Origin of the sequence: Sphingomonas sp. BK481, assembly GCF_014194875.1 — a bacterium.
Lineage (GTDB): Bacteria > Pseudomonadota > Alphaproteobacteria > Sphingomonadales > Sphingomonadaceae > Sphingomonas > Sphingomonas aerolata.
On the sequence record NZ_JACIAP010000006.1, the window covers coordinates 171,379 to 266,558 of the forward strand.

The following is a 95,180-nucleotide window of genomic DNA, read 5'->3' on the forward strand; positions in this document are numbered from 1 at the left end:
CGCCATCCTCCTCGGGCGGCCTGGCGAGCATCGCGCGAAAGACCGGGTCCGAAAAATAGTTCATCAGCACCGCGCCGCGCAGCTGCGGGAAGTTCGCGACGTTCAGGTCGCGCGGCCGCCAGCCCGTCACCCAGGTGTCGAGCGTAACGACGATCCCCTTATACCCCGCCGCCTCGGCCCTACGCACCAGGCTCTCGGCCAGGGCCTTGTCCTTTGGTGTATAGAGCTGGAAAAACCCCGGCGTCTCGCCCAGCGCCCCCGCCACGCTTTCGAGCGGATCGTTCGACAGCGTTGAGGCCATCAGCGGCACCCCCGTCTCGGCCGAGGCGCGCGCGGCGGCGAGGTCGCCGTGACCGTCCTGCGTGCAGATCCCGATCACCCCGACCGGCGCCATGAAGATCGGGCTCGGCAGCCGCATCCCGAACAGGTCGATCGACAGGTCGCGCCTGCTGCAATCGACCATCATCCGCGGCGTCATGCCCCAGTGCCGGAACGCATCGGCATTGTTGTTTTGCGTGAATTCGTCGCCGCAGCCACCCTGGACATAGCCCAGCACCGATGGCGGCATCGCCGCGCTCGCGCGCTGTTCGAGCGTCGCGTAATCGACCGGCAGCTTCGGGATCACGCCGCTCAGACCGGCGTTGTAGATCGCGTTCTGGTAATCGCCGAAATGCGGCATCGCGCTGTTCCTTCCAGGCCTCTCGCAAAGCGAGGCCGGTCGATCGCCAGCCCTAGCTCCGTCCGCAACTCTATACCGCCACCCTTCCCCCGTCATCCTGACGAAAGTCAGGATCCAGAGCCACGAGGCATAACGTCAGCAACCCTGGATCCTGACTTTCGTCAGGATGACGGAAGTAAAACGGGTCAGCGCACGCCGCTCACTTCTCATCCCCATCGAGCCGCGCGAGAAACCCCGCCGCCTGCGCCAGCGTCGCGTCCCGGTCCGCCGGCTTCATCTTCGCCCAGTTGCGATACGGCATCGCCAGCCGCGGATTGCGATCGAGCTTGTCCGCGTTGCGCACCAGGAAATCCCAGTACAGCGCATTGAACGGACACGCATTCTTCCCGACGCGCTGTTTCACGTCATAGCGGCAATGCCCGCAATAATCCGACATCCGGTTGATATACGCCCCCGACGCCGCATAGGGCTTCGACCCCAGCAACCCGCCATCGGCGAACTGGCTCATCCCCAGCGTATTGGGCAGCTCGACCCATTCATACGCATCGGCGTACACCTCCAGATACCATTCATGCACCTGCTTCGGGTCCGCACCGATCAGCAGCGCGAAATTGCCCGTCACCATCAAGCGCTGGATATGATGCGCATAGGCATGGTCGAGCGTCTGCCCGATCGCCTGCGACAGGCAGTGCATGTCGGTCTCGCCGGACCAGTAGAAGCCGGGCAGGTCACGCCTCGCATCCAGGAAGTTGCGCTCGACATAATCCGGCCCCTCGCGCCAGTAGATGCCGCGCATATATTCGCGCCAGCCGATGATCTGGCGGATGAACCCCTCGGCACAGTTGAGCGGCACGCGCCCGGCGGAATATTCCGCCTCGACCGCGCGACACAGGTCGACCGGATCGAGCAGCCCCGAATTGATATAGGGCGACAGCACCGCGTGCCACAGGAACGGCTGGTCGGTCAGCATCGCGTCCTGATAATCCCCAAACCGCGGCAGCGCGTGCTTCAGGAAATGCCGCTGCTGTTTCAGCGCGTCCTCACGCGTCGTCGCGAAGTCGAACGCATCGAGGCTCCCGGGATGCTCGCCGAACCGCGCCGCGACCATCGCGAGCACCGCGGTCGTGATCGCATCGGGGGCAAAGGAGAGCGGGCGCGGCATCAGCAGGTCGGCCTTGGCGGGCTTGCGATTGTCCGCATCGTAATTCCACTCGCCCCCCTCGGGCTTCTCGCCGTCCATCAACAGCCCGGTGCGGCGCCGCATCTCGCGGTAGAAATACTCCATCCGCAACTGCTTGCGCCCCTCGGCCCAGGCCTCGAACTCGGCATGGCTGGCGAGGAAGCGGTCGTCGGCGCGGATCTCGACCGGCAGGCCAAACAGCGTTTCCCACGCGTCCAGCATCCCCGCAACGCGCCACTCGCCCGCTTCGGTGACGATGATTCGCGCCGGATCATGCCGCCTGATCGCGCGCGCGACCTCGCCGGTAAAGCTGCCGGTCGACTCCGGATCGTCGAGCGTGACGTAGTCGACGGTCCAGCCCGCCTCGCGCAGTGCCTCGGCGTGATGCCGCATCGCCGACAGGATATAGGCGATCTTGCGGCGATGGTGGCGGACATAGGTCGTCTCGTCGGCGACCTCCATCATCAGCACGACCGTCGTCGCCGGGTCGGCTCCGTTGAGCGAAGCGATCTGCAGCGAGAGCTGGTCGCCGAGGATCGGCACGAGCGTGGTTTTCTTGGGGCGCATCGCATCCTACATGGCGACCCATGACCGCTCCCACAAACCCGTTATATCTGGGCCAGAACAGCGCCCTCCCCGCCTCGCCCGAAGAGGCCGTGCTCGATTACGTGCCCAACCCGCGCGTCGGCCGGACCTATCTGGTGCGGTTTGCGGTGCCCGAATTCACCTCGCTCTGCCCGGTTACCGGCCAGCCCGATTTCGCGCATCTCGTCATCGACTATGTCCCCGGCGAGACGATCGTCGAATCCAAGTCGCTCAAGCTGTTCCTGGGCAGCTTTCGCAATCATGCCGGCTTTCACGAGGACTGCACGGTCGGCATCGGCGAGCGGCTGTTCGACGAAATGAAGCCGGTCTGGCTGCGGATCGGCGGCTATTGGTATCCGCGCGGCGGGATCCCGATCGACGTCTTCTGGCAGTCTTCGGCGCCCCCTGCCGATCTCTGGCTGCCCGATCAGGGCGTCGCCCCGTATCGCGGGCGTGGCTGACGCCGTCGTCGCATGCAGTGATGTTGATAAAGTTTAACATCAAAGCGTGTGTTGCAGTGCAATATTAATGCAACTTTCATACCTTGTCAGCCGTTGAGGGTGAGCGCGATGCCGGGTGAGCCTGTTATGCGCGCTCAGACAAAGGACAGGGTATGGCGTTACCGGCGGACGGGACCAAGATCACGCGGCTGGCACTCATTGGCAATTTTTTGCCGAGGCGGTGCGGTATCGCGACCTATACGACGGACGTGTTCACGGCGATGCGGGCGCGCTTTCCCGAGGTCGCGGTCGACGTCTATGCGATGGATGATCATCCTGGCCTGTACGAGTATCCGCCGGAAGTCGTTGGAACGATCCCCGAAACCGATCTGACCGCCTATCTGGATGCCGCACGCAAGATCGATGCGAGCGGAGCCCAGGCAATCTGGGTTCAGCACGAATACGGCATCTACGGTGGCCCGGCCGGGGACTATCTGCTCGCGCTGCTCGACCGCACGACGCTGCCGGTCGTCGTTGCGTTGCACACGATCCTCGAACGCCCCAATCCCGACGAACGCCGCGTCATGGAAGGCCTGTTGCGCCGTGCTGCGCGCGTCATCGTGATGGCGGAGCGTGGCCGCGATATCCTCCAGCGCGTCTATGGCGCCAGCCCGCGGCAGATCGTGATGATCCCGCACGGCGTGCCCGATCGTGACCTCGTCGAACCCGACACGCTGAAGGCGCAATTCGGCTGGGAAGGCCGCAAGGTCGTGCTGACCTTCGGGCTCCTCGCGCCGAACAAGGGTATCGAAACAGTGATCGAGGCGCTGCCCGCGGTCATCGAACGTCATCCCAATCTTCTTTACGTCGTGCTCGGCGCGACGCACCCCAATCTCGTCGCGCATCAGGGCGAGGCGTATCGTGATCGTCTCAAGGCGCTGACCGAAGCCCGTGGCGTGGCGGGCAATGTCGCCTTCATCGACGCGTTCGTCGAACATGACGAGTTGCTGAGCTATCTGCAGGCGGCAGATATCTATGTGACGCCCTACACCAACCCGGCGCAGATCACCTCGGGCACGCTCAGCTACGCCATCGGCGTCGGCAAGCCTGTCATCTCGACCCCGTACGTCCATGCGACCGAGATCCTCGCCGATGGGCATGGCGTCCTTGTCCCGTTCGGTGATGTCGCTGCCTTTGCGCGCGAAATCGACATGCTGCTGTCGAGCGATCGTGACCGTCATCGCCTGGCGGAACGCGCCTATGCGCGTGGTCGTACGATGATCTGGCCACAGCTTGCCGAAACATCGATGGCAGAGATCCGCGCGGTGGTCGCGGCACGCCCTTTTCGTCTGGCCAAGCCTTCGCCCCCGTTGAAGCCGCTTGCGCCTGACTTCGCGGCCGTCGAACGGATGAGTGATTCGACGGGCATGCTCCAGCATTCGATCTACTCGATCCCCGATCGCCGGCATGGCTATTGCATCGACGACAATTGCCGTGCGCTCATGCTGATGAGCGCGATGCCGGACATGGATGAGGTCCAGCGCGACAAGTGGACGACGATCTATGCGTCGTTCGTGCAATATGCCTGGAACCCCGACGAGCGTCGCTTTCGCAACTTCATGAGCTTCGACCGGAGCTGGTGCGAGGATGTCGGGTCCGAGGATTCGAACGGTCGCACCGTCTGGGCGCTCGGCATCACCGCACGCGATGCGCAGCTGGCCAAGCATCGCGACTGGGCGACGGCGATGTATGACTCGACCGCATCCTGTGCACTCGAGCTCGGCAGCCTGCGCGCTCAGGCCTTTGCGATGCTCGGCGCTGCGGCGATGCTCGAGGCCAGCCCCGGGCATCAGCTCTCGCTGTCGATCCTGGCAAAGTTCCCGGATGTCCATCTGGCACTGCTCGAGAAGACGCGGCGTCCCGAGTGGCAGTGGTTCGAGATCGTCCTCGCCTATGACAATGCGCGCCTGCCACAGGCGCTCATTCGTGCGGGCCAGGCGCTCGGCCGCCAGGACCTGATCGATTGCGGTCTGGCGACACTCGAATGGATCGTCGCCAAGCAGACCTCGCCCGAGGGTCGCTTCCGCGCGGTTGGCACGGAAAGCTTCGGACGCTCCTATGAGGATCCGCTGCAGTTCGACCAGCAGCCGCTGGAGGCACAGGCCACCGTCGATGCCTGCATGGCGGCGTTCGAGGCCACCGGCGACCTGCGCTGGCGTGACGAGGCCGAGCGTGCCTATCGCTGGTTCCTGGGCGGGAATGACCTCAATCTGCCGCTCGCGAGCATCGCCGATGGTGGCTGTTTCGATGGATTGATGCCGACGGGATTGAACCGCAACCAGGGTGCAGAGTCGATTTTGGCGCTGCAATTGGCCAATTGTGCGATTTCGGGGGTATCAAACGCAGCCCAAAGCGTGGCAGGAGCCTCGCGCGTCGTCGCATAGCCTCGCTAGCGTCGGCGTCCCAAGGTGGAACGGCACGCGAGGCATAAGCACGATGGACCTGTTTACCCACCAGCTGCGGTTGCACGCCGACCCGTCACGGGTCGTCGTCCGGCCCTTTCATATCGCCTGGGCCGGCAATGCCGGCGCACCCAGTCGTACCGAGCGACTGGTCGGCGAAGTTCTCGAGATGACGAGCGCCGAGGCGCGGATCCAGCTCGAGGTGGTGCTGAAGGATTTCGAGGCGCGGCACTGGCAGACGCGGCGCGTCTTCATGACGCGCTACGACCAGATCGAGGACATGCTCGGGCTCAACGGCGCGGATATCGGTGACGAGAAGCGCCAGCTGATCGGCGCCTATTTCTGTCATGAATACAGCTATGCCGCCGCCGCGCTGATGAACCCCAGCGCAGTGCCGCATTTCGACCAGTCCGGGATGCCGCCGGGCAGCCTGCGCATCCTGATGTCGATGCGCGCGGTCGGCGAAGGTCACATCTCGTCGGTCGCCTTCCGCGAAGGCATCATCACCGACCAGAATCTGATGAAGCTCGCGCCCGAGCCGCCCTTCGCCACCGCGACCGACGCGGTCGGCAGCGGCGAGGACGAGATGCCGCAGGGCCCCGTCACCGTCTATCGCCACCGCGACAGCACGCTCAGCGGCACGGTGATCTTCCCGATCACCCAGGCGCAGTCGAAGGGGCTGGAGGATCTGCGCATCGTCCGCTTCCAGCATGACAATGGCGATTATGAATGGATCGGCACCTACACCGCCTATAACGGCTCGGTCATCCAGTCCGAACTGATGCGGACGCGGGATTTCCGTGCTTTCGATCTCGTCCCGATGACTGGCCCCGCCGCGCGCAACAAGGGCATGGCGCTGTTCCCGCGCAAGGTGAACGGCCAGTATATGATGATCGGCCGGCAGGACGGCGAGAACCTGTTCCTGCTGAAGTCGGACACGCTGACCGACTGGGACGACGGCGAGAAGATTCTGACGCCGCTCTATCCGTGGGAGCTCGTCCAGATCGGCAATTGCGGCCCGCCGATCGAACTCGACGAGGGCTGGCTGCTGCTCACGCACGGCGTCGGCGCGATGCGCAAATATTCGATCGGTGCGGTACTGCTCGACAAGGACGACCCGTCCAAGGTGATCGGCCGCACGCAGCAGCCGATCCTCGCCGCCAAGGATCAGGATCGCGAGGGCTATGTCCCCAACGTCGTCTACAGCTGCGGCGCGCTGCGCCACGGCGATGCGCTGTTCCTTCCCTACGGGATCGCCGACAGCTCGATCGGCTTCGCCTTCGTCAAGATCACGGACATGCTCGCCGCGATGAAGTGAGGCTACCCCGCACCCCAACCACCACCCCGGCGAAGGCCGGGGCCCAGTTGGGGGACGGTAGTAACGACTAACGGCCCTCCGTTACGTCGACCTCCCCAACTGGGCCCCGGCCTCCGCCGGGGTGGTGCGAAATACCTCGGCGCACGCGTGTATCCTGTTCTCCCGCGAAGGCGGGAGCCCAGCCTGGGTCCCCGCCTTCGCGGGGAAACGGCGTCCTACCGCGATGCCGCCATCGTCCGCCGGTACATCACCCAGGTCAGCAGCGCGAACAGCAGGGTCCCTCCGACCAGCGCGATGGGCACGAACGCCTCCCCGACCAGCGCCAGCGGCGTCTCCTGGTTGGTGAGATAGACGATCCCGGCAAACCCCACGCCCCACAGCGACTCGCCGACGATCATCCCCGTCGCGGTCAGCACGCCCATCCGCCTGGCGAGCTCGGGATCGTGCGCGCGGTCTGCCCAGCGGTCATAGGCATAGCCGACCACCGCGCCGATCGTGACCGGCAACGTCACCGCCATCGGCAGATACACGCCCAGCCCGACGCCCAGCGGCGGCAACCGCAGCTTGCCCGCCTTGCCCAGCAGTTCGTCGAGCGCGATGACCGCAACACCGGTCATCGCCCCATAGCCGATCATCGCCCAGTTGAGATTGCCCCCCAGCACGCCCTTGGCGAGCGCGGAGATCAGCGCCGCCTGCGGTGCCGCCAGCGCATTGGGCCCGGCCCCCGGCGCACCCGCAAAGCCAAGCGTGCTACCGAGCAGGTTGAGCACCGGTGGCACGACGATCGACCCGAACACCACGCCGATCAGCAGCGCGACCTGCTGCTTCCATGGCGTCGCACCGACCAGCTGCCCGGTCTTCAGATCCTGGAGATTGTCGTTCGAGATCGTCGCGATGCCGAACACCACGCCCGTCACGATCAGGCCGTAGGCGACCAGCGCCTGCGTCGTCCCCGGCTCGACCGCCCGACCGAACCACGACACGAGCAGGATCGATGCGGCGAGGATGGCGAGGATGCCGATGCCCGACACAGGAGAGTTCGACGCGCCGATCAGCCCCGCCATGTACCCGCACACCGCCGCGATCACGAGGCCGATGACCAGGATGAACGCAAGACTCCCCGCGATCAGCCCGATCGCCGACGCCTCGAGCGGCCCGCCCTGGAGGACCGTCCACAGCAGGATCCCGATCGGGACGAGCATCGCCAGCGACGCGATCCCGACGATCCCGATCGGGATGTCGCGCTCCTCGAGTGCCAGCACTTCGCCGCCGCGCTTGGCTGCCGACGCCGCCAGCGCCGATCGCACGCCGCCGACCACGGGTCCTGCGATCTTGAGCAAGGTCCAGATCGCCGCGACGCCGATCACGCCCGCACCGAAGAACCGCACGTCCGACCGGAACACGGTCGTCGCGATCACCTCCGCGGTGCCGGTCACGCTCCCCGCCGAGGTCAGGATCGGCAGCAGGATCCACCAGCCGATCACCACGCCCGTAAACATTGCCATGCCGACCGAGATTCCGACCAGATGCCCCGCGCCTAGCAGCGCGAACGACAGCCCGCCCGAAATTCCGGTCGCACCTGCGCCGACGCGGAACCACGTCGCGGCCTCGGCAGCGACCAATTTGGTCTGCGTCAGGATCGCGAACCCGGCCGACACCAGCGCGTTGACGACGATGATGCCGAGCCCGCGCGCGCTCTCCTCGCCGCCCTCACGACTGCCCGCGCCGACTTTCAGCACTTCGGCGGCCGCGCGGCCCTCCGGATAGGGCAGCACCGTGTCGACGACGAGTGCACGGCGCAGCGGCACCGAGAACAGCACGCCGAGCACGCCGCCGAACATCGTGATCGCCGCGGTGGTGAAGAACGGAAACCCCTGCCACCAGCCGATCATGACGAGGCCGGGCAGCACGAAGATGATCGCCGCCAGCGTGCCCGCGGCGGACGCGATCGTCTGGACGATGTTGTTCTCGAGGATCGTCGAATCCTTGAACAGCCGCAGCACGGCCATCGAGATCACCGCGGCGGGGATCGACGTCGCGAAGGTCAGCCCGATCTTCAGTCCAAGATACACATTGGCCGCGGTGAACAGCAGCGTGATGATCGCGCCGAGCACGACCCCGCGAAAGGTAAGCTCGCGCATGCTCGTCTCGGGCCCGGTCTCGGATACGCCCCGCGTCGCGTCGGTCATCAGATCGTCCTAACCAGAAACACGTGCCCCGGCGGAGGCCGAGGCCCAGTCGGAACGTCCTCCAACCGGGCCTCGGCCTCCGCCGGGGTCCTAGCCGTCAGGATGCCGCGCTCTTGCCGTGAGCGCAACCGGCCGGATCAGCGCGCCACCATCCGCCGCGCGAAATGCACGGTGACCGCGCGGGTCACGCTCTCCGCAATCCGCTGCCGCCCCTCGTCGCTGTCGAGAAACGCCGCGTCCTGCGGGTTCGAAATATAGCCCGTCTCGAACAGGATCGAGGGCATGTCGGGCGCCTTGAGCACCATCAGCGACGCCATGCGGTGGAAGTTCGGCTTGAGCGGCATCAACGGCTTGGCCTCGCGTCCCAGCAACCGCGCGAACGTGGCCGACGCGTTCATCGTCTCGCGCTGCGTCAGGTCGATCAGGATCGACGACACGTCGGCAGGCGCCTCGCCCAGATTCACCCCGGAGATCACATCCGCCTTGTTCTCCCGCGCGGCTAGCCGCGCCGCCTCCTTGTCGGACGCCACCTCGGACAGCGTATAGGCAGTCGCGCCGCTCGCGCCTTCGGATCCGGTACTGTCGCAGTGGACCGATATGAACAGGTCCCCCCTCAACCGTCGTGCGACGCCGTACCGCTCGCGCAGCACGAGGAACCGGTCGTCGCTCCGCGTCAGCGCGACGCGCACCCGGCCCGAAGCAAGCAGCGCGTCACGGATCGCCTTGGCGACCTTGAGGGTCACGTCCTTCTCGCGCAGCCCGTCAGGCCCGATCGCGCCGGGATCGACACCGCCATGTCCGGCGTCGATCACCACCAGCGGACGCATGTCGTCGCCCTCGACCCGCGGCAGCGTGATCCCGCGCGCGCGCGGCGGCACCGGGATCGACACCTTGTACCGCGGCGCCGCCCGCGCGGCGAAAGTGACCGGGAAGAAATTCAGCGGGCCGGCGATACTGGCCTGCGCAAAGGCCGCATCGTCGACGCGGCGCAAGGCCAGCGTCAGTTCGCGCCCCTGCGAGTCGAACCCGCCATCGGCGACGATCACCGGCTCGGACAGGTCGAACAGCATCCGCAGCCCGGAGCCGCCGTGCCGGCGCTGCGTGATGCGGGTCACGACGCCGCCCGACCTCACGGTTCCGCCGGGCGTCGCGTTCGCGATATCGACCGCGATCTGCCGTCGGCCGGTCAGGATCTGGCTCACGCCGCTGCCGACCGGTGCATCGAAGCGGATCACGATCTGCGTCCGGCCGATCGCGATGCTCTGGACGGTCGCCGCCAGCGCGGGAACGCCGGACAGCCAGCCGAGCAGCAGAGCGTTGATCGCAACCATCCTGCGTCCATGCCGTGCGACCGCGCTGCCGGTCCAGCGAAAAGCCATTCTACACTCCCTGGATCGGTCGAGCCCGACCGAAACGAGACGCCTACGCTACGCCCCCGCAAGAGGATCTTGCGGAGGAGGGTTAATAGCCTGTTTGCCTTGGTTTTCCCATATCCGTGGCTGCCGGCGCGGCTGCCGGACAGATCGCCGCGCGGAAATACAGCCTGTGAAAATGGCGGGTTTCAAGGCTTCGGACGGCCCCGCGCCGGGCCAGTTGCGGGATCTGCAATGCGGTGCTAGTCCTGCCGTGCACCCGTGCGTCGCTAGAGTTTGCCAGCGACGCGCCGGTCTCAACGCCCGCCTTCGGATCCTCGACGGCGCGGCAATTTCAGGTTGACGCTCGAATGACGCATTCCCCCCGCCCCGCTCACCGATCGGCCTTCGCCGACGGGATCGCGGTCGTGCGGGCGCCGCAGGGTGAGTTCCCGCGGCATGCGCGTCGAGCAGAGGCAGTTTCGCATACCTTCCGCGAGTCCGGGCGTCCGTGTCCGACCGCACCACCATCAAGCGCGCGACGGCTGCCATCGGGCCCGGCGCGCGCGCGGAGAATCTATTATGACAACGCGTATGCTGATCGACGCACGCCACCGGGAAGAAACCCGGATCGCCGTCGTCAAGGGTAACCGAATCGAGGAATTCGATTTCGAAAGCGCCGAGCGCAAGCAGCTCAAGGGTAACATCTACCTCGCCAAGGTCACGCGGGTCGAGCCGTCGCTCCAGGCGGCGTTCATCGATTACGGCGGCAATCGCCACGGCTTCCTCGCGTTCAGCGAGATCCACCCCGATTACTACCAGATCCCCAAGGAAGACCGCGACGCGCTGCTCCGCGAAGAGGCCGAGCATGCCGCCGAGGAGGCCGCGTTGCGCGCCGACTATGACGCGGACGACGAAGAGGGTGACGACGAGGACGATATCGAGCGCTTCGAGGACGATGGCGGGGTAGATCCCGACGTCGCCGAGGAGCACGAAGGCGGCGAAGAGACCGGCGAAGCCCCGCGTCGCAAGCGCAAGTCGAACGGTGACGACGCCGCGGTCGAGGATCTGCGCGAGCGTCGCATGAACCTGCGCCGCCGCTACAAGATCCAGGACGTGATCCATCGCCGCCAGGTGCTGCTCGTTCAGGTCGTCAAGGAAGAGCGCGGCAACAAGGGCGCAGCGCTGACCACGTACCTGTCGCTGGCGGGCCGCTACTGCGTGCTGATGCCCAATACCAGCCACGGCGGCGGCATCTCGCGCAAGATCAGCAACGCGGGCGATCGCAAGCGCCTGAAGTCGATCATGGCCGACATGCAGCTGCCGCCCTCGATGGGCTGCATCGTCCGCACCGCCGGGCTGCAGCGCAGCAAGGTCGAGATCAAGCGCGACTTCGATTACCTCGCCCGCCTGTGGGACGGGATCCGCGAAGCGACGCTCAAGGCGTCGGCACCCGCGCTCGTCTACGGCGACAGCGACCTGATCAAGCGCGCGATCCGCGACATCTACAACAAGGAAATCGAAGAGGTCATCGTCGAGGGCGAGGACGGCTATCGCCAGGCGCGCGAGTTCATGCGCCTGCTGATGCCGACGCACGCGCGTCGCATCAAGCATTACGCCGACCCCGTTCCGCTGTTCCAGCGCGCGGGCGTCGAGGACCAGCTGTCGGCGATGTACCATCCGGTCGTGCAGCTGAAGTCGGGTGGCTATCTGGTCATCAACCCGACCGAGGCGCTCGTCTCGATCGACATCAACTCGGGCCGCTCGACGCGTGAGCACAGCATCGAGCAGACTGCGACCGCAACCAACCTCGAGGCCGCACAGGAAATCGGCCGCCAGCTGCGCCTGCGAGACATGGCCGGGCTCGTCGTCATCGACTTCATCGACATGGATAACAATTCCAACGTCCGTAAGGTCGAGAAGGCGATGAAGGAGGCGCTGAAGAATGATCGTGCGCGCATCCAGATCGGCCGCATCTCGTCGTTCGGCCTGATGGAAATGAGCCGCCAGCGGCTGCGCACCGGCGTGCTCGAAGCGTCGACCCGCGCCTGCCCGCATTGCGAGGGCACAGGGCTCGTCCGCACCGCATCGTCGTCGGGCATTTCCGCGCTCCGCCTCATCGAGGACGAGGCCGCCCGCGGTCGCGGCTCGTTGCTGACGCTGCGCGCGAGCCAGGAGGCGGCGGTCTACATCCTCAACCGCAAGCGTGCGGACATTGCCGAGATCGAGGATCGCTACGGCGTGATCGTCGAGATCATCCCCGGCCAGGACGAGGAAGGCGCGCACATGACGGTCGAGGCCAGTGGCCCGCCGCCCGCGCATCCGCCGAAGTTCGTCCAGATCATCGAAGAGGACGAGGACGATCTTCCCGAGGAGATCGAGGACGAGATCGAGGAGGACGAGGTCGAAGAGGCCGAGGCCGAGCAGCCGCGTCGTCGTGAGGGGGGCCGCGAAGGCGGACGCGAACAGGCCGCGCCGCGTGAAGGCCGCGATGCCGATGGCGAGGGCGGCAAGAAGCGCCGTCGCCGCCGCGGTCGTCGGGGCCGGGCACGTCCGGGTGAGGACGGCGCCGTCGGTGGTACGAACGAGGATGGCACTTTCGAGGACGTCGACACCAATGTCGAGGAAATCGACGAAGGCGTCGGCGAGATCGTCGAAGTCGGCGGTGGCGAGGAGATCGAAGGTACGACTCCGGCCGAACAGGCCAATGGCGTCGAAGGCGAAGGCCGTCGTCGTCGCGGACGTCGCGGACGTCGCGGTGGTCGGCGCAACGACCAGGGCGGCGAGCAGACCGGCACCGAGGCGGGCGAGTCGATTGCCGTCAGCAGCATCGACACCGCGGCACTGATCGCCGAGGCACCCGAGCCGGAAGCGTTTGCGCCGGTCGAGACGTCCGAGGGCGAGCCGGTGTTCGAGGAGACGCCGTCCGCGCCGGTCGCCGAGGCCCCCAAGATGCGTCGTCGCCCGCGCGCGCGTGCCGCCGCCGCGACGATCAACGCCGACCCGGTCGCCGAGACGGCGCCCAAGTCGCGTCGGGGTCGCAAGCCGCGTCCGGTCGAGACCGCCGACGAGACGACTTTGGCACCAGAACCGGTCGTATCCGAAGTGCCCGTCACGCCCGAGCCGCAGGAACAGGCCGCTCCCGATCCGGTTGCGGCAGAGCCGGCGCGCAAGCCTGCACGGCGCCGTCGCGAGGCGGTTGCCGATGCGACGATGGACGAGGTTGGCGCTACGCCTGCCGAGACGCTGGAGGCGTCCGCGCCGAAGCCCAAGCGCGCGCGTCGCAAGGCGAGCGATACGGCGGTCGAGCCCGCAGCCGTCGAGGAGGCCCCTGCCAAGGTCGCCAAGCCGCGTGGTCGGCCGCGCAAGGCCGCGGTGATCGAGGCCGGCGACGCCGCCCCGACCAGCGAGGTGCTCGCCGCGCCGGTCGAGACCACGCCACCGCAGGTCGAGGTCCAGCCGCAGGACGCCGACGCGCCGGGCACGAACGACGACCCCGACGGCGCGCCGCGCCGTGGCTGGTGGCAGCGCACCTTCGGCTGACGCCAGAGCATAGCCGTTGAGACGGGCGCGATCGAAAGATCGCGCCCGTTTTCATTTCGGCGCATTCGGACCAATTGGTTCCGGCGATCGGCCGCTTGGGTCGTGCTACGTCCTGCGGCTCACCATCGGGCGTCGGACCCGCCCACGTCGTCGTCCCCGCCATTGCTCCCCCGCCGCCGATCGACGATACTGCGCGATATGAAGCGCTTCGTCGCGGCCCTGACCGCCACCCTCCTGCTCTGGGCGCAACCCGCGCAGGCGCAGTCGATCCTCCGCGATGCGGAAACCGAAACGATGTTCGCCGAAATGTCCGGCCCGTTGATCACCGCGGCGGGCCTGTCGCCGCGCGACGTCAAGGTCGTGCTGATCAACGACGATTCGATCAACGCGTTCGTCGCGGGCGGCCAGACCGTCTATGTCCATTCGGGTCTGCTGCAGGCGGCGGACAATGCGAACGAAGTCCAGGGCGTGATCGCGCACGAACTCGGCCACATCGCCGACGGTCATGTCGTGCTCTCCGATCGCGGGACCAAACCCGCGATGGGCATGTACCTGTTGTCGATGGTGCTCGGCCTGGCGGCGATGGCGGCGGGCAGCGGCGAGGCGGGCGCGGGGATCATGGCGGCCGGACAACAGGCCGCGATGGGCAATTACCTCGCGTTCAGCCGCACGCAGGAATCCACTGCGGATGCGAGCGGCGCCAAATATCTGCGGGAGGCCAACGTCACGGGCCGCGGCATGCTGAGCTTTTTCAAAAAGCTGCAGCAGCAGGAATATCGCTTCGGCACCGCCAATATCGACCCGTTCATGCAGTCGCATCCGCTGTCTGGCGAGCGTGTCTCGGCGCTGACCGCGGATCTCCAGGCGTCGCCCGCCTGGGCGAACAAGCCCGATGCCGCGCTCGAGGAACGCTTCCGCCGCGTGAAGGCCAAGCTTGCCGGCTATGTCCTGCCCGCGCCGCGCACGCTGCAAAGCTATCCGCCGAGCGACCAGTCGATCTACGCACACTATGCCCGGGCCTATGCCTATCATAAATCGGGATATCCCGAGAAAGCCGATGCCGAGGCGGACGCGCTGGTGAAGGCCAGGCCCGACGATCCCTATTTCCTCGAGATCAAGGGCCAGATCCTGCTCGAGGCGGGCAGGCCGGTCGAGTCGCTCGTCCCGTTGCGCGAGGCGACCGAGGGCTCGCGCAACAACCCGCTGATCGCCACGACGTTCGGCCACGCGCTGATCGCGACCGAGAACAAGGCAAACTATCCCGAGGCGACGAAGGTCCTGCGCACCGCAGTCGGCCGCGACGATCAGAATCCGTTCGCCTGGATGCAGCTCGGCACCGTCTACGAGCTGACCGGTGATACGGCTCGCGCGGCGCTCGCCACCGCCGAGCGCGCGAGCATGGGCGGCGACATGCGGACCGCATCGGCCAGCGCGCAATATGCGCTCGCCAACATCCCCGCCAACACCCCCGACTGGATCCGCGCGCAGGATATCGCGATGGCCGCGCAGAACGAGATGGACGACAATCCCAAGCAGTATAAGCGGCGCAGATGAACAAGATGATGTTGCCCGCCATCGCGGCGGTCGGGGCGGTCCTGGGCGGATTCGCGGTGTGGGGCTATGATCGCCAGGGCGGTGGCGTCGAGCGCGCACAGGTCGAGGCGATCGTCCACGACTACATGCTCGCGCATCCCGAGATCCTGCCCGAAGCGATGGAGAAACTGCGCGACCGCGAGTCGGGCAAGACGGTCGCTGCCAACCGCGACGCGATCGTCACGCCGTTCGGCAGCGCCTGGGCGGGCAACCCCAAGGGCGACGTCACGCTCGTCGAATATTTCGATTATAATTGCGGGTATTGCCGCGCGAGCCTGCCGATGATCGCAAAGCTGATCGCGGCAGACCCCAAGGTCCGCGTCGTCTTCCGCGAATTGCCGATCCTCAGCGCGGAAAGCCGCGTCGCTGCCCGCGCGAGCCTCGCGGCCGCCCAACAGGGCAAGTTCGCGGCCTTCCACGACGCGCTCTACGCCGGCGGCCAGGTCAGCGACGCGACGATCGCGGCGGCGGCGGCGAAGGCCGGGGTCGACATCAATCAGGCCGGCTTCACCAAGACCGCCGATGCAGAGATCGGCAAGAACATGGAAACCGCGGCCAAGCTCGGCATGACGGGCACGCCGAGCTGGGTGGTCGGCGACCGCATCCTGTCCGGCGCGCTGCCGCTCGAGGACCTGCAAAAGGCGGTCGCCGCCGCCCGCGCCGGATAAGCCGACTTCGCAAACCCCCATTTCGTCATCCCCGCGGAGGCGGGGACCCATATTGGCGAACGTCCGAGTCTATGGATCCCCGCCTCCGCGGGGATGACGATGGGGTCGCGTCAGGCCTTACTTTCACACCCCACCACCCCCATCTTCCCCTCACTTAAAAGGGGGCCCAATGACCGAACCGATCCTGTCCGTTGCGGGCGTCACGAAGACTTACAAAAGCGGTACGACCGCACTCCACCCCGTCGATCTGGACATCCGCAAGGGCGAGATCTTCGCGCTGCTCGGGCCCAATGGAGCGGGGAAGACCACGCTGATCAGCATCATCTGCGGGATCGTCACGCCCAGCGCAGGAACGATTACCGTCGCGGGCTTCGATGCGATCCACGACTATAAGCAGGCGCGCAGCCGCATCGGTCTGGTTCCGCAGGAACTGAACGTCGACATGTTCGAGACGGTGCTTGCCACCGTCACCTTCAGCCGCCGCCTGTTCGGTCGCTCGGGCCACAGCGCCTATATCGAACAGGTGCTGCGTGACCTGTCGCTCTGGGACAAGCGCCATGCGAAGATCATGGAATTGTCGGGCGGGATGAAGCGCCGTGTCCTGATCGCCAAGGCGTTGAGCCATGAGCCCGAGATCCTGTTCCTCGACGAACCCACCGCGGGCGTCGACGTCGCGCTGCGCCGCGACATGTGGAAGCTCGTCCACCGCCTGCGCGAGGGTGGCACGACGATCATCCTGACCACGCATTATATCGAGGAGGCCGAGGAGATGGCCGACCGCGTCGGCGTGATCAACAAGGGCAAGCTGCTGCTCGTCGACGACAAGGCATCGCTGATGAAACAGCTCGGCAAGCGCGAGCTCGATCTGGCGTTGCAGGAGCCGATGACCGCGATCCCGCCCGAGCTCGCCGAATGGGACGTGTCGCTGCAGGATGACGGCAAGCGCCTGCGCTATGTGTTCGACGCACAGGCGGACCATACCGGCATCCCCTCGCTCCTGCGCAAGCTTGCCGAACTCGGCATCGGCTTCAAGGATCTCGAAACCAGCAAGTCGAGCCTCGAGGACATCTTCGTCGATCTCGTCGGAGAGCGCGCATGAACACCCCCTTCCTCAACTGGCACGGCGTCTGGGCGATCTATCGCTTCGAAATGGCTCGGGCCCTGCGCACGCTGTGGCAGAGCCTCGTCACCCCCGTCCTCACGACGTCGCTCTATTTCATCGTCTTTGGCGGTGCGATCGGCAGCCGGATGCAGGAGGTCGGCGGCGTCGGCTATGGCAGCTTCATCGTCCCCGGCCTCATCATGCTTTCGCTGCTAACGCAGAGCATCGCGAATGCATCGATCGGCATCTACTTCCCCAAATTCACCGGCACGATCTACGAACTGCTCTCCGCGCCCGTGTCCGCGATGGAGATGGTGATCGGCTATGTCGGGGCGGCGACCACCAAGTCGGTGATCATCGGCCTGATCATCCTGGCGACCGCCGCCTGTTTCGTGCCGCTGCATATCGCGCATCCGTTCGCGATGTTCGCCTTCCTGATCCTGACGGCCGTCGCGTTCAGCCTGTTCGGGTTTATCATCGGCGTCTGGGCGAACGGCTTCGAACAGCTGAACTTCGTCCCCGCGCTGCTGATCACGCCACTGACATTTCTCGGCGGCGCCTTCTACTCGATCGACATGCTGCCCCAGCCCTGGCGCACGCTCAGCCTGGCCAACCCGGTCGTCTATCTGATCAGCGGGTTTCGCTGGAGCTTCTTCGGGCAAGGTGATGTCGCGGTCGGCATCAGCCTCGCGGTGACCGCGGCGTTCCTCGTCGCCTGCCTTGGCGTGATCGCGTTGATCTTCAAGACCGGCTGGCGGATGAAGAACTAGGCGCGCCACGCCCCGCGCGCCATCGGCCGCACGACCAGCGCATTGATGTCGATCGCGATGTGAAACGCGATCGCCATCCACACGCTGTTCGTCAGGCCGTAGACCACGGACAGCGCCACGCCCGACAGCGTCGTCGCGACGACGCCGCGCCACCCCTGATAGCGATGCACCCCGCCGAAGCATAAGGCGGCGATGATCGTCCCCGCCAGCGCGCTGCCGGACACCAGCGCGATCAGCAGCGGGAGGAACAGGCGGAAGAACAGCTCTTCGCTGATCCCGGCACTGATCGCGAGGGCGATGGCCTGGAGAATGTCCTTGCGCGTCTTCGGCAGGACATCGGGGAAGGTGCCGATCTGGAACGCGCGGCGGCCGCGGCGCCACAAGGCATGCGTGATCGCCGCGTTCGCGAGCGTGCCGAGCGCCATGCCGAGGATCAGTGGCGCGATCGGCAGGCGCGGCCAGTCGCCCGGCACCAGCGCGATTGCCGCCGGCTGCGCCGCCGCGAGCGGATTTTGGCCGAGCAGTACGAGGCCAATCAGAGCGGGCAGACCGAACGACACCGCCAACCCGACCGCCCAGGCCGTCATACGCTTTGCAGGGCCGCTCCCTGATCGTGTTGGCAGGCGAGCGCGGAACGTCCGCCCCCGCCACAGGATCGCCAAAACGTAGACGGCGACGATCGCGAGCAGTGTCTGCGCGACCATCACCGCGGCCGGATTAGTCGCGCAACAGGTCGTTGATGCTCGTCTTCGACCGCGTCTGCGCGTCGACGCGCTTGACGATCACGGCGCAGTAAAGCGCGGGCTTGCCGTCCCCGCCGCCGATCGAACCCGGCACGACGACCGCATAGGGCGGCACTTCGCCCTTGAAGACTTCGCCGGTCGCGCGGTCGATGATCTTGGTCGACGCGCCCAGATACACGCCCATCGACAGCACCGCGCCCTCACCGACGCGGACGCCCTCGGCGACCTCGGCACGCGCGCCGATGAATGCGCCGTCGCCGATGATCACGGGGTCGGCCTGAAGCGGCTCGAGCACGCCGCCGATGCCGGCACCGCCCGACAGATGGACGTTCTTGCCGATCTGCGCGCAGGATCCGACGGTCGCCCAGGCGTCGACCATCGTGCCCTCACCGACATAGGCGCCGATATTGACGAAGCTCGGCATCAGGATCGCGCCCTTGGCGATGAAGCTGCCGCGGCGCGCGACCGCGCCGGGAACGACGCGGATGCCGGCCGCGCGGAACTCGGCCTCGCCCCAGCCCGCGAACTTCGACGGCACCTTGTCGAACGCGGGTGCGCCGCCCGATCCGCCGTCGATCACGACATTGTCGTTGAGGCGGAACGACAGCAGTACGGCCTTCTTCAGCCATTGATTGACCTGCCACCCGTCGCCGACGGGCTCCGCGACCCGTGCGGTGCCCGCATCGAGCATCGCCAGCGCGCTGTCGACTGCATCGCGGATCTCGCCCTTCGTCTCCAGACCGAGATTTGCCCGGTCGTCCCAGGCGGCGTCGATGATCGTCTGCAGGCTGCTCATGATGTCTCCAGGATGGTTTCCAGCCACGGCGCGAGCACCGGGATGGTGAAATCGATATGATCGCGTTCCGCGCCCGGCGACTGTTCGGACCCGTTGTCGACCCACACCGTCGTCATGCCGATCGCCTTGGCGGGCAGCAGATTGCGGACCATGTCGTCGACGAACAGAGATTGGGCGGGGTCGATGTCGAACGCGGTACAAAAGCCTGCATAGGCCGATGCATGCGGCTTGGGCATCAGGTCCATCGCATGGATGTCGTGGATCGCCTCGAAACTCGCGCCAAGCCCGAGACGGTCGAGGATCTTCAGCGCATAGGGCGTGTCGCCGTTGGTGAAGATCAGCTTGCGCCCGGGCAGCTTGGCGATCGCTGCGACCAGCGGCGCATCATGCTCCAGCACGTCCATCTCGATGTCATGGACATGCGCGAGGAACGCGTGCGGATCGACGTGATGCTCGGTCATCAACCCCGACAGCGTCGTGCCGTGATTGTGGAAATAGCCCTTCTGCACGCGCCGCGCCTCGTCATGCTCGAGCCCGAGCAGGTCCTGGATGAACCCGGTCATCCGTGCGTCGACCTGCGAAAACAGATCGGCGCTCGCCGGATACAGCGTGTTGTCCAGATCGAAGATCCAGTTGCGGACATGGTCAAGTCGGGCAAGCATCGGAGCGAACCTCTAGGCATCGCCGCGCGCAGGGACAAGCCGGCGCGGTCGGGTCACGCGGAGCGCGACGCAGCAAATTTGCCGGACACTGGATAAGCTACCGCTCGGTACCTATATCCAATGCATGACACGCTATTCCCTGCTCGATCTCGTTCCCGTCGTCCAAGGCGGCACCGTTTCACAATCGCTCGCCAATGCGGCCGATCTAGCGCGCCATGCCGAGAGCGTCGGATTCCAGCGTTACTGGGTTGCCGAACATCACGGCATGACCGGTATCGCCTCTGCTGCGACCGCCGTCGTGATCGCGCATATCGCCGCCGCGACGCGAACTATCCGCGTCGGATCGGGTGGTATCATGCTCCCCAACCACGCCCCGCTGGTGATCGCCGAGCAGTTCGGGACGCTCGACGCGCTGTTCCCCGGCCGGATCGACCTTGGCCTAGGCCGCGCGCCCGGTTCGGACCAGAGGGTGGCACGCGCGATGCGCCGCACGCTCGAGACCGACGCCAACGCCTTCCCGCAGGACGTGATGGAACTGCAGAGCTATTTCGCCAATGACGGCCAGACCGGCATCGTCGCGACGCCGGGCGCGGGCGCGGATGTCGAGATGTGGATTCTCGGCTCCAGCACCTTCGGCGCGCAGCTCGCCGCCGCGCTCGGCCTGCCCTATGCCTTTGCGTCGCATTTCGCGCCCGATGCGCTCGATGCGGCCCTCGCTATCTATCGCCGCGATTTCCGCCCCTCCGCGCGGCTGGCAAAGCCCCACGTCATGGCGGGCTTCAACGTCTTCGCGGCCGATACCGATGCCGAGGCCGAGCTGCTCGCCAGTTCGCAGCAACAGTCGTTCGTCGCGCTCCGCACCGGTAATCCGCGTCAGTTGCCGCCGCCGGTCGCGGGCTATCGCGAGTCGGTCGGCGCGCAAGGCAACCAGATTCTCGACCATGTCCTGCAATGCTCGGCCGTCGGCAGCCCGGCCAAGGTCGCGCGCGGGATCGCCGCGTTCGTCGAGCGTACCGGCGTCGACGAGGTGATGGTGACGAGTGCGATCTACGATCACGAAGCCCGCAAGCGGAGCCTGTCGATCACCGCCGACGTGATGCAGGATATGAAGATCGCGGCCTGATCAGCTCGCGGCGGGCAGCCTCAGGCGGACCATGAGTCCGCCGAGGTCCTCGCTCTCCTCGAGCCCGACCGTGCCCTCGTAGATCTCGGCGACGTCGCGGACGATCGCGAGCCCCAGACCCGTACCCGGCTTGCCCGTATCGAGCCGCACGCCGCGATCGAAGATGCGGACGCGTTGTTCCTCAGGGATCCCGACGCCGTCGTCTTCGACCAGAAACTCGACGAACCCGGCCTGCGCGCCGACCGTCACGAAGACGCTGCCACCGCCATATTTCGCGGCGTTCTCGATCAGGTTGCCGAGCATCTCGTCGAGGTCCTGGCGTTCGACATGAACCTTGAGCGTCTTGTCGCCGGTAATGTCGATGCGGACATGCCGATACAGACGGGCGACCGCACGTTCGACCGATTCGAGGCTTGGCCAGACATCGGCACGACTATGCGCCGAACCGCGCCGGCCGACCGCACGGGCTCGGGCAAGGTGATGATCGACCTGGCGCCGCATCGTCCGCGCTTCACGAATGACGGTATCGGCCAGATCGTCCGATTGCGCAGTCGCGGCGTTCATGATCACGGTCAGCGGGGTCTTCAGCGCATGCGCGAGATTGCCCGCATGCCGTCGCGCTTCCTCGGCCTGACGCTCGTTATGTTCGATCAGCGCGTTCAGTTCCTCGACCATCGGCGCAACCTCGATCGGCATCGCGCTGGAAACCCGGTTTGACTGGCCCGCGCGCATCCGGCCGATCTCTTCGCGTACGCGACGCAGCGGCCAGAGCCCGTAGAATGTCTGGAGCGCAGCAAGTACGATGAGCCCGAGCGCAAGCAGCGCGAAGCTGCGAACCAGCGTACGGCGCAAGGTGGTGATCTGCGCGTCAAGACCGTAGCGACTCTGCGCAACCTGAAACCGCCAGCGAACCTTTGATCCTGGAATAACCGCGTCACGCTCGACGATCCGTAGCTTTTCATCCGGAAACTGCATGCTGTCGTAAAAGTGAACATTGCGATCGTCATGCGCCGATCCGAACGCCAGCCGACGATCCCATAGCGATCGCGAGGTGTAGTCCAGGTCGGCGGCGCCCCTTCCCGCAACTTGATAATAGAGGCCCGACCCTGGCTCGAGGAACCGCTGGTCGGCGACCGCCTCGCGCGAGAATAGCACCTCGCCGTCGGGCCCGATTTCCGAAGAATTGAGCAACGAACGCAGGACGTATTCAAGCTGGTCATCGAAATTGCGCGTCACCGCCTGGGCCAGGACCCGGTCGAGCGCATACCCGCCGCCGCTCAACAAGAGGCCAATCCACACCGCTGCGATCAGGATCATGCGCCGTGACAGCGACCCCTTAACCGCCGCGGGCACACGAATTGGCCCATCTGATAGTGTCGACGCGGTCATAGATTTGGGATCAGGCGTCCGGATCTTCGAGGCTGTAGCCCAGCCCGCGGATCGTGGTGATCACGTCCTGACCCAGCTTCTTGCGAATACGCGTCACGAACACCTCGATCGTGTTTGAATCGCGATCGAAATCCTGATCGTAGATATGCTCGATCAGCTCGGTGCGGCTGACGACCTTGCCCTTATGGTGCAGCAGATAGCTCAGCAGCTTATATTCCTGCGCGGTCAGCTTCACCGGCTCGCCCGCACGCGTCACCTTGCCGCTGCGCGTATCGAGGCGGATGTCGCCGGCGGTCAGTTCGGAGGAGGCGTTACCACTCGCACGCCGGATCAAGGCCCGCAGGCGCGCAATGAGTTCCTCGCTCTGGAACGGCTTTGCCACATAGTCATCGGCGCCCGCATCGAGCCCGGCGACCTTGTCGGACCAGCTGTCGCGCGCGGTCAGCACGAGGACGGGCATGACCTTGCCCTCCTTGCGCCAGCGGTCGAGCACGGTGAGGCCGTCGATCTCGGGCAGGCCGAGGTCGAGCACGACGGCATCGTAATTCTCGGTCGAACCCAGGAAATGCCCCTCCTCGCCATCGACTGCGAGGTCGATCGCATAGCCGGCGCCCTCGAGGGTATTCTTGAGCTGAGCCCCGAGATTCGGCTCGTCCTCGACGATCAGAACGCGCATGATAATCCTCTCGCTTGAATTGCCCGCTACCGGGTTACCGGTCGGTGCGGCCGACGATCTGACCAGTCCGGCCGTCGACATCGACCCAGATCACGGTTCCATCGCGCAGGAACTTGAGCGTGTAAATGGCGCTGCCCGAATCATAGTCGAAGCCAATATACTGCGAGCCGCGCATCGTCGGGATTACCCGCGCCTCGATTTCGCGCAACGACAGCGACCGCCCCGTCTTGCGGGCTTCGAAGGCGGATCGCTGGTCGCCGTGCCGCTGATCTGGTGCCTGCGCGACAGCGACTCCTGCCAGCAGCGGCGTCAGTATCGGGAAAGCAGCAAGAGTTGTCAGGAACAGCAGCATCTTCATGGAGGTGGCATAGGCCCGGCGCATTGAACAGCCTGTGAATGAGGGCGACAGCAGGACGACAGCATAGTGTAACTTGCCTGCATCACCCGGCGACCCTAGGTGACCCGGACATGGCAGCACCTATTCTCGCATTCGAAGGCCTCGGCCTTGTCCAGGGTTCTGGATGGCTTTTTCGCAACCTCGACATCCATATCGGTCCGCGCGATCGCCTCGCGCTGATCGGCCGCAACGGCGCAGGCAAGACGACCCTGCTCAAGCTGCTCGGCGGCAGCATCGAGGGCGATGAGGGCCGCCGGACGATCGTCCCGGGCACCCGGGTCGTCATCCTCGAGCAGGAGCCCGACCTGCGCGGCTTTGCGACCCTGCGCGATTACGTGATGGGCGGCGACGATGCGCCGGTCAGCTACGAAGCCGACTCGATCGCCGACCAGCTCGGCATCGATCTGTCGCGTGAAGCCGCATCCGCGTCGGGTGGCGAGCGCCGCCGCGCGGCGATCGTCCGTGCGCTGGCGCAGGACCCCGACGTGCTGCTGCTCGACGAGCCGACCAACCATCTCGACATCGGCGCGATCGAATGGATCGAGGACTGGCTCAAGCGATTCCGCGGCGCGTTTGTCGTGATCAGCCATGACCGTACCTTCCTGACGCGTCTCACCAAGCAGACCCTGTGGCTCGATCGCGGGGCGATCCGCCGCGCCGAGGTTGGTTTTGGCGGGTTCGAGGCGTGGACCGAACAGGTTTATGCCGAGGAACAGCGCCAGGCCGAAAAGCTCGACGCGCGCCTGAAACTGGAGGAACATTGGCTGCTGCGCGGCGTCACCGGGCGCCGCAAGCGCAACCAGGGCCGCCTGACCAAGCTGCACGAGATGCGTGCCGAACGCGCGTCGATGGTCGGACCGCAGGGCTCCGCCAATCTCGTGACGGGCAGCGACGACACCAAGTCGAAGGTGGTGATCGACGCCAAGAACGTCACCAAGGCGTATGGGGACCGGACAATCATCGGCGACCTGACGCTGCGCGTCACGCGCGGCGACCGGATCGGTATCGTCGGCCGCAACGGCGCGGGCAAGTCGACGCTGTTGAAGCTGCTGACCGGCGAGATCCAGCCCGACAGCGGCTCGATCAAGCTCGCCCAGACGCTCGACGCGGTCGTGATCGACCAGCAGCGCAGCCAAATGGCGCCTGAAAAGACGGTCCGCGAGGTCGTCGTCGATGGCGGCGAATGGATCGACGTGCTTGGTGTGCGCAAGCACATCCACGGGTATCTCAAGGAATTCCTGTTCGACCCGAACATGGTGGACGCCAAGATCGGGTCGCTATCGGGTGGCGAGCGATCGCGACTGCTGCTCGCGCGCGAATTCGCCAAGCCGTCGAACCTGCTCGTGCTCGACGAGCCGACCAACGATCTCGACCTCGAAACGCTTGACCTGTTGCAGGAGGTGATCGGCGATTATGACGGCACCGTCCTGATCGTCAGCCATGATCGCGACTTTCTCGACCGGACCGTGACGATCACGCTCGGGCTTGACGGGTCCGGGACCGTCGATGTCGTCGCCGGCGGCTACGAGGATTGGGAAAAGCGCCGTGCGACCCAGACCAGCGGCAAGCGGGCCTCGAAGAAGGTCGCCGCGACCGCGCCGCCGGCCCCCGCGCCCCGCGCGAAACTGACCTACAAGGATCAGCGCGATTATGAATTGCTCCCCAAGCGGATCGAGGCGCTCGACGCCCAGATCGCGAGCGATGCCGCAAAGCTTGCCGCGCCGAACCTGTACATGCGCGACAATGCAACCTTCGCCAGGCTGACCGCCGCGATCGAGGCGGCGCGCGCAGAAAAGGAGGCTGCGGAGCTGCGCTGGCTGGAACTGGCTGAGCAGGTTGGCGAATAGCGGCAGCTAAACCGTTCCGAACCATTTGGAACTTGACACATGTTACCGCGTTGCAGCATCCCGCCATTGTACGTTTTGGAGAGTCTTATGAAGCTGAAGAACCTGATCGGTAGCGCGCTCGCTATCGCTATGATGTCCACGTCGGTTGCAGCCGTTGCGGCGCCTGCCAACCCTGCGTCGAGCCTGTCGGTTTCGAAGGCACGCGTCGGTTCGGCAACGACCGGCAAGAACAAGGCTGCAGGCGCTGGCGTGATCGCCGGCCTGATCGCAGCTGGCGTCGTTGCGATTGGCGTTGTCGCCATCGTCAAGGACGACAACGACAACGATTCGGACAGCAACTAAGCTGTTCTGAGGGTCGGCGCTTCGGCGCCGGCCCTTTTTACGTTATTTGCTGATCGCGCGCCCGGACCGCCCCGCTAGATCAACGATATACTGCCAGGCAACACGCCCGGAACGACTTCCCCGCTGCGTTGCCCATGTGAGAGCCTCGTCGGGCTGAAATGGCAGATCGTGCAGCGCGGCATAGCCCGCGACGATTGCCAGATAGCCGTCCTGATCGACGGCATGAAACCCCAGACTGAGTCCGAACCGATCCGCCAGCGCCAGCTGGTCGTCGATCGAATCGCGTGGATTGATGGCACTCTCCTGTTCGGCGATATCGCGTGGCGCCAGATGCCGGCGGTTCGCCGTCACGGCCAGACGCACATTGGTGGGACGTGGCTCTGCACCGCCTTCGAGCACGGATCTCAGTACACGCGCCTCAGACGGAGTATCGATGCCGAGATCGTCGACGAAGACGATGAAGGCGCTGTCCACGGGTGCCAGCATCGCAAACAGGTCCGGCAGCGCGGTCATGTCGGCGATCTCGATCAGCGCGACATTGCCCTGTTCGGCCTGGACCGCGGCGACGACGCTTTTCACCAGCGCCGATTTACCGGTGCCGCGCGCGCCCCATAGCAGCACGTCATGCGCTGCGTGGCCGCGGCCGACACGCCGGACCATCTCCAGCAGCAGATGCTTCTGCCGATCGATGCCGATCAGCAGATCGAGCGGCAGCGGGGCGAAACCGCGGATCGGGACAAGCGCCCGGTTGCGCCAGACATAGGCCGGAAACGCCAGACAGTCCGCTACTGGCGGCGGCGGCGGCGAGAGGCGTTCGAGGGCGGCGGCGATCCTGTCGAGCGGGTCGGTCATCGCGCGGTCATGACGGCACCGCCGCCGTGCGACAAGGTCTAACGGAGCTGAGCGAGATGGCTGGCGATGGCGCGATCCCCGGGGGCCAGCGCCACCGCCTTGGTCAGCACCTGCCGCGCACCGTCCAGCTTGCCGACGCCCGCCAGCGCGATACCATAGGCGTCGGTCGCCGCTGCATTCATCGGCGCAAGTGCATGGGCGGCGCGCGCATAGCGAAGCGCAGCCGCATCTGCGCCGTCACGCGGCGCCGCCCCGGCATAAGCGCGCGCGAGATCGGTAAGCAACCCCGCGTCACGATTGCCGATCCGCCGGCGCACCGCCTCGAGCGTCTCGATCGCCGCAGTCCAGTTGCCCGCCATCACGTGCCAATGGCCAAGGATTCGCTGGCCGGTCAGGCTCTGCGGATTTTGCGAAAGATACAGGGCCAGCGCGGTCGATGCCTGGCGTTGGCGCGACACCCGGCTCAGCGCGTCGACCAGGCGCAGCATCGTCGGTTCGTCGAAGCTGAGATCCGCGGCACGCGCATAGAGCGGTGCAGCGTCCGCGTAACGTCCCGCCACCGCGAAGGTGTCGCCCAGCGTCGACTGGGCGGCGGGCGCGCCGGGGCTTGCTCGCGCAAGGCTGCGCGCGCGGACAAGCGCATCACCCGGTGCGCGCGCCTGGATTCGCCCACGGATCGCCGCCAGCAGCGCGCCCGGATCCCCCGGGGCCTGCAGGATCGCGGCGTCGAGCGTGCCGACCTGATCGTCGATCGCGAAGGCCGTCGCCATCCCGGTGGCACCGCGGTTGGCGCGATCGAGATCCTGCGCCACACCCTCGCGCTTCCGATCCGTCGTTGCGGTAGTGGCTGCCGCACGCGCGAAAAGCACGAGCGCATAGCTGTCGGCGTCCGCACGGGTGACGATCGGCCTCAGCACCTCCTGCGCGCCGCGCGGATCACCCGACCGCAGCAGCGCGGCTCCCAACAGCCGCCGCACGCTGACGTTGAGCGGCTGTTGCCGCGCGAGGCCACGCCACATCGCGCCGGCCTGTTCAAACCGCCCCTCGGCATAGTCGAGCGCACCGCTGAGCATGATCGCACCGGGCAGGCTGTCGATCGCCCCGCCGGTCTTCTGGAGCAGCCCGCGCGCGAGTTCGGTCCGGCCCGCGCGCGCCGCGAGCACCGCCTGGAGATACAATGCCTGCGGGCTGCCCGGTCGCGCCCGCTGCGCGCGTCGCGTCGCCGCCAGCATGGCGCGATACCGCCCGGCATCACCGAGCGTGGCGGCATATTCGATCAGCGCCGGATGATAATAAGCATCGCGTGCAAGCGCGCGCTCGAACCAGGGGAGTGCTGCGACCAGGCCGTAACGCCGGCGGACAATTTCGCCCTGCAACGTCAGCGCCGCGGGCTCATCCGGCAACAGCGCGACCGCACGCGTCGCAGCATCCGCGGCGGTACCGACATCGCCGATAGCCAGCGCCACGCGACCGAGCGCAGTCCAGCTGCGCCCGTCATGCGGCTGCTCTGCCACCAGGCGACCAAGATCGGTGCGGGCCGCAGCGCCGTTGCCGAGCAATGCCAGCGCGGCGGCGCGGATGCGGCGGGCATAGGCAGCTTGGCGCGGTGCGGCGCGGTCGGCCGCCTCGATCGCGCCGACCGGATCATTCTGGAGCAGCCGCGCCTGCGCCTGGAACGGGTAGAGCGTCGCGATCGCGATGCCGGCATCGCGCGCGCGGGTCAGTTCGGCCTCGGCCGCGAGTCCGTCTCCCAGTTCGAGCAGGGCGCGTGCAAGGACGACATGCGCAGGCCCGTTCGACGGCGCCGCCGCGATCGCCGCCTGCGCATTGGACCGGGCCGCACTATAATTGCCCGACTGAAGCGTCGTCCGCGCGTCGCGAAGCAAGCGTCGCGCATCGGGGGGATCGCGCCGCAGCGTCAGCAGCGTCGCCGTCCCCGCGACCGCCAGCACGAGCAGCGCGATCGCCAGCAGACGGGCATGGCTCCGCGTGAACACACGCCGCCGCCGGGGGGCGCGTCCGCGGCGCAACAGCGGATATCGCGGGTCACGCATGGAGATCGTAGCTTTTCAGCAGATCGTACAGCGTCGGCCGGCTGATCCCGAGCAGCCTGGAGGCGCTCGAGATATTGCCCCCGGCACGGCTCAACGCGCGACGGATGGCCTTGCGATCCGCCACCTCCCGCGCCGCCCGCAGGTTCAGCCCATCGGCCGTGTCGGCGGTACCGCCAAGGTCGAGATCCGCAGCGGTGATGAGCTTGCCGTCGGCCATGATCACCGCGCGCTTGATCCGGTTTTCGAGCTCGCGGACATTGCCCGGCCAGCTCCAGCCATCGATAGCCGCGCGCGCATCGGGGGCGAGGCCGGTCACGCCGGCATTCATTGTCCTGGCGTACTTCGCCAGAAAATGCCGCGCGAGCAGCGCCGCGTCGCCGCTGCGCTCCGCTAATGAGGGGATCCGGACAACAATTTCCGCCAGCCGATAATAGAGATCCTCGCGGAACCGGCCCGCCGCGACCATCGCGTCGACATCCTGATGCGTCGCGCAGACGATCCGCGTGTCGACCGGGATCGCCTTGCGGCCGCCGACCCGCTCGATCACTCGTTCCTGCAGGAACCGCAACAGTTTGACCTGCAGCGTCAGCGGCACGTCGCCGATCTCGTCGAGGAACAGCGTGCCACCCGCCGCCTGTTCGATCTTGCCCTCGGTGGTCTTGATCGCGCCGGTGAACGCCCCCTTTTCATGGCCGAACAGCTCGCTTTCGAGCAAGGTCTCGGGAATCGCCGCGCAGTTGATCGCGACGAACCTGCCCCGCTCGCGCGGCGACGCATCATGGATACCGCGCGCGAGCACTTCCTTGCCCGTTCCGCTCGCGCCCAGCAGCATCACCGCCACATTGGCGGGCGCGACCCGTTCGAGCGTCCGCGTCACCAGCGCCATTTCGGGCGAGGCAGCGATCACGCCGCCAAATCCCGTCCCGCTCGCTGCTACCCGCGCCGCAAGCCGCCGGTTCTCCGCCTCGAGGCCATGGACGTGGAACGCACGTGCGACGATCATCCCGAGTACGTCGATATCGATCGGCTTAGCATAGAAATCCCACGCCCCCTCCGCGATCGCGGTCAGCGCGCTTTCGCGTGCACCGTGCCCGGACGCGATAATCACCTTGGTATCGGGTTTCAGCGCGAGGATTTCGCGCAGCGTCGCAAAGCCTTCGGCGACGCCGTCGGGATCGGGTGGCAGGCCGAGGTCGAGCGTGACGACGGCGGGTTCGTGCGCCCGGATCGCTTCGATCGCGGTGGCGCGGTCGCTGGCGACGACGATCTCATAGCCCTCATACGCCCAGCGCAGCTGTCGCTGCAGCCCAAGATCGTCCTCGACGATCAGAAGCACCGGGCGCGCCTCCACAGGGGATGCCGATGTGCTCATGCCGCCGCCTCCATCGCATCGGCGGCCGGCAACGATATGCGGAACCGCGTCCCCTCACCTTCCCGGCTGAAGACATCGAGCGACCCGCCCATCGCCTCGACCAGTTGCAGTGCTTCGAACGCGCCGATCCCGAACCCCAGCGGCTTGGACGAGGCGAACGGCCGGAACAGCTGATGGCGGACGAAAGCGGGGCTCATCCCGGACCCCTGGTCGATCACGTCGATCGCGATGGTCGCGCCGTTTGCCGTGACCGCGACGACGATCGGAGCGTCGCGGTCGCTCGCTTCGATCGCGTTCTGGATCAGATGGCCGAGCACCTGTTCGAGCCGTGCCGTCTGCGCCCGGGCGAGCACCTGTCCGGTCGCCTGTGCCGCGATCGGATGCTGTGCGCGACGTGCGCCGACGACGCGGTTGACCAGCGCTGCGACATCGACCGGCTGGAACGGCTCGCTGGGGGCCGCGTGCGTTTGTGAAAGCCGGGCGAGCAGCGCATTCATGCGATCGGCGGAGTCCTGGAGTGTGGCGACCATGTCGACGCGGAACGCCGGATTGTCGGCGTGACGCTCTGCGTTGCGCGCGACCAGCGTCAACTGGCTGACGAGATTCTTGATGTCGTGCAGGATGAACGCGAAGCGGCGGTTGAACTCGTCGAACCGCTGCGCGTCCGCGAGCGCGGCATGCGCGCGGTCCTCGGCAAGGTAGCTCGCCGCCTGCCGGCCCGCGACGCGCAACAGGTCGAAATCCTCCCAGTCCAGCGCGCGATCGACCGGCGGACGGGCGAGGATGATCGCGCCAACCAGTGCACCGCCATGCACCAGAGGGACGATCGCCCAGGCGGCGGGACACGCGCTGAGCCAGTGCGGCACGCTCGCAATTTCCTCCGCCGGGGCCGTGCCGTGTCGTACGGGGTCGAGTTCGATGATCCGCGGGCTGAGACGAAGACGCTCGGCCAGCGCCCGATCCGACATCGGTGCCGGCGCCGTCGCCATCTCCCAGTTCCAGGCGGCGGCGCTGCTCATGCCGAGGCCGTCGGGGACGAGCAAGAGACCGCCCGGGCTGTCGGTCAGGTCCGCCACCGCCTTCACGATCCGTCCGTCGAGCGGCGCGGCGCCGTCGCCCGGTGCGCCCAGCGTCTCGGTGAAACGCTGCCACTCCGCGCGATAATCATAGCGATGGCGAAACAGGTGCTTGGCGATCTTCACCTTCGCCCATGCGCGCAGCCACGACGTAGCCAACAGCCCGAACAGCGCAGCGGTCGCACCGCAGATGATCGCGGTCTGGATCAGCCGCGCATGATCGCCGCCATAGGCGTCAGCGACGCTGGTCGCGACGGCGGTGATCCCGACATAGCTGATCACCGCGATCGCGCCGAGCGACCGGGTGGCGACGCGCCGCGACACCGCGAACGTCCAGTCGCCGCGACGGGTGACCGCGACGAGCAGGAGCAGCGCCATGCCGATCATCGCGACACCGCGTGCGGCAACGATCACAGGCGTCCAGCGCGGCGTGACATAGGCGCTGACAGCCAGCAGCAGGTCGACGCTCCACATGATCGTGACCGCGACCACGACCAGACGCCCGCCGTGCCACGCCGCGTCGGGCGAGGCCCGTGCTGCCTGATGCAGATGATGGATCAGCACCAGCGCGCTGATCGCCACCATCATCCCGAACACCAGCCGTGCCGACTCGGTCTGTGCCTGCGCATCGGCACCCATCGGCACCAGTTCGACGACTGCGAGCAGCGCGCCGATCACCGCGATCGCCACGACGGTGCCATAGACCGCACCCAGCGCGCGGTTGCCGGTGCGTTCCCGGCGCACCAGCGCGAACATGAATCCGAGCCAGGCGATGGAGCGCGCGCTCTCGGCGATCCGGGTGCTGACATCGCGAAAGTCTATGCCCGACACGGCCAGCGCCCAGAGCGTCGTCAGGATAAGCGGGCCGACAAAGGCCGCGTTCGACCAGCCGCCGGCCGGCCGCTGCGCCTGCCTGAACACGAGCGCGCCGAACAACAGCGCGGCCAGCGCGTGCGTCCACAGGATCAGCAGCGCGATCATGCCACGTTCAGCGCGCGCCGGTCGGCCACAGAACGACCCGGAGCGTCTGCAAAAGGATCAGCATGTCGAGGAAGGGCGAATAATTCTTCGCGTAATAGAGATCATATTCGAGCTTGTGCCGCGCATCCTCGATCGATGCACCGTAGGGATAGTTGATCTGCGCCCAGCCCGTGATGCCCGGCTTCACCATGTGACGCTCGGCATAATAGGGCAGCTGGGTCTCAAGTTCGTCGACGAATTGCGGCCGTTCGGGGCGCGGGCCGACAAAGCTCATCTCGCCGCGGAGCACGGTCCAGGTCTGCGGCAGTTCGTCGATGCGGACCTTGCGGATGAAACGGCCAATCCGCGTGATCCGGGGATCGTCCTCTGCCGCCCAGACCGCCTTGCCCGCAATCTCGGCATCCTGCCGCATCGAACGGAGCTTCAGAATGTCGAACCCCTGATTGTAGAGGCCGACGCGCCGCTGGCGATAGAAGGCGGGGCCGCGCGACTCGAGCTTGATCGCAAGCGCGGTGACCAGGATGACCGGCAGCGTGGCCGCGAGCAGGATCAGGCTGGCGACGATGTCGAACGCGCGCTTGAACACGCTCGACAGCATCCGGCCGCTGGCGAAACCGTCGGAAAAGATCAGCCAGGACGGATTAACGCTGTTGAGATCGATCCGCCCGGTCTCGCGTTCGAGAAAGGTCGAAATCTCGATGACCTGGACGCCGGTCGTGCGGACACGGAGCAGATCCTTGAGCGGGAGGGCATTGCGCCGCTCCTCGAGCGCGAGGACGACTTCGCCCGCGTTCAGGTCGACGATATGCGCCGCCAGGTTCGGGATGTCGGCGCGGGGGATCGCGCCGTCGACCACCGCCTCCGCCTCGCCCATCGCGACGAAGCCCGCCGCGACGAAGTTGATCCCAGGCTGTTGCGACAGGGCGAGGATGCGCGCGGCACGATGGCCCGCACCGAGCACGACGACCCGTCGCTTGAACGTGTCGCCACCCAGCAGCCGGCCAAGCACCGCGCGCACCGTCACCAGCAGGACGGCCGCGATCAGCGTCGCATAGAGCAGGTTCGACCGCCAAAAGGTGAGCGCGGGGACCAGGAAGAAGATCAGCGACTGGAAGATAACGCCGAGCGAGAAGGCGACCGCGAGCCGCGCGGCGGCGAACCGCAGCGACAGGAACGAGGCGACGCCATAGGCGCCGACCGCGACCAGCGCGATCTGCAACGCCGCGGCGAAGGTCGCGAGCTGGAGCACGCGCGTGTGGATCGGCTCGACCGCCATGCCGATCTGATGCGCGCGGACGACCCAGCCGATCTCCCCTGCCACGACCAGCAGCACGGCGTCGACGATGCCGAGCAGCAGCACCGCATAGGGGACGTAGTGTTTGAAGAGCCTGATCATCGTTCGGCGGGATCCCGACAGGGTGACTGTAAACGCACCCGACACCTAGCTGTCTCTTTGCACCAATTCGCAAACAAAGGCTGAAGACCGCGCGCTGGCGGGGTGGTTTGCGATTGGAAGTCCCGGATTGGTCGTTATACGGTCTCCCGAGTGGAGGTCGCATGACAGTTCGAACGATTATACCCGTGATTCTGTCCGGCGGTTCCGGCACCCGGCTGTGGCCGATGTCGCGTCCCGAAATGCCCAAGCAGATGCTCGCGCTGACCGCGGAGCAGACCATGTTGCAGCTGACCGCAGGCCGCGCGCAGGGCGAACGCTTCGCCGCGCCGATCGTCGTCGCCAACGCCGCGCATGCCGATCTGGTCGAAGCGCAGCTGAAGGATGCAGGCGCCGAGGCACAGGCGCTGATCCTCGAGCCGATGGGCCGCAACACCGCGCCCGCGATCGCACTCGCGGCGATCGCCGCGGGCGAGACCGGTGCCGGCAGCGGCGACGCGCTGCTCGTCATGCCGTCCGATCACGTCATCGCCGACCTGCCCGCTTTCCACGCCGCGATCGCCGCGGCGCTGCCGATGGTCGCGCAGGGCTGGCTGGTGACGTTCGGCATCGCCCCCGACGCGCCTGAAACCGGCTATGGCTGGATCCAGGTCGGCGAAGAGCTGGCCGCGGGCGTCCACCGCGTCGCGCGCTTCGTCGAGAAGCCGCCGCTCGACAAGGCGGAGGCGATGCTGGCTTCGGGCGATCATGCCTGGAATGGCGGCATCTTCCTGTTCCGCGCCGATGCCTATCTCGCTGCCCTTGCGCAGCATGATCCCGGCATCCTGGTCGCGACGACCGATGCGATGAAGCTCGCCCGTCGCGAAGGGACGCGGGTCTATCCCGACGCCGAGGCCTTTGCCGCATCGCCCGATGATTCGATCGACTATGCGGTCATGGAAAAGGCCGACCGCGTCGCGGTGGTGCCGGTGGCGATGGGGTGGAACGACGTTGGCAGCTGGGACGCGTTGCATGCGATCAGCGCGCGCGACGCGGACGGCAATGCGCATCGCGGCGATGGCGATGGCAGCGTGCTGGCGATCGACACGAAGAACTGCCTGGTGCGCAGCGACGGCGTCAAGGTCGCGCTGGTCGGGGTCGAGGACCTGATCGTGGTGGCGAGCGGCAACGACGTGCTGATCATGCCGCGCGGTCGCAGCCAGGAAGTGAAGAAGCTGATCGCGGCGATGAAGAACCGCTGAGGCGGTACCGCCAATAGTGAGAACGGACAAAGGGCCGGGGATTGCTCCCCGGCCCTTTTGCTTTGGGTCGTCTTGGTCGGAACGGAGGACCGGCAAAGCCGGCCCTTTTCGTCGGACGGGACTGGAGGCTTTCGCCGTCCAGCCCGCCGGCCGTTCTGATCCTGCGTTCGGGGCAGGTTGCCCTGCCCCGGTCCAGGATCAGAAGTCCATGCCGCCCATGCCGCCCATGCCGCCGCCGCCGCCCATGGGCATGGCAGGCTTGTCTTCGGCCATTTCGCTCACAGCCGCTTCGGTCGTGATCAGGAGGCCTGCGACCGATGCCGCGTTCTGCAACGCGGTGCGGACGACCTTGGTCGGATCGATCACGCCGGCTTCCACCAGGTTCTCGTAGGTGTCGGTCGCGGCGTTGAAGCCGATGTTCGAGTCGTTGCCGTCGAGCAGCTTGCCCGAAACCACCGCACCGTCATGACCCGCATTTTGCGCGATCTGGCGAACCAGAGCGGTCAGCGACTTGCGGACGATGTCGATACCGCGCGTCTGGTCTTCGTTCGCACCGGTCAGGCCGTCGAGGACCTTGGTCGCGTACAGCAAAGCCGTACCACCACCGGGGACGATGCCCTCTTCGACGGCTGCGCGGGTTGCGTGCAGCGCGTCGTCGACGCGGTCCTTGCGCTCCTTGACTTCGACTTCCGACGAACCGCCGACCTTGATCACGGCAACGCCGCCGGCGAGCTTGGCAAGACGCTCCTGGAGCTTCTCCTTGTCATAGTCGCTGGTGGTGTTCTCGATCTGGCGACGGATCGCTTCGGTACGGCCCTTGATCGTCTCGTGATCGCCGGCACCGTCGACGATGACGGTGTTGTCCTTGTCGATCGTGACGCGCTTGGCGGTGCCGAGCATGCCGAGCGTGACGGTCTCGAGCTTGATGCCGAGGTCTTCCGAGATCATCTCGCCCTTGGTCAGGATCGCGATATCCTCGAGCATCGCCTTGCGACGATCGCCGAAGCCCGGTGCCTTGACCGCTGCGACCTTCAGGCCGCCGCGCAGCTTGTTGACGACGAGCGTGGCGAGTGCCTCACCCTCGATGTCCTCGGCGATGATCAGGAGCGGGCGACCCGACTGGACGACGGCTTCCAGGATCGGGAGCATCGCCTGCAGGTTCGACAGCTTCTTCTCGTGGATCAGGATGTAGGGATCCTGAAGCTCGACGGTCATCTTCTCGGGGTTGGTGATGAAGTAGGGCGAGAGATAGCCGCGGTCGAACTGCATGCCTTCGACGACGTCGAGCTCGAATTCGAGACCCTTGGCCTCCTCGACGGTGATCACGCCTTCCTTGCCGACCTTCTCCATGGCTTCGGCGATCTTCTCGCCGACTTCACGGTCGCCGTTGGCCGAGATGATGCCGACCTGCGCCACTTCCTTCGAACCCGAAACCGGCTTCGAACGCGCCTTGACGTCCTCGACGACCTTGACGACGGCGAGATCGATGCCGCGCTTCAGATCCATCGGGTTCATGCCCGCTGCGACCGACTTCATGCCCTCGCGGACGATGGCCTGCGCCAGGACCGTCGCGGTGGTCGTGCCGTCGCCGGCGATGTCGTTGGTCTTCGAGGCCACTTCGCGCAGCATCTGCGCGCCCATGTTCTCGAACTTGTCCTTGAGCTCGATCTCCTTGGCGACGGTGACGCCGTCCTTGGTGATGCGCGGTGCGCCGAAGCTCTTGTCGATGACGACGTTGCGGCCCTTGGGGCCCAGGGTCACCTTGACCGCGTCGGCGAGGATGTCGACGCCGCGGAGGATGCGCTCGCGCGCGTCACGACCGAATTTTACGTCCTTGGAAGCCATGTCAGCTACCCTTTCAAACGAATGTTGTGAATGTTGAGACGAAAACGGTATTTCTGAGCGCGGTCCGGACCAGCCCTAAAGAGCGATCCAGGCCACGTCGGCGTCAGCCGACGATGCCCAGAATGTCCGATTCCTTCATGATCAGCAGATCTTCGCCGTCGACCTTGACCTCGGTGCCCGACCACTTGCCGAACAGGATCTTGTCGCCAGCCTTGACGTCGAGCGGGGTGATCGTGCCGTTCTCGGCGCGGGTCCCGGTGCCGATGGCGACGACTTCGCCTTCCTGCGGCTTTTCCTTGGCGGTGTCGGGGATGATGATGCCGCCAGCCGTCTTCTCTTCGGCTTCGAGGCGCTTCACCAGCACGCGGTCGTGCAACGGACGAAAGTTCATGGGATCCATGTCCTTTAGGTTTGTGACAGATTTCTGGCACTCGACGATATCGAGTGCCAACCGCCGTCATATGTGCCGCGTCCCCGGCATCGTCAACGGGCGTCCAAACGAAAATCGCGTCAATCGTTACATTCCGCGGGTCAGGACGAGCCCCAGCCGATCACGCCGCGACCAGCGCCACAGCAGCAGCACCGACACGACCGCAAGGCCTGCGAACAGCCCCCACCACACCCCCTCGCCCGCAAGCGGCGTGCGGAAGCCGAGCAGGATCGCGGTGCCGAAGCCGATCACCCAATAGCCGAACAGCGCGATCAGCATCGGCGTCCGGGTGTCCTGCAACCCGCGCAGCACGCCCGCCGCGACCGCCTGCGCGCCGTCGACGAGCTGGAACACCGCGGCCACGCCAAGGAACCGCAGCGCGAGCGCGACGACGACCGCGTTCTGCGGCAGGTCGGGATCGACATAGACGCCGATCATCAGCCGCGGCACCGCCCAGATCAGCAGCGCGCTGGCCGCCATGAAGCCGATCCCGACGACCAGCGCGACATTGCCCGCGCGGGTGATCCAGACCCGGTCCTGCGCGCCGTACGCCATGCCGACGCGGATCGTCGCCGCCTGCGCGACGCCGAACGGGACCTGGAACGCGACTGCGGCGATGTTGAGCGCGATCGCGTGCGCCGCGACCTCCGCGACGCCGATCAGCCCCATCAGCAGCGCCGCGCCGCCGAACAGCGCGCCTTCGAAGATCCAGGTCAGCATGATCGGCGTGCCGAGCCGGACGATCTCGTGGAAGCGTGACCATTCGGTCCGCCACCAGCGGCCGAACAGGTGGAAGCGCCGCAGCCGCCGGTCGGTCGTCAGGATCACGCCGTACGCGATCATCATCACGCCGAGGCTGGCGACGCTGGCGAGCGCCGAGCCCTCCAGCCCGAGCGCGGGGAAGCCGAGATTGCCGAACACCAGCAGCCAGTTGCCCGCGATCCCGACGAGCAGCGACAGCCCGGTGACGAGAAACGCCCAGCCCGGCCGGCCGAGCGCCGCCGCTGCGGTGCGCATGACGCCCGCGAGCACGCCGGGCAGCAGCGCAAAGGCGATGATCGTCATGAACCGGCCGGCGCGGCGCGCGACCTCCGGGTCCTGGCCGGCGAGCCGCATCAGCATTTCGCCCTGCGTGAGGATCAGGATGACGGGGAGCGAGCCGAGGATCCCGAGCCACAGCGCCATCCGCACGCTGCGCCGGACCTCGCGCACGGCATGCGCGCGGCGGCCGAGTTCGGCGGCGATCAGCGGCGCCGCCGCGCTGGTCAGCCCGATCAGCGCGAACATCAGCAGGTTGAAGACGAACACGCCGAGCGTCGCGGCGGCAAGATCGACCGTGCCGAGCCGCGCGACGAAGATCACGTCGACCGCGGACACCGCCATCTGGATCAGGTTCGCCCCGACCAGCGGCGTGGCGAGCCGCAGCAGCGCGCGAAACTCGGCGCGGGCATCGGCGGGCGCCGGGCCGGTGGCGATGGGAACGGGTTCGATCACCCGGCCGCCCCTAGCGGGATTTGCGGCGTGGGACACCTGGGATCTGTGCGGGTGGTGTGCGGGGGTTGGGGTGGGTCGGGCGGGCTGGCGGGGCTGGCTGGCCAGTGGATTGGTCCTTTGAGGGCGGCTGGGGTCGCCCCCCCCACCTCGGTTATCCGCCCCCCTGCCCCCCCTTCGTCATCCTGACGAAAGTCAGGACCCAGGGTTACGGGGCGCTGTCCTGTTTGGCTCTGGGTCCTGACTTTCGTCAGGATGACGGAATTGGGGTGGGGGTGCGGTGTGATCGGGGCGGCGGGTTGTTTGGCGAGCGTTGCGGCGGGGTTGGCGGCCCTGCCCTTCCCCGTTCGTCATCCTGACGAAAGTCAGGATCCAGGGTTGCGGGGCGCTGGCCTGCTTGGCTCTGGATCCTGACTTTCGTCAGGATGACGGGATTGGGGTGGCGGGGCGCGTGGGCCGGGGCGTGCGGGGTTGGGGCGTGGGGGCCGGTGCCGCCGGCGACCGCCGTGCGAAAGATAAGCGTATTGCTCCCGCATGACACACGCGGCTATCGTCGACGGTGAACCGGCGTTGCCGGCATCGCACCAACCGGCCGTGCCGGTATGAGGAGACGCAGGTGAAGCTGGTACGCGGCGCATGGAAGCTGTTGGTCGGGATCAAGGACGCACTCGTCCTGATCGCGATGCTGCTGTTCTTCGGTCTGGTCTTCGCGGCGCTCAACGCGCGGCCGGGGACCAAGGCGATCAAGGACGGCGCGCTGGTGCTCGACCTGAACGGCTCGATCGTCGAGCAGCCCGCCGAACCCGCCGCCTTTGCCGCGCTGTCGGGACAGAATACGCCGAAGCAGTTCCGCTTGCGCGACGTGGTGCGCGCGATCGATACCGCGCGGACCGATGGCCGGGTGAAGGCGCTGGTGCTCGACCTCGACGGCTTTACCGGGGCGTATCCCGCCGCGCTGGGCGAGATCGGCGATGCGATCGCGCGCGTCCGCGCCGCCAAGAAGCCGGTGCTCGCCTATGCGACCGCCTATACCGACGGCAGCTACCGGCTGGCCGCCAATGCGAGCGAGGTCTGGGTCAATCCGCTGGGCGGCACGCTGTTCATGGGACCGGGCGGCAACCAGCTTTACTATAAGGGGCTGATCGACAAGCTGGGGATCACGACGCATGTCTACCGCGTCGGCCGCTACAAGTCGTTCGTTGAGCCCTATACGCGCACCGACCAGAGCGACGATGCGCGCGCGGCAAGCCAGGCGCTGTACGGCACGCTGTACGACCAGTGGCGCGAAGCGGTCGCCAAGGCCCGCCCCAAGGCGCAGATCGCGCAGTTCCTCGCGCGTCCCGACGCCCTGGTGCTCGCCGCCAATGGCGACATCGCGACCGCGAACCTGCGCGCGGGGATCGTCGACAAGCTCGGCGACCGGACCGCGTTCGGCAAGCGCGTCGCCGCGATCGCCGGCGCCGACACGAGCAAGCCTGCGGGCAGTTTCAACACCATCACCTATGATTCCTGGGTCAAGGCCAATCCCCTGCCGACCGGCGGCGACGCGATCGGCGTGCTGACCGTGGCGGGCGACATCGTCGACGGCGAAGGCGGCCCCGGCACCGCGGCGGGCAAGACGATCGAGAAGGCGATGCTCGACGGCCTCGCCAAGAAGGACCTCAAGGCGCTGGTCGTGCGCGTCGATTCGCCGGGCGGGTCGGTGCTCGCGTCCGAACGGATCCGGCTCGCGATCCTCGAGGCCAAGAAGAAGGGCCTGCCGGTGGTCGTGTCGATGGGCGGGCTCGCCGCGTCGGGCGGATACTGGGTGTCGACGCCCGCCGACGTGATCTTCGCCGAACCCGGCACGATCACCGGGTCGATCGGCATCTTCGGGATCATCCCGACGTTCGAGACCGCGCTCGCCAAGATCGGCGTCACCACCGACGGCGTGAAGACGACGCCGCTGTCGGGCCAGCCCGACATCACCGCCGGCACGACGCCGATGTTCGACACGCTGATCCAGGCGGGGATCGAGAATGGCTATCGCCAGTTCATCGCGCGCGTCGCCGCGTCGCGCAAGCTGAGCCCGGCGCGGGTCGACGCGATCGGCCAGGGCCGCGTCTGGGATGGCGGCACCGCGCGCCAGATCGGGCTGGTCGACCGGTTCGGCACGCTGAAGGACGCGATCGCCGAGGCCGCACGCCGCGCCAAGCTCGATCCGGCCAAGATCCATGCCGAATATCTCGAAAAGCCGCCGGGCGTCCTTGCCCAGCTCGCCGCCGGTTTCGACACGGGCGACGACGACACCACGACCGGCAGCGACGCGTTCGGCCGGATCGCGCTCGACCGCCGCCAGATGGTCGCGCGTGCGGTCGGCGACATGAAGCGGCTGGCGACCTCGGGCTCGATCCAGGCACGCTGCCTCGAATGCGGCGGCATCGGCCCGAGTGCCGGCGACGGCGGCGATGCGCGGCTGCTCGACCTGCTGCTCGCGCGGATCGGCCTGTAATGCCGGGCGCGTCGCCCACGATCGGGACGGCCGGGGCCATCACGATCCGGGCGGCGCGACCCGAGGACGCCACCGCGATCGCCGCGATCTATGCGCCGCACGTGCTGGTGGGGACGGTCTCGTTCGAGACCGAGGCGCCCGACACGCGGCAGATGCGGACGCGGATGGCAGCGTCGGACGGGCTCTATCCCTGGCTGGTCGCGACGGTGGGGGATGCGGGCGGGGTGATCGCGTTCGGCTATGCCGGGCGGTTCCGCGAGCGCGCCGCCTATCGCTTCGTCGTCGAGACCACGGTCTATGTCGCGGATGCGGCGCAGCGCCAGGGCGCGGGGCGGCTGTTGTACGAGGCGTTGATCGACACGCTGCGCGCGCAAGGCTTCACCCAGGCGATCGGGGTCATCGCGCTGCCCAATGACGGATCGATCCGGCTGCATGAATCGGTCGGGTTCCGCCGCGCGGGCGTCTACCGCGCGGTCGGGTACAAGAACGGCCAGTGGATCGATGTCGGCCATTGGCAATGCGCGCTGAACGACGCCGCGGTGCCGCCGGTCGAGCCGCGACGCTTTGCCGAGGTCGGCGTCGTGCGGGGCTGACTGCGGACTAGCGGCGTGCGCGGTAGGCGGGCAGCGCGAGGTGGAAGCGGATCGCGGCGGCGCGCAGGCTGAACCCCGCGCTCGCCGCGACGACCGCGGACCAGCCGATCGGCACCCCCAGCAGCACCAGCCCGACATAGCTCGCCGCGGCGAGCGCCGCCGCGGTGACATAGAGTTCGGGACGCATCAGGATCGAGGGTTCGCCCGCGAGCACGTCGCGGATGATCCCGCCGAAACAGGCGCTCATCACCCCCATCAGCACGGCGGGGACGGGCGGCACGCCGTAACCGAGCGCCTTGGCCGCGCCGAACACCGCATAGGCGGCGAGCCCGATCGCATCGAACCAGCCCAGCGCCTCGTCGCGCCACCAGCGTTCGGGCGTGATCCAGATCACCAGCGCGACGATCAGGCACATGCTGGCGGCGCGAGCGTCGTGCACCCAGAAGACCGGTGCGTCGATCAGCAGGTCTCGCACCGTGCCCCCGCCGACCCCGGTGATCAGCCCGAAGAAGATCGCGGTGACGACGGTCTGCCCGCGCTTGGCCGCGGCGAGCGCGCCCGAGGCGGCGAACACCGCGAGCCCGGCGAGATCGAGCCAACGCGCGGCGGCGGGGAGGACGTCGGGCGACAGGATCGTGGCGGGCAGCATCCCCCCGGCCTAGCCGCTGTGGCGCGCGACACAAGCGAGGGAGCACCCGCGACCGGATTTTGCGCGATTTCCCGGCTGAGGACAGACTTATCCACAGGTGGGGATAATTTTTTGTGGGTAACGGGGAAAAGTCCCCGGGCAGCCCGTGCCCGGGGCGCAATTTTGCCGGGTCTTATCCTTTTGTGCACAGCCTGTGGATAACTTGCTGTGGATAACGGGGACAGATTGCTGTGCCTGCACGACCCAGGATGCCCGGAGCGAAGATGAACGCGACGTTGTTTTGGGTTCATGCAACCGGGGGTAAACGCCGGCCGTTACGGACACAGATCATTACAAACGGGAGTAGATTTTATGCGTAAGTTGATCATGGCACTCAGCGCGACCGCCCTCGTCCTGCCGACGCTCGCGGTGCCGATCTCGGCAGCGGATGCGCAGCGCGGCAAGCGCGAATGGCGCGGTCGCGACGGCCGGACCTATTGCAAGAAGAGCAACGGTACGACCGGCACGATCATCGGCGGCGTCGGCGGCGCGCTCCTCGGCCGCACGGTCGACACGCGCGGCGACCGCACGGTCGGCACGCTCGGCGGCGCGGTACTGGGTGGCCTGGCCGGTCGCGCGATCGACAAGGGCACGAGCAACAATAATCGTCGTTGCCGCTAAACCACGCACCGCATTGCGGACTGATGCGTTGAAGGAGGGCGTCGCGGGAAACCGCGGCGCCCTTTTTCATGTTTCGAAGGATCCGAAAATGACGACACGCAGCGGTTCGGCCAGCTATGAAGGCCTCGGCAAGAGCGGCAAGGGCCATGTCTCGACGCAGTCGGGCGTCCTGTCCGACTCGCCTTACGGCTTCAACACGCGGTTCGAGAACGAGCCCGGCACCAACCCCGAAGAACTGATCGCCGCCGCGCATGCGAGCTGCTTCACCATGGCGCTGAGCTTCGCGCTCGCGGCCAAGGGTTATGAGGCGGGCACACTCGAGACGAGCGCGAAGGTGACGCTCGACAAGGATGGCGACGGGTTCAAGATCACCAAGTCGGCGCTGACGCTGAACGCGAAGGTCGAGGGCATCTCGGCCGACGAGTTCGCAACGATCGCGGCGGATGCCAAGGCGAACTGCCCGGTGTCGAAGGTGCTGAACGCCGACATCACGCTCGACCACACGCTTGCCTGATCGACGCGCCGGCATGCGGATCGCCGCGACCATCGCCCTCGTCCTGCTCGGTGCGGGGTTAGAGGCGGGGGTCGCTGGTGCCGCCGCGGCCGGTGCACAGACGATCGCCGGCGGCGCACGACGCGACGCCGGCGACTGGCAGCGATACCGCGCCTATGATCATGATCGCCCCGAACCGGGGCAGCGCGGCTATTTCGCGGACCGGTATTTTCGCGATGGCCGCTATTATGCGGTGCGCCGGCTGAGCCGGGCGGATCGGCTGTATCGCGGCGCCGACGGCCGTTATTATTGCCGCCGCGAGGACGGGACGACCGGGCTGATCACCGGCGGGCTGGCCGGCGGCGTTCTTGGCAACATTATCGCGCGCGGTGAGTCACGGCTGATCGGCACGCTGATCGATACCCGCGGCGGTGCGCTGCCCGGCCGGTCGGTCGATCGCGGCCGGATCCGCTGCCGCTGACCCCAAGACTCCTGTGATCAGATGATGCCGCCGCCGAGCATCAGCCGCAGCGTGAAGATGATGATCAGCACGATGTTCAGATTGCGCCCGGCATTGCTCGACGACAGCGCACCTACCGCCGCGCCGACGATGCCGATCGGGATGACCAGCCAGTTCATCCAGCCGAGCAGCGGGAAGAAGGCGACGAGACCCAGCGCGAGGGTGACAAGGCCGATGAGGATCGAGACGAGGTTGAGCATGACCCAAACATGGCGTCTCGACGGGTCGCAGGCAAGATCGCGGGCCGGCCGACCAAGCGTACCGCGACAACGCTTTCTTCACTCGCACTCCCGCATTGATGGCGGGTGATGACCCGTTCCGCCCGCACCATCCGCCTCCCCGCCCTCGCGCTTGCCCTGCCGCTCGCGCTGATCGCGTGCGGCGAGCCCGCGGTCGATGATCAGCAGGACCCGACGAGCCTCGAAGCGGACCTTGGCAACGGCAATGCGGGCGACCCGGCGCTGAACGCCGCGCTCGCGGGTCAGATCATGGTCGACCCGACGCTGACCCAGTCGTCGAACGACGACGCGATCCGCCCGCCGCCCGAGCCGATGGGCGGGGCGATGCCACCCGAGGAAGCTGGCCGCCGCGCCGATACGGTCGATCCGCATACGCTGAAGCGCGCGCCCGCCGCTGCCGGTGACTGTCCCGCCTGCCGCCAGGCTGACGCGGCGCTGACGCTGGGCGCGCTGGCCGAGCGGCAGACGTTTCCGAACGCGGCGGCGTGTACGCGGACGATCGGCTATTCCGCGCTTTGGGCGAATCGCCTGCCCGCCGACCTGCCGCTCTATCCCGATGCACAGCTGTCGGAGGCGGCGGGTTCCGACCAGGCCGGGTGCCGGCTGCGCGTCGTGCACTTTTCGAGTCGGGCGACGCCGCAGCGGCTGCTCGACTTCTATTATACGCGCACCGCCGACACGGGCTATTCGGCCGACCACCGCAGCGATGGCCGCCGGCACGTGCTCGGCGGTATGCGCGGCGGCGATGCCTATAGGGTGTATGTCACGCCGCGCATGGACGGCGTCAGCGACGTCGATCTGGTCTCCAACGCCGGGCGCTGAGCGACGCCGCCGTGTCCAAGGGCGAGCGCCGCGCATGCCCGTCAAGCGCGGCTTTCCGTTTTCCGCGATTCGCGCTAGGGCGCGGGCATGTCTCCCCTTCTCTATGTCATGGTCGGTGGCGCGGTCGGATCCGGCGCGCGCTATCTGACCGGGCGCGCGATGACCGCGCTGCTCGGTGCCGGCTATCCGTTCGGCACGCTGGCGGTGAATCTCGTCGGCGGGCTGCTGATGGGCGTGCTGGTCGGCGTGCTTGCGCGCCATTCGGCGCCCGAAGGCTGGCGGCTGCTGCTCGGCGTCGGCGTGCTCGGCGGGTTCACGACCTTTTCCTCCTTCTCGCTCGACGTCGTCACGATGATCGAGCGTGGCGCGCCGGGCCTCGCGCTCGGCTATGTTCTGGTGTCGGTGATCGGTTCGATCGCCGCGTTGTTCGCGGGTCTCTCCGCAGTAAGGGCCGTCGCATGACTGCGGGCAAACACGATAGCGATACGAATTTCCGCGAGTTCAACGTCGGGTTCGACGATGACGGCATCCGGCTGGACCGGTGGTTCAAGCGGCACCTGCCCGAGACGAGCTTCACGACGGTGGCGATGTGGGCGCGGACCGGCCAGCTGCGCGTCGACGGCGCGCGTGCGACGCCGGGCGACCGGATCGCGGCGGGCCAGATGCTGCGCGTGCCGCCGCCCGAGGCGGACAAGGCCACCGCCGACGTCGACGCGCCGCGGCGCGTGCGCGAGCGCGTGATCCTGTCGGACGAGGAGACCGAGGCCGCGCAGGCGATGGTCATCCACAAGGATTTCCAGGCGTTCGTGCTGAACAAGCCGCCGGGTCTGGCGACGCAGGGCGGCACCAAGACGACGCAGCATGTCGACGGGCTGCTCGATGCGCTCCAATATGACAATGAGGGCCGGCCGAAGCTGGTCCATCGGCTCGACAAGGATACGTCGGGTGCGTTGCTGGTGGCGCGGACGAGCCGCGCGGCGGCGTTCTTCGCCAAGGCGTTTTCGGGGCGGACCGCGCGGAAAGTCTATTGGGCGCTGGTGGTCGACGTGCCGTCGATCGAGGACGGCATGATCGAGCTGCCGATCGGCAAGCAGCCCGGCACCGGCGGCGAGAAGATGCATGTCGACGAGGCCGAGGGCGCGCCCGCGCGGACCCGGTACCGCGTGATCGAGCGCGCGGGCAACCGCGCCGCCTGGGTCGAGCTGCAGCCGTTCACCGGCCGCACGCACCAGCTGCGCGTCCACATGGCGGCGATCGGCCATCCGATCGTCGGCGACGGCAAATATGGCGGCGCGGCGGCGTTCCTGACCGGCGGCATCTCGCGCAAGATGCATCTCCATGCGCGCCGCATCAAGGTGGACCATCCCGATGGCGGGTCGATCGACGTGACCGCCGAACTGCCGACGCATTTTGCGGAAAGCCTGAAGCAGCTGGGCTTCGAGGAGTCGCTCGGCGACGCGCTGGTGCTCGACGAGAAGACCGCGCCGTCGCGCGAGGAGATCAAGTCGCGCGCCAGGGCGCATGCCAAGTCGGTGCGCAAGGAACGCCGCGGCGAACGGCGCGGGCGCGGTGTGGTCGAGGAGAAGACGGCGGGGGGCAAGCCTGCGGGGCCGAAGACGGGTGGTTCGCGGACCGGCGCGGGGTCGAAATTCGGTGCGCCTAGGAGTGGGCCGCGGGTCGAGGGTGCCAAGCCTGGTGGCCGGGGTCGTCCGGGGGGGAAGCCGAGTGGGCCTAGGAGCGGGCCTGGGTCGCGGTGATCTAGCGGGGTGGTCTCGCCCATATCCAGTACCACCCCGGCGAAGGCGGGGGTCCCGTTGGAGAGGTTGCAGTAACCGGGTGCTGCGTTTCGTCAGGAACGTCCCCCAACTGGACCCCGGCCTTCGCCGGGGTGGTGGTGATTGTTGGGTGCCCTCCCGTTCCCCCGCGGAGGCGGGGGTCCAGGGACCACGAATGGCACGCTGCTTGAGTCCTGGGCCCCCGCCTTCGCGGGGGAACGGATCAGCGCGAGCGGCACCGCAACAGCCGCAACCGCACGGCTTCAGTCACCGTGCCGAACACCGCGTGCGCGGTGTGGTTGAGAACAATAAGGCGGCGAGCGAGCCGAGCGGGCCCTGCAGCAGGCCGGGGTCGCGGTGATCTAGCAGGTCGACGGCTACGCTCTCTTGACACCACCCCGGCGAAGGCCGGGGCCCAGTTGGGGAGGTTGCAGTAACCGGGTGCTGCGCACCGTTAGCACCGTCCCCCAACTGGACCCCGGCCTTCGCCGGGGTGGTGGTGGTGGGGGTGCCCCCCTACCCGTTCCCCCGCGGAGGCGGGGGTCCAGGGGCCACGATCGGCGGCCCTGCTTGGGTCCGAGTCCCCCGCCTTTGCGGGGGAACATGACGACGCGCGTTCCGGTTTGGCGTTCCCTCGTTCGCCCGGCTGATCTACGAGACGGGGATGCGCTGGAAAATCTTATGATCCGCCTCGCCGTGTTCGATTGCGACGGGACGCTCGTCGACAGTCAGGCGAATATCTGCGTCGCGTGCGAGCGGGCGTTCGAGACGGCCGGGCTCGTCCCGCCGCCGCGCGCCGCGATTCGCCGGATCGTCGGGCTCAGCCTGGTCGAGGCGATGCAGATCCTGGTGCCGCAGGGCGACGAGGCGCTGCACCGCACGCTCGCGACGGACTACAAGGCCGCGTTCCATGCGATGCGGACGAGCGGCGAGCTGATCGAGGAACCGCTGTTCGAGGGGATCGCCGACGTGCTGGCGACGCTGGCCGACGATGGCTGGATGCTGGGCGTCGCGACGGGCAAGTCGGACCGCGGGCTCGCGCATGTCCTCGCCGCGCACGGCATCGCCGACCGGTTCGTGACGTTGCAGACCGCGGACCGGCATCCGTCGAAGCCCGATCCGGCGATGCTGTTCGCGGCGATCAAGGAGGCGGGCGCGACCCCCGCGATGACCGCGATGATCGGCGATACGAGCTATGACATGGCGATGGCACGCGCGGCGGGGGCGCGCGCGGTCGGTGTCACCTGGGGCTATCACGCGGTCGACGAGCTGGCGGAGGCCGGTGCGGACGTCGTCGCCGAGACGGTGCCGGCGCTGCGCCATCTGGTGAGCGCATCGTGACGGAGGCCGATCGCCTTGCGCAGCGGCGCTGGTTCGTGCTGGTCGGCGTGCGGCTCGCAGGCGTGGCGGGCGCGGTGCTCGGGCTGGTGCTGATCGCACGCGCCTATAGCTGGGGGCCGAAGATCCTCGGCACCGCGATCGTGCTGTCGGCGATGGCGATGATCGCGATCGTGCCGCGCAGCCTGGCGCAGCGCTGGCGCACGCCCACCGAATGACCGGACAGGACGCATGAAGAGATTCTGGACAGACGTCGCGATCGATGCGGATCGCGTGGTGACGCTCGACGGCAAGCCGGTCCGCACCCCCGGGCGACGGCCGCTCGCGCTGCCGACCGATGCGCTGGCACAGGCGGTGGCGGAGGAATGGCGCAGCGTCGGCGAGACGATCGATCCGCGGATGATGCCGCTGACCGGCCTCGCCAATGCCGCGACCGATCCGATCGCGAACGATCCGGCGCAGTTCGCCGCACGGCTGGCGGCCTATGGCGAGAGCGACCTGCTCTGCTACCGCGCGGACGGCCCGCCACCGCTGGTCGAGCGGCAGGCGGCACGCTGGGACCCGCTGCTCGACTGGGCGCGCGCGCGGTACGATGTGACGTTCGCGGTGACGGCGGGGGTGATGCACGTCGCACAGGCCCCGGCGACGATCGCGCGGCTGCACGAGGCGGTCGCGGCGCATGACGATTTCCACCTTGCCGGGCTGTCGCCGGTCGTCACGCTGACGGGGTCGCTGGTGATCGGGCTGGCGCTGGTCGAGGGAGAGATCGACGGCGATGCGGCCTGGGCGGCGGCGGGGATCGACGAGGACTGGTCGATCGAGATGTGGGGCGAGGACTGGCAGGCGGCGCAGCTGCGCGAGCTCAAGCGCCAGGAATTCGCGCGCGGCGTGGCGTTTCTGGGGATGCTGTAGGGTTTCGTCATCCTGGACTCGATCCAGGATGACGGGGGGTCAGCGCGTCAGGCGGCGGATGAAGCCGATCAGGCCGGTCTGGCGCGAGCGCTTGAGGCGTTCGGCGGCGAGGATCGTCTTCACGCCGCGGATGCAGCTGTCGACGTCGTCATTGACCAGGACGTAATCATAGCCGTCCCAGTGGCTGACCTCGTTCGCGGCGCGCGACATGCGGGCGTCGATCACTTCGGTCGAGTCGGTGCCACGGCTGGTGAGGCGGCGGTGGAGTTCCTCCATCGACGGCGGGAAGATGAAGACTCGGACGACGTCGCCGCCGGCGATCTGGAACAGCTGCTGCGCGCCCTGCCAGTCGATGTCGAACAGCACGTCCTTGCCGGCGGCGAGCATCTCCTCGACCTGCGCGCGCGGGGTGCCGTAGCGGTGGTTGAAGACATGCGCCCATTCGAGGAACTCGTCCTTCGCGACCATGTCGCGAAAGCCCTCGAGATCGGTAAAATGGTAATCCTTGCCGTCGACTTCGCCCGGGCGCATCGCGCGGGTCGTCACCGAGACCGACATCTCCAGCTCATGCTCGTCGGCGAGCAATCGGCGCGCGATCGTCGACTTGCCGGCGCCCGATGGCGAGGACAGGACGAACAGGACGCCGCGGCGACGGAAACCATGCGGGTCGGACGGAAGTGTGTGGGGCATGCGCGCCCTTGCCGCGGACTGCGCATGGGCGTCAACCCATGCACAGCCCGCGCGTGTCATTCTGGCGGCGGATCAGTAGCCCGACTTGCGTGCCCGGTTGCGGTCATAGGCCTTCTTGGCCGCATAGCCGCCGCCGAGGATCATGCCGAGCGGGCCCATGCGACGCAGCACGCTCATCGCGACCACGCCCTTGACCGCGCCAGATGCGCCGCCCGAACCGTCGCGCCGACCCATTTCGCGGCCAACCAATGCACTGATGATACGTCCGATCATGACTTAACCTCTCCGAAAACCTGGTCCTTGAGTTCCGCTGCACCGCGCAGCACCGCCCAGCCGATCGCGTAGGTCACGGCCAGCGGCACGACGATCTTGAGCACGTTGGCGGTGACCGCACCGATGATCGCGCCGTCCGCATTGCCGTCATCGCCGCTGAGCGAGTCGATGCCTGCGCCGATCAGCGCGCCTATGGTCGTTGCGCCCACGTAATTTCTCCGTCGCGTGTGGCGGGTTAGCGCGCGAACCGCGTTTGGGTTCCCGCAGGTGCGCCCCTCCCCCTTCCGTTCGCCCCGAGCGACGTCGAAGGGTGTGCCGCAAGCGACGGTGCTTCGACTTCGCTCAGCACGAACGGGGTCGGGGGAGGCGTTAGCGGCCGAGCATCGATTCGGGCCGCACGACCCGGTCGAAGGTTTCCGCATCGACCAGCCCGAGCGCGAGGCCTGCCTCTTTCAGCGTCAGCCCCTCGGCATGCGCGTGCTTGGCGATCTTCGCGGCCGCGTCATAGCCGATCTCGGGGGCGAGCGCGGTGACGAGCATCAGCGAGCGGTCGAGCAGGTCGGCAATGCGGTCGCGATTGGGTTCGATGCCGTCGACGCAGCGTTCCGCAAAGCCCTCCATCGCGGTCGCGAGCAGGTCGATCGAGCGGAGCACGTTCGCGCCGATCAGCGGCTTGAACACGTTCAGTTCGAGATGGCCCTGCATCCCGCCGATGGTGGCCGCGACGTGATTGCCCATCACCTGGCCGGCGACCATCGTCAGCATCTCGCACTGGGTGGGGTTGACCTTGCCGGGCATGATCGAGCTGCCGGGCTCGTTGGCCGGCAGGTCGATCTCGCCGAAGCCGCAGCGCGGGCCGCTGCCCAGCAGGCGGATGTCGTTGGCGATCTTGGTCAGCGCGACCGCGAGCGTGTTGAGCGTGCCGGAGAGGTGAACGAGGGGGTCGTTCGAGGCGAGCGCCTCGAAGCTGTTCTCCGCGGGGATGAACGGATGGCCGGTCAGGTCGGAGACCGCCTTGCAGAAATCCGCGGCGAACCCCTTGGGCGCGTTGAGCCCGGTGCCGACCGCGGTGCCGCCCTGCGCGAGCCGGTTGGTGCCGTTGGTGACGCCCGGCTCGATCCGGCGGCCGCAGCGATAGACCTGATTGGCATAGGCGCCGAATTCCTGCCCGAGCGTCAGCGGGGTCGCGTCCTGCAGGTGCGTGCGGCCGATCTTGACGATGTCGTCCCAAGCGTCCGCCTTCGCCTGCAGCGCGGTCCGCAGCCGGTCGAGCGCGGGAAAGAGCCGGCGCGTCACGGCGAGCGAGGCGGCGATGTGGAGCGCGGTCGGGAAGCTGTCGTTCGACGACTGGCTCATGTTGACATGGTCGTTGGGATGGACCGGCGACTTGCCGCCGCGCGTGCCGGTGAGCATTTCGTTGGCGCGGCCGGCGATCACCTCGTTGACGTTCATGTTCGACTGCGTGCCGCTGCCGGTCTGCCAGATGACGAGCGGGAACTGGTCGTCGAGCGTGCCGTCGATCACCTCCTGCGCGGCGGCGTCGATCGCGTCGGCGATTGTGGCGTCGAGGCCGTGCGCGCGGTTCACGCGGGCGGCGGCCTGTTTGACGAGCGCGAGCGCGTGGACGATCTCGATCGGCATGCGTTCGCGGGTACCGAACGGGAAATTCTCGACCGATCGCTCGGTCTGCGCGCCCCAATAGGCCTGGGCGGGAACGTCGATCGGGCCGATCGAGTCGGTTTCTGTGCGGGTGTTGGTCATGGCCTACCTACGTCGTCATGCCGGGCTTGTTCCGGTATGGCTGCGTAGAGCAGAAGGCCGACATGGGAGTAAATCCCATGTCGTCGACCGCGCGGTGCGCGTCGGCCGGCCGTTCGCGTCGCTTTGCGACCGGCGATCAGCTTTGCCTGATCGCCTCGCTCCAGCTCACTTCTTCCGTTTGAAATCCACGGCGACGACGTTCGAGCCGTCTTCGATCGGCACCGCGGTCGGGCCGTCATTCTCGGCCGGGTCATGCTCGCCGAGCGACTCGTCCGCGCCCTCCTGCGCCTGGAAGCGCAGTTCAAAGCTGACCGCGGGATCCTGGAATGCGGTGATCGCCGAATAGGGGATGACCAGCTTCGACGGGACCTGGTTGAACGACAGACCGATCGAGAAGCGCTCGTCGTCGACGACGAGGTCCCAGTAGCGGTTCTGCATGACGATCGTCATCTCGTCCGGGAAACGTTCGATCAGCCGCTTGGGGATGTCGACGCCGGGCGCCTGCGTCTTGAAGGTGATGTAGAAATGATGCTCGCCGGGAAGCCCGCCGGCCTCCGACACGGAACCGAGCACGCGGCCGACGACGGCACGCAGGGCTTCTTGCACGATCTCGTCGTACGGAATCAGGCTATCGGGCAGTCCATCGCTCATTCCCCTTGGGTAGCGGTATTCGGATGGCGGTCAAGATTGCATGCGTCGTGGCGCACGTTATGGGAGGTGGCATGCGCACCGCCACGATTTCCCGCTCCACCGCCGAGACGGCGATCGACGTCACCATCAACCTCGACGGGACCGGCGTTTACGACGTCGAGACCGGCGTCGGCTTCTTCGACCACATGCTCGAGCAGCTCTCGCGCCATTCGCTGATCGACCTGCACGTCCGCACCAAGGGCGACCTGCATATCGACGAGCATCACACCGTCGAGGATACCGGCATCGCGATCGGCCAGGCGTTCGCGCAGGCGCTCGGCGACAAGCGGGGCATCGCGCGATACGGCGATGCGCTGTCGCCGATGGACGAGACTCTCACGCGGGTCGCGCTCGATATCTCCGGACGGCCCTGGCTCGTCTGGAAGGACCTGTTCTCGCAGAGCCGGCTGGGCGGCATGGACACCGAGATGTTCGAGCATTTCTTCCACAGCTTCGCGCAGGCCGCGGGCATTACGCTGCACGTCGAGACGCTGTACGGCACCAACAACCACCATATCGCCGAGGCCGCGTTCAAGGGCGTCGCGCGCGCGCTGCGCACCGCGATCGAGATCGACCCGCGCAAGGCCGACGCTATTCCGTCGACCAAGGGGATACTGTGACGCTCGCGCTGATCGATTACGGCGCGGGGAACCTGCATTCGGTCGAGAACGCGCTGCGCACCGCGGGCTGTAGCGACCTGATCGTCACCGCCGACGCGGACGTCGTCGCGAAGGCCGACCGGATCGTGCTGCCCGGCGTCGGCGCGTATGGCGCGTGCGCGGCGGCGTTGCGTGCGGTGCCGGGAATGGTCGAGGCGCTGAACCGGCGCGTGCGCGACGAGGGCGCGCCGTTCCTCGGCATCTGCGTCGGCATGCAGCTGATGGCGGACGCGGGCGAGGAAATGGGGACGCATGCCGGGCTCGGCTGGGTGCCGGGGCGCGTGCGGCGGCTCGAGCCGGGGACGATGGACGCGAAGGTGCCGCATATGGGCTGGAACGACGTCGTGCCGGCCCGCGCGCATACGCTGATCGCGCCGGGCGAGGCCTATTTCCTGCACAGCTTCGGCTTCGAAGGCGCCGATGTGCTTGCGACCACCGATCATGCCGGCCCCGTCACCGCGGCGATCGGCCGCGACACGATGATCGGCGTGCAATTTCACCCTGAGAAGAGCCAGCGCTACGGCCTGGCCTTGCTTGAACGTTTTCTGGAGTGGCGGCCGTGAGCCTTATCGTTTTCCCCGCGATCGACCTCAAGGCAGGGCAAGTCGTCCGCCTCGCCGAGGGCGATATGGACCGCGCGACCGTCTATGGTGACGATCCCGCGGCGCAGGCGATGCTGTTCGCAGATGCAGGTGCCGAGCATCTGCACGTCGTCGATCTCGACGGCGCGTTTGCTGGGGCTTCGGTCAATGGCGACGCGGTGCGCGCGATCGTTTCGCAGTTTCCGGGGCATGTGCAGCTGGGCGGCGGGATCCGCACGCGTGCCAATGTCGAGGGCTGGTTCGATCTGGGCGTGTCGCGGGTCGTGATCGGCACCGCGGCGCTCGAGGATCCCGACTTCGTGCGCGGCGTGGCGAAGGATTTCCCCGGCGGGATCGTCGTCGCGGTCGATGCGAAGGACGGCATGGTCGCGACCAAGGGCTGGGCCGACGTTTCGACCACCAGCGCGGTCGATCTCGCGCGGCGGTTCGAGGATGCGGGCGTGGCGTCGTTGCTGTTCACCGATGTGGGGCGCGACGGGATGCTCAAGGGCTGCAACGTCGAGGCGACGGTCGACCTGGCGCGGTCGGTCGACATTCCGGTGATCGCTAGCGGCGGGGTGAAGGGGATCGCCGAAATTCACGTGCTGGCGCTGCATGTCCGTGATGGCGTCGAGGGCGTTATCACGGGGCGGGCGTTGTACGACGGGCGGCTCGACCTTGCGGCGGCGTTGAGCGTGGCGAAGGCGGCATGAGGGTTCACGCGGAGACGCGGAGCCGCGGAGATAGTGGTTTCGCGCAGAGGCGCAGAGGACGCAGAGCCGACCGCGTCAGCGGTCCCTCCATCCTCGCAAGCGATGGAGTCCTACATGCTGCTGCAGGCACGCGCTTCTCTCTCTTCTCTGCGCCCTCTGCGCCTCTGCGCGAAATAGCCTTCTTAGCGGCTCCGCCGCGTCTCCGCGTCTCCGCGTCTCCGCGTGAACCACTTCTTCGAGACCCCGCATGACCGTCCGCGCGCGCGTGATCCCGTGTCTCGACGTCGCCGATGGCCGCGTCGTGAAGGGCGTGAACTTCGTCGAGCTGCGCGACGCGGGCGATCCGGTCGAGCAGGCGCGCGCCTATGACGCCGCCGGGGCGGACGAATTGTGCTTTCTCGACATCGGCGCGAGCCATGAGGGCCGGGGCACGATCCTCGACGTCGTGCGGCGGACCGCGGCGGTGTGCTTCATGCCGCTGACGGTCGGCGGCGGCGTGCGAACCGCGGACGATGCGCGCGCGCTGTTGCTGGCGGGCGCGGACAAGGTTGCGGTCAACTCCGCCGCGGTCGAGCGACCCGAACTCGTCGCCGATATCGCCGAGCGCTTCGGCAGCCAGTGCTGCGTCGCGAGCGTCGACGCGCGGCGCTCGGGCGAAGGTTGGGAAGTGTTCACGCATGGCGGCCGGCGGGCGACCGGGATCGATGCGATCGCGCATGCGGTGAGGCTCGCCGACCTCGGCGCGGGCGAGCTGCTCGTCACCTCGATGGACCGGGACGGGACGCGCAGCGGCTATGACCTCGACCTGATCCGCGCGATCGCCGACCGCGTGGCGGTGCCCATCGTGGCAAGCGGCGGGGTCGGCGGGCTCGACGATCTGGTCGCCGGGATCCGCGACGGGCATGCCAGCGCGGTGCTGGCCGCATCGATCTTCCATTTCGGGCAGGCGTCGATCGGCGACGCGCATGCCGCGCTGGCGGCTGCGGGGATCCCGGTGCGGACCCCCTTGCGGTCGGCCTGACCGGCATGGCGACGCTGCCGCTGGTCGCGGTGCAGTCGGGACATAGCGGCGTGGTGCATCCGCGCACCGGCCCCGAGACGTCGGACATCGCGCTGTTCGCGGTCGCCGCGATCGGCGTCTGGCTGGTCCGCCGCGCGCTGCGCAAGCGGTTCCTGAAGCGGCCGCCGCGCGCAAAGGATTGACCCGCCCGCACGCCTGCGTCAGCACGCACGGCATGGCAGACCCCGTTTTCGATCGCCTGGAGGCGACCATCCGCGCGCGCCGCGATTCGCCCGCCGACACCTCCTACACCGCCAGCCTGTTCGCGCGCGGCCGCCCCAAGATCGCGCAGAAGCTCGGCGAGGAAGCGGTCGAGACGGTGATCGCGGCGTGTTCGGGCGACGAGGCGAGCATCGTCCCCGAGGCCGCCGACCTGATGTTCCATCTCGCGGTGCTGCTGGCGGACGCCGGGCTGAGCCTCGACGATGTGCGGGCCGAGCTGGAGCGGCGCGAAGGAGTCGGCGGGTTGGTCGAGAAGGCGGCGCGGACCGGCTGACCCGCCACCTCCGTCATTCCTGCGGAGGCGGGACTCCAGACTGGCTGGCCACGCGGATTGATCGCGATCCGCCGAGGATATGGATCCCTGCCTTCGCGGGGATGACGAAGGTTGGTAGGATGCCTGAAAAGGAGCAAGCCCCATGCCGATCGACGCCACCCAGCCCTATGACGACCAGAACATCTTCGCGAAGATCCTGCGCGGCGAGATTCCGTCGAGGCGGGTGTATGACGACGACTTCGCGATCGCGTTCCACGACATCAACCCGCAGGCGCCGACGCATCTGCTGGTGATCCCCAAGGGCGCCTATGTCTCGTGGGACGATTTCTCCGCGCGTGCGGGCGATGCGGAGATCGCCGGGTTCATCCGCGCGGTCGGGACGGTCGCGCGCGCCGCGGGGCTGGTCGAGCCGGGCTATCGCCTGCTCGCGAACATCGGCCAGCACGGGCATCAGGAGGTGCCGCACCTGCACGTTCATGTCTTTGGCGGGCGTCCGCTTGGCCCGATGCTGGCCGGATAGCGCGGCTTTCCGCCACTAAAGGATTGCGCGTGATAAAATTGCCATTAGGCTTCCCGGCTTGAGCAAGGGGGCCAGTGAACCGGCCCTCACAACCCCCGGGGGGAACCGAATTGATTTTTGGTCGCGTTAAGTCACTGGACGCCATTCTGGCGACGGCGGAGAAGAAATCGCTCCACCGATCGCTGGGCGCGTTCCAGCTAACCATGCTCGGCATCGGTTGCGTGATCGGCACGGGTATCTTCGTGCTGACCTCCGCCGCCGCGCAGAAGGCCGGGCCGGGCATGATCCTGAGCTTCGTCGTCGCCGGCGCGGTCTGCGTCGTCGCCGCGCTCTGCTATGCCGAGATCGCGGCGATGGCCCCGGTCGCGGGCTCCGCCTATACCTACACCTATTCGGTCATGGGCGAGCTGCTCGCCTGGACGGTCGGATGGGCGCTGATCCTCGAATATGCGGTGGCCGCGAGCGCCGTGTCGGTCGGCTGGTCCGGCTATTTCGCGGGCTCGATATTGCACGAGACGTTCGGGATAACACTCCCGACCTGGCTGTCGCACGGGCCGTACATGCCCGGCGGGTTCATCAACCTGCCCGCGGTCGTCATCTCGCTGCTGATCACCTGGCTGCTGATGATCGGCACGACCGAGAGCGCGCGCGTCAACGCGGTGCTGGTGACGATCAAGGTCGTCGCGCTGACCGCGTTCGTCGCGCTGACGCTGCCCAAGACACATGGCAGCAATTTCGAGCCGTTCCTCCCCACCGGCATCCTCGGCAGCAACGGGCTGGGCGTGGTCGGCGCGGCGGCGACGATCTTCTTCGCCTATGTCGGCTTCGACGCGGTCTCGACCGCGGCCGAGGAGACCAAGGATCCGCAGCGCAACGTGCCGATCGGGCTGATCGCCTCGCTCGGCATCTGCACCGTGTTCTACATGCTGGTCGCAGCGGGCGCGATCGGCACGATCGGCGGACAGCCGCTGTTCGGCGCCGACGGCGTGCCGTTCACCACCGGGTCGGCCGAACTCGCCCGCGCCTGTCTGATCCCCGCCAACGCGCAGGCGCTGGTCTGCTCCAACGAGGCGCTGGCGCATGTCCTGCGTCAGGTCGGCTATGCCAATGTCGGCAACTGGATGGGCTATGCCGCCGGTCTTGCGCTGCCGTCGGTGATCCTGATCCTGATGTTCGGCCAGACGCGCATCTTCTTCGTGATGAGCCGCGACGGCCTGCTGCCCGAAGTGCTCAGCCGCGTGCATCCCAAGTGGAAGACGCCGCATATCGTCACCGCGATCACCGGCGTGTTCGTTGCGTTCGCCGCCGCGTTCCTGCCGGTCGGGCAGCTCGCGGACATCGCCAATGCGGGCACGCTCTACGCGTTCATGATGGTCGCGATCGCGCTGCTGATCCTGCGCAAGCGTGAGCCCAACCGGCATCGTCCGTTCCGCACGCCGGCGGCCTGGATCGTCGCGCCGCTGACGATCGTCGGCTGCATCGGGCTGTACTTCTCGCTTCCCTACGAGGCGATGGCGGTGCTGCCGATCTGGGGCGCGGTCGGGCTCGTGATCTATTTCCTCTATGGCTACCGCAAGAGCTATCTCGGGCGCGGGATGGCCGATGGCGGCGAGCCGATCGACATGGCGCCCCCGGGCAGCCACTGAGACGGGACGCAAAAAAGGGCCGCGGGAGGAAACTCCCGCGGCCCTTTTTTTGTGCGTAGTACCGAACGCGTCATCCCCGCGAAGGCGGGGATCCCTATCCTCCAGCGGTTGCGAGTCTATCGCGCGGCCGGCCAGTATGGGTTCCCGCCTGCGCGGGAATGACGGTTCGGTTCGTCAGCCGATATGCTTGGCGGCCAGCGCCTTCATGTCGACCATCGGGCGGGCGCCGACATGGCTGATGATCTCGGCCGCGCAGACCGCGCCGAGCTTGAGCGAGGCGTGGAGGTCGTGACCCTGTGCCTGGCCGTGGAGGAAGCCCGCCGCGAACAGGTCGCCCGCGCCGGTCGTGTCGACGACCTTGGCGATCGGCTCGGCCTTCACTTCGGCGCGCGTGCCGGTCTGGATCGCGCAGGCACCGTGTTCGCCGCGGGTGACGACCAGGGTCGGGACCTGGGCCGAGATCTTCGCGACTGCCGCGTCGAAATCCTCGGTCTCGGCAAGCGCCGCGAGCTCGCTCTCATTGGCGAACAGGATGTCGATCAGGCCGTCCGACAGCAGCTGGCGGAAATCGCCGCCGTGGCGCGAGATGCAGAACACGTCGCTGAGCGTGAAGGCGACCTTGCGGCCGGCGCCACGCGCGCAATCGATCGCGGCGCGCATCGCGGCGCGCGGCTCTTCGGGATCCCAGAGATAGCCCTCGAGATACAGGATCGCGCTGTCGGCGATCATCGCGGTGTCGATCGCCGCGGCGGGCAGATACTGGCCCGCGCCGAGGAAGGTGTTCATCGTCCGCTGGCCATCGGGCGTCACGAAGATCAGGCAGCGGCCGGTGGTCGGGTCGCCGGCGCGGACCGGGGTCGCGAACTCGATGCCGATGCTGCGCACGTCATGCGCGAAGACCTGGCCGAGCTGGTCGTCGGCGACCTGGCCGATGAAACCGCACTTGCCGCCGAGCGCAGCGACGCCGGCGACGGTGTTGGCGGCCGATCCGCCCGAGATTTCCATGCCCGGCCCCATCTTGGCGTAGAGCGCGTCGGCTTCTTCGGACGAGAACATCAGCTGCATCGAGCCCTTGGCAACACCGATCTCGGCGATGAAGGCGTCGTCGGCGGTGCTCAGAATGTCGACGATGGCATTGCCGATCGCGACGACGTCATAGGTAGGCGTGCTCAAGGGGAGGTCTCCGGACCGAACGGGAAAAGCTCGCCGTAATTCGCGCAGGCGGCAGGCGCAACCGCTGCGGCGCCGGGTGCCCGAGCCGCCGGCGTCAGCGCAGATAGGCGACGAGGCTGAGGCCGGCGACCTTGCCGAACACCGAATAGCTCGCCTCGAGCATCGTCTTGCGCTGCATCAGGTCCATCGAGATCTGGCCGTAATCCGCATCCTCATTGTCCGAGACGATCTTCTCGAGCAGCGCGGCGCGATCGGCCGCGCGCGCGCCGAGCGTCTCGATCTGCGCCTGGCGGAGGCCGTTGGCGGCGTTGAGCCCGCGGACCTGCGGCAAGGCGGCGTCAAGCTGCGCGATCGCGGTCTTGAGCGCCGCGGCCTGACCTGCGCTGGGGCTGGCGCCGATCGGCCCGGCCTCGGCCAGCGTCCGGAACGCGGCGAGCACGCCGTCGCCGAGCTCGCTCGCGGTGACGCCGTAGGTCAGCGTCGCGCCGCCGCCGATCGACGCCGAGGCGCGGACGTCGTCATTGCCGAATGCGGCCTGCGTCGTCGTGCCCGCGGTCTCGGCGAGCGTCGCGGGCTTGAACGGGATCGCGTCGCCCTGCGCGCCGGCGAACAGCGGCTCGCTGCCGTCGGTCGCGTTGAGCGCGGAGCGGAACTGGCTGAAGGCGCTTTCGATCGCGCTGCCGAGCGCGGGCGTCGCGCCGGTGCCGACCGCGGTCATCAGCTGTGTCCGGAGATCGCCGGCGATCGTGTCGATCGCGGTGATATTGGCCTCGTACAGCGACAAGATCGTGCCGAGCCGGGTCGTCGCCGCACTCTGCGCCGCCTGCATCGACAGCGCACTGCGCGCGGACAAAGTGCGGACCGCGGCGCTGCCGAGATCGGCGAGGTCCTTCGCCTTCTTGCCCGAATTGAGCTGCAGCTGCGTCTGCGCGAGCCGCTGCTGCGCCTTCTGGACCGCGTCGGTCAGCGTCCGCTGGAGCGGGATGGTGGCGATGCGGGTCATCGATGCTGGTCCTATCTGATCATGCCGAGAAGCGTTTCGTACATCTCGCTCGCGGTGGTCATGACGCGCGCGGCGGCGGCGTAGCTGTTCTGGAGCACGACCATCTGGCCGAGCTCCTCGTCGATATTGACGCCCGAGACGCTGTCGCGGCGGTTGATCGCGTCGTCGCGGCGTGCGCCCATCTGGTCCGCGCGATCGGTGGCGCGCGACGCGGCGGATCCCGCATCGCCCAGCACGACCGCGGAAAAGCGCGCGATCGTCATCGTCCCCGCATCGCCGAGATCGACCGCGCTCGCCAGCGCATCAACCAGCGCGGTCGCGCCGCGCCGATCGCTCGGCCCGAGCGCCTTGGCCCCCACCGCGACGGGCTGAAGCCGGGCGAGCGGGAGGCGGGTCGGGTCGGCGAGCACGTCGCGGCGGACCCCGGCGCTGTCGAGCCCCGCCCCCGCCGCGCCCAGCCCGGTGATCGCCGCAAAGCCGCGCCCGGTGCCGCCGCGGTCGGTCGTGTCGGACAGGACCGAGAGCATCGCCCCCGATTCGGCGCGGGTAGCCGAGAACCGCAGGCGCCCGGCATCGTCGAGCGCGAACTGGCCATAGCCGCCGAGCGGGCTGGCGTTGAGCTCGTCGATCAGGTCGCCATAGCTCGGCCCCGTCGCCCCCGTCAGCGCATAGCGCGCGACCAGCCGACCCGACGAATCGCGCAAGGCGAAATCGACCGCCTCGCCGGCGGCGAAGCGATGCGGATCGGCGGTGGTGAACCCCGAGGGCACGAGCATGCTCGTGTCGCTGCGGACGATGTCGTTCAGCCCGAAATAGTGCGACAGGCCGATCCCCGCGCGCGCACTCGGCCGCGCGGTGTCCTGCGCGATGGCGACGCCGGTCCCTGCCCCGGTCGCGGCGATCGTGAGCGTGCCGTTGGCGAACGACGCGGTCGCCGCACCGCCAAGGCCAGTATTGATCGCCGCGATCGCATCGTCGACGGTTGCCGCCGCGCCGAGTGCGTCGAAGTCGAGCGTGGTGCCGGCGACCATCGTGCCGTCCGACCGCGTCACCGCGATCAGCGCCGCGCCGGTGAACCCCAGCCGGTCGCCACCGGTCAGCGCGGTCGCGCGGCCGGTGAGCGTCGCGGGCGGCGGCACCGCCGACCCGGTGTTGGACGCGGCGTTGATCGTCCGGGCGAGCCCCGCGAACAGCGTCTCGACCCGCGCCGAGAACGCCGGCAACTGCCGGTCGCGCAGGTCGAGCAGCCCGCCGAGCCGCCCGCCCATCGCCGGCGTGTCGAGCGTCGTCCCGGTCGCCGCGCCGAGCGTGCCGTCCGCCTCGGCGAACCGCACGTCGATCGTCGGATAGACCGGCTGCGCGCTGCCGACTCCGCTGGCGGGATAGGAAAGCTGGCGCAGCCGCTGGTCGAGCAGCGGGACGCCCGAGGCGGTATCGATCGTCACCCGCCCGCTCGGCTGTTCGCGCGCGGTGATGCCGATCAGCGCGCTGAGCTCCTCGAGCGCGGTGGTGCGGCGGTCCGCGGGGCCAGACGCGCTGCGCCCCAGCCCCTGCAGCCGCGAGATCGAATCGTTGAGCGTGTCGACGGTGCGCAGCAGCGCGTTGACCCGCTCGACCGTGTCGCCGACCTCGCCCTCGATATCGCCGCGCAGAACGTCGACGTCGCGACCGAGCTGGCGCATCGATCCGATCGCGTCCTCGACCATGCCGACAAAGGGCGCGGTGACCGCGGAGCCGCCATTGGCGCCCGCCATCGCGGTCGCGGTCGCGGCGATCGCGTCGAGCCGGGCGGGCAGCGCGGATTCGGACCCGGTCGCGCCGAGCAGCGACTGCAACCGGTCGAGATAGCCCGCCTCGACCTCCGCACGGCCCGCATCGCCGCTGCGGCCATAGACGGTCGCTTCGAGGAACTTGTCCGCGACGCGGCCGGGTTCGCCGACCACCACGCCGTTGACGCGGCCCGCGGTGACCCCCGTCTGCAATGCGACCGTCTCGCGCGCATAGCCCGGCGTGTTGACGTTCGCCAACATGAACACCACCGGCTTCAAGCGCCAGCGCGCGGCGTTCCAGGACCTCCTCTATCAGCAGGAAACGCGCCCCGGTTCGGCGGCGGGCGGTGACGGCCAGGCCAAGGTGCCGACCGGGATCCAGATCGGCGCGGGCGTGAAGACCGGTGGCGTCTACCGCATCACCGAACAGGGTGCGCCCAACCAGACCGGCAACCGCTATGACATCGCGATCCAGGGGCGCGGCTATTTCCAGGTGACGTTGCCCTCGGGGCAGATCGGCTTCACCCGCGACGGATCGTTCCAGCTATCCGAACAGGGCGAGCTGGTCACCGCGGACGGCTTCCGCGTCGAACCCGCGATCGTCATCCCGCCCGAGGCGGTCGACGTCGCGATCTCGAAGACTGGCGAGGTCCAGGTCAAGCTCGCCAACGATCCCGCGCTGCAGACCGTCGGCCAGATCCAGCTCGCGACCTTCGTCAACGAGGCGGGGCTGGAGGCGCAGGGCGGCAACCTCTTCCTCGAAACCGCCTCGTCGGGGCAGCCAACCGTCGCCGCGCCGGGCCAGCCGGGCTTTGGCGACACGCTGCAGGGCTTTGTCGAGGCGTCGAACGTCAACCCGGTGTCCGAGATCACCGCGCTGATCACCGCGCAGCGCGCCTATGAGATGAACAGCCGCGTGGTGAAGACCGCGGACGAGATGCTCGCGACCTCGAGCCAGCTCCGGTGAGCCGCCTGGCAATCGCCGTCGCGCTCGTCCTCGCATCGGGGATCGCGCTCCCGGCACACGCGGCGGATCCCGCCGAGACGCCCGTCGCGGTGCTCACCCGCGCGATCGCGCGCGGCGACATCCTGAGCGCGGCCGATTTCGAACTGCAGCCGCGGGCCGCAGTCGCCGCGCGCGGCGTGCTGGCGGCGGATGCGGCGAGCGGACGCGAGGCGGTGCGCGCGCTGCCCGCCGGCACGATGGTCCGCGCCGGCGATCTCGTCGCGCCCCGGCTGGTGCGTCGCGGCGAGGCGGTGACGCTGTCGCTCCAGGGGCGCGGGTTTGCGATCACCACCGCGGCGCGGGCGCTGGCGGCGGGCGGCATGGGCGACGTCGTCCGCGTCGTCGCGCTGTCCACGAACCACAGCGTCGATGGCGTCGTCACCGGCGCGGGCAGCGTCCGCGTCGCCGCGCAATGAGGAGAGTTTCGATGACCAGACCCGCGACATTGTTCCTGATCCTCGCCGGCGCGACCGCGCTGTCGGGCTGCGGCACGATCGGCCAGCTCAAGACGATCGGCAAGGCGCCGAAACTCAGCGAGATGACCGCGGTCGACACCCCGCTGACCGAGGATTCGCTCGGCCAGCCGAGCCGTCGCCCGGCCGCGCCGCCACTGGCGCTGGCGCACCCGACGCATCGCTGTTCCGCGCGGGCGCTGGTGCGTTTCTCGGCGACCAGCGGGCCGCGCGCAAGGGCGACATCCTGACCGTGCGGATCAACGTTCAGGATCGCGCCGAGGTCGGCAACACGACCGCACGCACGCGCGGCGGCTCCGAGAATGCGGGGCTGACCGCAGCACTCGGGCTCGGCGTCGCGACGCCCGACCCGCTGATCGCCGGCAATTCGAAGTCGCAGTTCAACGGATCGGGCAATATCAGCCGCTCCGAGACGATCAGCATGACGATGTCGGCGATCGTGACCGACGTGCTGCCCAACGGCAATCTGATGATCCGCGGCCGCCAGGAGATCCGCGTCAATTACGAGCTGCGCGAGCTGATCGTGACCGGCATGGTCCGCCCGCAGGATATCAGCCGCGACAACAGCATCCGCCACACGCAGATCGCCGAGGCGCGGATCAGCTATGGCGGCCGCGGCCAGCTGACGCAGGCGCAGCAGGCACGCTGGGGCCAGCAGATCTACGACGCGCTGTTTCCGTTCTGAGGCGCGCGCCCGCGCTGCAAATAATCCGCGCAGCGCGACCAACTAGCCGGATTTCTTCCCAGAATAAGGAGCGGGTCGGATCTGACCGCTCCGTCGGCGAGCCGCCGTACGGCTCAAGGACGCAGAAGCGACCGACTATTCCAGAAGGAAGAATATCATGGGAATGTCCGTTAACACCAATGTTGGCGCGATGGCGGCCCTCCAGGCCCTCAACGAGACCAGCAAGGGTCTGTCCGTCGTCCAGAGCCGCATCAACAGCGGCCTGAACGTCGCATCGACCAAGGACGATTCGGCAGCCTTCACGATTGCCCAGGGCCTTCGCGGCGATCTGGGTGGCCTCAAGGCGGTCAACTCCTCGCTCAGCCGGGCGAAGAGCGTGGCCGACGTTGCGGTCGCAGGCGCAGAGCAGATCTCGGACGTCGTCAACCAGATGAAGACGCTCGCCAAGCAGGCGTCGGACGATGGCATCAGCGACGAGAGCCGCGCTGCGTACAACAAGGACTTCACCGCCCTTCGCGACCAGATCAGCACGATCGTCGATTCGTCCGAGTTCAACGGTACGAACCTGCTCAAGACCGGCGGCGGCACCGTGAGTGCGTTGCAGTCGCTGACCAACAAGGCAACCGGCACCGACACCTACGATCCCGATACGCTCTCCATCGCCAACCAGGAAATCGACCTGCCGGCGACGGAAACCGCGTCCGCGGGCGTGGGTACCGGCGTGCTCGGCCAGGATTCGGAAATCGACACGGCTGCGAAGGCCAAGGCGATGGTCGATACCCTGGACACGCTGGGCAGCTCGCTCAACACCAAGCTGAGCGATCTCGGCTCGGGGTCGCGCAAGATCGACGCACAGATGACGTTCACCAGCAAGCTGTCGGACGCGATCGAAAGCGGCGTCGGCAAGCTGGTCGACGCGGATCTGGCCAAGGAATCGGCGAAGCTGCAGGCACTGCAGGTCAAGCAGCAGCTTGGCGTTCAGGCGCTGTCGATCGCCAACCAGGCACCGCAGACGATCACCTCGCTGTTCCGGTAAGCCGGTACGAGACACGATCCCGCCAAGTCCCCCAAGCACATCGGCGGGGGGTCGTGGAAACCGGGGTGGCCGATCGGCCATCCCGGTTTTTTCATGCCTGTTTTCAGGCGGCGGCGCGCCTGGATACGGGTAATCCCTTAATAGCCGTGCGGCCCGGTTCGACTAGGGTCGAGCGAACCGGCGGGCGGGCCAGCCACGAACGGCCGGAGAGGATGAGGTCATGGACTACCGCGTTTCGCTGTCGCTCTCGGTCACCGACCCGCATGCGCTGTGGTCCGCCGCGGCGGCCTGTGCGCTGACCGCGCCGGGCATGACGCTCGACGACGTCGTCGAGACGATCGGCAGCGAGCATGATCCCGACATCGCCGACTGCATCGCGCTGCTGCTGCTGTCGCCGCGGATCACCGGCGCGCGGATCGAAGACTTCGCCTGCCGTCGCGCCGGCAGGCCCAAACGCGTGGCCGACGTCACCCCGTTGCCGACCCGCCCCCGCGCGACGCGGCACGGCCTGAACGCCAACGCCTGAGACACGCCGGGCCGGGGTTCGGCGCAGCGCGCGGACGCCAGCGCGATCAGGCGCGGCGCGCCGCCACCTCGACCAGCAACACCGCCGCGATCGTCGGATCGACCCGGCGCAGGGCCGTGGAGACGTCCTGCGCCAGTCGTCGTGCATCGACCGGCGTCGACGCGGAGGCATGCAACCGCGCGAATTCGATCGACGCGACCAGCGCCGCCTCGCGCAGTTCGGGCCGACGCGTCTCGATCGCGCCCGCGCCTGCGACATTGGCGGCCTGAAGCACGAGCTTGACCTTCAGCCGTCCGTCCGCGCGATCGCCCTCGACGATTGGCACGTCGAGTGGATCGAGCATCACGAACAGCGGCGACGGCCGTACGGATTCACCTTCCGCCCCGCCTCCTTCCGCCCCGCCCCCTTCGGACGCCGCCGCGCCCGGCGCCATGACTGGCGCGGTCAGCAGCGCCGCGATCAGCAGCGCGATCTGCTTGGGTGAAGGGCGGGTGCGCATCGCTCGGGCTCCGGTTTGTGGTTTCGTCGGGACGTCGCCCCGAATGCCGGCCGATGCCGACGATCCGCAGGTCTTTGCCTCTATAATAGGAGGATAGCGGAGGGATGGAGCGCAAGTGAGCCACGATCAGAAACCCGCGCGCGTCAGGATCGTCGCGAACGGTGCCGAGACGGACGCCCGCCGGCGCGGCGATGCAACGGCGATCGCGCCGATGCCGACCACCGGACCGGTCGATGGTCATCATGCCGCTGCAGGAAACAGGGTCGCGACGATCGTGTTCGCGCTGCTGTTCCTTGGCGCCGCCGCCGCTGCCGCGGTCGCGGTGACCTTGGCCTTCGCATGATCCGCCTCGCCATCGCGCTGGCGATCGGCGCGGGGCTGGCCGGACCGCATCCCGCGCGCGCTGCCGAACCGTCGCATCCGAGCGCGCCGCACCCGAGCACGCCCCACCCGGGCACGCCGACGCCCGCGCAACCGTCGCCACCCGCCCCCGCCCGCCCGGCGCCTGTACCCTTTGCCGCCGAGCTCGCCGCGCAGCCGCTGCCGCCGGCGCGCACCGCCTGGACCGCGATGAGCGAGCAGTCGGCCTGGGCGGCGCTTGCGACCGCCACGCCCGCGACGCGGCAGGCGACACGCTGGCGCTATGCGGTCGCCCTGATCGCGCGCGACCGCGCCGGCGAGGCGCTCGGCGTGCTCGACGTGATGGCGGCCGACGATACCGGGCTTGCAAAGGTCGCCGCGTGGCGGCGCGCGCGCGGCGTCGCGCTCGGGCGGCTCGGGCGGACCGATCCGGCGATCGCGGCGCTCGACGACCCTGCGCTCGCGACCGATCCCGAGACCTGTATGTGGCGGATGCGGATCCTGGCGGAGGCGGGTCGTGCGGCGCCGGCGCTGGGCGTGCTCGGCTGTGCGATGCCTGCGCTGAACGCGCGTGGCGCCAAGGCGCGCCGCCCCTTCATCCTCGCTGCCGCGCGCGCGGCGATCGACGCAGGGAGGCCTGGCCCGGCGCGCGACTGGCTCGATCGCATCCCGGCGACCGACGCGGCGGCCGCGCTGTTGCACGGCGAGGCGGACCGTGCGCTCGGCGCCGCCGCGACGAGCCGTCGCTGGTTCGATCTGGCCGCACGCACCGGCGATCCCGAACAGCGCGCCGCAGCCACGCTCGGCACGATCGAGACCGATCTGGCCGCGCGCACGCTCGCCCCGCCGGCCGCGGCGCGGCGTCTGGCGGCGCTGCTGTTCCGCTGGCGGGGGGGCATGGTCGAACGCCGCGGGCTGACGCTGGCGATGAGCCTCGCCACCCGCCGCGGCGACGAACCCGCGCTGCTGGCGGCCGCCGCCGCGCTGCTGCGCTACGGCAATGTCGGCGCCGACGCCGCGCCGCTGTCGGCGACCGTCCAGGCGCATCTCGTCGCACTGGTGGCGCCACAATCGACCATGCCGCTCGGCACCGCCGCCGGCCTGCTCTGGGATTACCGCGACCTGATGCCGACGGGCGCGGACGGCGACCGCGTGGTGTGGATGCTCGCCGACCGGCTGCAACAGGCCGGGCTCTATCGCCGCGCCGCCGAACTGCTCGAACGCCGGCTGTCCACCACACAGCGCGACGTCGAACAGGGCCCCCTGTCGATCCGCGTCGCGACGCTGCGGATTCTGGCGGGCGCGCCCGACGCCGCGGTCCGCGTGCTGCGCGAGACCGCGATGATTCCTTATCCCGACGCGATCCAGGACGAGCGCCGCCGCCTCCAGGCGGTCGCGCTCGAACTGCTCGGCCGCCACGCCGAAGCGGTGGCGACGCTCGCCGACATCCGCGACGCGACGCCGATCCGCGCCGAATTCGACTGGCACGCGCGCGACTGGTCGGGCTTAGCCGCCAGCGGCACCGCGCTGCTGCCCGCCCCCGGAGCGCGCGGCGGCCTGTCCGCGGAGGGCCAGGCGATCGTCCTGCGCCAGGCGATCGCCCATGCGATGCTCGGACAGGAAGCCGCCTTGGCGCGGCTCAACCGGCGCTATGCCCGCGCCTTCGCCGCGCTCCCCACCGCGCCCGTGTTCGCGATGCTGACCGCGCCGGTCGGAGGTTTCGACCCGGCGCGGCTCGACTCCGCGATGACCGCGCTGTCCGCGGCGGGACCCGCGGGCGCGATCGGCGACCTGCTGACCGCGGGACAGGCGGCGCGGACGTCGACGCGACTGGACTAGGCCGCCCCGCGCCCTTGCCCACGGATCATGCGCGCCGCCTGCGAGTTCAACCTGTTCACCAGGAGAGCCGCATGCCCAGCACGATCGCGCAGATCATCACCGAGATCGCCGCCGAGATCACCGACGACGCCGCGCGGATCGAGGCATCGGCGGACCGCAAGGAGGAGGCCGCGCCCGGGCCGATCGGCATCGCGGTCGCGCTGACGTCGGGCACGCTGCTGACCGCGGGCGCGGCGACGACGGCATTCCCGATCCAGAGCATCTCGAAGCTGTTCGCGCTCGACCTCGCGCTCGCGGCGATCGGCGACGACGTCTTCGCGCGCGTCGGGAAAGAGCCGTCGGGCGACCCGTTCAACTCGATCGTCGATCTGGAACGGACCAAGGGCGTGCCGCGCAACCCGTTCATCAACGCAGGCGCGCTGGCGGTCGTCGATATCCTGGTCGAGCACCGGCCCGAGGACGGCGACGATCCGGCGGTCGCCCGGCTGATCGGGCGCGAGACCGGGTCCGATGCCGTCACGTTCGACGAGGACGTGATGGCGTCCGAGCAGGAGGGCGGCGACCTGAACCGCGCGATGATGAGCTTCATGCGGCATCACGGCAATCTCCATGCCGATCCCGACGCGGTGATGGCCGCCTATGTCCGCAACTGCGCGATCGCGCTCGATTGCCGTGGCCTTGCCAAAGCGGGCGCGTATCTCGCGGCGACGCGGCGGACGCCCGATGACCCGGAGGCCGACGCGGTCGCCAAGCGCCACCGCACGGTGCTCGGCCTGATGATCACCTGCGGCCATTATGACGGGTCGGGGGATTTTGCGGTGCGGGTCGGCTTGCCCGCCAAGAGCGGCGTCGGCGGCGGCATTCTCGCGATCGTGCCCGACCGTGCGGCGATCGCGGTCTGGTCGCCCAATCTCGACCAGCACGGCAACAGCATCCTCGGCATCCGCGCGCTCGAGATGATCGCGCACCGGACCGGCTGGTCGGTGTTCGGACCGCCGCTGGTCTGACGCTCAGGCGGCGAGCCGGGTAACCGTCACCCCCGAGGATTGCGGGTCGGTATCGCCGGGTGCGCCGATGATCGTGTCCCCCGGCAGCTCGGCAAAGTCCGCCGTCGCATCGGTGAACGGGACGACCGGGCGGCCGAGCAGATAGCCCTGCGCCACGTCGCAGCCGATATCGTGCAGCACGTTGAGCTGTTCGCGCGTCTCGACCCCCTCGGCATGCGTCAGCACGCCCAGTTCCTTGCCGATCGCGACGGTCGCGCGCAGCACCGCCATGCAGCGCGGATCATTCGCCGCCTCGGCGACGAAGCTGCGGTCGATCTTGATCCGGTCGAAACGGAAGTCGCGCAAATGCGCGAGCGACGATTGCCCGGTGCCGAAATCGTCGAGCGACACCTTGATGCCGAGCTTGCGGATCCGGTCGAGCATCACCGCGGTCCGGCCCGCATCGTCGATCAGCGCCGTCTCGGTGATCTCGATCTCGACCCGCTCGGGGGCGACGCCGTGGATCAGGATCGCCTGGGTCAGGCTGTGCAGCAGCCCTTCCGACTTCAGCTGCGCGGCGGAAATGTTGATCGCGACGTTGAGATGCGGCGACCAGCCCGCGAGGTGGCGGCACGCCTCCATCATCACCCAGCGGCCGATATCCTCGACCAGCCCGCATTGCTCGGCGATCGGGATGAAGACGCCCGGCGGGATCCAGCCGCGCACCGGGTGGTTCCAGCGGATCAGCGCCTCATAGCCCGTCGTGCCCCCGGTCAGCAGATCGACGACCGGCTGGAAGGCGAGTGCGAAGCCGCCCGTCTGGACCGCTTCGTGCAGGTCGTCGACGATCCCCTGACGTTCGGCGAGCCGTTCGGCGAGCCCGGGCAGATAGGCCTGCGCGCGCCGCCGCCCGAGCCGCTTGGCCTCGTACAGCGCCATGTCCGCGCGCTTCATCAGGTCGTCGGCGGAACAGGCGCCCGAAAAGTGGGAAATGCCGATGCTGCAGCTCGGCAGCAGCCGGCAGCCGTTGATGACGACCGCGCCGCTCAATTGCGCGACGATCGAATCGGCGAGCGCCGCCGCCGCGTCACCTGTCTCGCTGGCGAGGATCGCGAGCTCGTCGCCGCCCATCCGCGCGATGAAGCTGTCCTGGGGCAGCAGCCGCGTCAGCTCGGCCGCGACATGGACCAGCAGCTGGTCGCCGACCGCGTGACCAAAGGCATCGTTGATCCGCTTGAAATCGTCGAGGTCGATCATCAGCAGCGAGAAGGGCGTGCCGATCCGGATCCGCGCCTCCTTCTGCTCGCGCAGCGACCGGCGGTTCCCCAGCCCGGTCAGCGGATCATGATAGGCCAGATGCGTCAGGTTGCGCAGCGCCTGCCGCTCCGCGCTGACGTCGTTGAAGGTCAGCACCACGCCCTTGGACTGCATCGGACGGCACTGCATCCGATAGACGCAGCCATCGTCCATCGCCCATTCGCGGTCGAACGTCGCGTCGGTCCGGATCCATTGCTGCATCGCCGCGCGGATCTCGGCGCGCCGCTCGGGCCGCCAGCCGCGATGACGCGCGACGATGTCGATACAGGCGGTGATCGTCATGCCCGGCGCGATCGCCCCGTCCGGGATCGCGTACATCTCGAGGAACCGGTGGTTGAAATGCTGCAGCCGGGCATGGCCGTCGATGAACACCAGCCCGTCCGACATGCTTTCGAGCACCGCTCTCAGCGTGTGCCCCTCTTCCTCGCGCGTCGTCCTGAACCGCTCGAAGGTCAGCAGGCTGGCGAGGCAGGTGACCGACACGCCAAACGCCATGCAGGCGGCGACGAGGCCCGGCGACAACAGGCTGCCGCGCACGTCGCCGATGCTGCCGATCACGATATCGCCCGACAGCGCGACGAAATGCGTCGTGCAGATCGCGAGCGCGAACAGCATGCAGGCGGCGGTGCGCGACCGCGCCCAGCCGCGGTGGAGCTGCCACGTCGCCATCAGCACCGTCCCGAGCACCAGCCCGGCGATGTTCGTCGGCCAGGAAAACACGTGGACGCAATCGGTCATGCCCGTCAGCCCGACCGCATGCATGCACCAGATGCCCGCGCCCGCGATCGTCGCCGCAGCGATCCGCGCGGCGCGGCGGCGCAGGCGGGTGACCGCGACCAGCGGCACGCCGACCAGCGCGATGCCGACCAGCGCGGACAGGATCGTGATCGGCACGTCGTAGCGGAGCAGGAGATCGGGTCGATAGGCGAGGATCGCGATGAAATGCGTCGCCCAGACGCCGAGCCCCGCGGCGAGCGCGAGCGCGGCATGCCGCCAGCCGAGCGGCTCGCCGGGCTCTGCCGCGGTCCGGTCGAGATCGATCGCGAGCATCGCCACCGACCAGCTCGCGGTCAGGCAGATCCCGACTGCAACGGCGACCAGCGACCCCGAATGCTCGAAATGAAGATTGAAAAGGGGTACCACGATCTTTGCTCTCAGGACGTAACTCCCAATCGCATGAATTTATTAAAGAAAGTTATAACCGAAACGGCTTGATAGGGCCCCTTGCCCGGCCGGTACGATCAATTGCCCGCCGAGGCGACGACGGCCCGGGTCACGTCGCCCATCAGCCGCATCCGCACCGGAATTGGCTCGCGCGTGCTGGCGATCATCACCGCGACCGCATAGCGATGGCCGTTCGGCGCGACGAGCAGTCCGATATCGTTATAGCCGGTCGACAGGCTGCCCAGATCCTGCCCGGTGCCGGTCTTGTGCGCGAGCGACCAGCCCGGCCGCAGCCCCGATTTGAGCCGCAACGGCCCGGTCTTGCTCGACCGCATCAGCGTCAGCAGCGACGCGGTCGAGCGCGCGCTCAGCAGCTTGCCCTGCGCGAGCAGCGACAGGCCGAGCGTCACGCCATTGGCGGACGCACCGTCGTATGGCGCCGCGAGATAGCGGTTCAGCGCCTTCGCCCGCGCCTCGTAGGTCATCGCCGCGCGCGCCTGGAGAAAGCCCCAGCCCCCCGCCCATTCGGGCCGCCATTCGAGCCCCGCGGTCTTCGCCTGCAGCACCCGTTCACCCGGGCCGAAGGTCACGCCCTCGACACCCTTGGCGTCGAGCATCCGGTTGATCGCCGCGGGCCCGCCGACGCGCCACAGCAGCACGTCGTTGCAGGTATTGTCGCTGCGCGTCATCGCGCCGCGCAACAGCTCGTCGATCGTCGTCGTATAACCGTCCGGGCCGATCAGCGTGCGGATCGGCTGATGGAACAGCGTCAGGTCGGCACGCGTCAGCGTGACGCGGTCGGACAGCGAAATCTGCCCGCGGTCGACGGCGTCCATCACCGCGATCGCCACCCACAGCTTGCTGACGCTTTGTTGCGGACGCCGCGTGTCACCGTCCCAGGCCACCACCCAGCCCTCGTCGATGTCGCGCACGGTGATCCCGACCTGTCCCTTGAAGCTCGCGCCGAGCGCCTGGACCGCGTTGAGCAGGTCCGCCGCGGGCTGGGGCCTGGTCGACGGCCGCGTCGGCGCCGATGGCCGGGGCGCCGGCGCCACGGTCGTGACGGTCAGCGGCGGCGGTGCGGGACGCATCGGCTGGCGCCCCGCGGGAACGCACGCGCCCAGGCTGGTGACCGCGGCAAGGATCCCGGCGAGGCGATGAGACACTGAAATTGGCACGATAAGTTCCCCTTGTCCGCTGCTTAGCGCGCTGAGCGCTGCGCGGAACCCGAAAGCTGCCGCATCCGCCGCGTTTCGGGTTCCGCCGGTCGCACGCCGCCGATCCGCCGCGACCCGGCTTTGGCCCCGGTGGCGGTGGCCGGCCCACCACGTCCGCCGCCCCTTGCTTGGCTGGAACCGGGACAATCGATTGCGTCAATTCTGCAACATTATGACGTCCATATGAAAGTCGTGCGTATTTTCGGTTGCAAAGACGGGACCGCTATGGCCGTTTGTTGCCAGGACAGGTCAGGGACGAAGCCGGACAGGCGGCCGTCCTTGCGTGTGACAGGGCAATTTCCGCAGGCGCGCCAAGGGGAATCGGCGGTCTGGAACGGCGATGATGGGGGAGGATCCTGAGAGCCACTTTTCAAAGGGGGCTTAGGATGATCAGATACACGACCTCGACCGTCGCACTGGCGGTCGCACTTCTTGCCGGGTCCGCCGCCTTCGCAGCGACGCCCGGCAGCGGCCAGGATGGCGCCGCGCCCACGCCCGCACCGGCCAGCGCCGTGCAGGAAAGCGTCCCCGACGCCGCCAGCGCGACCCCCGAGCCGTCGAACGACATCGTCGTGCTGGGCACGCGCCGGACCGATCGCACGCTCGCCACGTCGCCGTCGCCGGTCGACGTGATCAGTTCGGCCGAACTGACGTCGCAGCCCGCCGCCAACATGATCGACGCGCTCAAGAATATCGTGCCGTCCTTCTACGCCGGGCAGAATTCGATCTCGGACGCCTCGACCTTCGTCCGCTCGCCGTCGCTGCGCGGCCTGTCGGGCGATCAGGTGCTCGTGATGATCAACGGCAAACGCTATAACCGCTCCGCGCTGGTCCAGGTCTATGGCGGCAGCGACACCGGGCTCGGCCGCGGTGCGCAGGGGCCCGACATCTCGGCGATCCCGTCGCTCGCGATCGGCAATCTGCAGGTGCTGCGCGAGGGCGCGACCGCGCAATATGGCTCCGACGCGATCGCCGGCGTGCTCAATTACGGCCTGCGCGAGGATCAGGGGATCGAACTGGTCGGTCGCGCCGGCCAATATTATGCGGGCGACGGCGAAAGCTATCAGATCGCGGGCAATGCGGGCGTGAAGGGCGACTGGGGCTTCATCAACGTCACCGGCGAATATGTCGACGAAGGCCAGACCAGCCGCGGCCGCACCCGCCCGTCGGCCGCCAATTTCGCGCAGAATTTCCCGGCGCTCGCGAATCAGCTCCCCAATTATCCGCTGCCCGTGCAGATCTGGGGCAATTCGCCCTCGCACGGCTTCAAGTCGGTCTACAACTCGGCGATCAACGTCACCGACAACAGCAAGATCTACGTCTTTGCCAATTATGCGCAGAGCAAGGGCAATCAGAGCTTCAACTACCGCGCCTCGGTGTCGAGCACCGCGGTCGACACGAACGGCGTGGTCCGCAATCAGGGCGCGAACGGCGCGTTCAACAACACCTTCTTCCTCACCCCCTGCCCCGCCGGCAACGCGACCTGCCCGAGCGGCGGCTTCGTTCGCGACGGCAACACCTTCCGCTTCGGCACGCTCTACCCCGCCGGCTTCACGCCGCGCTTCGTCGGCAAGACGCAGGAGGCGTATGGCGTGCTCGGCTACAAGGGCACGTCCGGCGCCTTCAGCTACGACCTGTCGGGCACGCTGGCGCGCAACAAGCTGTCGCTGTCGATGTATGACTCGGCCAATTTCTCCTACGGCCCGGCGACGCAGACCAGCTTCGACTTTGGCGACCTGATCCAGAAGGAAACCAACTTCAACGCCGACTTCACCTATGCCGCCGACCTCGGTCTTGCCGCACCGCTGACCATCTCGGCGGGCGGGGAGTTCCGCAAGGAAACCTACGAACAGACTGCGGGCGACACGCAATCCTATGCCGCGGGACCCTATGCGATCGCGCAACAGCTCTTCACCCAGACCGCGCCGGGCGTGTACGTCGCCTCCGGCACGACCGCGGCGCAGGGCGTCGGCGCGAGCGGCTATGCGGGCACCAGCCCCGCCACCGCAGGCAAGTTCAGCCAGAAGGCCTATGCCGCCTATGTCGGGCTCGAAACCGATCTGACCGACGCGCTGACGGTCGGCGCGGCGGGCCGGTACGAACATTACAACACGTTCGGCGATGCCTGGGTCGGCAAGGTGAACGCGCTGTACAAGTTCGCCGACGCCTTCTCGGTCCGCGGCAGCTTCGGTACCGGCTTCCACGCACCATCGCCGGGCCAGTCGAACGTCTCGATCGTCACGACCTCGTTCAACAACGGCGTCGCGTTCCAGGCGGGCACCTACCCGACCAACACCGCGGTCGCGCAATATTATGGCGCGAGCAACCTGACCCCGGAAAAGTCGACCAATTACGGCCTCGGCTTCATCCTCGAACCGGTCCGCGGAATGACGGTCACGGTCGATGGCTACCGGATCAACCTGCGCAACCGGATCGGCCTGACCTCGCCCTTCATCGTCACCGCGGCGGACCTTGCCGCGCAGCCGGCGCTGCTGCCGGTCGGTGTCGGCGGCCAGGTCCAGTATTTCACCAACGGCTTCAAGACGCGCACCCAGGGCATCGACGTCGTCGGCACCTACCGCACGCGGTTCAGCGAGGCGGAGCTGAACTTCTCGCTGGCGTATAACTACAACGACACCAAGGTTACCGAGTTCGATGCCCGGGTGGTCGGCACCGCGCAGCTGATCGACGCGGAAAATCTGGCGCCAAAGCACCGCGTCGTCTTCAATGCCGGCTGGACGCTCGACAATCTGAGCCTCAACGTGCGCGAGAATTACTACAGCTCGTTCACCAGCGCGCAGGATTACGGCCAGACCAACGGCGTGCCGAACCAGGTGTTCAGCGGCAAGTTCGTCACCGATCTGGAGCTCAGCTACACCTTCGCCGAGCATTTCACGGTTGCGGTCGGCGCGCAGAACTTCACCGACGAGCATCCCGACCGGCTCAAGCCGACCTCGACGGTGCAGATCTATCCGCTGACCGGCGGCACGTCGGACGGCCAGGTCTATCCGCGCAACGGCGGGCCGTTCGGCTTCAACGGCGGCTTCTACTATACGCGTCTGCGCGTGAAATACTGAGACCGGGCGGGGGGCGCCGCGGTGCCCCCCGTCATCTCACCACCGGATCAGTGCGCAGCGGCGGGGTCGACCGGCCGGGCAGGCCGCGGCGCCAGCCAGATGATCGCGGCGGACACGAAGAAGATCAGCGCGGCAAAGGCGAACAGGTGGTTCGTCGCCAGCGCGAAGCTTTCCTGCTCGACCACCCGCTCGATCAGCCCGCGCCCCTGTTCCGCACTCAGCCCGTGCTGCTGCGCGTTGGCGATCACCTGATCGCCATTGTTGAGGATGTTGGTCAGCTCGGCGCGGTTCGTCTGCGCGTTGTTCTGCCACATCGTGCTGCCGATCGACGTGCCGATCGCCGCCGCCAGCGTCCGCAGGAAGCTCATCACGCCCGCCGCCGACGCGGTCTCCTCCGGATTGACCGCGCCCAGCGCGATGATCGTCAGCGGGATGAAGAAGAACGGCATGCCCAGCCCCTGGACGAGCTGCGGCGCCGCCAGGATCCAGAAATCCGCACCGCTGAACCAGAAGGTCCGCAGCACCGACGTCAGCCCGAGCCAGAAGATCCCGAAACACACCAGCGCGCGCGGGTCGACCTTGTTGCTCAGCTTGGCGACGATCGGCGAGAAGATCACCGCGAGCACGCCGTTGAACGCGGTGACATAGCCCGCATCGCTCGCGGTATAGCCCATCGTCGACTGCAGCCATTGCGGGATGATCACGACCGACGCGAAGAACGTCCCGAAGCTGAAGGCGAGCGCGGTCACCGCGACGGTGAACCCCCGGTGCCGGAACACGCGCAGGTCGACGATCGGATTGCCCGCGGTCAGCTCCCAGATCAGGAAGGTGACGAAGCCGATCGCCGCGATGATCGCGCAGCCGACGATGAAGCTCGACCCAAGCCAGTCATGCTCGCGCCCGAGATCGAGCATGATCTGCAGCGCCGCGATCCACACGACCATCAGGAACAGGCCGAAGCGGTCGATCGGCACGATCTCGGTCTTGGTCTCGGATTTGCGCAGCAGCGTGAAGACGCCGACGATGCAGAAGATCGCGATCGGCAGGTTGATGTAGAAGATCCACGGCCAGGACCAGTTGTCGCTGATCGTCCCGCCCAGGATCGGCCCGAGGATCGGCGCGGTGACCGTCGTCATCGCCCAGGCGCCCATCGCCGCCGCGCGCTTCTGCGGGGGGAAGATGGTCAGCAGCAGCGTCTGCGTCAGCGGCATCAGCGGGCCGCCGCAAAAGCCCTGCCCGATCCGGAACGCGACCATCGCGCCGAGCGACGAGGCGAGACCGCACAGCGCGGAGAAGACCGCAAAGCCGATCATCGCCGCCATGAACACGCGGATCGTCCCGAACCGCCGGACCAGCCAGCCGGTCAGCGGCACGCAGATCGCCTCGGCGACCGAATAGGAGGTGACGACCCAGGTCCCCTGGGTCGGCGACACGCCGAGCCCGCCCGAGATATGCGGCACCGACACGTTGGCGATGGTCGTGTCGAGCACCACCATGAAGTTGGTCAGCGCCAGCACGAAGCCCGCAAGGATGAGGCGCGGGCCGGTCAGCACCGGCGCGGACGTGTCGGCGGCCATCGATCCGTTCCTAGCGATCGCCCGAGATGTCGATCTCGGCGTCCATCGACAGCCCGACGCGCAACGGATGATCGCGCAGCTCCTTGGGGTCGAGCGCGATGCGTACCGGCAGACGCTGGACCACCTTGATCCAGTTGCCGGTCGCGTTCTGCGCGGGGATCAGCGCGGACGACGCGCCGGTCCCGCCGGCGAGCCCGACGACGCGGCCGTGATAGACGACGTCGTCGCCGTGCAGGTCGGAGATCAGCGTCGCATGCTGGCCGACGCGGACATGCTGCAGCTGGCCTTCCTTGTAGTTCGCGTCGACATAGAGCTGGTCGACGGGCACGATCACCATCGCCGCGGTGCCGGGCGCGAGCCGCTGGCCGATCTGGACGTTGCGCTGCGAGATGACGCCGTCGATCGGCGCACGGACGACCGCCCGCGACAGGTCGAGCCGGGCCTGGCGCAGCTTGGCGCGCGCGGCGAGGACCTCGGGGGCGTTGTCGCGCGTCGTGCCGCGGGTCAGCGCGGTGTTGGCGGCGCGATCCTCGAGCGCGGAGGCACGCGTCGCGGTCGCCTGCGCGATCCCCGCCTGCGCGATCGCGACATTGGCGCGCGCGGTGCGCAGCGCGTTCGTCGCTGCGGTCACCTCGTCGCCCGATACCGCGCCCGCCGCGACCAGCGCCTGGCGACGCTGATAATCGATCTGCGCACGCTCGAGATTGCCCTGGGCGAGCAGCAGCTGCGCGCGGGCGGCACCGATATCGGCACCGCGCGCATTGGCCTGCGCCTGGAGTGCATCGCCCGTCGCCGCGGTCTGGCCATAGCGGCGCTCGGCCCCCGCCAGATCGGCTTCGGCCTGCGCGACCGCGATCTGCAGGTCGGCATCGTCGAGCCGCATCAGCACCTGCCCGCGCTTGACGGTCTGCGTGTTGCTCACCGTGACCGCGATCACCTGCCCGCTGACCAGCGGCATGACCTGCGCGGTTTCCGCCGCGACATAGGCGTTGTCGGTCGTCACGCGCTTCGAGAGCACGAGCGCATCGTAGACGAAATACAGGACGGCGATCACGACCAGCACGGCCGCGAAGATCAGCAGCAGCCGCTTGCGCTTGCCCGGGTTTGCGGTGTCGACCTTGGGGCTGTCCTTGGGATCGGCCTTGGGCTCCTCGGCAGGAGTCTGGTCGCTGTCGTGGGATGGGGTGTCCATCATCGTGTCCCGCTGGTCTGGATAAGGGGTTGGAAGCCGCCGCCGAGCGCGCGCACCAACTGCACGTCGAGCGCGAACCGGCGCGAATCGATCGCCGCGACCGAACGCCGCGCGGTCAGCACCGCTTCCTCGGCGCTCAGCACGTTGAGAAAGGTCGACAGGCCACCGCGATAGCGCAGCTGCGCGACCTGATACGCGCCTTCGGCATCGACCAGCGACGCGCGCGCATCGCGCATCTGCGCTGCGACCTGGCGCCGGCTGGTCACGACATCCGCGACCTCGCGCAGCGCGTTGATCACGATGCGGTCATAGCTGCCGACCGCTTCGTCATACTGGCCGCGCGCCTGCCGGTACTGGCCCTGCAGCGCGCCGCCGCGAAAGATCGGCAGGCTGATCGCCGGGCCGACATTGCCGATGCTCGATCCGCCCTTGAACAGGTTGTCGAGGCCGAGCGATTGCAGCCCGATCAGCCCCGACAGGCTGAGATTGGGGTAGAAATCGGCGCGGGCGACCTTGATCCGGCTCGTCGCCGCTTCGGCGCGCGCGCGCGCAGCGGCGACGTCGGGACGCCGGCCGATCAGGCCGATCGCCGCGTCGGCGGGGAGTTCGGTGGTGAGCACGGGCACCGCCGGCCGGGTGATCGACAATGCGCGATCGGGCCCGGCGCCGAGCAGCGCGGCGATCGCGTTCTTGGCGAGCGCGATCTGTTCGGCGTTGCTGGCCAGGTCGACCCGCGACGCCGGCACCGCAGAGCGCGCCTGTTTGAGCTCGGCCTGCGTATCGAGCCCGATCGCGACGCGCTCGTTCACCAGCCGCTCACTCGCGCTGCGCACCGCATTCGCCCGCTGCAGCACATCCTGTTCGGCATAGAGCCGCGCGAGATCGGCATAGCGCGCGGCGATATCGGTCGCGAGCGTCAGCGCCGCCTGCTCGCCGTCGAGCCGCGCCGCCTCGGCCTCCGACGTCGCCGCGACCAGCGCCGCGCGGTTGCGCCCGAACAAGTCGAGATCGAGGCCTGCGTCGAGTGCCAGCCGGCCCGTGTCGTTCCAGCCCTTCGGGATGAATTCCGCGGGGATGCCGTTATTGTAGCTCTGCTTGTTGAGCCCGACCGTGCCCTCGGCGTCGAGCCGCGGCTGGTTGGCGGCGCCCGCCTGCTGCACCGCGCCGCGCGCCGTCCGCACGCGGGCCGCCGCGATCGCGATGTCGGGCGATCCCGCCAGTGCTTCGGTGATCAGCGTGTCGAGCTGCGCATCGCCGTAACCCCGCCACCACTGCGTCGCCGGCCACGCCGCATTCGACGCCGGGCCGTTCGACGCGAGGCTGTTGCGCGATGCATAGGTGTCCGCGGATGCCAGGACGGGCGGCGGTCCCAGATCGGGCACCGCGCAGCCGGCAAGCCCGGCTGCGATTGCAGTGCAGCCGGCGAATCGAATCAGTCGCATTGAATCATCGTACTCCTGCGTACGCTCGGCAGATGGTCCCGGGTCGTGGACTTGTCAATAAATAATCGTACCGTATAGTACGCCTATGTCCGAGCCGAAAACCCGCCGCGATCTGAACCGCGAAGCCCGTCGCGAGACGATCGTGGCGACCGCGCGCGAGGCGTTTCTCGACCATGGCTATGCCGCCACCTCGATGTCGACGATCGCCGTGCAGCTCGGCGGATCGAAGGGGACGCTCTGGGCCTATTTTCCGTCGAAGGAGGATCTGTTCAGCGCGGTGCTCGACGATGTCACGTCGAACTTCCGCCAGAGCCTCGAGGATGCGCTGCGCCCGGGGCGCGACTGTGCGACGACGCTGCTCGACTTCCTCGAACGCTTCCAGGGCAAGCTGCTTCACCCCGACAACATCCGGCTGCACCGGCTGATCGTCGGCGAAGGCGGGCGGTTTCCCGAGATCGGCCGCATCTTCTATGCCCGCGGCCCGCAGATCGTGATCGAGCAGCTTTCACTTTATCTGCGCGGCCGGATGGACGCCGGCGACCTGCGCGCCGATGATCCGGTGCAGGCGGCGATGCACCTGCTGCTGCTCGCCCAGACCCAGCAGAATCTGCGGCTCTGGGGGGTCGTCGGCATGCCCGGTCCCGAGGAAGCGCGCCGGCAGGCGGCGCGCGCGCTCGATCTGTTCACGCGCGCTTATGGGGCAGAGGTCGCGCCGTAACGGCGTTACGCGCGGGTACCGGGAGCCGGAGCGTCCTCCCCCGCTGCAACCGTGTCGCCGCCCCCGCCGCCTCCGCCCTGTCCACCACCGCCCCCGCCCGAACCCCGGCCTGCAGCGGCCCCCTCGCGCTCGCCCTTGCCGCGTCCGCCGCCGGCGGCCGGCCGCGTCGGGCCCTGCGCGGGCAGGACGAGGTCGGTCGGGACGGGCGCGAGATCGAGCGCCGCGCGCACGAAATCGCGCACTGACACGACCAGCGCGTGCGTCGGGACCGGGCGGCCTGCCGCGAGTTCGCCCGCGGCCTGCGCCGCCAGCCGGACCTGCTCGTCGGTGCCGAGCAGGATGATGTCCGACAGCGCCGCCTCGACCGCGTCGCGGATCCGCCGGCCGCGGTCCGATCCGGTGTCGATCGCGACATCTGCGGCATCGGCAGGGACCGCCTCGCCCCGGCGACGCAGATCGCGCCGGTGCGCGGGGTCGACCGTCAGCGTGCCTGTGAACGAGCCGCCCAGCGTCTTGTAGGCGGCGATCAGCGTGCGCAGCCGTTCGTTGATCTGCCGGTTGATCCGCTCGCGGCGCTGCTGGATCGTCATCATCGTGACGAGGCGGATGCCGACGCCGATCGCGGTCACCAGCGCGAGCCCGAACAGCGTCAGCAACGTGGTCTGCCAGGAACTGAAGTCGATCGTGCGCATGGTCGCTCCGCTATTCCGGGGCGCGAGGCTCCCGATGCGGCATCAACGCGCATCGCGGGTCGATGCCCCCGGGATATCGTCAGGGTCGCGCGGCGTCGGCCGGTCGACCCGGAAGCCATATCGTGCGATGGCAAGTCTCGTGACGTCGCCGGGAAACGATCTGCCATGCCCCTGATGCTCCTGATGGTGCTGCCGTTCGCGGCGGCGCTGATGCTGGCGCTCGGCGCACGTGGCGGCCGTCGCATGCATGTCGGGATCGCCGCCGGTGCGAGCGCGGCGGGGCTCGCGCTGCTGCTTCTGGCCGCGCCCGCGGTCCTCGCGGGAACCCCGCTGACCGCGCGGATCGCGTGGATCCCGGCGCTCGGGCTCGATCTCAGCCTGTGGCTCGATCCGCTCGGGCTGCTGTTCGCCGGACTGATCCTCGGCATCGGCCTGCTCGTCGTGATATATGCGCAGGGCTATCTCGCCAAGGCTGAGCCGACCGGGCGGTTCCTGTCGTTCCTGATGCTGTTCCAGGGCGCGATGATCGGCATCGCGCTGTCGAACAACATCTTGCTGATGCTGATATTCTGGGAACTGACCAGCCTGTCGTCGTTCCTGCTGATCGGCTTCTGGCGCGACCGCGCGGACGCGCGGCAGGGCGCGCGGATGGCGCTGGCGGTGACGGGCGGCGGCGGGCTCGCGCTGATCGCGGGAATGCTGCTGCTCGGCCAGGCGGCGGGATCCTATGAGCTCGCGACGATCCTGACGCGCAGTACCGTCGTCCAGGCGTCGCCGCTCTATCCTGCGATCCTGACGCTCGTCCTGCTCGGCGCGTTCACCAAATCAGCGCAGTTCCCGTTCCATTTCTGGCTGCCGCACGCGATGGCCGCACCCACGCCGGTCAGCGCCTATCTCCATTCCGCGACGATGGTGAAGGCAGGCGTCTTCCTGCTCGCGCGATTGTGGCCGGTGCTCGCGGGCAGCGACTTGTGGTTCTATCTGGTCGCCTCGACCGGCCTCGTGACGATGCTGTTCGGCGCGGGCGTCGCACTGTTCCGCAACGATCTGAAGGCGATCCTCGCCTATTCGACGATCAGCCAGCTCGGGCTGATGGTGATGCTGCTCGGTTTCGGCACGCCCGCGGCGGCCGCGGCGGCGGTGTTCCACATCCTCAACCACGCCGCGTTCAAGGCGGCGCTGTTCATGAACGCGGGCATCGTCGATCACGAGACGGGGACGCGCGACATCCGTCGGCTGGGCGGGCTCGCCGCGCTGATGCCGCTGACCGCGACGCTCGGCACGCTGGCGGTTGCGGCGATGGCGGGGCTGCCACCGCTCGGCGGGTTCATCTCCAAGGAAATGATGCTCGAACAGAGCCTGCATGCCGCGGAAGGCGGCCGGTCCTGGCTCGTGCCCCTGCTCGCGACGATCGCGGCGACGCTGTCGGTCGCCTATTCCCTGCGCTACGCCACCGCACAGTTTTTCGGGCCTCGCGCGACAGGGGATGTCGCCGCCCCGCACGATCCCGGCATGGCGATGATCGGACCGTCGATCGTGCTCGTGCTCGCCGCGCTCGGCTTCGGGCTGTTGCCGATGACGATCGCCGGGCCGCTGGTGCGCGCCGCGACGGGGGCGGTGATCGGCGGCACGCCGCCCGCGCTGGATCTGGCGCTGTGGCACGGGATCAACCCCGCCCTGGGGATGAGTGCGCTCGCGGTCGTGATCGGTGCGCTGCTGCTGTGGCGCCGCGCGCCGGTCGCGCGCTGGCTGGACGGCCGGCCGGCGCTCGATGCCAAGCGGCTGTTCGATGGCGCGATGGCGGCGATCGTCGCGCGCAGCCGCGACGCCTCGCTCGCGATCCACGCGCCGTCGCTGCAACGCTATCTGTTCATGCTGTTCGCGGTGGCGGTGCTGTTCGGGATCGATGCCGCGCTGACGCCCGGCGGGCTGCCCGCGGGGACGCGCGCGACGCTGCCCGCGTCGCCGGTCGCGGTCGTCGCCTGGTTCGCGCTGGTCGTCGCGACCGGCATCGTCGTGGTGATGCAGCGTCAGCGCTTCCTCGCGCTGGTCTTCATCAGTGTCATCGGCCTCGTCATCGCGCTCGCCTTCGTCCACCTCTCCGCCCCCGACCTCGCGCTGACCCAGATCGCGGTCGAGGTCGTGACGATCCTGCTGATGCTGCTCGCGCTGCACCTGCTCCCCAAGGTTCCGCCGAAACTCTCGAGCCTGCCGCGCCGCAGCCGCGATGCGCTGCTGGCGGCGGTCGCCGGGATCGGCACCGGCTGGGCGGCCTGGGCGGTGATGACCCGCGACCTGCGCGACACGGTCTCGTCCTTCCACTGGGCGAACAGCTATTCGGGCGGCGGCGGGACCAATGTCGTCAACGTGACCCTGGTCGATTTCCGCGCGTTCGACACGCTCGGCGAGATCATCGTGCTCGGGATCGCGGGGCTGGCCATCTATGCGCTGCTCGAGCCCGCGGCGCGCGGCACGGCCGGGCGACGCCTGCGCGAATGGCGGCACGACATGCCGCATTCGCCCGAACGCCACCCGATGATGTTCGTGATGGCGACGCGGCTGCTGCTGCCGCTGGCGATGCTAGTCGGCCTCTACATCTTCCTGCGCGGGCATAACCAGCCCGGCGGCGGGTTCATCGCCGCGCTGGTCGTCTCGATCGCGATCCTGCTGCAATATCTCGCCTCGGGCTTCGACTGGACCGACGACCGGCGCCGGATCGGCGAACATCCGCTGATCGCGGTCGGCGTGCTGATCGCGACCACGACGGGGCTCGGCTCGCTCGTCTTCGGCGCACGCTTCCTGACGAGCAGCTTCGGCTATTTCCACATTCCGCTGGTCGGCGAGGTCGAGCTGGCGACCGCGATGTTCTTCGATACGGGCGTCGCTTGCGTCGTCGTCGGCGCGGTGATGATGGCGCTCGCCCAGCTCAGCCACGTCGCGCAGCGCGCGGCGCGCAGCCGCGATCAGGCCGACGAGGAGACATCGGCATGAGTCTGGAATTCCTGATCGCCAGCGGAATCGCGGTGCTGACCGCGGGCGGCGTCTATCTCGCGCTGCGCGGGCGCACCTTTCAGGTCGTGCTCGGGCTGACCTTGCTGTCCTACGCCGTGAACCTGTTCCTGTTCGCGATCGGCCGGCTCGTCGTCGACCGCCCGCCGCTGTTCGCCAAGGGCGTGACCGACCATGCCGATCCGCTGCCCCAGGCGCTGGTGCTGACCGCGATCGTGATCACCTTCGGGATGACCGCGCTGGTCGTCATCCTGTCGCTGCGCAGTTTCCTCGAAAGCGGATCCGATCAGGTCGACGGCATCGCCGACGCCGTCCCCGGCCCGGAGCAGGATCGCGCATGACGCTGCTCGACCATCTGGTGATCGCGCCGGTCGTGATCCCCGCGATCGTCGCGCCGCTGACGCTGATGGTGATGCGGCGGCGGCGGCATGTCGGCGTCGCGCTGTCGCTCGCCGGCTGCGTCGCGATGCTGGTCGTCGCGCTTGCGCTGTTCGGCATCGCGCAGGACGACGCGATCCGCGCCTATCCGCTCGGCGGCTGGCCCGCCCCGTTCGGGATCGTGCTGGTGCTCGACCGGCTGTCGGCCGGGATGCTGGTGCTCGCGGCGGTGCTGGCGCTGGTGGTGATGCTCCATGCGGTCGTCACCGCGGTCGACCGCAAGGGCTGGCATTTCCATCCCCTGTTCCAGTTCCAGCTGCTCGGGCTGAACGGCGCGTTCCTGACCGGGGACCTGTTCAACCTGTTCGTGTTCTTCGAAGTGCTGCTGATCGCCTCCTACGGGCTGATGCTCCACGGCCAGGGCGCGGCGCGGCTGAAGGCGGGGGTCGCCTATGTCGTCGTCAACATCGTCGGCTCGGCGCTGTTCCTGATCGCGCTGGGGCTGCTCTACGGGCTGACCGGCACGCTCAACATGGCCGATCTCGGCCAGCGCATCGCCGCACTGGGCGCGGCGGACCAGGGGCTGATCCGGCTCGCCGGGCTGTTGCTGCTCGCGGTGTTCGCGCTGAAGGCGGCGGTCGTGCCGCTGCATCTGTGGCTGCCGCGCACCTATGCCGCGACCGCGCCGGTCGTCGCCGCGCTGTTCGCGATCATGACCAAGGTCGGCGTCTATGCGATGATCCGGGTCGTGCCGCTGATCTTCGGCGATGCCGCAGGCGCCGCCGCCTGGGTGCCGGCGCCCTGGCTGCTGCCCGCCGCCGTGCTGACCGCGATCATCGGCTTCGTCGGCGTGCTGGCGGCGCGCGCGATGCGCGAACAGGCGGCGTTCGCGATCCTCGGCTCGACCGGGACGCTGCTGCTCGCGGTGTCATGCTGGACGCAGGCGACGACCGCCGCCGCGCTCTACTATCTCGTCCACGCGACGCTGGCGGGCGCGGCGCTGTTCCTCGTCGCCGACGTGACGCTGCGCCGCCGCGGCCAATATGGCGATGCGATCGTCCCCAGCCCGCGCTTCGCGGGCCAGCAGGCGACCGGGCTGCTGTTCCTCGCCGCGACGATCGCCGCGGTCGGGCTGCCGCCGCTGTCGGGGTTCGTCGCCAAGCTGTTCATTCTCCAGAGCAGCGTCACGGCCCAGCCATGGCCGCTGATCTGGGCGACGGTGCTGGGCACCACGCTGATCGGCGTGGTCGGCTTTGCCCGCAGCGGCAGTACGCTGTTCTGGAAGGCGGCCGACGATGCCGACCCGATCGCCGGCGCGGACCGGTCGCGCGCCGAACTGATCGCGCCGGCGACGCTGATCGTGCTGCTCGCGCTGCTGACGCTCGGCGCCGGCTGGGCGACCGCGCAGGCACAGGCGACCGCCGCGCAGATCTATGCCCCCGATCGCTATGCCGCGGCGGTCCTGACGGAGGCGACGCGATGATCAAGCGCCTTCTCCCTCACCCCGCGCTGACCGCGATGCTGGTCGTCGTCTGGCTGCTGATGGCGAACAGCATCACGGTCGGCGGGATCCTGCTCGGTCTGGTCTTCGGGATCGTCCTGCCCAAGTTCACCGAGCCCTTCTGGCCCGATCGACCCCGCGTCCGCTTCGGCCGCGCGCTGCTCGGCTATGTCGGCCTCGTGCTCTACGACATCGTCGTCGCCAATTTCGAGGTCGCGCGGCTGATCCTGTTCCGGCGCAACCGCGATCTCCGCTCGCGCTGGCTGGTCGTGCCCGTCGCGCTGTCGTCGCCCGAGGCGATCACCGTGCTCGCCACGACGATCAGCCTGACGCCGGGGACGGTCTCGTCCGACGTGTCCGCTGACGGGCGCTTCCTGCTGGTCCACGCGCTCGACGTCGCGGACGCGGCCGCCGAGATCGCGCGGATCAAGACCCGCTACGAGGCGCCGCTGCTAAGGATCTTCGCATGATCGCCATAGCCTTGCAGATCGCCGCCATCGCCATCGCGCTCGCGCTGCTGCTCAACGGCTGGCGGCTGTACCGCGGGCCAGCACTCGCCGACCGGATCCTCGCGCTCGACACGATGGTGATCAACGTCATCGCGGTGATCGTCGTGATCGGCATGATGGGCGGCAACGACACCTATTTCGAAGCCGCGCTGCTGCTCGCGATGGTCGGGTTCGTCAGCACCATCGCCTATTGCAAGTTCCTCCTGCGCGGGGACATCGTCGAATGAGCGGCCTCGTCGAGATCGTCATCGCCGGCCTGATCCTGCTCGGCGCGGCATTCGTGCTGATCGGCAGCTGGGCGCTGGTCCGCCTCCCCTCGACGATGGAGCGGCTGCACGGCCCGACCAAGGCGACGACGCTCGGGCTCGGCGGGCTGTTGCTGGCGTCGGTCGTGTTCTTTCAGGTCCGGCTCGGCGTCTGGACCGCGCACGAGTTGCTGATCTCGCTGTTCCTGTTCATCACCGCGCCGATTTCGGCGAACATGATCGCCAAGGTCCATCTCCACCGTGCGCGCACCGGCGACCGCCCCGATCACGACGGCATTGCGGGGCCACCGCCCCGGCCCGACCCGGATCGCGACGGCGAATGGGCGACGTTCGAGGCGCCGCATACCGACACGCAGGCCTCGATCGAAAACCCCTGAGCGTCCGCACGGGGGTCGCGCAACTGCGTCAGGCCGGCTTTGGCCCGGGCTGTTTTGGATCCACCACGAACTTGGCGAAGGTGGAGACCGACCCGCCCGGCCGATCGACCTGATCCATCACCTTCACCTCGGCAAGCCAGCGGTCCGGCGTCACGGTGAACAGCTGATAGCCGCGCTGGTTGTTGAGCAGGCTGACGTTCGGATTATGGTCGAGCGCGCGCGTCTCGCCTGCATAGCGCGCACCGCCGGTGCCGCCCGACGAGATTGAGGTCGCGAGGAACTCGGTCGCGATCGCGGGACCGCCCGGGTCGTTCGCGTCGCGCGGGACCGAACCGACGACATTCTGATGCAGGTCGCCGCTGCCGATCACGACATTGGTCAGCCCGCGCCGCGCGATGCCGTCGACGAGCCGCTGCCGCGCGAGCGGATAGCCGTTCCAATTGTCCTTGCCGACCACCGGCGTCGTCGCGCCGTCCTTGCGCGCGTCATAGGGCATGAACAGCACCTGCTGCGCGATGAAGTTCCACCGGGCGTCATTGGCGAGCCCGTCGTCGAGCCAGCGCTCCTGCGCGGCCCCCAGCATCGTGCGCCCCGGCTGGTCGACGGGCACGCAGGCGTCGAGTTCGCCCCGCGCGATCCCGGGCCGCTCGCACAGCTGGTCGCTGCGGGCCGAGCGCGTGTCGAGCACGTGCATCCGCGCCAGCGTGCCGTAATCGAACCGGCGATAGGCGCGCCCGGTCCCCGGCCGTTGCGCGCAGCGGACGGGGACGTGCTCGTACCAGGCCTGCAACGCCGCGGCCTTGCGCGCGGCGAATACCGGCGGCGGGTTGCCGTCCTTGTCGAATTCGCCCGCCCAATTGTCGTCGATCTCGTGATCGTCGAACGACATGATGAACGCGACCGCCGCGTGCGCCGCCTGCAGGTCGGGATCCGCCTTGTACTGCGCATAACGGCGGCGATACTGGTCGAGCGTATGGGTCTCGGCGCCGAGGTGCTTGCGCGGACTGGGCTCGGTCCGGGTCGCCATCTCGTAGATATAGTCGCCATAATGGAAGACCGCGTCGAGATCGGGCTCGCGCGCGACATGCGCATAGGCGGTAAAGAAGCCCGTCTCGAAATCCTGGCACCCCAGCATCGCCAGCCGCAGCCGGTCGAGCGACGCGCCCGCCGCAGGCGCGGTGCGCGCCGTCCCGACCGGGCTCGATCCGGCGCCCTGGACAAGGAAGCGATACCAATAGGGGCGGTGCGATCGCAGCCCGTCGACCTCGACATGGATCGAATGCGCGAGCGTTGCGTCGGCGACCGCCGCGCCCGTCCGGACGATCTTGCGGAAACCGGGGTCCTCGGCGATGTCCCAGCGGACCGGAACATCATGCGGCGGCATGCCGCCGTCCGGGGTCTGCGGCTCGGGCGCCAGCCGGGTCCAGATTACGAACCCGTCGGGCCAGGGATCCCCCGACGCGACACCCAGCGTGAACGGATCGCGCGTGAACGTCGCCTTCGCGAGCAGCCGCGGCGCCCCCGCCCCGCCCAGCACCGCGAGCGAGAGGCCGGCCTTGACCAGATTGCGGCGATCGAACTGAGCCATAAGGACACTCCCTGCGGCAGCGCGCGCCTGCAGCGCCCGACCGGCGTCGCAGCGCGACCTGCTATGCCGGAAAGACGGAGCAGCCGGGCAAAACCCGACAAACAAAAGAACGGGCGGCGGCGATCCTACGGATTCCTGGGGTCACCCGCCGGGCGGATGGCGATCGCGTCTTTCCCGTAAGCGACATCGACCTGATAGGCCGCCTGCACCGCCTGCAATGCGCGGTCGGTGTCGGAGATATGGAAGCGGCCGCTGATCGGAAGCGCCTGCAGGTGGCGATCCTCCAACAGGATCGGCCGCGCCGAGTAACGCTGAACCTTGCCGATCAGCACCGCGAGCGGGACGTCCGACGCCTCGAACCACCCCGACTTCCACTCGGGCGCGCTCGCCGCGATGCGCGGTTGCGCGGTGACCTGCCCGTCGACGACGCGTGCGCCGTCGCCCTTGTGCAGCACCAGATCCGCTTCCCCGGCGACGCCGACCTCGACCGCACCGCGGTAGACGACCACGGCGGTTCGCGTCGGCGACTGGCGATCGACGTTGAACGCGGTGCCCAGCACGCGCACGGATGTGGTGCCGCTCGCGACCCGGAACATCCGGCTGCGTTCGTGGTGAATGTCGAAATAGGCCTCGCCGCGGACGAGCTCGGCACCGCGGTGCCACGGCAGGATTCGCACGCGCAGCTCGGTGTCGCCGCTCAGATCGACGCGCGACCCATCCGCGAGCATCACAGTGCGGATCTCGCCGGGACCAGTGCGATAGCGCGTCGTCGCTAGCATCGGCCCGAGCAGTGCGATCACAAGCAGCATCGCGCAGGCCGCAGCGGCGAGCCACGGCGCCGATCGCCGCCCCCGACGCGCGCGATCGACCCGCGGGGCCGGCGGGATCGCGGCCGCAGGGGCGCACGCCGCGGTCCCGAGCGCCTCAACCAGCGCCTCCGATTGCCAGAGCGCCTGCATCTCGGCGAAGACCGCGCGGTGCCGCGGCGACGCTGCCATCCACGCATCGAAATCCGGCCCCGCCGCGGCATCGAACGCCGGCTGGTTGAGCCGGTCGATCCACGCGGCGGCGTCCTCGGCGATCTGGCTTTCGCGGCTCATCGCCCGCGTCCGCACGCGATCGCCTCTCCCGGCATCGCCTTGTGAAGGTCTGCCAGGCCGCGGGTGATGTGCTTCTCGACTGCCTTCGGGCTCAACCCCAGATCCCTCGCTATCGCCGCACAGCTTTGCCCCTGCAAACGCCGGCGGACAAGCACGTCGCGGCGCAGCGGCGGCATGGCGTCGAGCGCGTCCCGGAGGATCGCGACCGCCTCGCGGCCGACCAGCACCCGGTCCGGCAGGGGCGCCTGGCTGACGGGCTCCTCCGCGCGTTCGGCAACATAGCGGCGGTCCCTGCGATGATGGTCGACCAGCAGGTTCGCGGCGATCCGGAAGCCCAGCGCATAGATGCTGACCAGCTTCTGCACGCGCCCCTGGTGCACCAGCCGCGACAGCGTCTCCTGCACGACGTCCTCGACGACATCGACGCGGCTGGTCCGCGCGCGGACATAGCGGCTCAGCGTCGCCGCGATCGCGCGCCAGTCCTCGACCGCGGGCTCGCCCGCGCGGGTGTCGATCTGGGGAAGCGTCGCTGGCATGGCTCGTCCGGGTTGTTGATCCCGGCGACCTAGGCCGCGTTTGTGACAATTTCGGAGAGGGTGCGACAAGGAGTTCGCGCGGACGCTGCCCGATCCCCCAAATTGCGCAGCACCACCGTCAGTATAAACGCCGACCTGCATCAGACTTCGCTGTCATATAACTGAAACCAAATACTTTGTCGGGTTTCCGGGCGCCTGCCCGTCTTGCCCTCGAACCATCTCGGGGGGAAATCATGTTTCATAGAATTCGTCTGGCGCGGCGTCTGCTTGCGTCCGTCGCACTGTCCGGCCTCGTCTGCGCGCCTGCGATCGCGCAGACCGCACCACCGGCACCACGCCAGTTCAGCTTCGACGTTCCCGCACAGGGTCTCGCCGACGCGCTCCTCGCCTTCTCGCGCCTGACCGGGCTGCAGCTCGCGACGTCGCCGTCGCTGCTGCAGGGCGCACGCAGCCAGCGCCTGCGCGGCCGGATGACCGCGGAACAGGCGCTCGCGCGGATCACCGCGGGCAGCGCGGTCGACGGCAGGATCGTCGGCGGCACGGTCACCGTCGCGCGGCACATGGGGCCGGTGACGACGGCATACGCTCCTGCCGCGTACCCCGGCGGGACCGAAGCCCAGGGAATCGCGCAGGCCGCGCAGCCTGACCCGCTCGCCGATGACGGTGCCGACATCGTCGTCCGGGGCTACCGCCAGAGCGTCGCCAAGGCGCAGCAGATCAAGAAGGCCGCAACCGGGTCGCAGGAGGTGATTCTGGCGCAGGACATCGCCGCGTTTCCCGACCAGAACCTCGCCGAGGCGCTCCAGCGCATCCCCGGCGTCGCAATCACCCGCGACAGCGGTGAGGGTCGCCAGATCTCGCTACGCGGCCTCGGCGCGGATTTCACCCGCACGCAGCTGAACGGCATGGAGGTGCTCACCAATACCTCGTCGGGGCTGGACAGCCGCTCGTCGGTCAGCCGGTCGCGCGCGTTCGACTACAGCATCTTCGCATCCGAGCTGTTCAACAAGGTCGTCGTCGAGAAATCCTATGCGGCGCAGCAGGACGAGGGCGGCATCGGCGGCACGGTCGGGCTGCACACCGCCAAGCCGTTCGACTATGACGGGCTCACCGTCGTCGCCTCCGCCCGCGGCCAGGCGAACCAATATACCAAGACGGTCACACCGCGCCTCGTCGGGCTGATATCCGATCGTTGGGGAGATTTCGGCGTCCTCGCCTCGGTCGCGTACAGCACCGCCGAGACCGTCGAGTTCGGCTATCGCAACTGGAACTGGTCGCAGATCAATTTCGGCGCGGCCAATGTCGGGCCCGCCGTCTCCGCGGCCGACCGCGCGCTCCTGGTGGGCGCGACGGGTGCCGCACGCGTCTGGAACAGCCGTGCGCAGACCTATGCGACATTCTTCAACAAGCGCGAACGGCTCGGCGTCACCACCGCGCTCCAATATCATCCCGACGACCGCACCGATGTCTCGCTCGACCTGCTCTATGGCCGGCTGAACAATGACCGGCGCTCGGGCGTGATCGGCGCCGCGGGGACCAACGGCGTCGCCGCGAACAACGTCACGGGCACGCAGCTGCTGACCGGCGTCACCTTCGACGATTTCAACGACATCGTCGGCGCATCGTTCGACCGTGTCGACATGCGCACCGAATCCAAGGTGACGCATGACCAGACGACCTTCTGGCAGGCCGCGCTCAACGCGCATACCGACCTCGCCAGCAACCTGACGCTCAACGTTCTGGGCGGCTGGTCGCGATCGACCTTCGCGTCGCGCTATGCCCAGGTCTATCTCGAGGCGGTCGGCAAGAGCTATTCCTTTTCGGGACTGAACACCGCCTCGCCGCGGACCGACTATGGCTTCGACACCACCGACGCGTCGCAATGGGACCTGCAGGGCCTCGAAACCCGCGCCGACCGGATCGAGAGCGAATTCTACAACAGCAAGGCAGAGCTTGCCTGGACCGTCGCCACGGGGTCGACGATCAAGGCGGGCGCGGGGTTCAAGCGCTTCACCAATGGCGGCTGGCAACGCAAGGTCGCGCCCAGCTACGAGAACAAGCCGGGCGTGCCCGACGTCCCGACCAGCGTCCTGACCGACAGCACGCTCGCCCCCTATGTGATTGGCGATGTCGCCGGCACCTATGCGCTGCTCGGCCAGAGCATGACCGTCGACGCGAACAGCACCGTCGCGGGCACCGCCTATGACCTGACCGAACGGACCTATGGCGCCTATCTGCAATATGACCTCGCCACCCGGCTCGGCGCGATCGGCCTGCGCGCCAATGTCGGCGTGCGCTATTACCATACCGATCTGGGATCCGCAGGGACCGCGCTGGTCGGCAGCGCGCTCGTCCCGGTCAGCGTGACCAACCGCTATGACGGCTTCCTGCCCGCGGCGAACCTCGCCTTCGACCTCAGCCGGTCGATCGTCTTCCGGCTGAGCGGCAATCGCAATCTGAGCCGCCCTGCGCTCAGCGACATGCGCGCGGCCGGAACGCTCAACCTCGCCTCGTTCGGCGGCACGATCGCGGCCGGCAATCCCAATCTGAAGCCGTTCATCGCCGATTCGATCGAAACCTCGCTCGAATATTATGACGGCACGCGCGGATCGCTCGCGATCGGCGCTTTCTACAAGCACATGGACTCGTACATCACGTCGGAAACGCGGCTCGTATCCTATGCCTCGACCGGCTATCCGGCGGCGCTGCTGCCCGTCGGCGTCGACCCTGCGGTGCTGGTAAACTATACGCGCCCGATCAACGGCCCCGGCGCGTCGATCAAGGGGATCGAGGTCGCCGCGAAGCGCGACTTCGACTTCCTGCCCGCACCGTTCGACAAGCTCGGCATACTCGGCAACGTCACGGTCGCCAGCGGGTCGACCGACGTCTTCTATGCCGGCGTGCCGGTCCGCCTGCCGCTGCCGACATTGTCGAAATTGTCGTCGAACGCGACGCTCTATTACGACACCGATCGCTGGGGCGCGCGTGGCTCGATCGCGACGCGCTCGCGCTATCGCTGGGGCGATGGCGGCAACGGCAATATCGGCGAATATATCAAGGGCACCACGAACCTCGACGCCTCGGCCTATGTCAATCTGACGCCCCGGTTCAAGCTGACACTCGACGTGATCAACATCACCGACGAGCCGATCGTCCAATATGCCGACGGTACCGCAAAGCGGGTGATGACCAACACCGTCAGCGGCCGCACCGTCGCCTTCGGCGGGACGATGCGCTTCTGAACCAGGACGCAGGGGCAGGCGGGCCATGGGCCGGCCTGCCCCTCGCAACACACTCGTGTCGTCCCCTCACCCGTCGGGGGCGGCCGCTGCGCCCGGGCGCAGTCGATTGACCGATACCGACGACTAATCTCGGCCCGTGTGGCCATACGCCCCCCGCGATGTCGGGGACGGGCATCGATCGCCCCGCATTCCAGCACGACGTCCGAAGCAGCGGACACGCGTCTTAGACCACCGCCGCTGCCGGCACGCCCGACATCCCGCGTGTGATTGTCGAGCCGTGTGGGATGGCCCCCACGACGAAAGCCGTCCCACGATGACGAGGTCCAGCGACCGGGCGTTGTCGGTGCCCGGTGCCCCCAGCGCCGATCGCGCCCTCGGTCGGAGCCGTAAGCACCACGCTCGGGCATAGGATCGCGGCTGAACACCTAATCGGCATGCTGTTGGCGCCATAGGGTCGAGCGGGTGATCGGTGCTCTCGAAGATGACACCCGTTACGCGCAGACGTTCGGGCGCATCCACGGGCTCATCGACGACGCCAACGGCTGACACGCTCACGCGCCCCCTCGGGGTGAGGTTCACCAGTGCATTGGCCCGCGAACGCAGAAAGCCCCCGGAAGCGGACGCTTTCGGGGTGCGGTATATGAGCTTAGGTAATTTGGTTGCGGGGACAGGATTTGAACCTGTGACCTTCAGGTTATGAGCCTGACGAGCTACCGGGCTGCTCCACCCCGCGACGGTCCGGTTAGGGACG

85 protein-coding genes, 1 tRNA gene and 1 pseudogene (1 of these 87 running past the window's edge) are annotated in these 95,180 nt (G+C 68.1%); 48 read left to right on the forward strand and 39 right to left on the reverse strand.

Going from position 1 to position 95,180, the window contains the following annotated elements:
• Window positions 1-679, reverse strand: the 5' portion of a protein-coding gene (locus tag FHY04_RS13500) for an alpha-hydroxy-acid oxidizing protein (RefSeq protein ID WP_183936808.1). 482 nt of this gene lie to the left of the window's left edge; the window shows 679 of its 1,161 coding nt (coding positions 1-679); its start codon is at window positions 677-679; its stop codon lies beyond the left edge, outside the window.
• A gap of 199 nt (window positions 680-878) precedes the next feature.
• Entirely contained in the window at window positions 879-2,426 is a 1,548-nt protein-coding gene (locus tag FHY04_RS13505; protein WP_183936809.1) for a cryptochrome/photolyase family protein, read from the reverse strand.
• A gap of 20 nt (window positions 2,427-2,446) precedes the next feature.
• Here FHY04_RS13505 and queF point away from each other — a divergent pair, with 20 nt between their 5' ends.
• The 3 genes from queF to FHY04_RS13520 all read left to right on the forward strand — a co-directional run bounded on the left by queF (window position 2,447) and on the right by FHY04_RS13520 (window position 6,664).
• The gene (queF, locus tag FHY04_RS13510) at window positions 2,447-2,905 is read left to right on the forward strand and encodes a preQ(1) synthase (RefSeq protein ID WP_037527914.1); all 459 of its coding nucleotides are present in this window, start codon (window positions 2,447-2,449) and stop codon (window positions 2,903-2,905) included.
• A gap of 152 nt (window positions 2,906-3,057) precedes the next feature.
• Entirely contained in the window at window positions 3,058-5,328 is a 2,271-nt protein-coding gene (locus tag FHY04_RS13515) for a glycosyltransferase family 4 protein (protein WP_056679009.1), read from the forward strand.
• 52 nt (window positions 5,329-5,380) lie between these two features.
• Entirely contained in the window at window positions 5,381-6,664 is a 1,284-nt protein-coding gene (locus FHY04_RS13520) for a glycoside hydrolase family 130 protein (RefSeq protein WP_031440075.1), read from the forward strand.
• A gap of 215 nt (window positions 6,665-6,879) precedes the next feature.
• Here the strand turns inward: FHY04_RS13520 and FHY04_RS13525 are convergent, their stop codons facing one another.
• Window positions 6,880-8,853, reverse strand: a complete 1,974-nt coding sequence (locus FHY04_RS13525) for an OPT family oligopeptide transporter (protein WP_260171519.1) — start codon at window positions 8,851-8,853, stop codon at window positions 6,880-6,882.
• A gap of 137 nt (window positions 8,854-8,990) precedes the next feature.
• Window positions 8,991-10,232, reverse strand: coding sequence for an N-acetylmuramoyl-L-alanine amidase (locus FHY04_RS13530; RefSeq protein WP_260171520.1), 1,242 nt, complete (start codon window positions 10,230-10,232; stop codon window positions 8,991-8,993).
• A gap of 555 nt (window positions 10,233-10,787) precedes the next feature.
• Between FHY04_RS13530 and FHY04_RS13535 the strand changes: the two genes are divergently transcribed.
• From FHY04_RS13535 to FHY04_RS13555, 5 genes are all read left to right on the forward strand, one after another.
• Complete coding sequence (locus tag FHY04_RS13535) at window positions 10,788-13,748, forward strand: ribonuclease E/G (RefSeq protein WP_221211787.1); 2,961 nt, start codon at window positions 10,788-10,790, stop codon at window positions 13,746-13,748.
• A gap of 198 nt (window positions 13,749-13,946) precedes the next feature.
• The gene (locus tag FHY04_RS13540; RefSeq protein WP_183936810.1) at window positions 13,947-15,302 is read left to right on the forward strand and encodes a M48 family metalloprotease; all 1,356 of its coding nucleotides are present in this window, start codon (window positions 13,947-13,949) and stop codon (window positions 15,300-15,302) included.
• A complete protein-coding gene (locus FHY04_RS13545) occupies window positions 15,299-16,009 on the forward strand; it encodes a DsbA family protein (protein ID WP_082451560.1) in 711 nt (236 codons plus the stop codon). The genes FHY04_RS13540 and FHY04_RS13545 overlap by 4 nt, the downstream gene beginning before the upstream one ends.
• Before the next feature lie 169 nt (window positions 16,010-16,178).
• Complete coding sequence (locus FHY04_RS13550) at window positions 16,179-17,108, forward strand: ABC transporter ATP-binding protein (RefSeq protein ID WP_031394471.1); 930 nt, start codon at window positions 16,179-16,181, stop codon at window positions 17,106-17,108.
• Complete coding sequence (locus FHY04_RS13555; protein ID WP_183936811.1) at window positions 17,105-17,881, forward strand: ABC transporter permease; 777 nt, start codon at window positions 17,105-17,107, stop codon at window positions 17,879-17,881. Before FHY04_RS13550 ends, FHY04_RS13555 begins: the two co-directional genes overlap by 4 nt.
• Here the strand turns inward: FHY04_RS13555 and FHY04_RS13560 are convergent.
• The 3 genes from FHY04_RS13560 to FHY04_RS13570 are packed head-to-tail and all read right to left on the reverse strand — an operon-like array spanning window position 17,878 to window position 20,082.
• The gene (locus FHY04_RS13560; RefSeq protein ID WP_221211788.1) at window positions 17,878-18,585 is read right to left on the reverse strand and encodes a CPBP family intramembrane glutamic endopeptidase; all 708 of its coding nucleotides are present in this window, start codon (window positions 18,583-18,585) and stop codon (window positions 17,878-17,880) included. The genes FHY04_RS13555 and FHY04_RS13560 overlap by 4 nt on opposite strands.
• Window positions 18,586-18,598: 13 nt before the next feature.
• Window positions 18,599-19,420: a 2,3,4,5-tetrahydropyridine-2,6-dicarboxylate N-succinyltransferase gene (gene dapD, locus FHY04_RS13565; protein WP_031440084.1), complete on the reverse strand. Its 822-nt coding sequence runs from the start codon at window positions 19,418-19,420 to the stop codon at window positions 18,599-18,601.
• Window positions 19,417-20,082, reverse strand: coding sequence for a pyrimidine 5'-nucleotidase (locus tag FHY04_RS13570; protein WP_031393493.1), 666 nt, complete (start codon window positions 20,080-20,082; stop codon window positions 19,417-19,419). Before FHY04_RS13570 ends, dapD begins: the two co-directional genes overlap by 4 nt.
• Window positions 20,083-20,206: 124 nt before the next feature.
• Between FHY04_RS13570 and FHY04_RS13575 the strand changes: the two genes are divergently transcribed.
• Complete coding sequence (locus FHY04_RS13575) at window positions 20,207-21,205, forward strand: LLM class flavin-dependent oxidoreductase (RefSeq protein WP_183936813.1); 999 nt, start codon at window positions 20,207-20,209, stop codon at window positions 21,203-21,205.
• Here FHY04_RS13575 and FHY04_RS13580 read toward each other — a convergent pair whose 3' ends face one another.
• The 3 genes from FHY04_RS13580 to FHY04_RS13590 form a co-directional block, all read right to left on the reverse strand.
• Window positions 21,206-22,522, reverse strand: coding sequence for an ATP-binding protein (locus FHY04_RS13580; protein ID WP_183936814.1), 1,317 nt, complete (start codon window positions 22,520-22,522; stop codon window positions 21,206-21,208).
• Window positions 22,523-22,604: 82 nt separating this feature from the next.
• Window positions 22,605-23,270, reverse strand: coding sequence for a response regulator transcription factor (locus tag FHY04_RS13585; RefSeq protein ID WP_031393490.1), 666 nt, complete (start codon window positions 23,268-23,270; stop codon window positions 22,605-22,607).
• 34 nt (window positions 23,271-23,304) lie between these two features.
• A complete protein-coding gene (locus tag FHY04_RS13590) occupies window positions 23,305-23,622 on the reverse strand; it encodes a hypothetical protein (protein WP_409349166.1) in 318 nt (105 codons plus the stop codon).
• A 116-nt stretch (window positions 23,623-23,738) separates the two neighbouring features.
• Between FHY04_RS13590 and FHY04_RS13595 the strand changes: the two genes are divergently transcribed.
• Entirely contained in the window at window positions 23,739-25,514 is a 1,776-nt protein-coding gene (locus tag FHY04_RS13595) for an ABC-F family ATP-binding cassette domain-containing protein (protein ID WP_183936816.1), read from the forward strand.
• An 87-nt stretch (window positions 25,515-25,601) separates the two neighbouring features.
• Window positions 25,602-25,856 carry a hypothetical protein gene (locus tag FHY04_RS13600; RefSeq protein WP_183936817.1) on the forward strand — a complete coding sequence of 85 codons (255 nt, stop codon included), beginning with the start codon at window positions 25,602-25,604 and terminating at the stop codon, window positions 25,854-25,856.
• A 42-nt stretch (window positions 25,857-25,898) separates the two neighbouring features.
• On the opposite strand, the gene FHY04_RS13605 is transcribed toward FHY04_RS13600, so the two are convergent.
• From FHY04_RS13605 to FHY04_RS13625, 5 genes are read right to left on the reverse strand one after another with little or no spacing between them, the layout of a single operon-like run.
• On the reverse strand, window positions 25,899-26,708 hold the full coding sequence (locus tag FHY04_RS13605; protein WP_183936818.1) for an ATP-binding protein: 810 nt from the start codon (window positions 26,706-26,708) through the stop codon (window positions 25,899-25,901).
• A gap of 38 nt (window positions 26,709-26,746) precedes the next feature.
• Window positions 26,747-28,762: a tetratricopeptide repeat protein gene (locus tag FHY04_RS13610; protein WP_183936819.1), complete on the reverse strand. Its 2,016-nt coding sequence runs from the start codon at window positions 28,760-28,762 to the stop codon at window positions 26,747-26,749.
• Window positions 28,755-30,134 (reverse strand): PEP-CTERM-box response regulator transcription factor, encoded by a 1,380-nt coding sequence (prsR, locus tag FHY04_RS13615; protein ID WP_183936820.1) that lies wholly within the window; start codon window positions 30,132-30,134, stop codon window positions 28,755-28,757. The genes FHY04_RS13610 and prsR overlap by 8 nt, the downstream gene beginning before the upstream one ends.
• Complete coding sequence (gene prsK / locus FHY04_RS13620) at window positions 30,131-32,191, reverse strand: XrtA/PEP-CTERM system histidine kinase PrsK (protein ID WP_183936821.1); 2,061 nt, start codon at window positions 32,189-32,191, stop codon at window positions 30,131-30,133. The genes prsR and prsK overlap by 4 nt, the downstream gene beginning before the upstream one ends.
• A gap of 7 nt (window positions 32,192-32,198) precedes the next feature.
• Complete coding sequence (locus FHY04_RS13625) at window positions 32,199-33,587, reverse strand: TIGR03013 family XrtA/PEP-CTERM system glycosyltransferase (RefSeq protein WP_183936822.1); 1,389 nt, start codon at window positions 33,585-33,587, stop codon at window positions 32,199-32,201.
• 161 nt (window positions 33,588-33,748) lie between these two features.
• On the opposite strand from FHY04_RS13625, the gene FHY04_RS13630 reads away from it, so the two are divergent.
• Window positions 33,749-34,825, forward strand: coding sequence for a mannose-1-phosphate guanylyltransferase/mannose-6-phosphate isomerase (locus FHY04_RS13630; protein WP_183936823.1), 1,077 nt, complete (start codon window positions 33,749-33,751; stop codon window positions 34,823-34,825).
• A 198-nt stretch (window positions 34,826-35,023) separates the two neighbouring features.
• On the opposite strand, the gene groL is transcribed toward FHY04_RS13630, so the two are convergent.
• From groL to FHY04_RS13645, 3 genes are all read right to left on the reverse strand, one after another.
• Window positions 35,024-36,670, reverse strand: coding sequence for a chaperonin GroEL (gene groL / locus FHY04_RS13635; RefSeq protein WP_031394280.1), 1,647 nt, complete (start codon window positions 36,668-36,670; stop codon window positions 35,024-35,026).
• Window positions 36,671-36,773: 103 nt separating this feature from the next.
• The gene (gene groES, locus FHY04_RS13640) at window positions 36,774-37,061 is read right to left on the reverse strand and encodes a co-chaperone GroES (RefSeq protein ID WP_031394281.1); all 288 of its coding nucleotides are present in this window, start codon (window positions 37,059-37,061) and stop codon (window positions 36,774-36,776) included.
• Window positions 37,062-37,187: 126 nt separating this feature from the next.
• On the reverse strand, window positions 37,188-38,594 hold the full coding sequence (locus FHY04_RS13645) for an MATE family efflux transporter (RefSeq protein WP_311724875.1): 1,407 nt from the start codon (window positions 38,592-38,594) through the stop codon (window positions 37,188-37,190).
• A 613-nt stretch (window positions 38,595-39,207) separates the two neighbouring features.
• Between FHY04_RS13645 and sppA the strand changes: the two genes are divergently transcribed.
• Both sppA and FHY04_RS13655 read left to right on the forward strand, forming a co-directional pair.
• Complete coding sequence (gene sppA / locus FHY04_RS13650; RefSeq protein WP_183936824.1) at window positions 39,208-41,082, forward strand: signal peptide peptidase SppA; 1,875 nt, start codon at window positions 39,208-39,210, stop codon at window positions 41,080-41,082.
• Window positions 41,082-41,675, forward strand: coding sequence for a GNAT family N-acetyltransferase (locus tag FHY04_RS13655; RefSeq protein WP_183936825.1), 594 nt, complete (start codon window positions 41,082-41,084; stop codon window positions 41,673-41,675). Before sppA ends, FHY04_RS13655 begins: the two co-directional genes overlap by 1 nt.
• A gap of 7 nt (window positions 41,676-41,682) precedes the next feature.
• On the opposite strand, the gene FHY04_RS13660 is transcribed toward FHY04_RS13655, so the two are convergent.
• Window positions 41,683-42,324 (reverse strand): trimeric intracellular cation channel family protein, encoded by a 642-nt coding sequence (locus FHY04_RS13660; protein WP_056408854.1) that lies wholly within the window; start codon window positions 42,322-42,324, stop codon window positions 41,683-41,685.
• Window positions 42,325-42,675: 351 nt separating this feature from the next.
• On the opposite strand from FHY04_RS13660, the gene FHY04_RS13665 reads away from it, so the two are divergent.
• From FHY04_RS13665 to FHY04_RS13675, 3 genes are all read left to right on the forward strand, one after another.
• Window positions 42,676-42,984: a glycine zipper 2TM domain-containing protein gene (locus FHY04_RS13665; RefSeq protein WP_037532560.1), complete on the forward strand. Its 309-nt coding sequence runs from the start codon at window positions 42,676-42,678 to the stop codon at window positions 42,982-42,984.
• An 88-nt stretch (window positions 42,985-43,072) separates the two neighbouring features.
• Complete coding sequence (locus tag FHY04_RS13670) at window positions 43,073-43,498, forward strand: OsmC family protein (protein WP_031395930.1); 426 nt, start codon at window positions 43,073-43,075, stop codon at window positions 43,496-43,498.
• A 13-nt stretch (window positions 43,499-43,511) separates the two neighbouring features.
• Window positions 43,512-43,958: a hypothetical protein gene (locus FHY04_RS13675; RefSeq protein WP_221211789.1), complete on the forward strand. Its 447-nt coding sequence runs from the start codon at window positions 43,512-43,514 to the stop codon at window positions 43,956-43,958.
• 17 nt (window positions 43,959-43,975) lie between these two features.
• Here FHY04_RS13675 and FHY04_RS13680 read toward each other — a convergent pair whose 3' ends face one another.
• The gene (locus FHY04_RS13680) at window positions 43,976-44,197 is read right to left on the reverse strand and encodes a hypothetical protein (protein ID WP_031395999.1); all 222 of its coding nucleotides are present in this window, start codon (window positions 44,195-44,197) and stop codon (window positions 43,976-43,978) included.
• 108 nt (window positions 44,198-44,305) lie between these two features.
• On the opposite strand from FHY04_RS13680, the gene FHY04_RS13685 reads away from it, so the two are divergent.
• From FHY04_RS13685 to FHY04_RS13710, 6 genes are all read left to right on the forward strand, one after another.
• On the forward strand, window positions 44,306-45,058 hold the full coding sequence (locus FHY04_RS13685; RefSeq protein WP_183936827.1) for a hypothetical protein: 753 nt from the start codon (window positions 44,306-44,308) through the stop codon (window positions 45,056-45,058).
• Between the two features lie 87 nt (window positions 45,059-45,145).
• Entirely contained in the window at window positions 45,146-45,520 is a 375-nt protein-coding gene (gene crcB, locus FHY04_RS13690; RefSeq protein WP_031441014.1) for a fluoride efflux transporter CrcB, read from the forward strand.
• Entirely contained in the window at window positions 45,517-46,815 is a 1,299-nt protein-coding gene (locus tag FHY04_RS13695; RefSeq protein ID WP_183936828.1) for an RluA family pseudouridine synthase, read from the forward strand. Before crcB ends, FHY04_RS13695 begins: the two co-directional genes overlap by 4 nt.
• A gap of 699 nt (window positions 46,816-47,514) precedes the next feature.
• A complete protein-coding gene (locus FHY04_RS13700; protein WP_183936829.1) occupies window positions 47,515-48,174 on the forward strand; it encodes an HAD-IA family hydrolase in 660 nt (219 codons plus the stop codon).
• Window positions 48,171-48,389 carry a hypothetical protein gene (locus FHY04_RS13705; RefSeq protein WP_037532554.1) on the forward strand — a complete coding sequence of 73 codons (219 nt, stop codon included), beginning with the start codon at window positions 48,171-48,173 and terminating at the stop codon, window positions 48,387-48,389. The genes FHY04_RS13700 and FHY04_RS13705 overlap by 4 nt, the downstream gene beginning before the upstream one ends.
• Window positions 48,390-48,402: 13 nt before the next feature.
• Window positions 48,403-49,083, forward strand: a complete 681-nt coding sequence (locus tag FHY04_RS13710; protein ID WP_183936830.1) for an ATP12 family chaperone protein — start codon at window positions 48,403-48,405, stop codon at window positions 49,081-49,083.
• A 39-nt stretch (window positions 49,084-49,122) separates the two neighbouring features.
• Here FHY04_RS13710 and gmk read toward each other — a convergent pair whose 3' ends face one another.
• The 5 genes from gmk to FHY04_RS13735 all read right to left on the reverse strand — a co-directional run bounded on the left by gmk (window position 49,123) and on the right by FHY04_RS13735 (window position 52,458).
• Complete coding sequence (gmk, locus tag FHY04_RS13715; RefSeq protein WP_031394372.1) at window positions 49,123-49,773, reverse strand: guanylate kinase; 651 nt, start codon at window positions 49,771-49,773, stop codon at window positions 49,123-49,125.
• A 72-nt stretch (window positions 49,774-49,845) separates the two neighbouring features.
• Window positions 49,846-50,046 carry a hypothetical protein gene (locus FHY04_RS13720; protein ID WP_031394373.1) on the reverse strand — a complete coding sequence of 67 codons (201 nt, stop codon included), beginning with the start codon at window positions 50,044-50,046 and terminating at the stop codon, window positions 49,846-49,848.
• Window positions 50,043-50,255, reverse strand: a complete 213-nt coding sequence (locus tag FHY04_RS13725; protein ID WP_037530644.1) for a hypothetical protein — start codon at window positions 50,253-50,255, stop codon at window positions 50,043-50,045. Before FHY04_RS13725 ends, FHY04_RS13720 begins: the two co-directional genes overlap by 4 nt.
• 160 nt (window positions 50,256-50,415) lie before the next feature.
• Complete coding sequence (gene fumC, locus FHY04_RS13730; protein WP_183936831.1) at window positions 50,416-51,807, reverse strand: class II fumarate hydratase; 1,392 nt, start codon at window positions 51,805-51,807, stop codon at window positions 50,416-50,418.
• Window positions 51,808-51,972: 165 nt separating this feature from the next.
• Window positions 51,973-52,458 (reverse strand): SspB family protein, encoded by a 486-nt coding sequence (locus FHY04_RS13735; RefSeq protein ID WP_031394376.1) that lies wholly within the window; start codon window positions 52,456-52,458, stop codon window positions 51,973-51,975.
• 71 nt (window positions 52,459-52,529) lie between these two features.
• On the opposite strand from FHY04_RS13735, the gene hisB reads away from it, so the two are divergent.
• From hisB to FHY04_RS13775, 8 genes are all read left to right on the forward strand, one after another.
• A complete protein-coding gene (gene hisB / locus FHY04_RS13740; protein WP_107931520.1) occupies window positions 52,530-53,117 on the forward strand; it encodes an imidazoleglycerol-phosphate dehydratase HisB in 588 nt (195 codons plus the stop codon).
• Window positions 53,114-53,719 (forward strand): imidazole glycerol phosphate synthase subunit HisH, encoded by a 606-nt coding sequence (gene hisH, locus FHY04_RS13745; RefSeq protein ID WP_183936832.1) that lies wholly within the window; start codon window positions 53,114-53,116, stop codon window positions 53,717-53,719. The genes hisB and hisH overlap by 4 nt, the downstream gene beginning before the upstream one ends.
• Window positions 53,716-54,450: a 1-(5-phosphoribosyl)-5-[(5-phosphoribosylamino)methylideneamino]imidazole-4-carboxamide isomerase gene (hisA, locus tag FHY04_RS13750; RefSeq protein ID WP_056680627.1), complete on the forward strand. Its 735-nt coding sequence runs from the start codon at window positions 53,716-53,718 to the stop codon at window positions 54,448-54,450. The genes hisH and hisA overlap by 4 nt, the downstream gene beginning before the upstream one ends.
• A gap of 247 nt (window positions 54,451-54,697) precedes the next feature.
• Entirely contained in the window at window positions 54,698-55,471 is a 774-nt protein-coding gene (gene hisF / locus FHY04_RS13755) for an imidazole glycerol phosphate synthase subunit HisF (protein WP_183936833.1), read from the forward strand.
• A gap of 5 nt (window positions 55,472-55,476) precedes the next feature.
• On the forward strand, window positions 55,477-55,653 hold the full coding sequence (locus tag FHY04_RS13760; RefSeq protein WP_183936834.1) for a hypothetical protein: 177 nt from the start codon (window positions 55,477-55,479) through the stop codon (window positions 55,651-55,653).
• 32 nt (window positions 55,654-55,685) lie between these two features.
• Complete coding sequence (locus tag FHY04_RS13765; protein ID WP_031394257.1) at window positions 55,686-56,006, forward strand: phosphoribosyl-ATP diphosphatase; 321 nt, start codon at window positions 55,686-55,688, stop codon at window positions 56,004-56,006.
• Between the two features lie 142 nt (window positions 56,007-56,148).
• Window positions 56,149-56,526: a histidine triad nucleotide-binding protein gene (locus FHY04_RS13770; RefSeq protein WP_031394258.1), complete on the forward strand. Its 378-nt coding sequence runs from the start codon at window positions 56,149-56,151 to the stop codon at window positions 56,524-56,526.
• A gap of 110 nt (window positions 56,527-56,636) precedes the next feature.
• On the forward strand, window positions 56,637-58,172 hold the full coding sequence (locus FHY04_RS13775) for an amino acid permease (RefSeq protein ID WP_056408830.1): 1,536 nt from the start codon (window positions 56,637-56,639) through the stop codon (window positions 58,170-58,172).
• 174 nt (window positions 58,173-58,346) lie between these two features.
• Here the strand turns inward: FHY04_RS13775 and FHY04_RS13780 are convergent, their stop codons facing one another.
• The 3 genes from FHY04_RS13780 to FHY04_RS13790 form a co-directional block, all read right to left on the reverse strand.
• Window positions 58,347-59,345, reverse strand: coding sequence for an adenosine kinase (locus tag FHY04_RS13780; protein ID WP_183936835.1), 999 nt, complete (start codon window positions 59,343-59,345; stop codon window positions 58,347-58,349).
• Window positions 59,346-59,439: 94 nt separating this feature from the next.
• Window positions 59,440-60,348, reverse strand: a complete 909-nt coding sequence (locus FHY04_RS13785) for a flagellin (protein ID WP_183936836.1) — start codon at window positions 60,346-60,348, stop codon at window positions 59,440-59,442.
• An 11-nt stretch (window positions 60,349-60,359) separates the two neighbouring features.
• Window positions 60,360-62,378 carry a FlgK family flagellar hook-associated protein gene (locus tag FHY04_RS13790; RefSeq protein ID WP_183936837.1) on the reverse strand — a complete coding sequence of 673 codons (2,019 nt, stop codon included), beginning with the start codon at window positions 62,376-62,378 and terminating at the stop codon, window positions 60,360-60,362.
• Here FHY04_RS13790 and flgG point away from each other — a divergent pair.
• The 5 genes and pseudogenes from flgG (at window position 62,377) to FHY04_RS13815 (ending at window position 65,843) form a co-directional block, all read left to right on the forward strand.
• Entirely contained in the window at window positions 62,377-63,084 is a 708-nt protein-coding gene (gene flgG, locus FHY04_RS13795) for a flagellar basal-body rod protein FlgG (protein ID WP_166747205.1), read from the forward strand. The genes FHY04_RS13790 and flgG overlap by 2 nt on opposite strands.
• Complete coding sequence (gene flgA, locus FHY04_RS13800) at window positions 63,081-63,539, forward strand: flagellar basal body P-ring formation chaperone FlgA (RefSeq protein ID WP_183936838.1); 459 nt, start codon at window positions 63,081-63,083, stop codon at window positions 63,537-63,539. Before flgG ends, flgA begins: the two co-directional genes overlap by 4 nt.
• 11 nt (window positions 63,540-63,550) lie before the next feature.
• Window positions 63,551-64,281, forward strand: a pseudogene (gene flgH / locus FHY04_RS13805) (flagellar basal body L-ring protein FlgH).
• 157 nt (window positions 64,282-64,438) lie between these two features.
• On the forward strand, window positions 64,439-65,317 hold the full coding sequence (locus tag FHY04_RS13810; protein ID WP_031395278.1) for a flagellin: 879 nt from the start codon (window positions 64,439-64,441) through the stop codon (window positions 65,315-65,317).
• Window positions 65,318-65,537: 220 nt separating this feature from the next.
• Window positions 65,538-65,843 (forward strand): hypothetical protein, encoded by a 306-nt coding sequence (locus tag FHY04_RS13815; RefSeq protein ID WP_183936839.1) that lies wholly within the window; start codon window positions 65,538-65,540, stop codon window positions 65,841-65,843.
• A gap of 46 nt (window positions 65,844-65,889) precedes the next feature.
• On the opposite strand, the gene FHY04_RS13820 is transcribed toward FHY04_RS13815, so the two are convergent.
• The gene (locus tag FHY04_RS13820; RefSeq protein ID WP_183936840.1) at window positions 65,890-66,342 is read right to left on the reverse strand and encodes a hypothetical protein; all 453 of its coding nucleotides are present in this window, start codon (window positions 66,340-66,342) and stop codon (window positions 65,890-65,892) included.
• A gap of 115 nt (window positions 66,343-66,457) precedes the next feature.
• On the opposite strand from FHY04_RS13820, the gene FHY04_RS13825 reads away from it, so the two are divergent.
• The 3 genes from FHY04_RS13825 to glsA all read left to right on the forward strand — a co-directional run bounded on the left by FHY04_RS13825 (window position 66,458) and on the right by glsA (window position 69,548).
• Entirely contained in the window at window positions 66,458-66,685 is a 228-nt protein-coding gene (locus FHY04_RS13825) for a hypothetical protein (RefSeq protein WP_056408817.1), read from the forward strand.
• Window positions 66,682-68,541: a hypothetical protein gene (locus tag FHY04_RS13830; RefSeq protein ID WP_183936841.1), complete on the forward strand. Its 1,860-nt coding sequence runs from the start codon at window positions 66,682-66,684 to the stop codon at window positions 68,539-68,541. Before FHY04_RS13825 ends, FHY04_RS13830 begins: the two co-directional genes overlap by 4 nt.
• A 71-nt stretch (window positions 68,542-68,612) precedes the next feature.
• Entirely contained in the window at window positions 68,613-69,548 is a 936-nt protein-coding gene (gene glsA, locus FHY04_RS13835; protein ID WP_183936842.1) for a glutaminase A, read from the forward strand.
• 3 nt (window positions 69,549-69,551) lie between these two features.
• Here the strand turns inward: glsA and FHY04_RS13840 are convergent, their stop codons facing one another.
• The gene (locus FHY04_RS13840; protein WP_183936843.1) at window positions 69,552-71,987 is read right to left on the reverse strand and encodes an EAL domain-containing protein; all 2,436 of its coding nucleotides are present in this window, start codon (window positions 71,985-71,987) and stop codon (window positions 69,552-69,554) included.
• 98 nt (window positions 71,988-72,085) lie between these two features.
• The gene (locus FHY04_RS13845; protein WP_311724903.1) at window positions 72,086-73,186 is read right to left on the reverse strand and encodes a serine hydrolase; all 1,101 of its coding nucleotides are present in this window, start codon (window positions 73,184-73,186) and stop codon (window positions 72,086-72,088) included.
• A 425-nt stretch (window positions 73,187-73,611) separates the two neighbouring features.
• Here FHY04_RS13845 and FHY04_RS13850 point away from each other — a divergent pair, with 425 nt between their 5' ends.
• The gene (locus FHY04_RS13850) at window positions 73,612-76,302 is read left to right on the forward strand and encodes a TonB-dependent siderophore receptor (RefSeq protein ID WP_183936844.1); all 2,691 of its coding nucleotides are present in this window, start codon (window positions 73,612-73,614) and stop codon (window positions 76,300-76,302) included.
• A gap of 47 nt (window positions 76,303-76,349) precedes the next feature.
• On the opposite strand, the gene FHY04_RS13855 is transcribed toward FHY04_RS13850, so the two are convergent.
• The 3 genes from FHY04_RS13855 to FHY04_RS13865 are packed head-to-tail and all read right to left on the reverse strand — an operon-like array spanning window position 76,350 to window position 80,513.
• Window positions 76,350-77,879, reverse strand: coding sequence for a DHA2 family efflux MFS transporter permease subunit (locus FHY04_RS13855; protein WP_031396601.1), 1,530 nt, complete (start codon window positions 77,877-77,879; stop codon window positions 76,350-76,352).
• A 10-nt stretch (window positions 77,880-77,889) separates the two neighbouring features.
• Window positions 77,890-79,074: an HlyD family efflux transporter periplasmic adaptor subunit gene (locus FHY04_RS13860; RefSeq protein ID WP_107045102.1), complete on the reverse strand. Its 1,185-nt coding sequence runs from the start codon at window positions 79,072-79,074 to the stop codon at window positions 77,890-77,892.
• Window positions 79,071-80,513, reverse strand: a complete 1,443-nt coding sequence (locus tag FHY04_RS13865; protein WP_183936845.1) for an efflux transporter outer membrane subunit — start codon at window positions 80,511-80,513, stop codon at window positions 79,071-79,073. Before FHY04_RS13865 ends, FHY04_RS13860 begins: the two co-directional genes overlap by 4 nt.
• Before the next feature lie 85 nt (window positions 80,514-80,598).
• Between FHY04_RS13865 and FHY04_RS13870 the strand changes: the two genes are divergently transcribed.
• Window positions 80,599-81,231: a TetR/AcrR family transcriptional regulator gene (locus FHY04_RS13870; RefSeq protein ID WP_031395749.1), complete on the forward strand. Its 633-nt coding sequence runs from the start codon at window positions 80,599-80,601 to the stop codon at window positions 81,229-81,231.
• A 5-nt stretch (window positions 81,232-81,236) separates the two neighbouring features.
• Here FHY04_RS13870 and FHY04_RS13875 read toward each other — a convergent pair whose 3' ends face one another.
• The gene (locus FHY04_RS13875; RefSeq protein WP_183936846.1) at window positions 81,237-81,923 is read right to left on the reverse strand and encodes a hypothetical protein; all 687 of its coding nucleotides are present in this window, start codon (window positions 81,921-81,923) and stop codon (window positions 81,237-81,239) included.
• Window positions 81,924-82,088: 165 nt separating this feature from the next.
• On the opposite strand from FHY04_RS13875, the gene FHY04_RS13880 reads away from it, so the two are divergent.
• Genes FHY04_RS13880 through FHY04_RS13905 form a run of 6 tightly spaced genes read left to right on the forward strand, consistent with a single transcriptional unit; the run spans window position 82,089 to window position 87,963 of the window.
• Complete coding sequence (locus tag FHY04_RS13880; RefSeq protein ID WP_183936847.1) at window positions 82,089-84,914, forward strand: monovalent cation/H+ antiporter subunit A; 2,826 nt, start codon at window positions 82,089-82,091, stop codon at window positions 84,912-84,914.
• Window positions 84,915-84,916: 2 nt separating this feature from the next.
• Window positions 84,917-85,273 (forward strand): Na+/H+ antiporter subunit C, encoded by a 357-nt coding sequence (locus FHY04_RS13885; protein WP_042467027.1) that lies wholly within the window; start codon window positions 84,917-84,919, stop codon window positions 85,271-85,273.
• Entirely contained in the window at window positions 85,270-86,793 is a 1,524-nt protein-coding gene (locus FHY04_RS13890; RefSeq protein WP_183936848.1) for a monovalent cation/H+ antiporter subunit D, read from the forward strand. Before FHY04_RS13885 ends, FHY04_RS13890 begins: the two co-directional genes overlap by 4 nt.
• On the forward strand, window positions 86,790-87,281 hold the full coding sequence (locus FHY04_RS13895) for a Na+/H+ antiporter subunit E (RefSeq protein WP_183936849.1): 492 nt from the start codon (window positions 86,790-86,792) through the stop codon (window positions 87,279-87,281). The genes FHY04_RS13890 and FHY04_RS13895 overlap by 4 nt, the downstream gene beginning before the upstream one ends.
• The gene (locus FHY04_RS13900; protein ID WP_037531531.1) at window positions 87,278-87,547 is read left to right on the forward strand and encodes a K+/H+ antiporter subunit F; all 270 of its coding nucleotides are present in this window, start codon (window positions 87,278-87,280) and stop codon (window positions 87,545-87,547) included. The genes FHY04_RS13895 and FHY04_RS13900 overlap by 4 nt, the downstream gene beginning before the upstream one ends.
• Window positions 87,544-87,963: a Na+/H+ antiporter subunit G gene (locus FHY04_RS13905; protein ID WP_183936850.1), complete on the forward strand. Its 420-nt coding sequence runs from the start codon at window positions 87,544-87,546 to the stop codon at window positions 87,961-87,963. Before FHY04_RS13900 ends, FHY04_RS13905 begins: the two co-directional genes overlap by 4 nt.
• A 28-nt stretch (window positions 87,964-87,991) precedes the next feature.
• Here the strand turns inward: FHY04_RS13905 and FHY04_RS13910 are convergent, their stop codons facing one another.
• From FHY04_RS13910 to FHY04_RS13920, 3 genes are all read right to left on the reverse strand, one after another.
• Entirely contained in the window at window positions 87,992-89,551 is a 1,560-nt protein-coding gene (locus FHY04_RS13910; protein WP_183936851.1) for an alkaline phosphatase, read from the reverse strand.
• Window positions 89,552-89,676: 125 nt separating this feature from the next.
• Window positions 89,677-90,651 (reverse strand): FecR domain-containing protein, encoded by a 975-nt coding sequence (locus tag FHY04_RS13915; protein ID WP_183936852.1) that lies wholly within the window; start codon window positions 90,649-90,651, stop codon window positions 89,677-89,679.
• A complete protein-coding gene (locus FHY04_RS13920) occupies window positions 90,648-91,187 on the reverse strand; it encodes an RNA polymerase sigma factor (RefSeq protein ID WP_051916211.1) in 540 nt (179 codons plus the stop codon). The genes FHY04_RS13915 and FHY04_RS13920 overlap by 4 nt, the downstream gene beginning before the upstream one ends.
• A 233-nt stretch (window positions 91,188-91,420) precedes the next feature.
• Between FHY04_RS13920 and FHY04_RS13925 the strand changes: the two genes are divergently transcribed.
• The gene (locus tag FHY04_RS13925; RefSeq protein ID WP_183936853.1) at window positions 91,421-94,429 is read left to right on the forward strand and encodes a TonB-dependent receptor; all 3,009 of its coding nucleotides are present in this window, start codon (window positions 91,421-91,423) and stop codon (window positions 94,427-94,429) included.
• Window positions 94,430-95,085: 656 nt separating this feature from the next.
• Here FHY04_RS13925 and FHY04_RS13930 read toward each other — a convergent pair.
• Window positions 95,086-95,162, reverse strand: a tRNA-Met gene (locus FHY04_RS13930).
• Window positions 95,163-95,180: the final 18 nt, after the last annotated feature.

What these genes read in the sequence shown, in the direction of transcription:
- FHY04_RS13685 (WP_183936827.1), top strand. Translation starts at nt 44,306, where the DNA reads ATGACCCGTTCCGCCCGCACCATCCGCCTCCCCGCCCTCGCGCTTGCC.
- FHY04_RS13880 (WP_183936847.1), top strand. Translation starts at nt 82,089, where the DNA reads ATGCCCCTGATGCTCCTGATGGTGCTGCCGTTCGCGGCGGCGCTGATG.
- FHY04_RS13515 (WP_056679009.1), top strand. Translation starts at nt 3,058, where the DNA reads ATGGCGTTACCGGCGGACGGGACCAAGATCACGCGGCTGGCACTCATT.
- FHY04_RS13535 (WP_221211787.1), top strand. Translation starts at nt 10,788, where the DNA reads ATGACAACGCGTATGCTGATCGACGCACGCCACCGGGAAGAAACCCGG.
- FHY04_RS13895 (WP_183936849.1), top strand. Translation starts at nt 86,790, where the DNA reads ATGATCAAGCGCCTTCTCCCTCACCCCGCGCTGACCGCGATGCTGGTC.
- FHY04_RS13710 (WP_183936830.1), top strand. Translation starts at nt 48,403, where the DNA reads ATGAAGAGATTCTGGACAGACGTCGCGATCGATGCGGATCGCGTGGTG.
- gmk (WP_031394372.1), bottom strand. Translation starts at nt 49,773, where the DNA reads ATGCCCCACACACTTCCGTCCGACCCGCATGGTTTCCGTCGCCGCGGC.
- FHY04_RS13870 (WP_031395749.1), top strand. Translation starts at nt 80,599, where the DNA reads ATGTCCGAGCCGAAAACCCGCCGCGATCTGAACCGCGAAGCCCGTCGC.
- FHY04_RS13600 (WP_183936817.1), top strand. Translation starts at nt 25,602, where the DNA reads ATGAAGCTGAAGAACCTGATCGGTAGCGCGCTCGCTATCGCTATGATG.
- prsK (WP_183936821.1), bottom strand. Translation starts at nt 32,191, where the DNA reads ATGATCGCGCTGCTGATCCTGTGGACGCACGCGCTGGCCGCGCTGTTG.
- FHY04_RS13580 (WP_183936814.1), bottom strand. Translation starts at nt 22,522, where the DNA reads ATGATCCTGATCGCAGCGGTGTGGATTGGCCTCTTGTTGAGCGGCGGC.
- FHY04_RS13855 (WP_031396601.1), bottom strand. Translation starts at nt 77,879, where the DNA reads ATGGCCGCCGACACGTCCGCGCCGGTGCTGACCGGCCCGCGCCTCATC.
- FHY04_RS13850 (WP_183936844.1), top strand. Translation starts at nt 73,612, where the DNA reads ATGATCAGATACACGACCTCGACCGTCGCACTGGCGGTCGCACTTCTT.
- hisF (WP_183936833.1), top strand. Translation starts at nt 54,698, where the DNA reads ATGACCGTCCGCGCGCGCGTGATCCCGTGTCTCGACGTCGCCGATGGC.
- FHY04_RS13680 (WP_031395999.1), bottom strand. Translation starts at nt 44,197, where the DNA reads ATGCTCAACCTCGTCTCGATCCTCATCGGCCTTGTCACCCTCGCGCTG.
- FHY04_RS13675 (WP_221211789.1), top strand. Translation starts at nt 43,512, where the DNA reads ATGCGGATCGCCGCGACCATCGCCCTCGTCCTGCTCGGTGCGGGGTTA.
- FHY04_RS13925 (WP_183936853.1), top strand. Translation starts at nt 91,421, where the DNA reads ATGTTTCATAGAATTCGTCTGGCGCGGCGTCTGCTTGCGTCCGTCGCA.
- FHY04_RS13820 (WP_183936840.1), bottom strand. Translation starts at nt 66,342, where the DNA reads ATGCGCACCCGCCCTTCACCCAAGCAGATCGCGCTGCTGATCGCGGCG.
- FHY04_RS13670 (WP_031395930.1), top strand. Translation starts at nt 43,073, where the DNA reads ATGACGACACGCAGCGGTTCGGCCAGCTATGAAGGCCTCGGCAAGAGC.
- FHY04_RS13785 (WP_183936836.1), bottom strand. Translation starts at nt 60,348, where the DNA reads ATGACCCGCATCGCCACCATCCCGCTCCAGCGGACGCTGACCGACGCG.
- FHY04_RS13765 (WP_031394257.1), top strand. Translation starts at nt 55,686, where the DNA reads ATGGCAGACCCCGTTTTCGATCGCCTGGAGGCGACCATCCGCGCGCGC.
- FHY04_RS13520 (WP_031440075.1), top strand. Translation starts at nt 5,381, where the DNA reads ATGGACCTGTTTACCCACCAGCTGCGGTTGCACGCCGACCCGTCACGG.
- FHY04_RS13905 (WP_183936850.1), top strand. Translation starts at nt 87,544, where the DNA reads ATGAGCGGCCTCGTCGAGATCGTCATCGCCGGCCTGATCCTGCTCGGC.
- FHY04_RS13660 (WP_056408854.1), bottom strand. Translation starts at nt 42,324, where the DNA reads ATGCTGCCCGCCACGATCCTGTCGCCCGACGTCCTCCCCGCCGCCGCG.
- groES (WP_031394281.1), bottom strand. Translation starts at nt 37,061, where the DNA reads ATGAACTTTCGTCCGTTGCACGACCGCGTGCTGGTGAAGCGCCTCGAA.
- FHY04_RS13610 (WP_183936819.1), bottom strand. Translation starts at nt 28,762, where the DNA reads ATGCGTGACCCGCGATATCCGCTGTTGCGCCGCGGACGCGCCCCCCGG.
- FHY04_RS13570 (WP_031393493.1), bottom strand. Translation starts at nt 20,082, where the DNA reads ATGCTTGCCCGACTTGACCATGTCCGCAACTGGATCTTCGATCTGGAC.
- FHY04_RS13910 (WP_183936851.1), bottom strand. Translation starts at nt 89,551, where the DNA reads ATGGCTCAGTTCGATCGCCGCAATCTGGTCAAGGCCGGCCTCTCGCTC.
- fumC (WP_183936831.1), bottom strand. Translation starts at nt 51,807, where the DNA reads ATGACCAACACCCGCACAGAAACCGACTCGATCGGCCCGATCGACGTT.
- FHY04_RS13505 (WP_183936809.1), bottom strand. Translation starts at nt 2,426, where the DNA reads ATGCGCCCCAAGAAAACCACGCTCGTGCCGATCCTCGGCGACCAGCTC.
- FHY04_RS13530 (WP_260171520.1), bottom strand. Translation starts at nt 10,232, where the DNA reads ATGGCTTTTCGCTGGACCGGCAGCGCGGTCGCACGGCATGGACGCAGG.
- FHY04_RS13735 (WP_031394376.1), bottom strand. Translation starts at nt 52,458, where the DNA reads ATGAGCGATGGACTGCCCGATAGCCTGATTCCGTACGACGAGATCGTG.
- FHY04_RS13815 (WP_183936839.1), top strand. Translation starts at nt 65,538, where the DNA reads ATGGACTACCGCGTTTCGCTGTCGCTCTCGGTCACCGACCCGCATGCG.
- FHY04_RS13700 (WP_183936829.1), top strand. Translation starts at nt 47,515, where the DNA reads ATGATCCGCCTCGCCGTGTTCGATTGCGACGGGACGCTCGTCGACAGT.
- FHY04_RS13525 (WP_260171519.1), bottom strand. Translation starts at nt 8,853, where the DNA reads ATGACCGACGCGACGCGGGGCGTATCCGAGACCGGGCCCGAGACGAGC.
- FHY04_RS13875 (WP_183936846.1), bottom strand. Translation starts at nt 81,923, where the DNA reads ATGCGCACGATCGACTTCAGTTCCTGGCAGACCACGTTGCTGACGCTG.
- FHY04_RS13630 (WP_183936823.1), top strand. Translation starts at nt 33,749, where the DNA reads ATGACAGTTCGAACGATTATACCCGTGATTCTGTCCGGCGGTTCCGGC.
- FHY04_RS13590 (WP_409349166.1), bottom strand. Translation starts at nt 23,622, where the DNA reads ATGCTGCTGTTCCTGACAACTCTTGCTGCTTTCCCGATACTGACGCCG.
- hisB (WP_107931520.1), top strand. Translation starts at nt 52,530, where the DNA reads ATGCGCACCGCCACGATTTCCCGCTCCACCGCCGAGACGGCGATCGAC.
- FHY04_RS13810 (WP_031395278.1), top strand. Translation starts at nt 64,439, where the DNA reads ATGGGAATGTCCGTTAACACCAATGTTGGCGCGATGGCGGCCCTCCAG.
- glsA (WP_183936842.1), top strand. Translation starts at nt 68,613, where the DNA reads ATGCCCAGCACGATCGCGCAGATCATCACCGAGATCGCCGCCGAGATC.
- FHY04_RS13900 (WP_037531531.1), top strand. Translation starts at nt 87,278, where the DNA reads ATGATCGCCATAGCCTTGCAGATCGCCGCCATCGCCATCGCGCTCGCG.
- queF (WP_037527914.1), top strand. Translation starts at nt 2,447, where the DNA reads ATGACCGCTCCCACAAACCCGTTATATCTGGGCCAGAACAGCGCCCTC.
- flgG (WP_166747205.1), top strand. Translation starts at nt 62,377, where the DNA reads ATGAACACCACCGGCTTCAAGCGCCAGCGCGCGGCGTTCCAGGACCTC.
- FHY04_RS13545 (WP_082451560.1), top strand. Translation starts at nt 15,299, where the DNA reads ATGAACAAGATGATGTTGCCCGCCATCGCGGCGGTCGGGGCGGTCCTG.
- FHY04_RS13860 (WP_107045102.1), bottom strand. Translation starts at nt 79,074, where the DNA reads ATGATGGACACCCCATCCCACGACAGCGACCAGACTCCTGCCGAGGAG.
- FHY04_RS13720 (WP_031394373.1), bottom strand. Translation starts at nt 50,046, where the DNA reads ATGATCGGACGTATCATCAGTGCATTGGTTGGCCGCGAAATGGGTCGG.
- FHY04_RS13915 (WP_183936852.1), bottom strand. Translation starts at nt 90,651, where the DNA reads ATGAGCCGCGAAAGCCAGATCGCCGAGGACGCCGCCGCGTGGATCGAC.
- FHY04_RS13605 (WP_183936818.1), bottom strand. Translation starts at nt 26,708, where the DNA reads ATGACCGACCCGCTCGACAGGATCGCCGCCGCCCTCGAACGCCTCTCG.
- FHY04_RS13865 (WP_183936845.1), bottom strand. Translation starts at nt 80,513, where the DNA reads ATGCGACTGATTCGATTCGCCGGCTGCACTGCAATCGCAGCCGGGCTT.
- FHY04_RS13585 (WP_031393490.1), bottom strand. Translation starts at nt 23,270, where the DNA reads ATGCGCGTTCTGATCGTCGAGGACGAGCCGAATCTCGGGGCTCAGCTC.
- FHY04_RS13790 (WP_183936837.1), bottom strand. Translation starts at nt 62,378, where the DNA reads ATGTTGGCGAACGTCAACACGCCGGGCTATGCGCGCGAGACGGTCGCA.
- FHY04_RS13920 (WP_051916211.1), bottom strand. Translation starts at nt 91,187, where the DNA reads ATGCCAGCGACGCTTCCCCAGATCGACACCCGCGCGGGCGAGCCCGCG.
- FHY04_RS13540 (WP_183936810.1), top strand. Translation starts at nt 13,947, where the DNA reads ATGAAGCGCTTCGTCGCGGCCCTGACCGCCACCCTCCTGCTCTGGGCG.
- dapD (WP_031440084.1), bottom strand. Translation starts at nt 19,420, where the DNA reads ATGAGCAGCCTGCAGACGATCATCGACGCCGCCTGGGACGACCGGGCA.
- FHY04_RS13555 (WP_183936811.1), top strand. Translation starts at nt 17,105, where the DNA reads ATGAACACCCCCTTCCTCAACTGGCACGGCGTCTGGGCGATCTATCGC.
- FHY04_RS13575 (WP_183936813.1), top strand. Translation starts at nt 20,207, where the DNA reads ATGACACGCTATTCCCTGCTCGATCTCGTTCCCGTCGTCCAAGGCGGC.
- FHY04_RS13550 (WP_031394471.1), top strand. Translation starts at nt 16,179, where the DNA reads ATGACCGAACCGATCCTGTCCGTTGCGGGCGTCACGAAGACTTACAAA.
- FHY04_RS13595 (WP_183936816.1), top strand. Translation starts at nt 23,739, where the DNA reads ATGGCAGCACCTATTCTCGCATTCGAAGGCCTCGGCCTTGTCCAGGGT.
- FHY04_RS13890 (WP_183936848.1), top strand. Translation starts at nt 85,270, where the DNA reads ATGACGCTGCTCGACCATCTGGTGATCGCGCCGGTCGTGATCCCCGCG.
- FHY04_RS13830 (WP_183936841.1), top strand. Translation starts at nt 66,682, where the DNA reads ATGATCCGCCTCGCCATCGCGCTGGCGATCGGCGCGGGGCTGGCCGGA.
- FHY04_RS13655 (WP_183936825.1), top strand. Translation starts at nt 41,082, where the DNA reads ATGCCGGGCGCGTCGCCCACGATCGGGACGGCCGGGGCCATCACGATC.
- FHY04_RS13695 (WP_183936828.1), top strand. Translation starts at nt 45,517, where the DNA reads ATGACTGCGGGCAAACACGATAGCGATACGAATTTCCGCGAGTTCAAC.
- FHY04_RS13560 (WP_221211788.1), bottom strand. Translation starts at nt 18,585, where the DNA reads ATGGTCGCGCAGACACTGCTCGCGATCGTCGCCGTCTACGTTTTGGCG.
- crcB (WP_031441014.1), top strand. Translation starts at nt 45,146, where the DNA reads ATGTCTCCCCTTCTCTATGTCATGGTCGGTGGCGCGGTCGGATCCGGC.
- FHY04_RS13760 (WP_183936834.1), top strand. Translation starts at nt 55,477, where the DNA reads ATGGCGACGCTGCCGCTGGTCGCGGTGCAGTCGGGACATAGCGGCGTG.
- prsR (WP_183936820.1), bottom strand. Translation starts at nt 30,134, where the DNA reads ATGAGCACATCGGCATCCCCTGTGGAGGCGCGCCCGGTGCTTCTGATC.
- groL (WP_031394280.1), bottom strand. Translation starts at nt 36,670, where the DNA reads ATGGCTTCCAAGGACGTAAAATTCGGTCGTGACGCGCGCGAGCGCATC.
- FHY04_RS13770 (WP_031394258.1), top strand. Translation starts at nt 56,149, where the DNA reads ATGCCGATCGACGCCACCCAGCCCTATGACGACCAGAACATCTTCGCG.
- FHY04_RS13625 (WP_183936822.1), bottom strand. Translation starts at nt 33,587, where the DNA reads ATGATCAGGCTCTTCAAACACTACGTCCCCTATGCGGTGCTGCTGCTC.
- FHY04_RS13665 (WP_037532560.1), top strand. Translation starts at nt 42,676, where the DNA reads ATGCGTAAGTTGATCATGGCACTCAGCGCGACCGCCCTCGTCCTGCCG.